The organism is Bacillus kalamii (assembly GCF_047238185.1).
Classification (GTDB): domain Bacteria; phylum Bacillota; class Bacilli; order Bacillales; family DSM-1321; genus Bacillus_AD.
Map to the genome: position 1 here is coordinate 807,402 of NZ_JBDFMI010000001.1, position 114,062 is coordinate 921,463.

126 protein-coding genes, 3 riboswitches and 1 other annotated feature (2 of these 130 cut by a window edge) are annotated in these 114,062 nt (G+C 41.8%); of the genes, 102 read left to right on the forward strand and 24 right to left on the reverse strand.

All coding sequences use genetic code 11. The features are described from left to right. From ybeY to cccA, 15 genes are all read left to right on the forward strand, one after another. A protein-coding gene (gene ybeY, locus ABC357_RS04035) for an rRNA maturation RNase YbeY (RefSeq protein ID WP_412886267.1) crosses the window boundary here: on the forward strand, positions 1-281 show its 3' portion. It extends 193 nt beyond the left edge of the window; only the last 281 of its 474 coding nucleotides appear in the window; its start codon lies off the left edge, out of view; it ends in the stop codon at positions 279-281. Beyond that, positions 262-642: a diacylglycerol kinase family protein gene (locus ABC357_RS04040; protein ID WP_412886268.1), complete on the forward strand. Its 381-nt coding sequence runs from the start codon at positions 262-264 to the stop codon at positions 640-642. Before ybeY ends, ABC357_RS04040 begins: the two co-directional genes overlap by 20 nt. Before the next feature lie 123 nt (positions 643-765). Continuing rightward, positions 766-1,164 (forward strand): cytidine deaminase, encoded by a 399-nt coding sequence (locus ABC357_RS04045; protein ID WP_412886269.1) that lies wholly within the window; start codon positions 766-768, stop codon positions 1,162-1,164. Then, positions 1,157-2,074 carry a GTPase Era gene (gene era / locus ABC357_RS04050; protein ID WP_412886270.1) on the forward strand — a complete coding sequence of 306 codons (918 nt, stop codon included), beginning with the start codon at positions 1,157-1,159 and terminating at the stop codon, positions 2,072-2,074. Before ABC357_RS04045 ends, era begins: the two co-directional genes overlap by 8 nt. Before the next feature lie 393 nt (positions 2,075-2,467). After that, entirely contained in the window at positions 2,468-2,608 is a 141-nt protein-coding gene (locus ABC357_RS04055) for a YqzL family protein (RefSeq protein ID WP_412886271.1), read from the forward strand. A gap of 34 nt (positions 2,609-2,642) precedes the next feature. Continuing rightward, positions 2,643-3,395 carry a DNA repair protein RecO gene (gene recO, locus ABC357_RS04060; RefSeq protein WP_412886272.1) on the forward strand — a complete coding sequence of 251 codons (753 nt, stop codon included), beginning with the start codon at positions 2,643-2,645 and terminating at the stop codon, positions 3,393-3,395. An 84-nt stretch (positions 3,396-3,479) separates the two neighbouring features. Beyond that, positions 3,480-3,662 (forward strand) — a binding site (T-box leader). A gap of 96 nt (positions 3,663-3,758) precedes the next feature. Further along, positions 3,759-4,649: a glycine--tRNA ligase subunit alpha gene (glyQ, locus tag ABC357_RS04065; protein WP_412886273.1), complete on the forward strand. Its 891-nt coding sequence runs from the start codon at positions 3,759-3,761 to the stop codon at positions 4,647-4,649. Then, positions 4,642-6,714 (forward strand): glycine--tRNA ligase subunit beta, encoded by a 2,073-nt coding sequence (gene glyS / locus ABC357_RS04070; protein ID WP_412886274.1) that lies wholly within the window; start codon positions 4,642-4,644, stop codon positions 6,712-6,714. The genes glyQ and glyS overlap by 8 nt, the downstream gene beginning before the upstream one ends. A gap of 138 nt (positions 6,715-6,852) precedes the next feature. Continuing rightward, positions 6,853-7,485, forward strand: a complete 633-nt coding sequence (gene ccpN, locus ABC357_RS04075) for a transcriptional regulator CcpN (protein WP_412886275.1) — start codon at positions 6,853-6,855, stop codon at positions 7,483-7,485. A 23-nt stretch (positions 7,486-7,508) separates the two neighbouring features. Further along, positions 7,509-8,324, forward strand: coding sequence for a pyruvate, water dikinase regulatory protein (locus ABC357_RS04080; protein WP_412886276.1), 816 nt, complete (start codon positions 7,509-7,511; stop codon positions 8,322-8,324). Between the two features lie 285 nt (positions 8,325-8,609). Further along, positions 8,610-9,068 (forward strand): YaiI/YqxD family protein, encoded by a 459-nt coding sequence (locus tag ABC357_RS04085; protein WP_412886277.1) that lies wholly within the window; start codon positions 8,610-8,612, stop codon positions 9,066-9,068. 51 nt (positions 9,069-9,119) lie between these two features. Further along, positions 9,120-10,928, forward strand: coding sequence for a DNA primase (gene dnaG / locus ABC357_RS04090; RefSeq protein ID WP_412886278.1), 1,809 nt, complete (start codon positions 9,120-9,122; stop codon positions 10,926-10,928). A 64-nt stretch (positions 10,929-10,992) separates the two neighbouring features. Then, positions 10,993-12,120 (forward strand): RNA polymerase sigma factor RpoD, encoded by a 1,128-nt coding sequence (gene rpoD / locus ABC357_RS04095; RefSeq protein WP_412886279.1) that lies wholly within the window; start codon positions 10,993-10,995, stop codon positions 12,118-12,120. Positions 12,121-12,313: 193 nt separating this feature from the next. Next, a complete protein-coding gene (locus tag ABC357_RS04100) occupies positions 12,314-12,850 on the forward strand; it encodes a hypothetical protein (RefSeq protein WP_412886280.1) in 537 nt (178 codons plus the stop codon). Positions 12,851-13,003: 153 nt separating this feature from the next. After that, positions 13,004-13,390: a cytochrome c550 gene (cccA, locus tag ABC357_RS04105; RefSeq protein ID WP_412886281.1), complete on the forward strand. Its 387-nt coding sequence runs from the start codon at positions 13,004-13,006 to the stop codon at positions 13,388-13,390. A gap of 51 nt (positions 13,391-13,441) precedes the next feature. Here the strand turns inward: cccA and fosB are convergent, their stop codons facing one another. Beyond that, positions 13,442-13,852 (reverse strand): metallothiol transferase FosB, encoded by a 411-nt coding sequence (gene fosB / locus ABC357_RS04110; protein ID WP_412886282.1) that lies wholly within the window; start codon positions 13,850-13,852, stop codon positions 13,442-13,444. Positions 13,853-14,020: 168 nt separating this feature from the next. Here fosB and ABC357_RS04115 point away from each other — a divergent pair, with 168 nt between their 5' ends. From ABC357_RS04115 to ABC357_RS04125, 3 genes are all read left to right on the forward strand, one after another. Next, positions 14,021-14,731 carry a tRNA (adenine(22)-N(1))-methyltransferase gene (locus tag ABC357_RS04115; RefSeq protein WP_412886283.1) on the forward strand — a complete coding sequence of 237 codons (711 nt, stop codon included), beginning with the start codon at positions 14,021-14,023 and terminating at the stop codon, positions 14,729-14,731. Beyond that, positions 14,728-15,849, forward strand: coding sequence for a Nif3-like dinuclear metal center hexameric protein (locus ABC357_RS04120; protein ID WP_412886284.1), 1,122 nt, complete (start codon positions 14,728-14,730; stop codon positions 15,847-15,849). Before ABC357_RS04115 ends, ABC357_RS04120 begins: the two co-directional genes overlap by 4 nt. Positions 15,850-15,995: 146 nt before the next feature. Continuing rightward, positions 15,996-16,562 (forward strand): DJ-1/PfpI family protein, encoded by a 567-nt coding sequence (locus ABC357_RS04125; RefSeq protein ID WP_412886285.1) that lies wholly within the window; start codon positions 15,996-15,998, stop codon positions 16,560-16,562. 56 nt (positions 16,563-16,618) lie between these two features. Here ABC357_RS04125 and ABC357_RS04130 read toward each other — a convergent pair whose 3' ends face one another. Next, on the reverse strand, positions 16,619-17,578 hold the full coding sequence (locus tag ABC357_RS04130; RefSeq protein WP_412886286.1) for a 4-hydroxy-3-methylbut-2-enyl diphosphate reductase: 960 nt from the start codon (positions 17,576-17,578) through the stop codon (positions 16,619-16,621). 114 nt (positions 17,579-17,692) lie between these two features. Next, the gene (gene vrrA, locus ABC357_RS04135; RefSeq protein WP_412886287.1) at positions 17,693-18,529 is read right to left on the reverse strand and encodes a VrrA/YqfQ family protein; all 837 of its coding nucleotides are present in this window, start codon (positions 18,527-18,529) and stop codon (positions 17,693-17,695) included. Between the two features lie 271 nt (positions 18,530-18,800). On the opposite strand from vrrA, the gene ABC357_RS04140 reads away from it, so the two are divergent. Both ABC357_RS04140 and ABC357_RS04145 read left to right on the forward strand, forming a co-directional pair. Further along, complete coding sequence (locus ABC357_RS04140) at positions 18,801-20,117, forward strand: DEAD/DEAH box helicase (RefSeq protein WP_412886288.1); 1,317 nt, start codon at positions 18,801-18,803, stop codon at positions 20,115-20,117. Positions 20,118-20,134: 17 nt separating this feature from the next. Then, the gene (locus ABC357_RS04145) at positions 20,135-21,028 is read left to right on the forward strand and encodes a deoxyribonuclease IV (RefSeq protein ID WP_412886289.1); all 894 of its coding nucleotides are present in this window, start codon (positions 20,135-20,137) and stop codon (positions 21,026-21,028) included. Between the two features lie 57 nt (positions 21,029-21,085). Here the strand turns inward: ABC357_RS04145 and ABC357_RS04150 are convergent, their stop codons facing one another. After that, positions 21,086-21,343, reverse strand: a complete 258-nt coding sequence (locus tag ABC357_RS04150) for a DUF2624 family protein (RefSeq protein WP_412886290.1) — start codon at positions 21,341-21,343, stop codon at positions 21,086-21,088. 141 nt (positions 21,344-21,484) lie between these two features. On the opposite strand from ABC357_RS04150, the gene ABC357_RS04155 reads away from it, so the two are divergent. The 3 genes from ABC357_RS04155 to ABC357_RS04165 are packed head-to-tail and all read left to right on the forward strand — an operon-like array spanning position 21,485 to position 23,549. Beyond that, positions 21,485-22,234 carry a metal ABC transporter ATP-binding protein gene (locus tag ABC357_RS04155; RefSeq protein ID WP_412888566.1) on the forward strand — a complete coding sequence of 250 codons (750 nt, stop codon included), beginning with the start codon at positions 21,485-21,487 and terminating at the stop codon, positions 22,232-22,234. A 34-nt stretch (positions 22,235-22,268) separates the two neighbouring features. Beyond that, complete coding sequence (locus ABC357_RS04160; protein ID WP_412886291.1) at positions 22,269-23,111, forward strand: metal ABC transporter permease; 843 nt, start codon at positions 22,269-22,271, stop codon at positions 23,109-23,111. 24 nt (positions 23,112-23,135) lie between these two features. Then, entirely contained in the window at positions 23,136-23,549 is a 414-nt protein-coding gene (locus tag ABC357_RS04165) for a Fur family transcriptional regulator (RefSeq protein ID WP_412886292.1), read from the forward strand. Positions 23,550-23,576: 27 nt separating this feature from the next. On the opposite strand, the gene ABC357_RS04170 is transcribed toward ABC357_RS04165, so the two are convergent. Beyond that, positions 23,577-24,209 carry a hypothetical protein gene (locus tag ABC357_RS04170; RefSeq protein WP_412886293.1) on the reverse strand — a complete coding sequence of 211 codons (633 nt, stop codon included), beginning with the start codon at positions 24,207-24,209 and terminating at the stop codon, positions 23,577-23,579. Between the two features lie 219 nt (positions 24,210-24,428). Between ABC357_RS04170 and ABC357_RS04175 the strand changes: the two genes are divergently transcribed. Continuing rightward, positions 24,429-24,746 carry a hypothetical protein gene (locus ABC357_RS04175; protein WP_412886294.1) on the forward strand — a complete coding sequence of 106 codons (318 nt, stop codon included), beginning with the start codon at positions 24,429-24,431 and terminating at the stop codon, positions 24,744-24,746. A 71-nt stretch (positions 24,747-24,817) separates the two neighbouring features. On the opposite strand, the gene ispG is transcribed toward ABC357_RS04175, so the two are convergent. Together ispG and ABC357_RS04185 are read right to left on the reverse strand one after the other, a co-directional pair. Further along, positions 24,818-25,939, reverse strand: coding sequence for a flavodoxin-dependent (E)-4-hydroxy-3-methylbut-2-enyl-diphosphate synthase (gene ispG / locus ABC357_RS04180; RefSeq protein WP_412886295.1), 1,122 nt, complete (start codon positions 25,937-25,939; stop codon positions 24,818-24,820). 159 nt (positions 25,940-26,098) lie between these two features. Further along, a complete protein-coding gene (locus ABC357_RS04185; protein ID WP_412886296.1) occupies positions 26,099-26,407 on the reverse strand; it encodes a LysM peptidoglycan-binding domain-containing protein in 309 nt (102 codons plus the stop codon). A gap of 185 nt (positions 26,408-26,592) precedes the next feature. Between ABC357_RS04185 and ABC357_RS04190 the strand changes: the two genes are divergently transcribed. Further along, complete coding sequence (locus ABC357_RS04190; protein WP_412886297.1) at positions 26,593-28,296, forward strand: methyl-accepting chemotaxis protein; 1,704 nt, start codon at positions 26,593-26,595, stop codon at positions 28,294-28,296. A 45-nt stretch (positions 28,297-28,341) separates the two neighbouring features. Here the strand turns inward: ABC357_RS04190 and ABC357_RS04195 are convergent, their stop codons facing one another. The 3 genes from ABC357_RS04195 to ABC357_RS04205 form a co-directional block, all read right to left on the reverse strand. After that, a complete protein-coding gene (locus ABC357_RS04195) occupies positions 28,342-29,886 on the reverse strand; it encodes an SPFH domain-containing protein (RefSeq protein ID WP_412886298.1) in 1,545 nt (514 codons plus the stop codon). A 24-nt stretch (positions 29,887-29,910) separates the two neighbouring features. Beyond that, on the reverse strand, positions 29,911-30,444 hold the full coding sequence (locus tag ABC357_RS04200; RefSeq protein ID WP_412886299.1) for an NfeD family membrane protein: 534 nt from the start codon (positions 30,442-30,444) through the stop codon (positions 29,911-29,913). A 320-nt stretch (positions 30,445-30,764) separates the two neighbouring features. Then, the gene (locus ABC357_RS04205) at positions 30,765-31,547 is read right to left on the reverse strand and encodes a DUF1189 domain-containing protein (RefSeq protein WP_412886300.1); all 783 of its coding nucleotides are present in this window, start codon (positions 31,545-31,547) and stop codon (positions 30,765-30,767) included. Positions 31,548-31,811: 264 nt separating this feature from the next. Between ABC357_RS04205 and ABC357_RS04210 the strand changes: the two genes are divergently transcribed. The 12 genes from ABC357_RS04210 to ABC357_RS04265 all read left to right on the forward strand — a co-directional run bounded on the left by ABC357_RS04210 (position 31,812) and on the right by ABC357_RS04265 (position 45,468). After that, positions 31,812-33,455, forward strand: coding sequence for a Na/Pi cotransporter family protein (locus ABC357_RS04210; protein ID WP_412886301.1), 1,644 nt, complete (start codon positions 31,812-31,814; stop codon positions 33,453-33,455). A gap of 148 nt (positions 33,456-33,603) precedes the next feature. Next, the gene (locus tag ABC357_RS04215) at positions 33,604-34,086 is read left to right on the forward strand and encodes a DUF456 domain-containing protein (protein WP_412888567.1); all 483 of its coding nucleotides are present in this window, start codon (positions 33,604-33,606) and stop codon (positions 34,084-34,086) included. Between the two features lie 187 nt (positions 34,087-34,273). Further along, positions 34,274-34,882 (forward strand): superoxide dismutase, encoded by a 609-nt coding sequence (locus tag ABC357_RS04220; RefSeq protein WP_412886302.1) that lies wholly within the window; start codon positions 34,274-34,276, stop codon positions 34,880-34,882. Positions 34,883-35,024: 142 nt separating this feature from the next. Next, entirely contained in the window at positions 35,025-36,281 is a 1,257-nt protein-coding gene (locus tag ABC357_RS04225) for an MFS transporter (protein ID WP_412886303.1), read from the forward strand. Positions 36,282-36,412: 131 nt separating this feature from the next. After that, entirely contained in the window at positions 36,413-38,518 is a 2,106-nt protein-coding gene (locus tag ABC357_RS04230; protein ID WP_412886304.1) for a peptidoglycan D,D-transpeptidase FtsI family protein, read from the forward strand. Between the two features lie 253 nt (positions 38,519-38,771). Beyond that, positions 38,772-39,734, forward strand: coding sequence for a PstS family phosphate ABC transporter substrate-binding protein (locus ABC357_RS04235; RefSeq protein ID WP_412886305.1), 963 nt, complete (start codon positions 38,772-38,774; stop codon positions 39,732-39,734). Between the two features lie 78 nt (positions 39,735-39,812). Then, on the forward strand, positions 39,813-40,757 hold the full coding sequence (pstC, locus tag ABC357_RS04240) for a phosphate ABC transporter permease subunit PstC (RefSeq protein ID WP_412886306.1): 945 nt from the start codon (positions 39,813-39,815) through the stop codon (positions 40,755-40,757). Between the two features lies 1 nt (position 40,758). After that, positions 40,759-41,637, forward strand: a complete 879-nt coding sequence (gene pstA / locus ABC357_RS04245) for a phosphate ABC transporter permease PstA (protein WP_412886307.1) — start codon at positions 40,759-40,761, stop codon at positions 41,635-41,637. Positions 41,638-41,707: 70 nt separating this feature from the next. After that, entirely contained in the window at positions 41,708-42,502 is a 795-nt protein-coding gene (gene pstB, locus ABC357_RS04250) for a phosphate ABC transporter ATP-binding protein PstB (protein WP_412888568.1), read from the forward strand. 14 nt (positions 42,503-42,516) lie between these two features. Beyond that, on the forward strand, positions 42,517-43,167 hold the full coding sequence (phoU, locus tag ABC357_RS04255; protein ID WP_412886308.1) for a phosphate signaling complex protein PhoU: 651 nt from the start codon (positions 42,517-42,519) through the stop codon (positions 43,165-43,167). A gap of 445 nt (positions 43,168-43,612) precedes the next feature. Then, entirely contained in the window at positions 43,613-44,536 is a 924-nt protein-coding gene (locus ABC357_RS04260; protein ID WP_412886309.1) for an ABC transporter ATP-binding protein, read from the forward strand. Then, positions 44,533-45,468, forward strand: a complete 936-nt coding sequence (locus ABC357_RS04265) for an ABC transporter permease (protein ID WP_412886310.1) — start codon at positions 44,533-44,535, stop codon at positions 45,466-45,468. Before ABC357_RS04260 ends, ABC357_RS04265 begins: the two co-directional genes overlap by 4 nt. 87 nt (positions 45,469-45,555) lie before the next feature. On the opposite strand, the gene ABC357_RS04270 is transcribed toward ABC357_RS04265, so the two are convergent. Further along, positions 45,556-46,005 carry a hypothetical protein gene (locus ABC357_RS04270; RefSeq protein WP_412886311.1) on the reverse strand — a complete coding sequence of 150 codons (450 nt, stop codon included), beginning with the start codon at positions 46,003-46,005 and terminating at the stop codon, positions 45,556-45,558. Continuing rightward, the gene (locus ABC357_RS04275) at positions 46,002-46,361 is read right to left on the reverse strand and encodes a hypothetical protein (RefSeq protein WP_412886312.1); all 360 of its coding nucleotides are present in this window, start codon (positions 46,359-46,361) and stop codon (positions 46,002-46,004) included. Before ABC357_RS04275 ends, ABC357_RS04270 begins: the two co-directional genes overlap by 4 nt. A 396-nt stretch (positions 46,362-46,757) precedes the next feature. Between ABC357_RS04275 and ABC357_RS04280 the strand changes: the two genes are divergently transcribed. The 12 genes from ABC357_RS04280 (at position 46,758) to ABC357_RS04335 (ending at position 57,762) form a co-directional block, all read left to right on the forward strand. Next, complete coding sequence (locus ABC357_RS04280) at positions 46,758-47,378, forward strand: hypothetical protein (RefSeq protein WP_412886313.1); 621 nt, start codon at positions 46,758-46,760, stop codon at positions 47,376-47,378. A gap of 274 nt (positions 47,379-47,652) precedes the next feature. Next, positions 47,653-47,802: a 50S ribosomal protein L33 gene (gene rpmG, locus ABC357_RS04285; RefSeq protein ID WP_019242566.1), complete on the forward strand. Its 150-nt coding sequence runs from the start codon at positions 47,653-47,655 to the stop codon at positions 47,800-47,802. Between the two features lie 133 nt (positions 47,803-47,935). Next, positions 47,936-48,508: a 5-formyltetrahydrofolate cyclo-ligase gene (locus ABC357_RS04290; RefSeq protein WP_412886314.1), complete on the forward strand. Its 573-nt coding sequence runs from the start codon at positions 47,936-47,938 to the stop codon at positions 48,506-48,508. Further along, positions 48,495-49,277 carry a DUF92 domain-containing protein gene (locus tag ABC357_RS04295; protein ID WP_412886315.1) on the forward strand — a complete coding sequence of 261 codons (783 nt, stop codon included), beginning with the start codon at positions 48,495-48,497 and terminating at the stop codon, positions 49,275-49,277. The genes ABC357_RS04290 and ABC357_RS04295 overlap by 14 nt, the downstream gene beginning before the upstream one ends. A gap of 203 nt (positions 49,278-49,480) precedes the next feature. After that, positions 49,481-50,431, forward strand: a complete 951-nt coding sequence (locus ABC357_RS04300; protein ID WP_412886316.1) for an L-lactate dehydrogenase — start codon at positions 49,481-49,483, stop codon at positions 50,429-50,431. A 98-nt stretch (positions 50,432-50,529) separates the two neighbouring features. Continuing rightward, positions 50,530-50,709, forward strand: coding sequence for a hypothetical protein (locus ABC357_RS04305; RefSeq protein WP_412886317.1), 180 nt, complete (start codon positions 50,530-50,532; stop codon positions 50,707-50,709). A 232-nt stretch (positions 50,710-50,941) separates the two neighbouring features. Next, entirely contained in the window at positions 50,942-52,498 is a 1,557-nt protein-coding gene (locus ABC357_RS04310) for a rhomboid family intramembrane serine protease (RefSeq protein ID WP_412886318.1), read from the forward strand. Positions 52,499-52,601: 103 nt separating this feature from the next. Continuing rightward, entirely contained in the window at positions 52,602-54,047 is a 1,446-nt protein-coding gene (locus ABC357_RS04315; RefSeq protein WP_412888569.1) for a spore germination protein, read from the forward strand. Between the two features lie 155 nt (positions 54,048-54,202). Beyond that, positions 54,203-54,406 (forward strand): YqgQ family protein, encoded by a 204-nt coding sequence (locus ABC357_RS04320; protein ID WP_412886319.1) that lies wholly within the window; start codon positions 54,203-54,205, stop codon positions 54,404-54,406. 12 nt (positions 54,407-54,418) lie between these two features. After that, positions 54,419-55,384: an ROK family glucokinase gene (locus tag ABC357_RS04325; protein ID WP_412886320.1), complete on the forward strand. Its 966-nt coding sequence runs from the start codon at positions 54,419-54,421 to the stop codon at positions 55,382-55,384. 339 nt (positions 55,385-55,723) lie between these two features. Next, positions 55,724-56,530 (forward strand): M14 family metallopeptidase, encoded by an 807-nt coding sequence (locus tag ABC357_RS04330; RefSeq protein WP_412886321.1) that lies wholly within the window; start codon positions 55,724-55,726, stop codon positions 56,528-56,530. 137 nt (positions 56,531-56,667) lie between these two features. Next, on the forward strand, positions 56,668-57,762 hold the full coding sequence (locus ABC357_RS04335) for a YqgU-like beta propeller domain-containing protein (protein ID WP_412886322.1): 1,095 nt from the start codon (positions 56,668-56,670) through the stop codon (positions 57,760-57,762). Positions 57,763-57,801: 39 nt separating this feature from the next. Here the strand turns inward: ABC357_RS04335 and ABC357_RS04340 are convergent, their stop codons facing one another. Continuing rightward, the gene (locus tag ABC357_RS04340; RefSeq protein ID WP_412886323.1) at positions 57,802-57,975 is read right to left on the reverse strand and encodes a DUF2759 family protein; all 174 of its coding nucleotides are present in this window, start codon (positions 57,973-57,975) and stop codon (positions 57,802-57,804) included. Between the two features lie 211 nt (positions 57,976-58,186). Between ABC357_RS04340 and ABC357_RS04345 the strand changes: the two genes are divergently transcribed. Together ABC357_RS04345 and ABC357_RS04350 are read left to right on the forward strand one after the other, a co-directional pair. Beyond that, the gene (locus tag ABC357_RS04345; protein ID WP_412886324.1) at positions 58,187-58,822 is read left to right on the forward strand and encodes an MBL fold metallo-hydrolase; all 636 of its coding nucleotides are present in this window, start codon (positions 58,187-58,189) and stop codon (positions 58,820-58,822) included. A 153-nt stretch (positions 58,823-58,975) separates the two neighbouring features. Next, positions 58,976-60,070 (forward strand): class I SAM-dependent methyltransferase, encoded by a 1,095-nt coding sequence (locus ABC357_RS04350; protein WP_412886325.1) that lies wholly within the window; start codon positions 58,976-58,978, stop codon positions 60,068-60,070. A gap of 97 nt (positions 60,071-60,167) precedes the next feature. On the opposite strand, the gene ABC357_RS04355 is transcribed toward ABC357_RS04350, so the two are convergent. Next, positions 60,168-60,413 (reverse strand): DUF2626 domain-containing protein, encoded by a 246-nt coding sequence (locus tag ABC357_RS04355; RefSeq protein WP_412888570.1) that lies wholly within the window; start codon positions 60,411-60,413, stop codon positions 60,168-60,170. 86 nt (positions 60,414-60,499) lie between these two features. Then, positions 60,500-61,201, reverse strand: a complete 702-nt coding sequence (locus tag ABC357_RS04360; protein ID WP_412886326.1) for a helix-turn-helix transcriptional regulator — start codon at positions 61,199-61,201, stop codon at positions 60,500-60,502. 288 nt (positions 61,202-61,489) lie between these two features. Here ABC357_RS04360 and comGA point away from each other — a divergent pair, with 288 nt between their 5' ends. The 14 genes from comGA to opp4A all read left to right on the forward strand — a co-directional run bounded on the left by comGA (position 61,490) and on the right by opp4A (position 72,367). Further along, complete coding sequence (gene comGA / locus ABC357_RS04365; RefSeq protein WP_412886327.1) at positions 61,490-62,551, forward strand: competence type IV pilus ATPase ComGA; 1,062 nt, start codon at positions 61,490-61,492, stop codon at positions 62,549-62,551. Next, on the forward strand, positions 62,454-63,578 hold the full coding sequence (gene comGB / locus ABC357_RS04370) for a competence type IV pilus assembly protein ComGB (RefSeq protein WP_412886328.1): 1,125 nt from the start codon (positions 62,454-62,456) through the stop codon (positions 63,576-63,578). The genes comGA and comGB overlap by 98 nt, the downstream gene beginning before the upstream one ends. 27 nt (positions 63,579-63,605) lie before the next feature. Beyond that, entirely contained in the window at positions 63,606-63,908 is a 303-nt protein-coding gene (gene comGC / locus ABC357_RS04375) for a competence type IV pilus major pilin ComGC (RefSeq protein WP_412886329.1), read from the forward strand. Beyond that, positions 63,895-64,335 carry a competence type IV pilus minor pilin ComGD gene (gene comGD / locus ABC357_RS04380; protein ID WP_412886330.1) on the forward strand — a complete coding sequence of 147 codons (441 nt, stop codon included), beginning with the start codon at positions 63,895-63,897 and terminating at the stop codon, positions 64,333-64,335. The genes comGC and comGD overlap by 14 nt, the downstream gene beginning before the upstream one ends. Then, on the forward strand, positions 64,325-64,675 hold the full coding sequence (locus tag ABC357_RS04385) for a hypothetical protein (RefSeq protein ID WP_412886331.1): 351 nt from the start codon (positions 64,325-64,327) through the stop codon (positions 64,673-64,675). Before comGD ends, ABC357_RS04385 begins: the two co-directional genes overlap by 11 nt. A gap of 1 nt (position 64,676) precedes the next feature. Further along, positions 64,677-65,081 carry a competence type IV pilus minor pilin ComGF gene (comGF, locus tag ABC357_RS04390; protein ID WP_412888571.1) on the forward strand — a complete coding sequence of 135 codons (405 nt, stop codon included), beginning with the start codon at positions 64,677-64,679 and terminating at the stop codon, positions 65,079-65,081. Beyond that, positions 65,068-65,448, forward strand: coding sequence for a competence type IV pilus minor pilin ComGG (comGG, locus tag ABC357_RS04395; protein WP_412886332.1), 381 nt, complete (start codon positions 65,068-65,070; stop codon positions 65,446-65,448). The genes comGF and comGG overlap by 14 nt, the downstream gene beginning before the upstream one ends. Further along, a complete protein-coding gene (locus ABC357_RS04400) occupies positions 65,433-65,963 on the forward strand; it encodes a shikimate kinase (protein WP_412886333.1) in 531 nt (176 codons plus the stop codon). The genes comGG and ABC357_RS04400 overlap by 16 nt, the downstream gene beginning before the upstream one ends. Positions 65,964-65,991: 28 nt before the next feature. Further along, positions 65,992-66,171: a YqzE family protein gene (locus ABC357_RS04405; RefSeq protein WP_412886334.1), complete on the forward strand. Its 180-nt coding sequence runs from the start codon at positions 65,992-65,994 to the stop codon at positions 66,169-66,171. 530 nt (positions 66,172-66,701) lie between these two features. After that, complete coding sequence (locus tag ABC357_RS04410) at positions 66,702-67,712, forward strand: ABC transporter ATP-binding protein (RefSeq protein ID WP_412886335.1); 1,011 nt, start codon at positions 66,702-66,704, stop codon at positions 67,710-67,712. Further along, positions 67,709-68,656 (forward strand): ATP-binding cassette domain-containing protein, encoded by a 948-nt coding sequence (locus ABC357_RS04415; RefSeq protein WP_412886336.1) that lies wholly within the window; start codon positions 67,709-67,711, stop codon positions 68,654-68,656. The genes ABC357_RS04410 and ABC357_RS04415 overlap by 4 nt, the downstream gene beginning before the upstream one ends. A gap of 1 nt (position 68,657) precedes the next feature. After that, positions 68,658-69,620, forward strand: coding sequence for an oligopeptide ABC transporter permease (gene opp4B / locus ABC357_RS04420; RefSeq protein WP_412886337.1), 963 nt, complete (start codon positions 68,658-68,660; stop codon positions 69,618-69,620). Between the two features lie 27 nt (positions 69,621-69,647). Further along, on the forward strand, positions 69,648-70,565 hold the full coding sequence (locus ABC357_RS04425) for an ABC transporter permease (protein ID WP_412886338.1): 918 nt from the start codon (positions 69,648-69,650) through the stop codon (positions 70,563-70,565). Positions 70,566-70,579: 14 nt separating this feature from the next. Further along, positions 70,580-72,367: an oligopeptide ABC transporter substrate-binding protein gene (gene opp4A, locus ABC357_RS04430; RefSeq protein ID WP_412886339.1), complete on the forward strand. Its 1,788-nt coding sequence runs from the start codon at positions 70,580-70,582 to the stop codon at positions 72,365-72,367. Positions 72,368-72,439: 72 nt separating this feature from the next. Here the strand turns inward: opp4A and ABC357_RS04435 are convergent, their stop codons facing one another. Together ABC357_RS04435 and ABC357_RS04440 are read right to left on the reverse strand one after the other, a co-directional pair. Beyond that, positions 72,440-73,234: a YqhG family protein gene (locus ABC357_RS04435; RefSeq protein ID WP_412886340.1), complete on the reverse strand. Its 795-nt coding sequence runs from the start codon at positions 73,232-73,234 to the stop codon at positions 72,440-72,442. Beyond that, on the reverse strand, positions 73,221-74,894 hold the full coding sequence (locus ABC357_RS04440; protein ID WP_412886341.1) for a DEAD/DEAH box helicase: 1,674 nt from the start codon (positions 74,892-74,894) through the stop codon (positions 73,221-73,223). The genes ABC357_RS04435 and ABC357_RS04440 overlap by 14 nt, the downstream gene beginning before the upstream one ends. 272 nt (positions 74,895-75,166) lie before the next feature. Continuing rightward, positions 75,167-75,257: riboswitch (glycine riboswitch) on the forward strand. Beyond that, a riboswitch (glycine riboswitch) is annotated at positions 75,258-75,343 on the forward strand. It abuts the riboswitch before it with no gap. Between the two features lie 91 nt (positions 75,344-75,434). Between ABC357_RS04440 and gcvT the strand changes: the two genes are divergently transcribed. Genes gcvT through gcvPB form a run of 3 tightly spaced genes read left to right on the forward strand, consistent with a single transcriptional unit; the run spans position 75,435 to position 79,356 of the window. Further along, a complete protein-coding gene (gcvT, locus tag ABC357_RS04445; RefSeq protein ID WP_412886342.1) occupies positions 75,435-76,535 on the forward strand; it encodes a glycine cleavage system aminomethyltransferase GcvT in 1,101 nt (366 codons plus the stop codon). Positions 76,536-76,553: 18 nt separating this feature from the next. Next, positions 76,554-77,900: an aminomethyl-transferring glycine dehydrogenase subunit GcvPA gene (gene gcvPA, locus ABC357_RS04450; RefSeq protein ID WP_412888572.1), complete on the forward strand. Its 1,347-nt coding sequence runs from the start codon at positions 76,554-76,556 to the stop codon at positions 77,898-77,900. Then, a complete protein-coding gene (gcvPB, locus tag ABC357_RS04455; protein ID WP_412886343.1) occupies positions 77,893-79,356 on the forward strand; it encodes an aminomethyl-transferring glycine dehydrogenase subunit GcvPB in 1,464 nt (487 codons plus the stop codon). The genes gcvPA and gcvPB overlap by 8 nt, the downstream gene beginning before the upstream one ends. A 61-nt stretch (positions 79,357-79,417) precedes the next feature. On the opposite strand, the gene ABC357_RS04460 is transcribed toward gcvPB, so the two are convergent. Continuing rightward, positions 79,418-79,729, reverse strand: a complete 312-nt coding sequence (locus tag ABC357_RS04460) for a rhodanese-like domain-containing protein (protein ID WP_412888573.1) — start codon at positions 79,727-79,729, stop codon at positions 79,418-79,420. A 337-nt stretch (positions 79,730-80,066) separates the two neighbouring features. Between ABC357_RS04460 and ABC357_RS04465 the strand changes: the two genes are divergently transcribed. Together ABC357_RS04465 and splB are read left to right on the forward strand one after the other, a co-directional pair. Next, positions 80,067-80,903, forward strand: a complete 837-nt coding sequence (locus ABC357_RS04465) for a lipoate--protein ligase family protein (protein WP_412886344.1) — start codon at positions 80,067-80,069, stop codon at positions 80,901-80,903. Between the two features lie 101 nt (positions 80,904-81,004). After that, positions 81,005-82,030 (forward strand): spore photoproduct lyase, encoded by a 1,026-nt coding sequence (gene splB, locus ABC357_RS04470; RefSeq protein WP_412886345.1) that lies wholly within the window; start codon positions 81,005-81,007, stop codon positions 82,028-82,030. Positions 82,031-82,075: 45 nt separating this feature from the next. On the opposite strand, the gene tatC is transcribed toward splB, so the two are convergent. Then, the gene (tatC, locus tag ABC357_RS04475; protein WP_412886346.1) at positions 82,076-82,822 is read right to left on the reverse strand and encodes a twin-arginine translocase subunit TatC; all 747 of its coding nucleotides are present in this window, start codon (positions 82,820-82,822) and stop codon (positions 82,076-82,078) included. Positions 82,823-83,056: 234 nt separating this feature from the next. On the opposite strand from tatC, the gene ABC357_RS04480 reads away from it, so the two are divergent. Next, positions 83,057-83,938, forward strand: a complete 882-nt coding sequence (locus ABC357_RS04480; RefSeq protein WP_412886347.1) for a patatin-like phospholipase family protein — start codon at positions 83,057-83,059, stop codon at positions 83,936-83,938. A gap of 41 nt (positions 83,939-83,979) precedes the next feature. On the opposite strand, the gene ABC357_RS04485 is transcribed toward ABC357_RS04480, so the two are convergent. Further along, positions 83,980-84,342 (reverse strand): SA1362 family protein, encoded by a 363-nt coding sequence (locus ABC357_RS04485; RefSeq protein ID WP_412886348.1) that lies wholly within the window; start codon positions 84,340-84,342, stop codon positions 83,980-83,982. A gap of 144 nt (positions 84,343-84,486) precedes the next feature. After that, a complete protein-coding gene (locus tag ABC357_RS04490) occupies positions 84,487-85,434 on the reverse strand; it encodes a DUF1385 domain-containing protein (RefSeq protein WP_412886349.1) in 948 nt (315 codons plus the stop codon). A 243-nt stretch (positions 85,435-85,677) separates the two neighbouring features. Here ABC357_RS04490 and ABC357_RS04495 point away from each other — a divergent pair, with 243 nt between their 5' ends. The 21 genes from ABC357_RS04495 (at position 85,678) to corA (ending at position 102,719) form a co-directional block, all read left to right on the forward strand. Continuing rightward, entirely contained in the window at positions 85,678-86,217 is a 540-nt protein-coding gene (locus tag ABC357_RS04495; RefSeq protein ID WP_412886350.1) for a YqhR family membrane protein, read from the forward strand. A gap of 162 nt (positions 86,218-86,379) precedes the next feature. Then, positions 86,380-86,823 carry a type II 3-dehydroquinate dehydratase gene (gene aroQ / locus ABC357_RS04500; RefSeq protein ID WP_412886351.1) on the forward strand — a complete coding sequence of 148 codons (444 nt, stop codon included), beginning with the start codon at positions 86,380-86,382 and terminating at the stop codon, positions 86,821-86,823. A gap of 3 nt (positions 86,824-86,826) precedes the next feature. Beyond that, positions 86,827-87,888 carry a M24 family metallopeptidase gene (locus tag ABC357_RS04505; protein WP_412886352.1) on the forward strand — a complete coding sequence of 354 codons (1,062 nt, stop codon included), beginning with the start codon at positions 86,827-86,829 and terminating at the stop codon, positions 87,886-87,888. A gap of 18 nt (positions 87,889-87,906) precedes the next feature. Then, on the forward strand, positions 87,907-88,464 hold the full coding sequence (gene efp / locus ABC357_RS04510) for an elongation factor P (protein WP_412886353.1): 558 nt from the start codon (positions 87,907-87,909) through the stop codon (positions 88,462-88,464). A 206-nt stretch (positions 88,465-88,670) separates the two neighbouring features. Beyond that, positions 88,671-89,096: a DUF3842 family protein gene (locus ABC357_RS04515; RefSeq protein ID WP_412886354.1), complete on the forward strand. Its 426-nt coding sequence runs from the start codon at positions 88,671-88,673 to the stop codon at positions 89,094-89,096. Then, the gene (locus tag ABC357_RS04520) at positions 89,089-89,280 is read left to right on the forward strand and encodes a CooT family nickel-binding protein (RefSeq protein WP_412886355.1); all 192 of its coding nucleotides are present in this window, start codon (positions 89,089-89,091) and stop codon (positions 89,278-89,280) included. The genes ABC357_RS04515 and ABC357_RS04520 overlap by 8 nt, the downstream gene beginning before the upstream one ends. Positions 89,281-89,605: 325 nt before the next feature. Beyond that, positions 89,606-91,174 (forward strand): ABC transporter substrate-binding protein, encoded by a 1,569-nt coding sequence (locus ABC357_RS04525; protein ID WP_412886356.1) that lies wholly within the window; start codon positions 89,606-89,608, stop codon positions 91,172-91,174. Then, positions 91,174-92,160 carry an ABC transporter permease gene (locus ABC357_RS04530; RefSeq protein WP_412886357.1) on the forward strand — a complete coding sequence of 329 codons (987 nt, stop codon included), beginning with the start codon at positions 91,174-91,176 and terminating at the stop codon, positions 92,158-92,160. Before ABC357_RS04525 ends, ABC357_RS04530 begins: the two co-directional genes overlap by 1 nt. After that, positions 92,153-92,977, forward strand: a complete 825-nt coding sequence (locus ABC357_RS04535) for an ABC transporter permease (protein WP_412886358.1) — start codon at positions 92,153-92,155, stop codon at positions 92,975-92,977. Before ABC357_RS04530 ends, ABC357_RS04535 begins: the two co-directional genes overlap by 8 nt. A gap of 8 nt (positions 92,978-92,985) precedes the next feature. After that, positions 92,986-93,756: an ATP-binding cassette domain-containing protein gene (locus tag ABC357_RS04540; protein ID WP_412886359.1), complete on the forward strand. Its 771-nt coding sequence runs from the start codon at positions 92,986-92,988 to the stop codon at positions 93,754-93,756. A 15-nt stretch (positions 93,757-93,771) separates the two neighbouring features. Further along, complete coding sequence (locus tag ABC357_RS04545) at positions 93,772-94,401, forward strand: ABC transporter ATP-binding protein (protein WP_412886360.1); 630 nt, start codon at positions 93,772-93,774, stop codon at positions 94,399-94,401. A 168-nt stretch (positions 94,402-94,569) separates the two neighbouring features. Continuing rightward, a complete protein-coding gene (spoIIIAA, locus tag ABC357_RS04550) occupies positions 94,570-95,493 on the forward strand; it encodes a stage III sporulation protein AA (protein ID WP_412886361.1) in 924 nt (307 codons plus the stop codon). Next, positions 95,493-96,008 (forward strand): stage III sporulation protein SpoIIIAB, encoded by a 516-nt coding sequence (gene spoIIIAB / locus ABC357_RS04555; protein ID WP_412888574.1) that lies wholly within the window; start codon positions 95,493-95,495, stop codon positions 96,006-96,008. The genes spoIIIAA and spoIIIAB overlap by 1 nt, the downstream gene beginning before the upstream one ends. 23 nt (positions 96,009-96,031) lie before the next feature. Then, complete coding sequence (gene spoIIIAC / locus ABC357_RS04560) at positions 96,032-96,238, forward strand: stage III sporulation protein AC (RefSeq protein WP_412886362.1); 207 nt, start codon at positions 96,032-96,034, stop codon at positions 96,236-96,238. A 21-nt stretch (positions 96,239-96,259) separates the two neighbouring features. Further along, a complete protein-coding gene (gene spoIIIAD, locus ABC357_RS04565) occupies positions 96,260-96,643 on the forward strand; it encodes a stage III sporulation protein AD (RefSeq protein ID WP_412888575.1) in 384 nt (127 codons plus the stop codon). A gap of 23 nt (positions 96,644-96,666) precedes the next feature. Further along, positions 96,667-97,968 (forward strand): stage III sporulation protein AE, encoded by a 1,302-nt coding sequence (spoIIIAE, locus tag ABC357_RS04570; protein WP_412886363.1) that lies wholly within the window; start codon positions 96,667-96,669, stop codon positions 97,966-97,968. 14 nt (positions 97,969-97,982) lie between these two features. Further along, a complete protein-coding gene (gene spoIIIAF / locus ABC357_RS04575; protein WP_412886364.1) occupies positions 97,983-98,591 on the forward strand; it encodes a stage III sporulation protein AF in 609 nt (202 codons plus the stop codon). A gap of 1 nt (position 98,592) precedes the next feature. Next, on the forward strand, positions 98,593-99,264 hold the full coding sequence (gene spoIIIAG / locus ABC357_RS04580) for a stage III sporulation protein AG (protein WP_412886365.1): 672 nt from the start codon (positions 98,593-98,595) through the stop codon (positions 99,262-99,264). 12 nt (positions 99,265-99,276) lie between these two features. Then, a complete protein-coding gene (locus tag ABC357_RS04585; RefSeq protein WP_412886366.1) occupies positions 99,277-99,846 on the forward strand; it encodes a SpoIIIAH-like family protein in 570 nt (189 codons plus the stop codon). A 210-nt stretch (positions 99,847-100,056) separates the two neighbouring features. Next, complete coding sequence (locus ABC357_RS04590) at positions 100,057-101,241, forward strand: MFS transporter (RefSeq protein WP_412886367.1); 1,185 nt, start codon at positions 100,057-100,059, stop codon at positions 101,239-101,241. Between the two features lie 123 nt (positions 101,242-101,364). Next, a riboswitch (M-box (ykoK) riboswitch) is annotated at positions 101,365-101,531 on the forward strand. A gap of 216 nt (positions 101,532-101,747) precedes the next feature. Beyond that, positions 101,748-102,719: a magnesium/cobalt transporter CorA gene (gene corA / locus ABC357_RS04595; RefSeq protein WP_412886368.1), complete on the forward strand. Its 972-nt coding sequence runs from the start codon at positions 101,748-101,750 to the stop codon at positions 102,717-102,719. Positions 102,720-103,090: 371 nt separating this feature from the next. Here the strand turns inward: corA and ABC357_RS04600 are convergent, their stop codons facing one another. The 3 genes from ABC357_RS04600 to ABC357_RS04610 are packed head-to-tail and all read right to left on the reverse strand — an operon-like array spanning position 103,091 to position 105,328. Beyond that, positions 103,091-104,443: an FtsW/RodA/SpoVE family cell cycle protein gene (locus ABC357_RS04600; protein WP_412886369.1), complete on the reverse strand. Its 1,353-nt coding sequence runs from the start codon at positions 104,441-104,443 to the stop codon at positions 103,091-103,093. Then, positions 104,440-104,841, reverse strand: coding sequence for a PadR family transcriptional regulator (locus tag ABC357_RS04605; protein ID WP_412886370.1), 402 nt, complete (start codon positions 104,839-104,841; stop codon positions 104,440-104,442). The genes ABC357_RS04600 and ABC357_RS04605 overlap by 4 nt, the downstream gene beginning before the upstream one ends. Beyond that, positions 104,828-105,328, reverse strand: coding sequence for a sigma-70 family RNA polymerase sigma factor (locus ABC357_RS04610; RefSeq protein ID WP_412888576.1), 501 nt, complete (start codon positions 105,326-105,328; stop codon positions 104,828-104,830). The genes ABC357_RS04605 and ABC357_RS04610 overlap by 14 nt, the downstream gene beginning before the upstream one ends. Positions 105,329-105,552: 224 nt before the next feature. Between ABC357_RS04610 and ABC357_RS04615 the strand changes: the two genes are divergently transcribed. From ABC357_RS04615 to ABC357_RS04660, 10 genes are all read left to right on the forward strand, one after another. Next, entirely contained in the window at positions 105,553-106,593 is a 1,041-nt protein-coding gene (locus ABC357_RS04615) for an ArsR/SmtB family transcription factor (RefSeq protein ID WP_412886371.1), read from the forward strand. Next, positions 106,593-107,771 (forward strand): MFS transporter, encoded by a 1,179-nt coding sequence (locus ABC357_RS04620; protein WP_412886372.1) that lies wholly within the window; start codon positions 106,593-106,595, stop codon positions 107,769-107,771. Before ABC357_RS04615 ends, ABC357_RS04620 begins: the two co-directional genes overlap by 1 nt. Before the next feature lie 234 nt (positions 107,772-108,005). Then, positions 108,006-108,521, forward strand: coding sequence for an acetyl-CoA carboxylase biotin carboxyl carrier protein (accB, locus tag ABC357_RS04625; protein WP_412886373.1), 516 nt, complete (start codon positions 108,006-108,008; stop codon positions 108,519-108,521). A gap of 13 nt (positions 108,522-108,534) precedes the next feature. Next, positions 108,535-109,890 carry an acetyl-CoA carboxylase biotin carboxylase subunit gene (gene accC / locus ABC357_RS04630; protein ID WP_412886374.1) on the forward strand — a complete coding sequence of 452 codons (1,356 nt, stop codon included), beginning with the start codon at positions 108,535-108,537 and terminating at the stop codon, positions 109,888-109,890. A gap of 24 nt (positions 109,891-109,914) precedes the next feature. Next, positions 109,915-110,325, forward strand: a complete 411-nt coding sequence (locus ABC357_RS04635; RefSeq protein WP_412886375.1) for an Asp23/Gls24 family envelope stress response protein — start codon at positions 109,915-109,917, stop codon at positions 110,323-110,325. A gap of 457 nt (positions 110,326-110,782) precedes the next feature. Further along, positions 110,783-111,175 (forward strand): transcription antitermination factor NusB, encoded by a 393-nt coding sequence (gene nusB / locus ABC357_RS04640; RefSeq protein WP_412886376.1) that lies wholly within the window; start codon positions 110,783-110,785, stop codon positions 111,173-111,175. A gap of 33 nt (positions 111,176-111,208) precedes the next feature. Next, positions 111,209-112,066, forward strand: coding sequence for a bifunctional methylenetetrahydrofolate dehydrogenase/methenyltetrahydrofolate cyclohydrolase FolD (gene folD, locus ABC357_RS04645; RefSeq protein WP_412886377.1), 858 nt, complete (start codon positions 111,209-111,211; stop codon positions 112,064-112,066). 156 nt (positions 112,067-112,222) lie between these two features. Then, a complete protein-coding gene (xseA, locus tag ABC357_RS04650) occupies positions 112,223-113,578 on the forward strand; it encodes an exodeoxyribonuclease VII large subunit (protein ID WP_412886378.1) in 1,356 nt (451 codons plus the stop codon). After that, a complete protein-coding gene (gene xseB / locus ABC357_RS04655) occupies positions 113,571-113,804 on the forward strand; it encodes an exodeoxyribonuclease VII small subunit (RefSeq protein ID WP_412886379.1) in 234 nt (77 codons plus the stop codon). Before xseA ends, xseB begins: the two co-directional genes overlap by 8 nt. Before the next feature lie 6 nt (positions 113,805-113,810). Next, positions 113,811-114,062 carry the 5' end (the start) of a polyprenyl synthetase family protein gene (locus tag ABC357_RS04660; RefSeq protein ID WP_412886380.1) on the forward strand. 642 nt of this gene lie beyond the right edge of the window, so the window shows 252 of its 894 coding nt (coding positions 1-252); it begins with the start codon at positions 113,811-113,813; the stop codon falls past the right edge of the window.

Sequence of the window (114,062 nt, forward strand, 5' to 3'; positions counted from 1 at the left end):
ATGTCATTTCCTTTGCGTTGGAAGAAATGGGCGAAGGAGAAATTGAAATTATCGGCGGCGATGACATGCCGAGAATGCTTGGAGATTTGATTATTTCTGTAGACCGGGCCAGAGAACAAGCAGAAGAGTACGGCCATAGCTTCGATAGGGAAATTGGTTTCCTTGCCCTTCACGGATTTTTGCATTTATTGGGTTATGACCATATGGAAAAAGAAGAAGAAGTCATTATGTTTACTAAACAGAAAGAACTGTTAGAAAACTATGGCCTATCCAGAGAGTGATAAACAACATACATTTAGAAAAAGTGTAGGCTTTGCAGCCGCTGGGATTTTCTGGTCTATGAAGGAACGGAACATGAAAATCCATTGTTCGATGGCTGTACTTGTTATTTTAGCCGGGTTCTATTTTTCTTTGTCAATAGTTGAATGGTTGTTTGTTTTATCTAGCATCGCAGGTGTCATAGCGTTGGAAATGATGAATACAGCCGTGGAAACGGCGGTTGATTTAGTGACCGAAGAATATCGGGAATTAGCGCGAATCTCTAAAGATGTGGCAGCCGGGGCAGTACTTGTCTATTCTTTGTATGCATTTGTGGTAGGTTGCATCATTTTTTTTCCGAAAGTGTTGAGCATCGTTGCTTAATAGGGATATACTGTTATTCCACGTTCCTTTAAAAAATATAGGGACATGGTGATCCTGCAAGGGTGCCGCATGGCTGATATGCAGTTTCTTTGAAAACAGCCCATTAGGAAAGGAATTTTAACGATGGATAAAAACCAATTGATAGCTGAAGCAAATAAAGCCCGTGAAAAAGCATATGTTCCTTATTCTACTTTTAAAGTGGGGGCAGCGTTGCTGACAAAAGACGGTACTGTTTTTCATGGCTGCAATATAGAAAATGCAGCATATAGCATGTGCAATTGCGCCGAAAGAACTGCGCTATTCTCTGCATATGCGCATAGTCAAAAAGAATTTAAGGCACTGGCAGTCGTTGCTGATACTCCTGGACCTGTTTCACCTTGCGGAGCATGCAGACAGGTTATTTCTGAACTATGCCCCAAGGATATGCCGGTCATATTGACCAATTTAAAAGGGGATGTACAGGAAACAACAGTAGCGGAATTATTGCCGGGCGCCTTCTCACCGGAGGATTTACATGAATAATTATAGTGGAAATGGCTTTAAATCAGGGTTTATTTCAATCATAGGGAGACCGAACGTCGGGAAATCCACCTTCTTGAATAAGGTTATTGGGCAAAAGATTGCCATCATGAGCGATAAGCCCCAAACGACAAGAAATAAGGTTCAGGGCGTTCTTTCCGAGAACGATTCCCAAATGATCTTTATTGATACGCCGGGGATCCATAAGCCAAAGCATAAGCTTGGTGATTTCATGATGAAAGTGGCAACCAATACTCTTCGTGAAGTAGACGTCATTTTGTTCATGGTCAATGCAGTCGAAGGGATCGGCAAGGGCGATGAATTCATTATGGAAAAGCTTCAGGGAGTGAAAACGCCTGTTTTTTTAGTAGTGAATAAAATTGATGAAGTCCATCCTGATGAATTACTGCCTTTAATTGAAAAATACAAAGCCAAAATGGATTTCTCGGAAATAGTCCCTATTTCTGCTTTGCAGGGAAATAATATTGAAGCTTTGCTCGCTGCCATAAAGGAAAGATTGCCTGAGGGGCCGCAATACTATCCTGCAGACCAAGTGACGGACCATCCAGAGAGATTCATCATTTCAGAACTAATACGCGAAAAGGCTTTGCACTTAACGCGCGAAGAGGTGCCTCATAGTATCGCTGTCATGATCGATTCCATCAAAAAAAGAGAAGATAAAGACATTATTAATGTAATGGCGACGATCATCGTGGAACGCAGTTCTCAAAAAGGAATCATTATCGGTAAGCAAGGAAGCATGCTTAAGGAAATCGGACAGCGGGCACGTGCGGATATCGAATCTTTATTGGGGTCGAAGGTTTTTCTTGAACTTTGGGTCAAGGTCCAAAAAGATTGGCGCAATAAAGCCACTGTCTTAAGGGACTACGGTTTTCGTGATGATGAGTATTAAGATATAAGGGCAGTAGGCAGGCGTTCTCCGCTTTTCTATAGTCCAGCTGCAGCGGCTAGGCCCTCGAGGTCTTAAGCCAAATCTGCTCAAAGGCCAACAACAGCCTTTGAGGCAGCTTTATCTTAAGCTTGTCGGACCTTACTGAGCCGCTCTCCGCTTTTCTGTGGTCCTGCTGCGAGCGCCAGCCCCTCGAGATCTTAAGTCAAGGCCAGTACAAAGGCAAAGAGCGGCCTTTGATCTGTCCATGCCTTAAGCGTGTCGGGGCTACCAGGCGTTCTCCGCTTTTCTGAGTAATTAACAATTTTTACAGCTTATTAAAAATATGAGGATGGTGAAGATAAGAAGGTAGTTGGATATCAGCTTGCTAGCAAAGACAATGAAGGTGGGATTTAAATGTTGGATTTTACCTGGAATGTGTTTAAAGAGACCGGAAGCATCGATACGTATCTTCTGTTTAAAGAGATTCAGTATGAGCATCAACCTGTTGATGATGTAACCGAAGAACTAGCAGATTTGAACTTTCCAATTTCCTGACGATCTTCGGGCTGTCCAAAGAAGGTGACTTGTCTTGATACAAAAATGTGAGGGCATTGTCATTCGCCGGATCGATTACGGGGAAAATAATAAGATCATAACCATTTATACACGTGAATGGGGGAAGATTGGTGTGATGGCAAGAGGGGCCAATAAACCGAATAGCCGGTTCTCTGCCGTCACCCAGCTTTTTTATTATGGATACTTTCTTGTGCAGACCTCAACAGGTCTAGGCAGTCTGTCACAGGGGGAAAGCATATCCTCTTTCCGCCATATCCGTGAAGACCTTGTTGCGACAGCTTATGCTTCATATGTCATAGAATTGCTTGATAAAGCAACGGATGAAAAAAAAGCAAATCCTTATTTATTTGAATTGCTCTATCAAGTTCTGAACCATATAGATGAAGGCTATGATCCTGAGGTTATAACAGCTGTATTTGAGTGGAAGATGTTAAGTGTTCTTGGCATCCCGCCGATTCTTGACCGCTGCGCCCATTGCGGCGAAGGGGAAGGGGAGTTTTCTTTTTCAGTCCGTGAGGGTGGATTTTTATGCCACCGTTGCAAGGACGTAGATCCTTATAGAATTCCGTTGTCCCTTCAGACATTAAAGCTGCTTCGGCTTTTTTATTATTTTGACCTGGCCAAGCTGGGGACGATTTCTTTAAAAGAGGAAACAAAGAAGGAAATCCGTCAGGTGATTGATTTATATTATGACAATTATTCAGGGATCACCCTGAAATCCAAAAAATTCTTAAAGCAGCTGAATAAACTTGATGGGCTTATTTAGTCGGTACATATAATTAAAAAAATGCTAGTGCCTTATTGACAATAGGGGTTTACATTGGATAAAATGCTATATATCATAAACTGCAATATTGCTGTGATGGAAAATAGTATCTGTCTCCCTTTATACATAGCGAACCCGGAACTGGTGGAAGCCGGGCTGTAAATAGGCAGAGAAGGCGTTCCGGAGCAAATGGAGTGTAACGAAAAGAGGCTGTTTTCTTGTAAAACAGCAATTAGGGTGGAACCGCGGGTAACTCTCGTCCCTATGCTGACAGGCATAGAGGCGGGAGTTTTTTGTGTTCTTGAAAAAATTCTTGATGATAGAAAGGTCAGCAATTGTTTTTATATTAATTGGAGGTGCACGATGAATATTCAAAATATGATTGTCACATTACAAAAGCATTGGTCTGCACAAGGATGCATTTTGATGAATGCTTATGACACAGAAAAAGGTGCAGGTACTATGAGCCCGTACACATTTTTAAGAGCGATAGGACCCGAGCCGTGGAGCGTGGCTTACGTTGAACCATCACGACGGCCGGCAGATGGCCGGTATGGCGAAAACCCAAACCGATTGTATCAACACCATCAATTTCAAGTAATTATGAAGCCATCGCCAGATAATATTCAGGAGTTATATTTGGATTCTTTGCGCGCGTTAGGAATTGATCCATTAAAGCATGATATCCGCTTTGTAGAGGATAACTGGGAAAACCCATCGCTTGGCTGTGCAGGATTAGGTTGGGAAGTTTGGTTGGATGGGATGGAAATCACCCAATTCACTTATTTCCAACAAGTAGGGGGATTGGAGTGCAAGCCTGTCTCTGTGGAAATCACATATGGCATTGAGCGCTTGGCATCTTATATTCAGGACAAGGAAAACGTGTTCGATTTAGAATGGACAGAAGGATTTACTGTACGCGATATTTTCGGACAGCCGGAATTCGAACATTCAAAATATACATTCCAAACAAGCAATACGGAAATGTTGTTTGAATTATTCAATATGTACGAAAAAGAAGCACATGCACAAATGGAGCAAGGGTTGGTGCATCCAGCTTATGACTATGTATTGAAATGTTCCCATACGTTCAACTTGCTTGATGCAAAAGGTGCTATTTCTGTGACGGAACGGACTGGTTATATTGCGCGATGCCGTAATCTAGCCCGTAAAATAGCTAAAACATTCTACGAGGAACGTGAAAAACTTGGTTTCCCAATTCTAAAAGGGAAGGGAGAAAACAATCATGAATAAGAGAGACTTATTGCTTGAACTGGGTTTGGAGGAGCTGCCGGCACGTTTCGTAACAGACAGTATCCGCCAATTAACCGATAAAATAGTCAACTGGTTGAAAGAGAATAATATTGCCTATGAAGAGGTAAACATGTACTCTACACCTCGCCGGCTTGCTGTGCTTGTGAGCGGAGTCAATGAAATGCAGGAAGATATGCAGGAGGAAGCAAAAGGCCCTGCCAAGAAAATCGCATTGGATGCTGAAGGCAATTGGTCCAAAGCGGCAATGGGGTTTGCACGTGGCCAAGGGGCGGGCGTTGAAGACATTTACTTTAAAGAAATCAAAGGCGTAGAGTATGCCCATGTTGAAAAGTTCACTAAAGGCCAACATGTAAAGGATCTATTGGTTCAATTGAAAGATCTGATTGAATCTATGTCTTTCCCGAAAAATATGCGTTGGGGAAATTATGACTTGCGTTTCGTCCGCCCAATCAAATGGATAGTCGCATTATTCGGCGATGAAGTCATACCGTTCTCTATTACAGATGTGGCAACCGGAAAAATGTCAAGAGGGCATCGTTTCCTTGGCGGTGAAGTCGAAATCAATGTGCCTGCTGATTATGAACGAATCATGAGAGAGCAATTTGTGATTGCCGATGCAGCTGAAAGAAAAGAATTGGTCCGTAATCAGTTGAAGCAACTTGAAGAAGACCAAAATTGGGTTATTCCAGTCGATGAAGATTTATTGGAAGAGGTGAACAACCTTGTAGAATATCCTACAGCCCTTTTTGGTTCCTTCGAGGATGAGTTCCTGGAGTTGCCTGACCGTGTATTAATTACAAGTATGAAGGAACACCAGCGATATTTCCCTGTCATGAATAAAGAAGGCCAATTGTTGGCTCATTTTGTGACTGTACGGAACGGAAATAAGGAAGGCATTGAAATCGTAGCGCGCGGCAATGAGAAGGTCCTTCGCGCACGCCTTGCCGATGCAGCGTTCTTCTATAGGGAAGACCAGACAAAAGATATCGATACGTATTTGAAAAAGCTGGACACCATTGTTTACCAAGAGGAAATCGGTACGCTGGCTGAAAAGGTTGGACGCGTTCGTAAACTAACCAATCAGCTTGGCGCTGAGTTGGAAGAAGATCAGCAAACCACAGCGTTGGCTGACCGGACAGCCCAAATTGCCAAATTCGATCTTGTTACTAACATGGTTTATGAATTCCCCGAACTGCAAGGATATATGGGGGAACGCTATGCGCGCATTATGAAGGAAGATGAAAGAGTAGCGCAAGCTATCAATGAACATTATATGCCGCGCCATGCAGAGGATTCTGTGCCGGCGAGTGAAATTGGGGCTCTTGTAAGCGTCTCTGAAAAAATGGATACCATCGCTTCATGCTTTGCAATTGGTATTATTCCGACCGGCTCTCAGGATCCTTATGCATTGCGTAGACAAGCGAGCGGGATCGTTCAGATTCTGTTGGAGAAAAATTGGGATATTACACTTGAAGAGTTGGTTGATATGGCTCTTGCCTTAGTGGTTGACCAAGGCATCGCTAAAAAGGATGCATCTGTTATCCGTGAAGATATGCTTACATTCTTTGCTGCACGCGTTAAACATTTATTGGCTGAAATGAACATTCGACATGATCTAGTTGACGCAGTTCTTTCAGGGGGGATCGGCAATGTATCAAGCTTGGTCCATCGTGCAGCAGTCCTTGAAAAAGCAAAGAATGAACCTGATTTCAAGGAAACGATGGAGGCATTGAGCCGAATCATGAATATTGCTGTGAAGCTTGATGGTGAAGCAAGTGTCGACCCAGCTCTATTTGAAAATGAGTGGGAAACTGCTTTATACCGTACCTTTGAATCGGTTAAGAAAGAATACAGCATGAGCCAAAATGCACAAGCGCAATATGAATTGCTGGCTTCATTGAAAGGGGACATCCAGCCATATTTTGAACATACGATGGTCATGGACGAAAACGAAGCTCTGCGGCATAATCGATTATCCTTAATGAAGGAGATCAGCGACGTAATCGGAAGCTTTGCCTATATGAATAAAGTGTTATCCATATAAAGATGCCATTTACCTAACATTGACTGGTAACTGAAAAAGTAAGACGTACATTTGTATGTCTTACTTTTTATTAACGGATAAGTAAGTTATAATATTCACATATAGTATGACTTACTTTCTGTATAATTTAGTAGGGTGGTGAGTACAATCGAACTTAATAAACGCCAAGAGCATATTTTGCAAATAGTAAAAGAAAATGGCCCGATTACCGGGGAACATATTGCAGAGCGTTTAAATTTGACACGGGCAACGCTACGTCCTGATTTAGCAATCCTGACGATGGCGGGATTCCTCGAGGCTCGCCCGCGTGTCGGATATTTTTACAGTGGAAAATCAGGCACACAGTTGTTGACTGATAATTTAGCCAAATTGTACGTCAAGGATTATCAATCCATCCCAGTCGTCGTCAATGACAGCATCTCCGTTTACGATGCCATCTGTATGATGTTCCTGGAAGATGTGGGAACCCTCTTCGTCACAGACAAAACATCAATGTTAGTCGGGGTCCTTTCCAGAAAAGATTTACTTCGTGCCAGTCTAGGCAAACAAGACCTTTCAACGATTCCAGTCAATATCATTATGACTCGCATGCCTAATATTGCGATGTGTACTAAAGAAGACCAAATACTTGAGGTTGCTAAAAAACTAATCGAGAAGCAAATAGATGCTCTTCCGGTTGTCAAACAAAAGGACAACGGCTATGAAGTAGTCGGGCGCATCACAAAAACGAATATTACAAAAGCGCTTGTTGCACTAGCGACGGAAGAATAATTATTTGCTGGGGGAGGGCATTTATGAGTGCATCAATTATCTATGTTGTATCTGATTCAGTAGGTGAAACAGCAGAACTGGTAACAAAGGCCGCTGTAAGCCAATTCATGAATTCGAATATAAACGTAAAAATTAAGAGAATACCATATGTAGAAAACCCGGAACATATCGATGAAGTGATTTCATTAGCCAAGTTGAACAATGGCATCATTGCTTTTACATTGGTAAGGCCTTTAGACCGTGAATATATGATTAAACGGGCAATAGAAGAAGGGATTGTATATTACGATATTATCGGCCCATTAATTGATACACTTCAGGAGCAATTCCAGCTGGAACCCGTTTATGAGCCTGGGCTAGTCCGCAAGTTGGATGAAGACTATTTCAAAAGGGTAGAAGCCATAGAATTCGCGGTTAAGTATGATGATGGACGCGATCCGCGGGGAATCCTTCGTGCAGATATCGTATTGGTGGGTGTTTCAAGAACATGCAAAACACCGCTGTCCCAATTTTTGGCGCACAAACGATATAAGGTTGCGAACGTACCGCTTGTTCCTGAAGTTGAACCTCCGGAAGAATTATTTTTGGTTGCCCCAGAGAAATGCATCGGTTTGAAAATTAGTCCGGAAAAACTGAACAATATCAGGAAAGAGCGATTGAAAACGCTCGGCCTTGGCGACCATGCCATCTATGCCAACCTCGAAAGAATTAAAGAAGAGCTGACATATTTTGAAAAGGTGATTCATAAATTGAATTGTCCGGTGATTGATGTGACCAATAAAGCGATCGAAGAGACTGCCAATACTATTATTGAAACCATCAAAAAGAATAAAAAATAAAACTTACGCTAAAAAAGCACTTTGGAGGTGCTTTTTTAGCGTGAAAATTCGTTTTTTCGCTATAAATGATCTTTAAAGGCTATAGATTTTTGTTTTTTTATATACTATAATGAAAAATTGTGATAAAAAGAATAAACAACAGGTTTAGACTTGCCCCTGAAGGAATAAACTATATTTATAAGAAAGTCAAGTTTGTTTCGGAAAAAAATTCGACATATGGCCGCTCTTTTTAAAGTTACCTTTTCGAAAGAAGGAAATTGAGGGGAAATGGAGAAATAAAAACATATGACAAACAAACCTTCGATCATTGTAGACGCCGACGCATGCCCCGTCAAAGAAGAATGTATTTCTGCCGCCAAAGCATTTTCGGTGGGCCTGACTTTTGTTGCCAGTATTAAGAATAAGGTCAACGACGATCAGGATGCCAAATGGATCTATGTTGACTGGGACAAAGAAGCTGCAGATCTTTATATGATGAACGCTGCCAAGAAAGGGGATATTGCTGTTACAGCTGATATCGGCCTTGCCGCCGCCCTGCTTGGGAAAGGCGTACACGTCCTTTCTCCACGGGGAACATTGTATGATGAAAACAATATTGATTCTTTGCTCTTCATGAGGCATGTATCTGCCAAAAAACGAAGAAGCGGTGTATACTCAAAGGGTCCTAAAGCGTTTACGAAAAACGATCGTGACCATTTTCGTGAAAGTTTATTAAAAAATTTGTCGAAACTTGCAGGAAAATAAAAAGATCTATCGAATAATAGATTATCACCTAAAGAAAAAAGGTGTAGTCCAATGTCAAATAACAGATTATCCGAAGAACAACTGAATAGTATAAAGAGCTCTGTCGATATCGTTGATGTCATCAACGACTATGTACAGTTAAAGAAGCAAGGACGCAATTACTTCGGTCTTTGTCCTTTTCATGGTGAGAACACTCCTTCTTTCTCGGTCTCTCCCGATAAGCAGATTTTCCATTGCTTTGGCTGTGGGGCAGGTGGGAATGTTTTTACTTTTTTAATGGACATTGAAGGCTATTCGTTCGTGGAGGCTGCTAAAGATCTTGCAGAGCGGGGCAATATACCTTTGGACATACAAAGTCCGGACTCATCAAGTCAAAGCCCGCAGCAGGCGGCTTCCAAGAAAATGATTGAAGCCCATGAATTATTAACTAAATTCTACCATCATTTGCTGGCGAATACAAAAGAAGGCGAGCCTGCTTTAACATATTTATTGGAACGGGGTTTCACCAAGGAATCGATTGAGGCCTATTCAATCGGTTATTCGCTCAATTCCTGGGATTTTGTCCAAACATTTTTGGGGAAAAGAGGATTTGATCTAGGCATACTCGACCAAGCTGGCATTATCGTCAGCAGGGAAGACGGGAAGCGGTTTGACCGATTCCGTAATCGTGTGATGTTTCCGATCAGAGACCATCATGGAGACGTGGTCGCTTTTTCTGGGAGGGCGCTTGATGGTGATGAACCGAAGTACTTAAATAGCCCAGAAACGCCTATTTTTAATAAAAGTAAATTGCTTTTTAATTTTCACCGTGCGAGACCGGCTATCAGGAAAAAAGAACAAGCGGTTTTGTTCGAAGGATTCGCGGATGTTATTTCTGCTGCAGTTGCAGGAGTCGATAACGGTGTTGCAACGATGGGAACTTCCCTTACGGAGGAACATCTCCATATCCTGAAGCGAAACTGTAATGAAGTGCTCATTTGTTTTGATTCAGATAAAGCGGGCATGGAAGCAGCCAATAGAGCCGCAGAAATGATATTGAAGCAAGATCTCACTGTTAAAGTGGCGATAATGCCTGACAGCTTGGACCCGGATGAATATATTAAGACATACGGGCCAAAAAGCTTTATGCAGGATGTCATTGGTGATAGCCATACTTATATTGCCTTCAAGATGAAATATTTGAGAAAAGGCCGCAATATGAAGAATGAAGGAGACAGGATTTCTTATATTGAAGAAGTGCTGAAAGAAATCACCAAGCTTCCAAACGCAATCGAACGCGAGCATTATTTGCGCCAAATTTCTTCAGAGTTTTCACTATCGATGGATGCTTTGAGCGAACAGCAGAAGAGCATTTTTTACTCAGAAAAGAAAAGAGGAAATTTGCCGCAGACAAACAGTCGCCAACAAGTGAGCGGAATGGCTTTTCAGTATAATCAAAAACTGCAGCCGGCCCACATTAATGCTGAATTGAAATTATTGGCCCATATGATGCAAGATCGGGAGACAGCGTTCAAAATACGCTCATTGTTAGATGGCAATCCATTGATGATTGATGAGCACCAGGCCATAGTCACCTATCTGTTTGGATTTTATGAAGAAAACGAGGAATCAGATATATCGATGTTTCTTTCGTACATCCCTGATCAGCAGCTTAGAAAAATTGTTTCTCAAATCCAAATGATGTCTATCTCTTCCGAACCATCGGATCAAGAATTAAAAGATTATGTTGGAGCTGTGTTGAAACAACAAATTATGTTAAAGATAAAGGAAAAGCAGAACAATCAGGCAGAGGCTGTCCGAAAAGGGGACCATATCCTTGCTGCTAAGATTGGCCTTGAAATTATAAAGATGCAATCTTAATTAATTATTGTGAAATAGTCTAAAACATCTTAAGTGGTTTGAAAGTTTGGAAGGAGGGGAACACATGGCTGATAAATCAGCTCGTTCCAAAGAAGCAGTAAATGAATTAACACTTGATCAGGTAAAAGAACAATTACTTGAGGCAGGCAAAAAACGCGGAGTTCTTACCTATGAGGAAGTCAGCGAAAAATTATCGACGTTTGAATTAGACTCAGATGCAATGGATGAATACTTCGATTACCTTGGAGAACAAGGTGTGGAAGTCCTTGCAGAGGAAGAAGATAATGATAACGATCCAAACATCAAACAACTGGAAAAAGAAGAAGAATTCGATCTCAATGATTTAAGCGTGCCCCCAGGCGTTAAGATTAATGATCCAGTCCGTATGTACCTTAAAGAAATTGGCCGAGTGGACCTTCTTTCCGGAGAAGAGGAAATCGCCCTTGCGGAACGGATTGAAGAAGGGGATGAGGAAGCTAAACGCCGTCTGGCAGAAGCGAACCTCCGACTTGTTGTCAGTATCGCCAAACGTTATGTAGGCCGCGGCATGCTGTTCCTTGATTTGATTCAGGAAGGAAACATGGGCTTGATCAAGGCTGTTGAAAAGTTTGACTACCGTAAAGGATTTAAATTCAGTACGTATGCCACTTGGTGGATCCGCCAAGCCATTACCCGTGCGATTGCCGATCAGGCAAGAACAATCCGTATCCCTGTCCATATGGTTGAGACAATCAATAAGCTGATCCGTGTACAGCGCCAGCTCCTTCAAGACTTGGGAAGAGAGCCGTCTCCAGAAGAAATTGCTGAAGATATGGATCTGACGCCAGAAAAAGTAAGGGAAATATTGAAGATTGCACAAGAGCCGGTTTCTTTGGAAACGCCGATCGGTGAAGAAGATGACTCCCATTTGGGTGATTTCATTGAGGATCAGGATGCGACTTCCCCTTCCGAACATGCAGCTTATGAACTGTTAAAGGAACAGTTGGAAGATGTCCTCGATACTTTAACAGACAGAGAAGAAAATGTATTGCGACTTCGTTTTGGCCTTGATGACGGCCGTACGCGCACTCTTGAAGAAGTGGGCAAGGTTTTTGGTGTCACTAGGGAACGTATCCGCCAAATAGAAGCGAAAGCACTTAGAAAATTAAGACATCCGAGCAGAAGCAAACGCCTGAAGGATTTCTTGGAATAGAATACAATTAGTGGCCCGTTACATCTGTGGATGAATGGGCCCTTTTAGTATGCATGGAATTTTCTTGAATGTAGATATAGGCCATCTTTCCTGTCTGCCAGACTCTTTTCCTCTTTTTCGCTTAGGATATTGAAAAGTGCCTTCGATAACCCGATATATGAGTAAAGACCTTTCGGAGGATGTGCCTTGTGATATGAATGAAACGCGTAAGAAAATAATTCTGAATGAGATACAATATTGGAAAAAAACAAAGATGCTTCCGGAGACATATTGCGATTTCTTGATGACTCTTTATTTAGAAGGCGGGGCTGAGACTTCTCCACCTAGGAGTAGAAGCGTTTTTTCGCCGATCAATTATCTTACGGCCGGATTGCTTATTTCTGTATTAATTGTAAATTATTTTACAGAATTTCCTGGCGTAATGCAAATGGCTATTTATCTTTTATGTATTTCTTTAATCATTTGGATCTTATATTATGGGAGAAATAAAAAAGATGTAAAAATCATCTCTCTTTTGGCCTTGGCGTTTACCGCAGTGATCGGTACAGTAAACCTTTGGAAGGGGATGCTGCCTGGGCACTACCTTGTTCTCTACTGCGGATTGCTTGCCAATTGTGCCATGTGGATGTTTGTTGGATTAAAATTAAAAATGATTTATTTTACAGTCGCTGGAGGTTTAGGCTCCATCGTGATACTATACTTTGTTTGCGCTTACTTTAAATTAATTTAATTAATTGGTTAATTTTTGAATATTTGTCTAAATTCCGAAAATATACCATAACTTGATAGTTAACCCTTCCCCTTATTTCCATTTTCAAGTAAAATAGGTGTTGTTTGTAATTATTTTAGACCGATATAGAAGTACATAGGGGAGGTATACAGTATGAATCGTAGTCCAATTATTCCTTTTGTAATGATTATGGTGGCAGGCATTGTTTTAATCTTTGCTCTCTCATTTAAAGGGCTCGGTGATGCAAAAGATGTAGCCGCGGGAGAGGACAAGGGCAAGGATGGAGCCAAGTCTGGAGAAACAGCTAAGGCTTCGCCAGAGGAGTTCTATAAAGGTGCAGGCGGATGCATTAGTTGCCACGGCGACCAATATCAAGGCGTTGTTGGTCCGGCATTGAAAGGCATCGGAAAAACAATGTCAGTGGATGAGATTAAAGATGTGCTGAAAAACGGTAAAAAAGGCGATAAAGGCGAAATGCCTGCCGGATTGGTTCCGGACGATAAACTAGATGAGATGGCAACTTGGTTATCTAAATTGTAAGAAAAAGGTAAACGGCTAGGAATACAGCTGTTTACCTTTTTTTTGTTGTTTTCAGTAAAATGTCATGTTGGGATTTTTTCTATAAAATTGCAGCCGGTCGTCCAAGTTTCCTGTATGGAATTCAAAAAGATGGCCATCAGGGTCACGGAAATAGAGGCTGCTTTTTTCTTCAGAAGCCCGTTTTCTGCCGATTTCAATTTCTGCACCATATTCCGTTAGAATCTTCTCCAATACCTGAATGTCGGCTTCTTCCACCGTAAATGCCAAATGTGTGTACGTATTAGGCAGATTTCTTTCTATGAGGCGCTCTTCGTTCAGAGCCAGCCATATTCCGTTGAGGCTGAAATACGCTGTATTTTCCCCTCTCATAATGAGCTGGGCATTAAAAATATGTTGATAAAAAAGAATACTTTTCTCTAAAGAAGAGACTGAGATGGTAATATGATTCAAACCCTTAATCATTGTAACGCCCCCTTTCCTGAACTATATCATTCCAAATAATGAGAAAAAAAGATTTTGCCCAAATTAATAATTCTTTTTAAATCCGTACTTTACAGCCTTATTCGGTTGCATATACAGTAAAATCTTCTTTATACTGTAATAGTAAACAATATGAAATAGGTGGCAAATATGAACAGCGAACAGTTATCACAAAGATTACATACAGTTGCATCATTTATCCCGAAAGGAAGCGTCCTTGCCGATATTGGATCAGACCATGCATATCTGCCCTGCTATGCGGTGCATAAAGGAATCGTTGACAGGGCTATAGCAGGAGAAGTAAGTGAGGGGCCTTGGTCATCCGCTCAAAAGCAGGTGAAGGCAGAAGGGTATGAAAAGATTATTTCGGTAAGAAAAGGAGACGGATTGGATGTCCTTGAAAGTGCCGGAGAAGCAACATGCATTACGATTGCCGGCATGGGAGGGACGTTGATTGCCTCCATTCTCGAAAGAGGCAAACAAAAGCTTGAGGGTGTAGAGACCTTAATCCTCCAACCAAATATCCAGGCGAATAACATCAGAATGTGGCTGCTTGAGAACGGCTGGGAGCTTACAAATGAAGAAATCCTTGAGGAGGACGGCAAGATTTATGAAGTGCTTGTTGCGAAGAGAGGAAACGCAGAAGCACCCTATAGTGAAGATAAAGAGCGTGAAATGCTACTCGGGCCATTTTTGATGAAGGAATGCAATCCGGTGTTCCGAAAAAAATGGAATCATGAACAGCATCATTGGAACCAAATTATCCAACAGCTGCAAAAAAGCGGCAAGACAGACTCACAAGAGAAGCGAATGCAATTAGAGAGATATATTCAATTTGTAGAGGAGGTTCTTCACTCATGAAGAAAACACCGAACGGATATGAAATGATTTCAGCATTTGAACAATTTTCGCCCAAAAAATTGGCTATGGAAGGCGATAAAATCGGTTTACAAATAGGAACATTGAATAAGCCGATTTCTAAAGTGCTTGTCGCACTGGATATTCTTGAAGAAGTGGTCGATGAGGCAATCGCAATGGATGCGGAACTGATCATCGCACATCACCCGATTATCTTCCGGCCTTTGAAAAAAATTGATACAAGCAGCACGCCGGGCCGAATTGTAGAAAAGTTGATCAAGAATGATATTGCTGTCTATATAGCCCATACGAACCTCGATGTTACAAAAGGCGGGGTCAATGACTGGATTGCAGAAGCACTTCAGCTCGAACATACAAAAGTACTTGTCGACACATACGATGTCCCTCTAAAAAAACTGGCTGTTTATGTACCGATAGAAGCAGCTGAAAAGGTGAGGGCAGCAATAGGAAATGCCGGAGCAGGTACGATCGGCAATTACAGTCAATGCTCATTTGCTGTAGAAGGGCAAGGAGAATTTCTTCCGGGACAAAATACCAATCCGTATATTGGCACCCAAGGAAAGCTGGAGCAAGTGAATGAGATACGTATCGAAACGGTGTATCCGGAAGAACTAGAGAAAAAAGTGTTGTCGGCTATGATCAAAGCCCATCCATATGAGGAAGTGGCGTATGATATTTATCCTCTTGAAAATAAAGGAGAGTCGCTAGGACTGGGCCGTATCGGGGAACTTCCCGAGGAAATGACGCTCGAGCAATTTGCCCAGGCAGTTAAACAAGCTTTTGATCTTAAGTCAGTACGGGTTGTCGGCAATTTGGAGGATAAAATACGAAAAGTAGCCGTTTTGGGTGGAGATGGCAACAAATATATTACTTCTGCCAAATTTCAGGGTGCTGATGTATATGTAACGGGTGATATGTATTATCATACTGCCCATGATGCGATGATGCTTGGATTGAATATTGTAGATCCCGGCCATAACATAGAAAAGGTTATGAAAGCCGGAGTGAGCCAATATCTGCAAGCATTTAGCCAAAAAGCAAATTGGGAAGTGGAGGTCATTCCTTCATCCATTCATACAGATCCCTTTACATTTTTATAAACAGTAGTTTATAGTTCTTTCAAAAAAAGAAGCTTTGTTAATAGGCTTCTTTTTTTTTGCTTGAAGAATTATGTGGCAAACTTGTATAATAGATGTAAAGTTCTGAAAAATCAGTAAATTAATCCGTAGAGAGGAGTTGGATTGGGTTGGGCAAAAAAGTATTAATAGTAGCCGGAGATGCAGTGGAGGCGTTAGAGATTTTTTACCCTTATTACAGATGTTTGGAGGAGGGTTTGGCGTGCACGATCGCTTCCCCTACGAAAAAGCAATTGCAGACAGTTGTCCATGATTTTTTGCCGGGTATAGAGACATATACAGAAAAACCGGGATATCTACTTGAATCGCATGCAGCCATTGCTGAAATTGATCCATCTCAATTTGATGCACTCATTATTCCAGGAGGGCGTGCACCTGAATATATAAGGATGAATCAGAGTATGGTCGAAGCGGCGGCACACTTCCTAAAGGAGGAAAAGCCTATTGGTGTCATCTGCCATGGAAGCTTGGTTCTAACACCTGTTAGAAACTATATGCATGGGAGGGAGTTGACAGCCTATCCGGCTTGTAAAGCGGAAGTAGAGGCAGCTGGGGCGGTTTATAGCGAAAATCAGGTCCATGTAGAGGGGAATATTGTTTCCGGACAGGCTTGGCCAGATTTGCCGAGTTTCATGAAGGAATTTTTTTCACTTTTACGTGGAAAGGTTACTGTATAAACAAAAAGAGAGGCAGAATGTAAACTCAGCCTCTCTTTTTTTCTTTAAATAAACGTTTATCTGTTTTTGGGTTTCGTATTCGGCCTTACCTTAGGAAGAATCTTGCTTAATGGAGTTTCCTTTACCCCTATCCACGTTTCCGGGTCTGCTTCATCGAATGCTTCCAGATAGGCAATGACTTCCCGAGTGATCGGTGTCGGAGTCGATGCTCCGGATGTAACTGCTACCGTATCAATGCCTTTCAGCCAATCTGGATCAATTTCCGATACATCGGCAACGCGGTACGCTTTCGTGCCGGCAATTTCTTCCGATACTTGAGCAAGGCGATTGCTGTTATTGCTACGTGGATCGCCGACTACGATTAAGAGGTCTGCTTCCCCAGCTTGTTGGGCGACTGCTTCCTGTCTCGTTTGTGTCGCATTGCAAATTTCTTTATGGATTTCAGTTTGCGGATACTTTTCATGGACAAATTCCATCAGCTCTTGCACATCCCATTGGCTCATAGTGGTTTGGTTCGTCACGATGATTTTATCGCTTTGAATGGATAGAGCGTCCACATCGTCCTTGCTTTCTACTAAATGGACAATATCAGGAGCAACGCCGACGGCTCCTTCAGGCTCTGGATGCCCTTTTTTTCCTATATAAATAATCTCATAGCCTTCTTTTTGCTTTTCACGGATTAAATTATGAGTGGCTGTCACATCAGGACAAGTTGCATCGATTGCCACAAGCCCCTTTTCTTCTGCTAGGCGGCGAACTTCTGGCGATACGCCATGGGCAGTGAAAATAACAGTTCCTTTGTCTACTTGATTAATAATATCAAATCTATTTTGTCCGTCCAAAGTGATGATTCCATCCTCTTCGAATGCATCTGTCACATGGCTGTTGTGGACAAGCATGCCCAGAATATAGATAGGCCGGGGCAATGTTTTATCTAAAGCTGCGTTTCTAGCAATGACCATAGCGTCCACGACGCCATAGCAATAGCCGCGCGGCGATACTTTAATGACTTTCATAATATCCTCCTTCAATAGGTACATGAGTACTTATAATATCATTATATAGAAGGTTTAAAAACAATACAAAGAAGTTACAATTGAAGAAGGGCATTGGGATGGCTGACTGTACAATTATTCTTTCGGAATGAAAAGTTTAGGAAGAGACTCTCCTGGCCTTCTTACTTGCGCAGGGCCAATGCGCCTTTCCTTAGCAGCCTTTATTCTAGGTTTTATATGGGCTGTGGGTGAAATGGTAGATCGGTCCTTGTTTGTCTTGTCCGCAGCGATACTTATTTCCTCCCTTTGCATGCGGATATCCGGAAGGAAATCTCCGCTTTCAGCGTTGCCAGTATGTTGATTGGCTACTGCGGTAACTGGAGATTCGGTTGCATCTGCAGTTGTATCTGTATCCTTTAAGCCACGGTATAATTTCCACATAGCCGGTATGTTTTTGACGAGCGGTCCATATTGCTGCACTAAGGGAGCGAAAGAGTCGGCAGCCTGCAGCACCCTTTGTGTATTATTCAGCATTGTTGTTAAATTGCCGGGATTCATGATGCTTTGCAGAATCCCGCCGCTGCTGGAGGCGGCTGCTCCCTGAACGGCTGAGGCAGCGCTTCTGTTGTTGTTTCCTGGCAAGGAGAACATGGACGGAGCTGGTGCGGCTGTCTGTTTTTGGTCGGATTTCCTTAATAACTTGGAAAGAAGACCTCCCTTTTTTTCGCCTTTTCCGTTCATCTGTGGCTGCATTTGTCCATTAAAGGGTTGCTGTGGCATATTCATAGGCGGCATTTGTCTTTGCCCCATAAAAGGGTTCATTTGATTGCTGCGGCGGGAAAAGGGCTGTTGGGGACCAGGCTGTCGGGGACCATTCTGCATAAAAGGGCCGCGTTGTTGGACCATGGGCGGTTGTTGGGGGAATGATGGCGGAAAACTGTTTCTGAATTGAAAATCCATACGTGAATCCATCTGCTGCACCTCCTTTTTGAATAGTACCTCTACTGAACGCCTTGGTTTTCGATCAAGGTTACTTTTATTATCCTGAATTGTTGATATATACGCAGGCATCTTCTTATTTAGGGTATGCAAATGCCGGAAAAGAGTCCATTATATTGAAGGAAGTAATTAAAAGAATTTTCATAATGTGAATGGAATTGTTGAGTTAATGAAGTAAAGAGGGTAAGATAAGACAAGCAGTAATAGTTGAAAAATGCAGAAAACCTAAGGAGTAATTATAAATATGGCAAACCAATTCGAAAGATTTTCCTTTCATCCATATATTTTAAAAGCAATAGAAGAAAGAGGCTTCACAAAGCCGACTGACATCCAGGAACGTGTTATTAATGCAACGTTGAAAGGCACGAGCATCATAGGACAGTCCCAGACGGGCACAGGAAAAACGCATGCCTATCTTTTGCCGATCATGAACAGAATCCAAGCTGAAAGAGAAGAAGTGCAAGCAGTCATCACTGCACCGACACGGGAGCTTGCGAATCAAATCTACAAAGAAGCGCTTAAGATAGCTGAGCATTTTCCGGAGGGGCAAGAAATCAATGTCCGCTGTTTTATTGGTGGAACCGATAAACAGCGCAGCATTGATAAACTTAAGAATCAGCCCCAATTGATTATCGGTACTCCGGGACGGATTAAAGACTTGATGGAAGCAAAAGCATTGCAGGTGTTTACTGCTGATACGCTGGTGGTAGATGAGGCCGACTTGATGCTGGACATGGGCTTTATTGAAGAGGTCGATCATATAGCGGCCCGCATGTCAGAAAAATTGCAAATGCTTGTTTTTTCAGCGACCATTCCGGAAAAGCTGAAACCATTCCTGCAAAAATACATGGAAAACCCTAAATATGTGCAAGTCGACCCTAAGCATGTGACAGCGCAGAAAATCGAACATGTATTAATCCCATTGCGCCACAGAAATAAGGAAAAGACACTGTATGATGTAGTCACTGCCTATAACCCTTATTTAGCGATCATTTTTACAAATACAAAACAAACAGCTGACCATGTTGCAGATGACTTGATGAAGAAAGGCCTTCGTGTCGGCAGATTGCATGGCAATTTATCTCCGCGTGAACGACGGAAGATGATGAAACAGATCAATGAGCTCGAATTCCAATATGTAGTGGCCACTGATTTAGCGGCACGCGGCATTGATATTGAAGGAGTAAGCCATGTCATCAATTATGAGTTGCCTTCTGATTTAGATTTTTACATCCATAGAGCAGGACGCACAGCGCGGGCTGGATATTCAGGCATCGCTGCCACCATTTATGAATTGTCTGATGAGGATGCATTGAACAGATTGGAAAAAATGGGGGTTTCCTTCAGTAATAAAGATCTGCAAAATGGTGAATGGATTGAGCTTGAAGAACGCAATAGACGCCAAAACCGTAAGAAGAAAAAAGAAGATCTTGATAATAAGGCAAAGATTATTGTCAAGAAACCGAATAAAGTCAAACCTGGCTATAAAAAGCGCCAGCAGGCGGAGCTTGAGAAACACAAGAAGCGCCAACGCCGTATAGAAGCGCGAAATAAAAAATAAACGGGGGAGGAAACACTATGTTAAAAATCGGTTCACACGTATCAATGAGCGGGAAGAAGATGCTATTGGCATCGAGCGAAGAAGCCTTATCATACGGAGCTAATACCTTTATGATTTATACAGGCGCACCGCAGAACACCCGCCGGAAACCGATTGAAGACCTTAATATCGAGGCCGGATTAAAGCATATGGCAGAGAACGGAATTTCCGATATTGTCGTTCACGCACCCTATATCATCAATATAGCCAATACGATCAAACCGGAGACTTTCCAATTAGGAGTCGACTTTTTGAGAATGGAAATTGAGCGGACGGAAGCAATCGGGGCTAAACAAATTGTTCTCCACCCCGGGGCCCATGTTGGTGCGGGAGCCGATGAGGGCATTAAGAAGATAATCGAAGGGCTGAATGAGGTGCTGACGGGCGATGAAACTGTCCAGATAGCATTGGAAACGATGGCTGGAAAAGGGACTGAATGCGGCCGCAGCTTCGAAGAGTTGGCTATGATTATAAATGGGGTAACACATAACGAGCGGTTATCTGTTTGCTTCGATACTTGCCATACACATGATGCGGGATATAATGTAGCTGAAGATTTTGATAGCGTATTGAATGAATTCGATAAGATTGTAGGAATTGACCGCTTGAAGGTCCTTCATATCAATGACAGCAAAAATGTACGCGGAGCAGGGAAAGACCGTCATGAAAATATTGGATTCGGACATATCGGTTATGAAGCATTGAATAAAATTGTCCACCATCCACAATTGGAAAGTGTTCCAAAAATCTTGGAAACGCCATACGTGGGTACAGATAAGAATAATAAAAAGCCGCCGTATAAATATGAAATTGAAATGCTCAGAACCGGTATATTTGAAGAAAACCTGAAAGAAACGGTTATGAACTCGTAATGAGGGAAGAAAGACATCGCCTTTTTATGGCGATGTCTTTTTATGAATGGGCGATGGTTACCTACCTGTGAGCGACAAGAAAAGCTGCTCGATTTGTTCGGCGCGTTGCTGGCCGATAATGCCGGCAATCTGCTGAATGACCATATTACGCTGGCCGGTATGAAAAAGATTATAGTTTTTCCCTCTCAGTAAAAGGCAGACATGATCAGCTTCCTGCTTTGTCAAGGAAACGCCATACTGGCCGGCAAGCCCCATTAATTCGTTGGATTGGATTGAATTTAACTTCATGTTAATGATACTTTCTAAAAATTTCACAACATCCCTCCTCATTCTTAACATATGAGGAGGGAGCCCATTAGTGAACTGCATTTTCGTGAAGCGGATTATTAACTTTACTTCCAATTGCAAAAGGAGTATACTACAAAAAGTAAATCGTAATGATTCTTAAATTAGGTGATGGAATTGAAAGATCTTTTAATTAAAATTAATGATGTATCGTATCGATATGAAAAAGAAGCGGTACTCGAGCATATTACTATTCATATTACGAAGGGGTCTTTCTTGGCAATCGTAGGTCCGAATGGGTCAGGAAAATCCACGTTGCTGAAGCTTTTGCTCGGTTTGCTTAAACTGCAAAAAGGCAGTATTGAACTATTCGGGCAACCGATCCAGCAGTTTAAGGATTGGGATAAGATCGGCTATGTGTCGCAGAAAGCGAACAGCTTTAACAGCGGTTTTCCTGCAACTGTGTTTGAAGTCGTATTAAGCGGCTTGACCAAGAAAATCGGGCTTTTCCATTTTTCGAAAAAGAAAGACAGGGAAAAGGCAATGGAAGCTTTGCGGTCTGTTGGTATGGATGCTTATGCTAATCGGAACATCGGAGAACTGTCAGGAGGGCAACAGCAGCGTGTATTTATTGCCAGGGCGATTGTAAGCGATCCGGCTTTGCTGATTCTTGATGAGCCCACTGTTGGTGTGGATGCCAAAAATGAAAAACTGTTCTATGATATGATCGAGCAGTTGAATAAGAAGTTAGGGATTACTATGGTCCTTGTCACTCATGACCTGGAAGCAGTCAGCGATAAAGTGACCCAGGTTGCATGCTTGAATAAACATCTTCATTTCCATGGAAATACACACGAATATCAGAATTTGTCGGATGTGGAGTTATCCTGTTTTTATGGAAATGAAAAAATGAAATTTTAGTTAGATAGAAGAAAGTGGATTCGGGAGGTTTCCCATGATTACAAGTTTATTTCAATATGAGTTTTTGCAGAACGCTTTTCTTACAGGCATTATTATCGGTGCAATAGCGCCGTTATTGGGTGTTTTTGTAGTAGTAAGAAGGCAATCCTTGATTGCAGATGCATTGAGCCATGTAACACTTGCCGGGATTGCGTTCAGCTTATTTTTGGAAAAGAAGTTTTTCACCACGCTTGGCGGATTGAACCCATTATATATGGGGATGACTTTTGCTACCGTGGGGGCCCTATTTATTGAACGGCTTCGGGGCGTGTATAAACATTATCAGGATCTTGCCATTCCGATTATTATGTCGGGAGGCATTGGAATAACAGTTATTTTTATCTCGTTGGCTGACGGTTTTAATACCGATTTGTTCAGTTATCTTTTTGGTAGTGTCAGCGCCGTTTCACGAACGGATTTATATATTATTTTAGGCGTCGCTGTCATTGTTCTTTTTTGCCTATTTTTCTTATATAAAGAATTATTCCTGCTTTCATTTGATGAAGAACATGCGAAAGCCTCCGGTCTTCCGGTGAAACAGATCCATTTTATTTTTATCGTGCTGGTTGCCCTCGTAATTGCATCCAGTATGCGAATTGTCGGAGTGTTGCTTGTTTCTGCATTGATGACTCTTCCTGTAGCTGCTTCTATGAGATTTGCCCGAGGATTCAAGAACATGATTATCTATTCTGTCATTTTCGGCGAGATTTCTGTAGTGGGAGGATTATTTCTTTCCTTCTATCTAGATTTAGCGCCAGGTGGTACAATTGTTATGATTGCTATTGCCATTCTTCTGGCTGCCATCGGGTTTAAGAAAATGAAAGTGCACATAGCTTAATTTTTGTACTGGAGTTGATCATTTATGAAAGTCGATGAAGCTTTACTTCTGCTGAAGAATAGCGGATATAAATATACGGGGAAAAGAGAAGAGATGCTGCTTCTCTTTTCGAAATGCGATAAGTATCTGACTGCGAAAGACGTGCTCGAAAGCATGAAGGAAAATCATCCGGGTTTAAGCTTTGACACCATTTACCGAAACTTATCCTTATTTGCCGATTTAGGCATCCTTGAAACGACAGACCTTTCAGGTGAGAAGCATTTCCGTTTTACATGCAGTACCCATCAACACCATCATCATTTTATTTGCCTGGATTGCGGGAAAACAAAAGAATTAGAAACCTGCCCAATGGCCAATATTAATGAGGATTTACAGGCCTATGATATCTCTGGCCATAAATTTGAAGTGTACGGGCGCTGTCCAGAATGCCAAAAGTAAAAAAGCCGTGAAAAAGTGATGCACTTTTCACGGCTTTTTGCTTTTATTGTCATTGTTTGTTGCCAGCCAATCTGCTACCCATTGGTCAGCATCCCTCCAGGTCCGCACTCTTATTACACTATCAGGAATACTTGATTGATTGTAGGGAGTATCAAAAAGGAGAACAGGAATATGGCACTCCTCTGCAATGGCTACAGCGTTGTCATGCTTATCCTCGAAAAAAAGAGAAAGTTCCTGATTCTTTATGGCATTAATCTTATCGTGTGAACCAATTAATTCAATCGCATGGTACGCAATTTTATGCTGCTTGAACCAGTTTTTTGTGATATCCATTAAGTAATCATGCCTAGCTGAAATGAAGTATAGCTCGGCTTGCTCATTCCATCTGTTTAATACTTGCTGTGCCCCCTCAATAATCGGAGATTCCCGATAAATCAAGGCTTCATTTTTGGTGAACCAATCCGCTAATTGTTGGCTGTCCACCGGTACAAATGGAGACAAATCATACTCAGTAATATCAGTAAGAGTTAATTGTAGGTTAAAGTCTTTATTCAAGTACGGAATAATCGAATCAGGACGGGTGACCGTGCCATCAATATCAATTCCAAAGCGTAAATGTTTCAATAAAGTCACCTGCTTCAAAAAAATTATGTCAATCATTTCAGGGGAAAAATAGCTACCGCCATAAAGGAATAAAGGGATACGTTGAATAGCTTTTTAAACAGTATAAAAGAATATAAATTATACTAAAATAAAGGTTTTCTTTCTTGTGATTACGTCTATATAAGTAGTAAGACATTCATTATTCACTTCGTAAGCCTCCACCCACCATTATAGAATTTGGGATAAGGTTTGCTGAAGGAAAGCGGGGAACGTATCATGGAAGAACGTAAAAATGTGTATACCCAACCTGAAATGAAAGGCAACGCTGCATATAAGCCAAAGAGCAATGCCACCTATAATGCCCAAAATGAAGAAATACATGAAAAAGTAACTAAATACCGCGTTCAGGTCCGTGTAGTGGCCTATATTGCATTTGTTCTATCCATACTCTCATTTTTCATTTGGCCGTATGTGCTTGGACCGGTTAGTATTATCGCCGGCTTTATTGCCCAACGGAAAGGTGAAATCACTCTGGGAGCTTGGTCCATTTGCCTTGGTGCGCTGGCTATTGTTCTTGAAATGTTTATATTTTAGCTGTTTTAGAAAAGAGCCTTCGATGTGAAGGCTCTTTTCTTCTTTTCCTCTTCATCGCGTGAAAGGCGATTTTACGATTGTAGAGATGTTTCTCCCTTTTCTTCCGCTTCTTTTTTCGCAAAATATTCTTCAGCGATGGCATCTATTTCTTTTTTCAATTCTTCCACCATGATATCTTCAGGCACTTTCCGGACTATTTTTCCTTTGCGGAATAATAAGCCCTCTCCTCGTGCTCCTGCAATGCCGATGTCGGCCTCTCGTGCTTCTCCGGGACCGTTGACAGCGCAGCCTAAGACAGCAACCTTAATTGGCGCTTTAATGTGGGATATATATTCTTCGACTTCATTGGCGATTGAAATCAAGTCGATTTCAATACGGCCGCATGTCGGGCAAGAAATAAGTGTAGCTGCGTTAGAGGAAAGCCCGAATGATTTCAGGAGTTCTCTGGCCACTTTTACTTCCTCAACAGGATCAGCGCTTAAGGAAATCCGCAATGTATTGCCGATCCCTTTGCTCAAAATGGCCCCTAGTCCGGCAGCACTTTTTACGGTTCCTGCGAATAAAGTGCCTGATTCAGTGATTCCCAAATGCAATGGGTAGTCAAATGCACGGGCGGCTTTTTCATATGCTTCGATTGCCAAATTGACATCTGATGCTTTCATGCTCACGATGATATCGTGGAAATCCAAGTCTTCTAAAATCTTAATATGGTGCAATGCACTTTCAACCATGCCATCTGCAGTCGGATAGCCGTATTTTTCTAGGATATGGCGTTCCAAGGAACCGGCATTGACACCGATACGGATTGGAATTCCTTTTTCCTTTGCAGCGCGTACAACCGCTTCTACCTTTTCGCGGCTGCCGATGTTACCCGGGTTAATCCGGATTTTATCTGCTCCACCTTCGATAGCCTTCAAAGCAAGCTTATAATTGAAATGGATATCAACAACAAGTGGAATAGAAATTTGCCGTTTAATATCAGCAATTGCATCTGCAGCTCTGTCATCCGGACAAGCTACACGCACAATCTGGCAACCGGCCTCTTCCAAACGCTTGATCTGGGCCACAGTTGCCTCTACATCGTGCGTTTTTGTTGTAGTCATACTTTGAATGAACAACTCGTTGCTTCCCCCGATCGTCAGATTGCCGACTTTTACCGGACGGGTTTTGGTACGATGTATAATTTCACTCACGTGTTTTCTCTCCTTTAATCATGCATTCTATATAGAGTGTCTTTAATTTAGATGTTTTTAACATTCTTATTGTATCAATCATTGTGAGTTTTTGACAACATTTTGAGAATGGGCATGCTTGTTCAATCATTTGTTTAGACGCAACAGCTGTATAAATGGTTACAAATAAGCAGGAAATTTATACGTTTCACCGATTTGGAGTTTTTTCGGGGAAAGTCCGTTATTAAGTGTTTGAAAATCTTCCATAATAGTCTCAATTGGTTTAGATAAGGTACCTTCCTGGTCTTCCATTATGCTTAGGAGTGTATCGCCAGGCTGTACTTCTACTTCTACGTAAGGGATGGAGCTCTTTTCCTGTTCTGTTTGCGCCGCTGGAAGTGACATGCGGGGCAAGGTTCCTATCGTAAGGTCGTAGTAAGAGCTATACCCGAATATAAGGAGCAACACGAGAAAAATGATCCGTTTCATGACAGCGGAACCTCCTTGCCTGTCTCTATATCACATTATATGATCCTTCGGAATGAATATGCTGAAAATTGGGCATTTTTTACATTATTCAGACTAAAAATAAACGTTGTCATGTATGAATATTTACATGGGCTTCATTCTGTCTTTACATGGTTCCTCAATAATAAATAAGAGGAGGGGATGGGATGAAAGCTCTAGGTATAAAGAATTGTTTGGTGTTTTTGAGACAGCGCGAGTGGAGTTTAAAGGCCAAGGCAACTTTCGTGTTTATTTTACTTATGTTCATTTCAATCGGCATGATAGGGACTTTTTCTATAAAAGCTGCCAAATCATCTGTAGAACATTTAATGAAACAAAGGATTGAAAGGGAAGTGGATCTTTTTTACCAAGTGGCCCAAAATAATATGCTTATGAATGTCGGCAAGACGGATGACTTTTACAAAAGTATGGAAAGATTCGTTGGAAAACAAGGGGTAGCTATGCAGCAGGATGGTCTTGACAGCTCGATGTATCTGTTGGATAAAAATCATACTTTGCAACCTTTAGGTACACAACATGCAAAACCGATTGAACTAGATAAGAATGTGAAGTCTTCCATTAGTTCGATGCAGGAAGGGGTAATTCCTGCTGAATACGGTGGAATGAAATATATGGTGGGTTTTCAAAGAATTCAGGAAATGAAGGGAATCTTTGTATTGATCGTTCCTCAAGAAGATTATCTTATCTCAATTAAAGACATGAAGCAGACGATCATCGTCATGATGTTGGCTGTAGTCACTATTATGACTATTTGTTTGAGTATGTTGGTCAGGTATTATATTTCCCCTATAAGTAGATTAAGGAACCTGATGAAGGTATCGAGAAAAGGTGACTTTACCAAAATGGTGACATTTAAGGGGCGTTCAGCAGAAGTTCATTCCTTGTTGAAGAGTTATGGGCAGTTAATAATAGACTTGAAAATGCTTCTAGAAGAATTAATGCAGACCTCTTATGAATTGAATAACGGAGGAAAACAGTTGGAAAGGTCATCAGCAACTTTATTGAGGGGCAATAGAGAGCTGGTGGATGGGATGGAGCGCATACAAATAGGAGCAGAGGAAACCTCAGCCAGTTCAGCATTAAGTATACATATTTTTGAAGAATTAAAGGAAGATATACAATCTAATGCAGATGAAATACGCCAGCTATTCCAGTTATCCTCGGAGATGAGCCAAGCAGCGACAATTGGCTCTGCAAAAATGGGGTTTATGCTGCAATCTCTTGTTATCTATAAGGAAGAGATGAATGATATGTCCAGCTCTGTGGACCGAATACAGGATCATTCACATGAAATAAGCTCAGTCGTCACTATGATCAAACAAATGGCCGAGCAAACAAAACTACTGGCATTGAATGCTACGATTGAAGCTGCGAGAGGAGGAGATGCCGGAAGAGGTTTTACAGTTGTTGCCACAGAAGTAAGGAAATTGGCGGATCAGTCATCGATTGCGGCCGAGCGGATTACGAGCAATGCAGATATGGTTAGAGCATTGGCAGCAACAGTGGCCGGCCAATTTGATTCCTTGATGACCAGGATGGACGAGCACTGGCAAACGGTTACTATTTCTATACAATCGGTTGAGAGACTAACCTCATACGTGCAGTTGCTTGAGGATAAAATGAATAGCATCCAGAACCAGATACTGCAATTGCATAGCAGAGTCCCTGAAATGGAGGATATAGCGAATAAAAATGCAGCACTTTCGCAAGAAACCCAATCCTTTATAAATCTGATGTCATCAGAAACAAAAACAATGTATAGGCAGATGAACGAATATCAATCAATCGGTACTGGATTAAGCAGACTTTCAAAAAAACTGGATCATCTATTAAGCCACTATAGGTTTTAGGATGATTAAAAAAGGAGAGAGGGGATTAACCCTCTCTCCTAACAGTCAGGATGGATCCGCTGCTGGCGGTTCTGTTTTTTCCTTATTGGAAGTAACGGCTTCTGCAATCGATTGAAGGTCATTTTTGATCGCATGCTTACCCGAGTAATTATTGATTACTTCAACTAAGTCCAAACCGGTCGTTTCTTTTAATGATTCCTGCAGGTTAGTCATTAATCCCGTAACAGAGCCTGTCAATCCTTGAACTCCCTTGCCGTCGCCCGTATCGATAATTTTTATGCTGTCGACATTTCCAAGCGGAGCTGCTACTTTTTCTGCAAATAGAGGAAGGATGTTCAGGATCATTTCCAATTTTGCCGCTTCGCCATACCGTTCAAATGCTCGTGCTTTTTCTTCCTGTGCCTTTGCTTTGGCCAGCCCTATTTCACGAATGACATGCGCCTCTGCCAACCCTTTTGCTTCCTGTGCTTCAGCCTGTGATTTCCCATCTAGTTTAACACGTTCAGCATTTGCTGCCGCTTGTGTAGTGACCTCATATTGTCTTGCTTCCGCTTCGAGTTGAGCCCGCTTTTTATTCGCTTCCGCCGCCTTCTCGATTGCGTAAGCATCTGAATCGGCTTTCAAGTTAATGTCTGCTTGATATTGGCGCTGGCGTCTTTCAGATTCTTTTTCCTGCAATTCGATTTGCTTAACACGTTCAACGATGGAGATTTGCATCTCCTGTTCTTTTACCTGCTGTGCAATTTTTGCTTTTTGTAAATCGTATGCCATATCTGCTTCGGCCTTTGCACTGTCCTGCTCCCGTTTGTATGCGGACATTTTCAATTGGTTTTCTTTGCTTGCTTCCGCTACAAGTGTATCTCTTTCTAGCTCGGCACGCTTGGCTTCCTGTTCGTTTTTTGCCGTTTCAATCCGGCTTTCTTTTTGTGATTTGGATTCCGCAATTTCCGCTTCTTTTTTAACCTCTGCAATCCTGTTGCGTGATTGATACTCCAAATATTTATCGGAATCAATGTAGTCCTTTACGTTAAAAGAACGGATTTCAAAGCCAAGTTTTTTCAAGTCCGGCTCAGCCACATTTTTTACTTGGCGCGCGAATGCTTCACGGTCGCTATAAGCATCTTCAATGGTCATGCTCCCGAGAATGGAGCGCAAATGGCCGTCGAGTATGGACGTGATTTCTGCACTAATTTCATCATGGGTCTTGCCCATGAAGTTTTCAGAGGCTGTAGCCATAGCTGAAAGATCGCTTCCGACTTTGACAACAGCATTACTTACTGCTCCTAATCGTACCTTTTGCTTTGTATACACTTCACTTACCTTTACGGTTAAAGCATAAGTAGTCAATTTCATGCGCTGTGATTGTTGTATGAATGGCAGTACAAGAGTACCGCCCCCGGAAATAATTTTGATTTTCCGGCCTTCCCCCATCTGGCACACGTTTTCTCCAGAACCTAAAGCGCTTCCTGTTACGATGAGCGCCTCCTCAGATCCGACGGTGATGTAGCGTTTAATCAGGAATAATGTCAGCCCAAGTATAAGTATGATCACTCCTATTACGATATACACTGTAATACTTAACGTTCCCATGAATGCCCTCTTTTCTTCTATAATTTAGTCTTGCCCAAGCTCGTAAGGATCGTACTTCTGAACATAATAAATGGAATCTTCTACAAACATTACGAGCACTTTCTCGCCTTGCTCAATTTTGTTTTTCTTAAAGCTTCTTGCGGTACCAACGACAGAGCCGGTTGGAAGTGAAATCATTATTTCTCCGATTTCCTCAGGCGGAATCGTAAGTGTCACTTCGCCTATCTGCCCTCCCATGTCTTCAAGCCGGTAGCCTGTAGTACTTTCCATTTTGGAAAGGGGAATAAAAACAAAAATATTAAGAATGACAGTCAAAATAAGTGAAATGCCTCCGCTGATCACTAATGTGACCATTATCGGAAATGAGAATGTGCTGAATTTCTCCAGCAAATATCCGATTGCTGAAGTTACACCAATAAAACAGAGAAAAGTAGTCATATTAAAAAAATCATGGTCAAGCCCGATGGCATGGTTGAAAATATCGCCCAACAGCATATTTAGAAACAGAAAGGCAATGGTACTAATAAAAATGATAAGGAAGATGGTGCTTAGCTCCAATGTCATCACCCCCTTTAAGGTCTGCACTGCAGGAATGCAGCAAACTATGTAAAGAATTTGGAAAAGAATTACTTATATATCAAATATACACATAATTGTCCGATAAGTGTTAATTGATTTTGCATTTTATGGAGAAAAGGGAGGGCGATTGGTTGAAAAAGAGGCTGGGACATCACTCAATTGTCTCGTTTTAAAGACAAATCATCTTACATGAATAGGGGCATAAAAAAAATCCGAACTGATATGAAACTCTACTAAGAATTTCAAATCATCGTTCGGATTTTTCTTTAGCTATAATGCTTTTGCCCCTGCCTCTTTTTTTATGCTTTTTGTTTCTTTTTTGGGATGGGGATTTCTTTGATTACAAGATAAACCATTGTCAACGTCACTGCCCAATTAACGAATACACCGCCGACTACATCGGTTTTTAAGAATGACATGACCGTAAAGAATAGTGTGGGCAAAGTGGTGCAATAGGCTGTAATTCTCCAAAAATGGCGATATTCAAGCTTTGGATTATAGCTGGCAGCCAAAAGCTTCACAATTAAGGCGATCAATGATATTTCAACAAATTTAATTCCGGCTGCAAAAATGAAGCTAATAATGCCAAAAATAAACATAATCACGTATAGGAAGCTGCCCATACTGTCTAGGAAATCGACGATTTGTTTTTGATCGATCGAGAAGCCTTGGAATAGCGTGTAGGGCTGGGTTTGCATATGTCCATTCGAAACTATGACCATTTCTGATTCAAGCAATGCAAATGCATTGGTGGATTGTGCTTCCACCATTTTTGCCGTCAGGTGGCCTGTCCCGTCGAAAAACACCTTAAAATGGTCGCTTGAATGTTCAATTTGTTTTTTTTCATCGGTCTCAAGTTTACCATCTTTAATAACAAAGTAAGGCAGGTCTTCATCGACTGTTTCTTTAAAAGTTGTAACCCCATCTTTCACTGTCGATGTGGAATAAATAAAGGTAGGAATGGTTGAAAGTAGCACAAGCATAAACACATAAAGAATGGTTTTCCCGATACCTTGGAATCTGAAACGGGATATATCCTTAGGTGAATAAAGGCTTTTCCAAAATTGTTTAAAAATATTCATTGTGTCAGCACCTTGTATCAGATTTCTCCCATTTATTTTATCTTTGTTGCTTACATAATACAATTATTTTAAAGCACGCTAATTAAGAGGGAGGAAACAAACGTTGTAATCTGTTTGTAATATATTGTAGATATAAAGACCTAATGTAAAGGTATTGTAAATTTACCTCCCAACTTCTTTACATAAATGATCATCTTTTACATAATAACAAAGTCTTAGTTTGTAGAAATTTGTCGAATCTTAGTTTGAGGGGTTGAACATTAAGTGGAGTTAAATGTACAGGAAATGCTTTTTCAATTTTTGGGAGGTCTAGGGATCTTCCTATTTGGAATTAAATACATGGGTGACGGCTTGCAAAAGTCGGCTGGTGATAAGTTAAGGGATATCCTTGACCGATTCACGACAAACCCGTTCATGGGTGTATTGACGGGGATCGTAGTAACCTGTCTCATTCAAAGCAGTTCGGGTACGACTGTTATTACTGTCGGCCTAGTCAGTGCCGGATTCCTGAATCTTCGCCAGGCGATCGGCATCATTATGGGAGCCAACATTGGTACAACCATCACAGCTTTCATCATTGGTATCAAAATATCGGATTATTCGCTGCCAATCATTGCATTGGGGGCAGTATTATTGTTTTTCTTCAAAAACCGCAGAATACATAACCTGGGGCAGATTGTCTTCGGTTTTGGGGCTTTATTCTTCGGGCTTGAATTAATGGGTGATGGAATGAAACCGTTGCGAACTCTGGAATCATTCCATGATTTGACGGTCAGCATGAGTGACAATCCGATTTTAGGAGTGGCCATCGGGACTATTTTTACATTGATTGTCCAAAGTTCAAGCGCAACGATTGGTATTCTTCAGGAATTGCATTCGCAGGGCTTGATCGATATCCATGCAGCGTTGCCTGTTTTATTCGGTGATAATATCGGAACGACCATTACAGCTGTTCTTGCAGCAATCGGGGCTTCTGTTGCAGCCAAACGGGCGGCAGCCACCCATGTCTTGTTCAACTTAATAGGTGCTGCTATCTTCTTATTAATATTGCCATTCTACACAATGGCTGTTGAATCGCTGCAATCATGGCTTCATTTAAATCCGGCTATGACGATTGCATTTGCCCATGGTATTTTCAATATAAGCAATACAGTGCTTCAATTCCCGTTCATCGGCCTTCTCGCTATGGTGGTTACAAAGCTGATACCAGGGAAAGATTCGCTTATCGAGTATAAAACAAAACATCTCGACCCAATCTTTATTGAACAGTCGCCTGCAATCGCTATTGGTTCCGCGCAGGAAGAAGTAATCCGCATGGGTAAATTTGCGATTAAGGGGCTGGAAGAAACACAAGGATTCCTGAATACAAAAAATCAAAAACATGCAGATACAGCCAATCAAATCGAGGACGCTATAAATAATCTGGATGGAAAAATTACGGCTTACCTCGTTGCAGTCAGCTCTTCTTCATTGTCGCCGCATGAGTCCGAAAGACATGCGGTCCTAGTGGATACAGTCCGTGATATAGAACGGATAGGCGACCACTTTGAGAATATCCTGGAACAAATCAATGCCCAAATCAATGGGAAAGTGACTTTGACAGAAGAAGCGATGGAAGATTTGACCACGATGTTTACATTGACACGGGAAACGGTAGAAGAAGCGATTGATGCATTAGACCATAACAATAAAGAACTGGCAATCGATGTGTTAAAGAAAGAACGCAACATCGATGGCCTCGAAAAATCATTGCGGAAAAAATCGATCAGCCGTTTAAGCGAGGGCTCATGCAGTGTTAAAGGCGGCATCATTTTTGTCGATATCATCTCTAATCTAGAGAGGATAGGCGACCATGCTGTGAACATTGCTGAGACGGTGCTTGGAGACAGCAAGTATAAATATAGATAATCATCGGCGAACCTCCTTCTATAAGGAGGTTTGTTTTTTATGCAGCATAGCACTGCTCGCTTGACATCGGATTTCACATATTGGTTTTAATCAACTGGTAAAATGGTATATGAAGAGTGAACAGAGTGGAGGATGAGTAAAAGGAATGTTGGAAACGATATATTGGATCATTATTAGTGTTTTATTCGTTATCGGTTTTGCCGGATTGATTTATCCGATTATACCGAGTGTCCTGTTCATAGCGGGCGGCTTTGTTGTGTATGGGCTCTTATTCAGTTTCAGCGATTTGGGCTGGTTGTTTTGGACTGTCCAGCTTCTGTTCGTCATTCTATTATTCGGCGCCGACTCAATCGCCAACTTATGGAGTGTGAAAAAATTCGGCGGCACGAAAGCCGGAATGTGGGGGAGTACAATTGGCCTTTTGGCAGGACCATTTATCATTCCTGCTTTCGGCATTATAATCGGCCCATTCCTGGGTGCTGTCTTAGCAGAGTTTATCGTGCATCGTACAGGCATGAAACAGTCCCTTAAAATCGGTTTTGGATCTGTCATCGGCTTTGTTACGAGCGTTGCTGCTAAATTTGTCATTCAAGCAGTCATGGTCGCTTATTTTCTTATAAAAGTAGTATAAAAATACGATTAACAGTGAATTGGCCAGCCTCTGTTCTTGGTAAAAATTACTTCCAAATTTAAGGGGATAAGCAGGCTGATTATTTGTATGGCTGTTCAATATTTGATAATCTAGAGGTATCGGGCATATATGGTGTAACGAACCGTATATGCTACTAAAATAGTCTACATATAGGAGGAGATTGTCCATGTCATTTGAATTGCCACAATTGCCATATGCATATGATGCATTAGAGCCTAACATTGACAAAGAAACAATGAATATTCACCATACGAAGCACCATAACACATATGTAACAAATCTTAATAACGCTCTAGAAGGAAACGAAGCTCTTCTATCAAAAAGCGTTGAAGAAGTGATCGCTAACTTAGATGCAGTTCCTGAAGAAAAACGCACAGCAGTCCGCAATAATGGCGGCGGCCATGCAAACCATTCATTCTTCTGGCAAATCCTGTCTCCAAATGGCGGCGGAGAGCCAAAAGGCGAACTTGCAGATGCAATCGCTAAAAAATTCGGCAGTTTTGAAGCATTCAAAGAAGAGTTCGCTAAAGCAGCTACAACTCGTTTCGGTTCTGGCTGGGCTTGGCTAGCTCTTAAAGACGGAGAATTGGAAGTATATAGCACTCCTAACCAAGATTCACCAATCATGGAAGGCAAGACTCCTTTAGTTGGTTTGGATGTTTGGGAACATGCTTACTACTTGAAATATCAAAACCGTCGTCCTGAATACATTACATCTTTCTGGAATGTAGTAAACTGGGATGAAGTAGAAAAACGTTATCAAGCAGCTAAATAAGCAGCACGATTTGGAAAGGGCAGATATCTTTTGATATCTGCCCTTTTTCTGTTTTTTTGATTAAGCTGGTTTTTCTCTCGGTAATAGTGCATAGCGACTGTTCCTTTAACGAAAGCTATACGTTATAAAGGAGAGTCGGCTTATGATTGTAAGGAAAATAGTGGGCGATGCCCCTTTGACAAGAGATCTAATCGTGCTCATCGTCATTGGCGGCTTATATAGTATTTCGGTAGCGTTATCGAATACGTTCGTGAATGTTTATTTATGGAAACAGTCAGAGAGTTTTTTTGAAATCGGGCTTTATAATTTTATGATTGTTCTTTTGCAGGCACTTACCTTTATCGTAGCGGGAAGATTAACCAAGGCAATGGACCGGGTGATTGTATTGCGGATGGGTGTTGTCTGCCTTGCCGTATTTTATATGGCCGTACTAGTAAGTGGGGATCAGGCAGGCGAGTATATTATGCTTTTGGGGGCTTTATTAGGTGTTGGCAGCGGATTTTACTGGCTTGCATACAACGTGCTGACATTTGAAATAACAGAGCCTGAAAACAGGGATTTCTTCAATGGTTTTTTAGGGGTTCTAAGCTCGTTGGGAGGTATGTCAGGACCGCTTCTGGCCGGTTTTATTATTACAAAGGCTACGGATAATAAAGGATATATGATCATCTTTGCCTGCTCCATGCTACTTTTCGCAGTATCTGTTGTCGTCAGCTTTTTTTTGAAAAAAAGGCGAGCGGAAGGAAAGTATTATTTTTTGAAGATCCTTAAAGAAAGAAAAACGAATAAAAATTGGAGGCGTATTACACTAGCCCATTTTTTTCAAGGCTTAAGGGAAGGCATTTTTTTATTTATCGTCTCTATTTATTTGTTTGTCATCACCGGGACAGAATTATCCTTAGGGACATTCGGATTGGTGAACTCTGGCTTAGGTCTTTTTACATATTACGCAGCTTCCCGTTTTATCAAAAAAACACATCGGCTCAAAGCTATTCTAATTGGTGGCATCGGCTTATTTTTATCGGTCTTTTTACTTGTATTTCATGTTTCATATGCAAGCCTGCTCATATATGGAGCAACAATTGCTATTTTTTATCCCATGCTTCTGGTTCCCTATCTATCCATGACCTTCGATGTAATCGGGCGCAGCTGGAAGGCTGCGGAAATGAGAATAGAATATATTGTCGTCCGTGAAGTATTTTTAAATGTCGGGAGAGTAATGTCGATTTCGTTATTTTTAGTATGTATTTATTATTTCCAAATAGAGAAAATCCTCCCATTACTCATTGTTGTTTTAGGTGCGGGGCACAGCATCATCTATTTTTGCGTAAAGGGGATTCGGTTGGAAAATATGGATAATATCCCTATTATTCCACCGCTTAATACGAAAGGGGAATAATGTGGCAGCTGGTTTGGAAAGCGGCGGGCATTTCCAATTCATAAAGATTTATTTTATTGTAGAAAAATATATGTGCATTATATACAATAGATGAGGACCTAGTTTTTACAACAGAAGGATGTGTGCCTCATTTGAAGAAAATAAAGTCAAAAAAGAAAAAGACGCACGTTCCTTTTCGCTTAAATTTGCTTTTCTTTGTTGTGTTTATCTTGTTTTCAGCGCTAATTCTTCGCTTAGGAGTCGTCCAGATTGTCTATGGCGACGATTATCGCCGTGAAATAGAACGGACAGAGGATATTACTGTCAACAATCCGGTACCCCGCGGCAAAATATATGATAGGAACCATAAAGTGATTATTGATAATACACCAGTTGATGCCATCACTTACACGAGGGTACAAGGGACCAAAACGGAAGAAATGCTTAAGACGGCAGAAAATTTGGCTAAGGTCGTAAAAATGGATACAAAGAAAATTACCGAAAGAGACAAAAAGGATTTTTGGATCTTGAAGAATCCAGATCTTGCCAAGAAGTTGATTACAGAAAAAGACCTTAAAAAAGTCGAAGAACATAAGCTTGAAGAGAGCGATTTGTATAAGCTGCAACTGGAACGAATTACAGAAGACGATCTGGCGAGTTTGACGGCGAAAGATCTGCAGGTACTTGCCATATATCGTGAATTTGCGAGTGCAAGAGCACTCACACCCCAAATTATTAAGAATAAGGATGTAACTCCACAAGAGGTTGCGATTGTCAGTGAAAATCTGGAATCATTAAACGGAGTGGATGTAACGACTGATTGGAATCGGAAAAACGTATTCGATAAAACACTGGATTCAGTGATCGGCAAGGTGTCTTCATCGTCAGAGGGCCTTCCGAGAGAAAAACTCGATTACTATAAAGCCCGTGATTACAATAATAATGACCGGGTCGGTAAAAGTTATTTGGAAATGCAGTATGAGGATTTATTGCACGGACAAAAAGCGAAAGTAAAAAATGTAACCGATAAGAGTGGAAACGTCATTCAGTCAGAGGTAATATCAGAAGGCGAAAGAGGGAAAGACCTCGTTTTGGGCATTGATATGGACCTGCAAGTGGCAACCGAAAAAATTATTGAAGAAGAGCTTCGCCAAAAAAAGGCAATGGGAGGCACTTATTTGCTTGACCGCGCCTTTGTTGTCATGATGAACCCGAAGACAGGGGAAATACTGACACTGGCAGGGAAACAGTATGATACGAATAAAAAAACAGGTAAAGTCGAATATAACGATTTTTCATTAGGGACATTCACTACATCATATGCAATGGGTTCCGTTGTTAAGGGAGCCACTGTCTTAACCGGATATGAAACAGGTGCCTTGCGCCCAGGACAGGTTATCTTTGATTCCCCTCTATATATTAAAGGAACGCCAAAAAAGGGTTCTTGGAAAAATATGGGCCCAATCAATGATTTGAGTGCTCTGAAGATGTCATCAAACGTATATATGTTTAAAACGGCGATTGCAATTGGCGGAGGGCAATATGTCCAAAACCGATCATTGCATATAAACCCTGAGGCATTCGATACAATGCGTTACTATTATAACCAATTTGGCCTGGGTGTTCCGACAGGCATCGATCTGCCGAATGAAATGAATGGCTATAAGGGTCAAGAGAAAATAGCCGGTAAACTGCTTGACTTGGCAATTGGCCAATATGATACGTATACACCGCTGCAATTGGTTCAATATGTCTCGACGATTGCTAACGGCGGTAACCGGATCCAGCCGCAAATCGTTAAAGAAATACACGAACCAACCAATGATCCAAAGAAACTCGGTCCTTTGTTGCAAGATGTTACTCCGAAAGTGCTCAACCGAGTTGACATGAAAAAAGAATGGATCGAGCGTGTGCAGACAGGCTTTAAGCAAGTCATGCAATCACCAGGTGGGACTGGCTACAGCAAGTTTTCAGGCGCATCATATAATATGGCAGGCAAGACGGGGACAGCCCAGTCATTCTATGATGGCCCTAAAAAGGACAAATATGGTCCGGTACCAACAATGAACTTATCCATGGTTGGTTACGCACCTGCGGATAACCCCGAGGTGGCCATCTCAGTCGTTGTTCCTTGGGCATACCAAGGAAACACAGGACATAGTATGAATATGGATATTGCCAAAAAAGTCATGGATAAGTATTTTGAATTGAAGAAAGAACGTAAAGAAGAAGGCAATACTTCTGCCAACAATGAATAATGAAGGTTGTAATCTGATATAAACACTAAGCACATTCCGAAATACGGGATGTGCTTTTTTGCTTATTTAATGGAGATGATCGATTTTTGATTCTTTAATGCCCCTTGGAGAGCCTGTATATTCCGTATTTACAAAACGATAACCTTCCTTTACATATCCTTTACACTCCATTAAAACCGGATTAACAGAGGTGCTGTATCTTTAAATTGTAAAGCAAAGCAATCATATTGAAACCATTAGGAGGAATTAGAGAATGAAGGGTTTTAAACATGTGGCACTATCAGCTGTAACGGTGGGATTACTGGCTTTTACCGCAGGCTGTGGATCCAACTCAGATGGTAAAGCAGCAGATAGCGGCGAGGGAAATAAATCTTTGTCAGGTGAAGTGGCTATTGACGGTTCTTCAACTGTTTACCCAATCATGGAAGCTGTCTCAGAAGAATATATGGCCAAGCAGCCAGATGTTAAAGTATCAGTCGGCTTTTCCGGTACTGGTGGAGGTTTCAAAAAATTAATTGCTGGCGAAACGGATATCAGCGATGCTTCCCGTCCGGTAAAAGATGAGGAAAAAGCTGAATTAGAAAAGAAAGGCATTGATTACACTGCCTTCGAAATCGCTTTTGACGGCCTATCGGTTGTAGTAAATAAAGATAATGATTTTGTAGACCACTTGACCGTGGATGAATTGAAGAAGCTATGGCTGAACACAGGAAAAACAAAATATTGGAGTGATATCCGACCAGAATGGCCAAAAAAAGAAGTGAAGTTTTATGCTCCCGGTACAGATTCTGGAACATTTGATTACTTTGATGAAGTCATTCTTGAGAAACAGCCAATTGAAGAAACAGCCACTCTTTCTGAAGATGATAATACAATTGTAAATGGAGTAAGCGGCGATAAGAGTGCGATAGGGTTCTTCGGATTTGCTTACTATTATGAAAATAAAGACAAGTTGAAAATCGTTCCAATAGATAATGGCAGTGGCGCAGTGGAACCGACTCATGAAACCATTAAAGATGGATCCTACGCTCCATTATCACGTCCGTTGTACTTATATGCGGCAAATGATTCTGTTAAGAAAAAAGAACAGGTTGCCGATTACTTAGAATTCGCTCTGAAAAACGCCGGAGAAATGTCTGAGGAAGTTGGATATGTACAAATGCCTGAAGAAAAATATAAAGAAGATCTAAAAAAATTGGAAGAGTTAAAAAAATAACAGCTTTTGAATAAAAGGCGGGCAGGGAAGAATACTCTTCTCTGCTAGCTGTTCCTTGGAAGAAAGGGGTCTTTTACCATGTCACAAGCGACTGCAGAAAAAGTGTCAGTGAGCCAACTGATACAGCAAAACAAACAAAAGAAAAAAATACTGCAAGCGGACAGGATTATTCCTGGCCTGCTTCTTTTGACAGCCATCATTTCTGTGCTGACAACTGTAGGTATTCTATTCACACTGCTCTTTGAGACCTTCGAATTTTTCACAAGAGTTCCTCTCATTGAATTCTTCACATCCAGAAAATGGTATCCTTTTTCGGCTGCAGATCCAAGCTACGGAATTATGCCATTGATTTCCGGTACGTTGAAGGTGACGGGCATAGCCACATTAGTGGCGGTTCCAATCGGATTAGCGACAGCTGTCTATTTAAGTGAATATGCGACAGACAAGGCACGCAAAGTCATTAAGCCGATTTTGGAGGTCTTGGCAGGAGTGCCTACAATTGTTTACGGTTTTTTTGCTTTAACATTTGTTACACCATTATTGAAAAGTATTTTTCCATCCCTGGAAGTATTCAATGCGCTGAGCCCGGGAATTGTCATAGGTGTCATGATTACACCAATGATTGCATCTTTGTCCGAAGATGCCATGTCATCCGTGCCGAAAAGTATGCGTGAAGGTGCCTATGCACTTGGTGCAACAAAACTGGAAACGACTTTCAAGGTAGTGCTGCCGGCAGCTGTTTCAGGCATTATGGCTTCCATTGTACTTGCTTTGTCCCGGGCGATCGGAGAAACAATGATCGTGTCCGTTGCCGGGGGAGCGACTCCTAGTATGGGATGGGATGTGACATCTTCCATCCAGACGATGACTTCATATATAGTCCAAGTCAGCACAGGCGATGCGGGGTATGGCACAACTATCTATTACAGTATTTATGCAGTGGGAATGACGCTCTTTATATTTACTTTAGCAATGAACCTTCTGGCTCAATTCATTTCTCGCAAGTTCAGGGAGGAATATTAAAATGAAATTTCTTGATGATCAAGCAGTGATGGGCAAAATGAAGAAGCGTATTATGAAAAACAAAGTATGCAAGGCGATTTTCTTCGCTGCTACTATGTTTGGGTTGCTTATATTGGCTATCTTGCTGTACCGTATTTTCTCTCAGGGATTCAAACATTTGGACATTCCTTTTTTCCAGAACTTTGCTTCGAGAAGACCAGAGGATGCAGGAATAAAAGCCGCCTTTATCGGAACGATTTGGTTAATGGTGGTTGTCGCTCCCATTTCTATTTTTCTTGGTGTAGGAACGGCTCTTTATTTAGAGGAATATGCAGGGAAGAATAAATTCACTTCCTTCATAAAAATAAATATATCCAATCTCGCTGGAGTACCGAGTATTGTATTTGGATTACTAGGGCTAACCATCTTTGTGCGTGCGCTTGCTTTGGGCAACTCTATTATCGCAGCAGGACTAACCATGAGCTTACTCGTACTTCCGGTTATTATTGTAGCCTCGCAGGAAGCAATCAGAGCGGTTCCAAAAGAATTGAGAGAAGCTTCTTACGGCATGGGTGCAACCAAATGGCAGACAATCGTCCGAGTCGTGCTGCCGGCTGCAATGCCTGGCATAGCAACCGGGGCAATTCTTGCACTTTCCCGGGCAATCGGGGAAACAGCCCCGTTAATTGTTGTTGGGATTCCTATGTTCATTGCGTTTCTGCCAAAAGGCATATTCGACACATTTACCGTTTTGCCGATGCAAATCTACAATTGGACATCAAGGCCGCAGGAAGAATTTCAATATGTAGCTGCTTCAGGAATTATCGTATTGCTGGTTTTACTGATCGCCATGAATTCAATCGCCGTATTTATCCGGAATAAATTCCAGAAACGATATTAAATAGAACGGGTACAGTCGTTCAAAAGGAGGAAGAAACATGAGCGCAGTGATGGAAAAGATGCATGAAACGATGAAGGCGGAAAAGAGGGCCCATCCGCTGGCTTCAACAAGTAATAAGATTTATGAAACGAGGAAATTGAATCTTTGGTATGGGGAAAACCACGCATTGAAGGATATTGATTTGGATATCTATGAAAATGAAGTGACGGCTATTATCGGACCTTCAGGCTGTGGAAAGTCGACATATATTAAAACATTGAACCGCATGATCGAGATGATTCCCATCGTAAAGACCTCAGGTGAAATCAAATATCGGGAACGCAATATCCTGGACAAAACGTATACGGTCGAAGAATTGCGGACTAAGGTAGGGATGGTTTTTCAAAAGCCGAATCCATTCCCGAAATCAATCTATGAAAATGTTGTATACGGCCCTAAGATTCATGGAATTAAAGATAAGAAAATCCTTAAAGAAATAGCAGAGAAGAGTCTGCGCCAAGCAGCCTTATGGGAAGAGGTCAAGGATCGCCTCCATGAAAATGCATATGGCTTGTCAGGTGGGCAACAGCAGCGTCTATGCATTGCAAGGTGCCTGGCAGTCGAACCAGATGTCATTTTGATGGATGAGCCTACTTCTGCACTTGATCCGATTTCCACGCTAAAAGTGGAGGAATTAGTACAGGAATTAAAGAAACAATATAGCATTATTATCGTGACACATAATATGCAACAAGCTGCACGGATTTCTGATAAGACAGCATTTTTTCTGAATGGGGAAATTATCGAATGCAACGATACAAATGTGATTTTCTCTAATCCGAGTGATCGCAGAACGGAAGACTATATTACGGGACGATTCGGTTAAAAGGAGAAGAGAGAATGGGTGTAAGAGAAAAATTCGACTATGACTTAACGATTCTGAGCCAAAAGCTGGTGCAACTGGGCGATTTGGCTGAGGAATCGTTGGATCAAGCCTTTAAGGCTTTTGAATCACAGGATTGCGAACTTGCTTTGCGTGTACTGGAAGGCGATGAACAGGTAAATATGCTTGAAGAGGAAATCAATGATTTTGCACTTTTGTTAATCGCCAAACAACAGCCGGTTGCAATCGATTTGCGTAGGATCATAGTAGGCATCAAGATAGCTGCAGATATAGAACGGATGGCAGATTATGCTGTCAATATAGCCAAAGCGACGATTCGTATAGGGAAACAGCCCCATCTTCACCCCATAACAGAACTGAAACATATGCATGCAATCATGCTGGAAATGCTTAAGCTGGCGATTAAGGCATATGAGGATGAAGACACACAAGCGGCGAAACAAATAGCGGCAATGGATGATCAAGTCGATCATCTATACGGGATATGCATGAAAAATATCATTAGTGCTGAAGAAGTGACTTTTCAGCAAAAAAGCCAGCTTTCCTTTGTTGCCCGCCACATCGAACGCTCGGCAGACCATGCGACCAATATAGCGGAGAATATATACTATTTAGTGCGCGGCCGCCATTTAGATTTAAATAAATAACCTATGAGGCTGGGACAAAACTAGTCAGATAATGAAAAAGTGAAATTGAGTGCTCTCAATTTCACTTTTTTTCTATTCAAGAGGAGGGTTTTGTCCCAGCCTCATTTCACGTTGTCTGGCATAAAGAAGAGTAAGATTCTAAATTCCTCGGCTTGCCCCCTGAAAATGGATGTATGTTACAAAATGTCGGTAAGCCTCAGGTCTTATGGAAAATTAAACCTTGAGCTGCTGTCCGACTTTGTACAGGAAAGGTACGATGAATATAGTACATAAGCAATAGTAAAAATATGGTATTTATTCTTGTGTTTCTCAGAAAGATAGTGTTTACTAATACAGGTAGGTGGAAAAATACTGACTTTTAGAAATAGTAAGTACACTTTGTGTTTGTTGAACGTGAAAATGAGGAAAAAGAAATGAAGACTATGATTGGGAGGGTGTCAGCGTAATGGAAGTAACCGTAAGGCTGCAGAACGTTACAAAAAAAATAAAGAACAAAACCATTATCGACCATTTGAGCTTTGATGTGTTTGGAGGGGAAATCTTCGGATTTTTAGGGCCTAATGGAGCCGGGAAAACAACGACAATCCGAATGATTGTCGGATTGATGAAGCTGAGCGATGGAGATGTATTCATCTGTGGCGATAGTGTAAAGAATTCGTTTGAAAAGGCGATTGGACATGTGGGCGCTATTGTCGAAAATCCGGAAATGTATAAATATCTGACTGGATATGATAACCTCAAGCATTATGCTCGGATGTCGAAGGGAGTAAACAAAGCACGCATAGATGAAGTGGTTGAACTGGTCGGCTTACAGGCACGCATCCACGATAAAGTTAAAACGTATTCTTTAGGAATGAGGCAGCGTTTGGGATTGGCGCAAGCTTTATTACATAAACCGAAAGTGCTCATACTCGATGAGCCGACAAACGGGCTTGATCCCCAGGGCATCCGTGAAATCAGGGATTATTTGAAGGAACTGTCGCGCAATGAAGGGATGACTGTCATCGTTTCAAGCCATTTGTTGTCCGAAATGGAAATGATGTGCGACCGTTACTGTATCATTCAGAATGGCAAGCTGATCGATATTCAGAATACGCAGGATGAGAATTCAGAAACAGTCTCCAAGACAGTGCAACTATCAGTAGAGCCAGTTAAAAAAGCATGCAAGCTGATTCAAGAGGCTTATCCTGAGTGCCGGGCAGAAATAAGCGGTCAAGCATTGCAACTGCAAATCCACCACGATTTGATACCGGAGGTAATTAAAACCCTCGTTCTGGCGGACTGCGCAGTCTATGGAGTTGAAACCGTAACCGTTTCTCTAGAGGAGAAATTCCTTCAGATTACAGGAGCGGGAGGGCAAATACAATGAAGCTGATTCAAAACGAAATGATGAAGATTTTTAAGAAAGTAAGCACTTATATCATGATTGGGATTGCTGTCATCATCATTATCGCAGCTGGTTCATTAATGAAGTATGCGATGAATGGCTCGGATGAGGGAACAAATGCCCAATGGAAAGAACAACTGCAAACACAAAATGCAACATATGCACAGAATATGAAAGAGGACCCTTCCGGAGAGGAATACTATAAACAGCAAATTGCGCTGAATGAGTACCACATTCAGCACAATATAGAGCCGAATGAGGATAATGCTTGGTCATTCATCAATACGATGGTGCCCGTGATCGATTTTGTCGCCATATTAACCATCATAGTGGCAGCTGGAATTGTCGCAAGTGAGTTTTCGACCGGAACAATTAAGCTGTTGTTGATTCGGCCTGCAAGCAGGGTGAAAATACTGCTGAGCAAATATGCGGCTGTCATTTTGTTTTCAATCTTCATGTTGTTATTGACATTTGTTGTTTCGTTGCTGGTTGGGTTAATCTTCTTTGGAACAGGTGATGTAGGACCGTATTTATCTTATCGGGACGGGGCAGTAGTGGAGTCTTCGCAATTCCTTCATGCACTGTTTGCCTATTTGCTTTCTTCAATTGGATTATTTATGCTCACTACGATGGCGTTCATGATTTCGGCTGCATTCCGAAGTAGCTCGTTGGCTATCGGAATTTCTATTTTCTTGCTGCTGATGGGATCCACAATCACTGGTTTCCTGGCAATGAAATTCGAATGGGCAAAGTATATCCTGTTCGCCAATTTAAATCTGAACTCTTATTTGGATGGCACCCCTTTTATAGAAGGAATGACCATGTCGTTCTCAATTATCATGTTAGTCGTCTACTTCGTGATATTCCATCTAATTGCTTTCTTGGTGTTTACGAAGCGTGACGTAGCAGCTTAAGACATCGAAGGAATGGAGCAGGAACTGGCAAAAATAGATACTTACTATTCTCTGAAAAAGGATGGGCAAACAAATTGCCCATCCTTTTTATTTTGTAATCGTATTGGCAATCTGTATTTGCGTCATTTCCTTCGTTAAGATAAAGCTGCCGATTTGAATACGTGAAGAAAGGCCGTTGCTTTCGAGATAATGGATGAAAGCTGCTGAATCTTGTAGGATGCCTGCCTGCTTTAGTGTTGTTCCTATGCTTTCAGAGGTCATTCCTTTAGTAATCTGCAAGGTAAACGGAGCTGATCCCTTTGACTCAGCCGCTGAATTCGGATTTTCATTCTTTTTCAGGGGAAGTTTTTCCGGATCTTTCGAAACCTTGGGCACTGTTTCTTTTACTAATTCAAACCCATATTCATGGCTTGCTTTCTTTAGCTCTGCCAAAGTGAATTTTTTTTCCTGTGAATTAGGTTGATGAAATAAGAGTGTTAGAATGCCAGCAAGAAGAAAGCCGATCGCAATGCCTCTTATGGTGGATCTTGCCATCATCTTTCCTCCATTTCTGCCATTAGAAGAATGTTTTCAATTTCTTTGTGGGAAAGAGTGGACCGGCTTGAAATTTCCTCTATGCTATGGCCCTGCGCATACAGGGCAAGTACCTGGCTCTTTAATATTTCATTGATTTTCGGTGACGTATCTACCATCTTGTTTCCGTAACCGAGTGCTTCAGGTGCCATCAATTCCTCTTCAAGGATGCGCATTTTTTTCTTGAGCTGATAAATGTCCTGTACATGCTGTAAGGATAATTCTTCTACATTCTTTTCCAGTTGCTTAAACCGGTCAGGAACGAAAAAGGAAAGAAGGAACAATATTATTGCAATACTAATTAAAATAATGGTGATCATTTTGTTATCCCGCCTTTTGCTGCTTTACTTTAAAAAAATATCTACAATTCATATTTTAGGGCAGTTAGTCGGAAAAAACATCCATTATTCGCATAAATTGCGCAAAAACGAAAAAGAAATTTGCGAGGCTTTGTCGAAATAAAGCTTTTTTCACCTTTTATAAGCCATTTGAAAAATATATCGATAAGGAATGGCTACTGCAGTCTGCATTTGCAGATGAGAAACAATTCTCGACAATTTGCGTTTATTGTATGAAATTCCATTAAATGCTAACATAATAGTAAGAAAATTTTAATAATTAACCGGTATACACTATTAAGGAGTATGAATAAACTAAATCATTTGTAGCGAATCGCCTGTCCATATATAAATACATCATAAAAGGAGAGAACTGATATGAATAGTTTTGCTGTGCCTAACCAATATAATCAAGACCATAATGCAGAAGGTTCCCCATCGCTTATCACAAGGCTTCTATCCAATCCTATGAGAATCGCTCTATGGGATGAACAATCTCTGACGTGGGAGTATCCTTACGGTGAAGAAATGAAATTCGACCATTCTGGATTATTTTCCGTAAAAGCGATGAATAGTACGAAGGAGCATGAAATTATTAGGTTTCAATTAAGTAATGAAAGCGCTTTAAAAAAGAAAGTGAAAATAATGGTGCAATACCATAATATATTTGAAAAAGGATCTACTGCGTTTTACAGTCCGCAAGAAAAAGCGATCATCTGTTTTTATGAGAAGCATGTGACAATGCTCGGCGGCCAATTGCAAGGTAAGGGAATGTCGCAGTATTGTATCCACGATGTGAATGCCTATAGTGAAAATAATTGGACGGAATGTTTGCAGACTGGTTGCTTGCCGTTATCATGGCTGGCTAAAGGGGAAATATGCTCCACATTTATCTTGGAGGCAGAATTGGCAAAAGGAGAAAAACAAGAAGGAATCATTTGGTCGTTCCATTCTGAATCAGAAGGAATCGTACGTAAATTGAAAAATGAGATGATTTGAGCCATCTGCCGGTAAAGGTTTCTATTATGGGTTAATCAAAGCAGACATAATTTTACTAGATAGGTGCTTAGAAAGCATTGCAATTGCCAATCATGTTCTAGCTGCCTGAAACCTTGTATCTCGCTGTCTTGCCAGTAAAATAGGTGCATAGCGAAACCCGCACAACACATCTTATTCATCGGAATGTAAAATCATACTAGCATTTCTAAAAAAAAAATGATATTATAGAAAAGTCCTATGTGAAGATGACTTGATGTTTGGAGGGAATTATATAATGCGTGTAAATATTACGTTGGCTTGCACTGAATGTGGAGACCGTAACTATATTTCTAAGAAAAATAAACGTAACAATCCAGATCGCCTTGAGCTTAAAAAATATTGCTCAAGAGAAAAGCGTGCTACATTGCACCGTGAAACAAAGTAAACAACAGGATTTGCTCCTGTTGTTTTTTTTTGCCTAAAAATATGTTAATTTCAAGCCAATTGGCTTACTGTCCCTGTATGACTTCATGGTATATTTAGTACAGAATAGGATGGTTATGAAGGGGGCTATGTCAATGACAAAGCAAAGCATTCGACTTGAAGTAAAGAAATATTTAGAAACTTTAGGCTCTGATGACCTTTTGGCACAAAGCAAACTCATTGTGAAGCAACTCATGATGATGGAAGTGTGGAAGCAATCATCAACCATTGCACTTACGATCTCTACAAAAACAGAAATAGATACGACTGAGTTGATTAAAGCGGCATGGGAACAGGGAAAAAGAGTGGCAGTCCCAAAATGCAACCCATTATCGCATAGTATGGCCTTCCGTTATTTGACAGATTTCAACCAATTGGAATCTGTTTATAGCGGATTGTTGGAGCCGATAGTAGAGAAGACAATCGAAGCTGACCGAAATGAATTGGATTTCATGCTTGTTCCAGGGTTGGCTTTTTCGGAAGCCGGTTACCGAATCGGATATGGTGGAGGCTACTATGATCGATATTTAGCCGGATTCCAGGGTGTAACGGTATCATTGCTAACTGAAGGGCAATTGTATCATGAATTGCCAATAGATGAATATGACATGCCCGTTCAATGGCTCGTCTTGCCTAAAGGAGTGATTAACACTAATGCTGTCCTATAGTGCAGGCATTTTTTTCATCTTATGTGCGGCTCTGGGAGGATACCATGTCCGCTCATTGACAAAGTCAGGCAGTTTGGCATCTTTTATCGTAGGCCTATTGATTTTCATTGGGTTCCAATGGAAGGGATTGATCATTCTTGGTTTATTCTTTGTTTCTTCCAGCAGTTGGTCAAAGTATAAAAAACAAAGAAAAAAAAGCCTCGAAGATATGCTGGAAAAGGGAGACAGGAGGGATTGGGTGCAGGTTGCTGCCAATGGAGGTATAGCGGGCCTTGCTTCTATTTGGTCCGCGGTCCAGCCTGATATGGCTGCAACTGTTTGTTTCCTTACAGCTTTTGCGGCAGCGAACGCAGATACATGGGCATCAGAGATTGGCGTATTAAGCAAAACAAAGCCGTTTCATTTGATTCGCGGAAAATTTGTCGAAAAAGGGACATCGGGCGCAGTTTCCATATTGGGGACGGCTGCTTCTTTTGGCGGGGCTTTATTGATCGGATGTGCGGGTTGGATGCTCTTTTCTGGGATCAATGCGGCCTCTGCAGCAATCATCATATCAATGGGATTTTGCGGAAGTGTTGTTGATACGATTCTTGGAGGAACGATCCAAGCCAAATATTCATGTACCGCTTGCGGAATAGTGACGGAAAAAAGGAGCCACTGCGGCAAAAGCACCAAATTGTATTCTGGCATGGCTTGGTGCAATAACGATGCAGTAAATGTTTTATCTATATTTGTGGCTGTTTTAGCTGTGTTCCTGATATACGGATAATGATTGGCAAATCCGTACATACTATAGTTTAGTGGGGGAGTTTGTTATATTTTTCATGGATTTCAAGATATTTTAAGTAGTTTGTGAAATCTGTCACAATTTCTCTATATATAAAACGCTTTCTAAAAAACATAGAAGACCGTTTATATATTACACTATTGCAGTAGGTCAAAATGTCGCTATTTGAAAGGATTGTTTGTAATATGAAAAAGAAAGTTAATCGTGTCGTATTAGTTGGAACTGGATTCGTAGGAAGCTCTTATGCTTTTGCTTTGCTTAACCAAGGAATTACAGAGGAACTAGTACTTGTAGATATAAATAAAGATAAAGCTGCAGGCGATGCTATGGACTTGAATCATGGTTTACCATTCGCCCCTTCAAAAACAAAAGTATGGAACGGTACATATGCAGATTGCAACCATGCTGACATCGTTGTACTTACTGCCGGAGCTAACCAGAGACCGGGAGAAACTCGTTTGGACCTTGTTGCCAAAAACACAGCTATTTTCAAAGGGATCGTCAACGAAATCATGGAGAGCGGATTTGACGGAATCTTCGTTGTTGCTGCCAATCCGGTTGACATTCTTTCTTATGCAACTTGGAAATTCTCAGGTCTGCCTAAAGAGCGCGTAATCGGTTCCGGAACAATCTTGGATACAGCAAGATTCCGCTATGAGCTTGGAGAATATTTCAATATTGATACTCGTAATGTCCATGCATACATTATCGGCGAGCATGGCGATACAGAACTTCCTGTATACAGCCATGTTAACTTAGGGGCAAAACCTCTTGCAAAAGCACTTGAAATCAAGGAAGATTACAAGCCTGGGGACCTTGATGAAATGTTCGTAAATGTCCGTGATGCAGCTTACAAAATTATTGATGCTAAAGGTGCGACATTCTATGGAATCGCTATGGGACTTGTACGTATCACAAAAGCTATCCTTCAGGATGAAAACAGCATCCTGACTGTTTCAACATTGCTTGAAGGCGAATATGGCCATAATGATGTTTACATCGGCGTGCCATGTGTTGTTAACCGCGAAGGAATCAGAGAAATTGTCGAGTTGGAATTGAGCGAAGAAGAAAAAGCAAAATTCGCACATTCAGTAAATGTCCTTAAAACGACAATGGCTCCAGTTCTAGAAGCATAAAATTTATTACACTCACGCATTTTTATATAGGGCTTACAAACAAGCTCGCGGATAAAATCCCTCCAATGTTGCAAAATAGCATTAGGAGGGATTTTATTATGATGCGATTAATAAAAATAGCCACACTGGTTTTATTGCTGTTGAGTGCCTATAAATATCGATATAAATGGATGAATCAACTTCTGGGAAACCCAGTCATCAGGCGTTTTGTCGTTGCAAAAACAATGAAAATGCCTTTTATGGGCGATTATATGATGCAGACATTATTCCGTCCTTGAACGATCAATTCCGGCTTATCCAGCCGGCTTTTTTTATGGAAGCTATTGAGGGGTGTTTTTTGCCCATTTTAGGATAACTGCTTCTTTTTTTAAATTTGTTCTGTCAATATAAGCATAGTTTGATAAAGTATAGATAGGCGCTTATTTAAGGAGGCTCGTAGTAAGCCGATCGAATGGGTGCCGATAGGAATTATGAAATGGATTAGATTGTTAAGCGAAAGTAGGGGAAACAGTGGGTTTTAAAGAAGATTATTTGTTCTGGAAATCAATAAATATGCTGATTAGGCAGTACAATTATAGTCTCATTACAATGTCGGATAACCAGAATGAAATCTGGCTTGAACATAATGAAAAAAAGGATGCTTATCCTGTCATCCGATTTATGCGATATGATTTTGACTGGGCAAATGGCTTGAAAAAGGATTTAAACAGAACAGCCATGAATGGAGAAAATATACGGAAGCAATTATTCAAAAGGCCTATCTCTGTCCTTAATGTATATATAACAGAGTTCATGCCGGTCGATGAATTCGAAGCATATATTGCCAAGCCCATCACAGCGAATAAGACGACAATCACCACAAAAATCGTTGATTCGGAGCATGCAGAAGAACAGCTGAAGTCTATTGGAGGCCTAATGGGCATACCGTTCTGGCAGGAGGAAAAAATTCCTGAAGCAGAGGCAATCCAGGAACAAGATATTAACAGGCTGAAAGAGGATGCGATTGCATCAGGCATAGAACAGAGGCAGAATGAACAGAAAACATTCCAGTATGGCAAGCCCATCTTCACAAAAGTATTTCTTGCTATTCAAATCCTTGTATTTATCGCGATGGAAATCTTCGGCAGCAGTAATTCGACGATTACATTGATTGAGTTTGGTGCTAAATATACGCCTTTAATCTTGAGCGGGGAATGGTGGCGCTTTATAACGCCTGTTTTTGTCCATATCGGTTTCTTGCATCTCTTAATGAACTCTTTGGCCCTCTATTACATTGGCACAGAGGTGGAACGGATATACGGCAGCATACGTTTTATTTTTATTTATCTGTTTGCCGGTTTTGCCGGTGTGCTTGCCAGTTTTGTTATGTCGCCGACTTTATCGGCAGGGGCAAGCGGAGCTATTTTTGGCTGCTTCGGTGCGCTATTGTTTTTTGGAATTATGAAGCCCAAACTTTTTTTGCGGACGATGGGCATGAATATTATTGTGTTGATATTAATCAATCTGTCTTTGGGCTTTACAGTCTCTGGTATCGATAATTCCGGCCATGTAGGAGGCTTAATCGGAGGTTTTCTGGCAGCTGCGGTTGTAGGGCTTCCTAAAAAAAGCAAACTTATGTACGCTATACCCGCATTGGTTGTTACGGTTGCCGGAAGCCTTTTATTGTTGAACCATGGATATGAAACACAAAGATCGTCAGCTCAGGATGTTCCATTGCCTGCTCTAGCACAGGAATATATCAGCAACAAGCAAAACAAAAAAGCGGAAGCCATTCTTACTAAAGCTGTTAAGTACGATATGGATTCTGCAGATGCAGAATTCCTGCTCGGGAATTTACGCATCAATGAAAAGAAGTATGGAGAGGCACAGCTGCATTACGAAAAGGCGGTAAAGATGAATCCTGACTTCCACCAGGCACATTATAATTTGGCATTGACATATCTTCATCAGCAAAACATACAGGGAGCCAAAAAAGAAAGTGATCTAGCTTTGGAACTTGAACCGAAAGAGGAGTCCTATAAAAAGCTCAATAACCAGATTAATGATTATTTGAATCAGAACAATTGATACAGTGTTCCAGAAAAGGAAACGCCCTTCTTAGGGTATGTTTCCTTTTTTTTATGACCAAGATTAACGATAGAAAGGAGTTGTTGGATGGGTGCAAAATAGAATGCAGTCCGTTTCCACGGATATAGAGAAAAATACCGCTTATTTGAACAAAGCACTCGGTGTCGACAAGAGCTTTGATGTAATCCGCCTCGATGTGGTGTATGCGGGCCGGAAGATGGCATTATATTTGATAGATGGTTTTGTGAAAGATGATATTCTTCACTATTTGATGAAGATTTTGCTGGATTTGCAAGAAGAGGACCTTTTGCCCGATCCTCTGGAAAAACTGCTGAAAACGTACATACCTTATGTGGAAGTGGAAGCGACCAATGATTTAGAAAAAATAGCGGATACCGTTCTTGCAGGGCCAACGGCTCTTATTGTCGACGGTTTAGACCAGGCCATATTAATCGATGCCAGAACATATCCGGTGCGTGGCCCCCAAGAGCCAGATATGGAAAGGGTCGTCCGCGGAGCCCGTGATGGATTCGTTGAAACGCTCGTTTTTAATACAGCCTTGACACGGAGGAGGGTCCGGGACCGGACGCTAAGAATGGAATATCTATCAATCGGCAGAAGATCCAAGACAGATGTTGTTGTGTGTTATATAGAAGATGTAGCCAATACCGATTTTGTCAGAAGCATTAAGACTTCACTTGGAAAAATCGATACAGACGGCTTGCCGATGGCTGAGAAAAGCATTGATGAATTTATTTCCGGACAATATTGGAACCCGTATCCGATTATGAGATATACAGAAAGGCCAGATACGGCAGCAGCACATCTATATGACGGTCATGTCATCATATTTGTGGACGGTTCCCCAAGTGCACTAATAACCCCATCCACTTTCTGGCATCATTTGCAGCATGCCGAAGAATACCGGAATAAGCCATTGATTGGCGCTTATCTACGGATTGTCCGTTTTCTTGCTGTGTGGGCATCTTTGTTTATCCTTCCTCTTTGGTATTTTTTGGCGGAGCATCCAAACTTCCTGCCTGAAGGGCTTTCCTACGTCGGGCCTAATGAGATGGGGCATATTCCGTTGCTTGTCCAGTTTTTGCTGATTGAAGTAGGCTTGGATATGCTTAGGATGGCAGCCATTCATACACCTTCATCACTGGCTACGGCCCTTGGCCTGGTTGCTGCTCTCATGATCGGTGGAGTGGCCGTGGAGGTCGGTCTGCTATCGAATGAAGTAATCCTTTATCTTTCTTTGGCAGCCATCGGGACTTTTGCAACGCCAAGCTATGAATTGGGGCTGGCTAATCGGATTATCCGCCTGGGTTTATTATTGGCGACCGCTATTTTCGGTTTGCCTGGTTTAGTAATAGGAACCACACTGTTCCTTCTTCTATTGATCAATATGAGATCGTTGGGTGTCCCTTACTTTTGGCCGATGATTCCCTTCTCTTACCGTGCATTGCGCGATGTAATCATCAGATCGCCTATTCCGCTGAAGAACCGGAGGCCGAAAGCGCTGCATCCTAAAGATCCCGACCGTTAGATATGGCAAAAGCAGCCGCTTCAAATGGGCTGCTTTTATTTATGTGCATAGCTATTTTTTATTGTAAAAAGATACTTCCTTGATTTGTTTGTATCTTGTGGGATTGTTCCTAATTCGATATACTTTACCTGTAAACAAACTGAATGAGGGAAATTATGAATACGATATATGACATTCAACAGTTATTGAAAAAATTCGGTACGATTATTTATGTTGGCGACCGTTTGGCAGACCTTGAATTAATGCAAGATGAAGTCCGGGAGTTATATAAATCGCAATTATTGCCTATCCAAGATTTTCAAATGGCGATGATTTTATTGCGTAGAGAAATAGAGATTGAAAAAGATAAGAGATTGTAGGGTGAATTCAAAATGGATAAATGGTTAATGGGCATTGATGTTGGCGGTACGACAATTAAGCTGGCTTTTATCGATACAAACGGAGATATTTTGCATAAATGGGAAGTCCCTACTGATATTTCTGAACAAGGCAAGCATATCACACGCGATATTAATAAGGCGCTGGATGCTAAGTTGGCCGAACTTGGTGAGAATAAGGGCAAAATCGCCGGTATTGGTTTGGGAGCGCCTGGTCCTGTGGATGCAGAAAACGGTGTCATTTATGAAGCGGTAAATTTAGGGTGGAGAAATTATCCTTTAAGGGAGAAGTTAGCAAATGACACTGGGCTGCCTGTTTGGATTGATAATGATGCCAATGTAGCTGCTGTCGGTGAAATGTGGAAGGGTGCCGGCCTGGGAGCCAAGGATATGGTATGTGTAACACTGGGAACCGGAGTTGGCGGCGGCATTATTACAAACGGCATGATGGTACAGGGAGTCAGTGGCGCAGCAGGTGAAATTGGGCATATAACGGCTGTACCTGAGAACGGATACGCTTGTAACTGCGGTAAAACAGGATGCCTGGAAACAGTTGCCTCCGCAACAGGGATTGTCAGAACAGCCATGGAGCAAATCAAGGATCATCCTGATTCTCAACTTGCTAAGATGTTGGACGAAAACGGCGCCATTTCAGCTAAGGATGTATTGGATTGTGCGGCCCAAAAGGATCCGTATGCATTAAAGGTGCTGGATCGGGTTGCCTATTATCTTGGATATACACTTGCCAATGTGGCAAACGCCCTAAATCCTGAAAAAATCGTTATTGGCGGCGGGGTCTCAAAGGCGGGAGATTTACTTTTGAATGCAGTAGACGCATACTTTAAGAAATATGCCTTCCTGCGTGTCAGGGAATCAACCTCATTGTCAATAGCCACATTAGGAAATGATGCCGGTGTAATCGGTGCGGCCTGGATGGTAAAAACACAAACCTCTCAATAAAGTCACATAAAGGAACTGCTTTCCATATAATAAAAGCAGTTTCTTTTTTTATTGGAATAACATAGGATCCTATGGATCGTATGATTGGGCTAAGGTGTATGGCCGCAAAGGCGAATTGATACTAATTGAGTTTTGGTAGGTTACTATTAAAGAGGTGGAGGGCTTGGTTACTTGCATTCATCCAGTCAATATAGCCCTTCCCCCTTCTGTATGGCAAAGGAAGAGATTCATCATGTTCCTACGCATTTTTCATATATATTTATATATATATGAAAAGAGGAGAGGATCCAACTGTCTGTTTATACATATGAGACACTCCAACAGGATATAGGAAGACTGTTGAGAGGATTTCCGGAAGTTAGATGCCGTGTAATCGGAAAGAGTGTGTTGGGAAGGAACTTATATGAACTACGCTTTGGAAGCGGAACCAGATCAGTCCATTTTAATGCCGCTTTCCACGCGAATGAATGGATTACATCACTGGTATTAATGGAATGGCTTGAAACGATACTCTCCCGTATTGGAACAGATTTTCCGAAAGCCCAATTGTTTCAACTTTCTGTAGTCCCAATGGTCAATCCGGATGGTGTCGAAATGGTGGCCTTGGGGAGAAAAGAACGCGGCAATCCATATCCTGTTGAAGAAATGAATGATGGGAAACCGGATTATTACAGTTGGAAAGCAAATGCCCGTGGAGTGGATCTAAATAAACAATTTCCAGCGCATTGGGATGAGTACAAATGCAAATCGAATATAAAAACCCCTTATTACCGTGATTTTCCAGGGGAGGCTCCACTTACTGAGCCTGAAGCGATAGCCATGAAGAAATTAGTCGAAAGCAGTGACTTCCATCATATTATTGCTCTCCATACGCAAGGGAAGGAATTCTATTGGGGATATAAGGGCTTTGAACCTGAAGAAGCGGAACAATATGCTGCTGAATTGAAGGAGACAAGTGTTTACAGGGCGATCAGGAACGTGAACAGCTCTGCGGGTTTCAGGGACTGGTTTATCTATTGCTACGGCAAGGCCGGTTTTACATTGGAGCTTGGAAAAGGAATCAATCCATTGCCGTTATCGCAATTAGGAAGCATTATTAGCGATACCTTCCCTATATTGGATAGAGCTCTCTTTCTAGGTAAATAGGTCCATATTCATTTATTTGCCTTGAATGACTTTAATAATTCGGTATTATTTACTATGATAGTCGTATGTGCAAGGAAGAAAAAGTGTAGTGAGGTATGATCTCAATCAAGCTTTACTATTTATTGGGGTGAGAATGTTTGAAGGAAAGGCAGGAAACAGAAACCTGGAATAAGGTGTTTTTGTTTTTATTTTTTTGTTTACTTGTTACGACCCTTGCCGGCTGTGAAGAAAAAAACAACCAAGAATCGCATGAAGAACCTAAGCAGCATGATGTAACAGTTAAACCCTTACCCCTGTCTGATGAGAACCATACTTTCGAAAATGCGTACGGCTGGCTATCCAATGATACCATTTTGTTCAGTGCGACAAAGGATGACAAACAGAAAACGGTGCTTATGTCATACCGTTTTGAAACAAAGGAGAAAAAGGAACTGTATTCCACCAAAGAAACAATCGGCGGTGTTTCGATTTCCCCGGGCAAAAAATATATCCTTGTCTATATGTCCAATGGAGGCAGCAATCAAGTAGGCATCCATATTCTGACCAAGAGCGGCCATGAAGTATATTCATTTGCTATTCCAGCCAATGAAATCTCTTTTTCGTGGAATCCATTTTCAGAGGATATGCTGTTGATTGATAGTTTTAATGAAGATTGGTCCTTTCAGTCCTATATCTCCTATATTGGGTTAAACAGGATGGAAAAGGTTGACCTGCCGAAACCTTTTGCGCAATGGCAAAGCCCGCATTCGTTATTGTACTTGGATTGGAATGATGAGACACCTCAGCTGACGACACCGCTTAAGAGTTTTGATTTATTGACAGCTTCTTCAAAGAGCCTGTATAAGGAAAGCATTGTATTTAAGGCAAATAAGGATGTACTCTTAACCATTAATCAGCATAAGAAGGATTCTATGGCAATCGAATATACAATACATGATTGGGAAGGCAAGACCATATCAAAGATGAAGGCTCCAGCTATCGGATCTTATTCTGATTGGATTATCCAACCTTTTGACTTGGTGGATAAAAGCAAATTGCTAATCACCTTCGTCCCTTATGAATCAGCATTAATGGACCAATATAAGAAACGGTATCAGTTAGTCGCATTTAATTGGGAGACGGGCAAAAAGACCGTTCTAAAAGAAAAGTTGGATTCGGCGGCCCTATCATGTTCTCCACAGGGAAATAAGTGTTTATACGGAAATAAACTCGAAAATAGTTTTGAATATTGAAAAATCTCCATGTGCCCAGGCACTGGAGATTTTTTCTTTTTAAAGTGCGAGCGGCACTCCGCCAGTTATGGCTGTCATAAGGGCAAAAGCACCAAAGATAACGAATGAACCGCCAGCAAACAAAATGCCTAGTACGTTCTTGTCTTTAAACATGCGCAAAGTGGAAACGGCTGCAAGGATTGCCACAAGAGCAAAAACCACGACTAAACCCATATAATGGATCCCCCTTTTTTTAATGGTTCACGGTTGTTATGTTACATTTTCCTTTGATGTTATCCATAGGTTCTACTATAATTTAGTAAAATAGCATTCGTACATATTTTAATTCTTTTTTCCATATTTGTCGAGATTTAATAAATTTACAATTTTATGGCATTAAAGAAGAAAAATGGATTATGAATGGATAGAAAGGAATGTAAACAATATGAATTATTATCAATTGCCACTGGGGCCTTTAGGAACCAATTGCTATATTTTAAGCAATGATAAAAAAGAATGCCTTATATTCGATCCAGGTGAAGAGGGCCAAAAGGTAATCCAATATATAAACACAAAACAATTGAAACCTTTGGCTGTTTTATTGACTCATGCCCACTTCGACCATATTGGGGCTGTTGATGATGTAAGGAATGCGTATGGCATCGAAGCATATGTACATAAAAAAGAAGCCAAATGGCTGGAAGATCCAATGCTGAATGGCTCGAAGCATTTTTTGATGGGACAAAGCATCATACAAAAACCCGCTGAACACATTCTTTCTGAAGAAGGCAAATTGGCATTTGGCGACTTTCTATTGGAAGTCATGGAAACACCCGGGCATTCACCAGGCAGTGTCTCTTATTATGTGAAAGAGGAAGGTTACTTATTTTCGGGGGATGTCCTTTTCCAGGGGAGCATCGGCAGAACAGATCTTCCAGGGGGAAGTATGGATATCCTGATGAAGTCGATCCACGATAAAGTTTTGGCATTGCCCGAAGATACGATTGTGTTATCTGGCCATGGCCCTGTGACGTTAATCCAGGATGAAATGGACAGCAACCCATTCTTGAATGGTTTTTAATCCAGGCAACTAGAAAAGCCTCCTCGTTAGAGAAGGCTTTTCTGGGGGATATTCTACTTAATAATGGGAGGGGATATAGGTAAGCTACTATCCAAAATATAGTATATATTTTCCAACATGTCAATAGTGAAAAACATTTTTTAGGAGATTCGTATGGAAAAGACGATTAAAAACAGAATTCTCCAAAGCAAAGACAGAATGATCAGTTATGAGGAATTTATTCAGCTGGCATTATATGATGAATTGGAAGGTTATTATAATGCCTATCAAGATAAAATTGGCAGGAAGGCGGATTTTTATACAAACAGCAACATCGGTTCAGTATTTGGGGAAATCATCGGACAGTGGTTTTGCTTGGTGCTGAAGAAGATGAAGTTAGCACCTGTCATACTGGAATTGGGGGGAGGCACCGGTAAAGCAGCCAATGATATACTGAATGCTATTTCGCAATTAAATCAGGACTTGTATCAATCCCTCTCTTATATCCTTATAGAATCCAGCCCCCATCATAGAAAGATCCAGAAAGAAACGCTAAAAAGCCATACGAATGCAATCATCACGGATGATTGGTCTATTATCCGGAAATGGCAAGGGCTTATGTGGTCCAATGAATTCTTTGATGCACTGCCGGTCCACGTGATCGAGAAACATCATGGTCAATTCTATGAAATAATGATAGGTGAAAAAGAGGGAAAATTCAGAGAAGTGAACCGCTCCCTGGATCAATTATCTTTAAAGCAATACATTAAACAATACGGGATTCAGATGTGTGAAGGGCAGCGTATCGAAATACCGATTAAGATGGAAGAAACCGCCGCCCAGATTTATAAACAATGCCATAAGGGCGTGTTATTGACCATTGATTATGGCTATCGACAAATAGAGTGGTCGGAGCCGCACCTCTTCCAAGGAAGCTTGAGAGGATACCGTTTGCACAGGATGTACAATGACATTCTGCAGCAGCCGGGAAAACTTGATATAACCGCCCATATCCATTGGGATACCCTTCTTCAATTGGGACGCACTTATGGGATGTTAGAGTTGCCTCTCATGGCACAGCGCCAATTCCTGTTGAATTGCGGAATTCTTAACCTTCTTCAACAACAGCACAGCCTTTCCGACCCTTTTTCTTCCGGACATAAAAGGAACCGAGCTATCACATCATTGATCGATCCATCAGGTGTCAGTTCGTTTTTCCAGGTGTTGATTCAAAGCAAAGGGATAAATCCTTCCCGATTGCCATTCTGAGAAAAAAGAACCTTACCCCGCTCTTCGGAGCGTTGAAAGGTTCTTTTTCTATAGAGCAATGTTATTAGCCAATGATGTTCTGCAAAGCTGCCGGGTCTTACTGTCCGCTTGCCCCTGGTACCATCATGAATGTAGTCCAGTAGGTAAAACCTGCAAAGAATACAGTTAAATAGGCACCGAATACATAAATGTACATACGTTCAGACAGCTTCAGATAACTTAGTAAAATAAAAAATCCTGTTTGACCGAAAAACAATAATGAAGCCGTATACATGTCGCCTAAATAAAACATAACGGCAAATATACCAGTCCAGAATCCAAGTACTCTGTACATGCGTTCCATCATGTATCCCTCCTTTGTCCCCATCATGTCCATACGAGACAATTATAGTTTAAAAGGAGAGGAACTGTAAAGATTTGTTTTTGTTTCTAGTTTGTGACAGTTGCGTTATAGCTGCATGTACCGCAGCCTGTGATCATATTTTCCAATTCCACAAGCTCCACTGAATCGAATACGGAAGAGAACATGCCTTGAAGAAAAGCCTTGTGCATGCCGCAAACGGAATCCATTTGCTGGGCTGCCAGCTCTTTGAATGGGCAGTTGAAAATTTGGAAATGGATTTTTCCTTCTTCTTCATTAGCATGGAATTCAGGATAGAAGCCAGCGAAAGTAGCTGCATCCCTAATGATTTGAACTTTATCCTGGAAGGATAGGTCATTCATTGTCATTTGATTTCTCTTAAGCTCTTCGTCTACCAGCTCTCTTCCGAATCCTTTCCCGGTTTGATAAAGTGCTTCCTTCCCTACTTCGCCAAGTTTCATCATCGTTTCAATTGCGATTTTTGAAAGCAATTGATAGTCGCGGTATGGGAAATGCAATTGGATCACTTCGTCGGATAAGCGGTATAGACGGCTTGGCCGGCCACCTTTTCCGGTCTTTTTCGTTTCAGAGGTCAACATGTTAATGTCTTCCAGTTTTGATAGGTGTAAACGGGCAACGTTAGGATGGATATTGAATTTATCGGCAATTTCCTGTACAGTCACTTCGTTGTGATTTTTCGTAATATGCTGGTAAATATAATATCTTGTTGGATCGCTTAGTACATTTGTAATCTTTAATGTTTGTTCCACCAAAATCACCTCGGAATCATAATTACTACCATTGTAATACAGTTATTGTTGGTTTGGAATGTTATCTAAATGACAATAAAGGCGATATCTGAAAAGTTCACAAATATGAAAGAAAATCGTCTCTATTTTGATATGGAATTTTCGCAGACTAATGAAGAAAATATGCTTGAATGAAGAAAAGTGAGATTTCTGTGTTGTCGACAGAAATTATTAGATTTTGGAGAATAAAGAAGGAGAATGTAATTGCCTGTCGAATTATACATGATAATAAGGAGGTGAAAAACAAAGATGTATACAATTGAACATATTGCAGAGAAAATTCTCGGAAGGGCTGTCGATTTTGGAGCTTCGGATATCCATATAGTTCCGAAGTCCGGAAAAACATTAATCCAGTTCCGTGTCGATAATAAGCTAGTGCCCTTCAAAATGATGGAGCGACAGCAAGCGGAACGGTTGATTTCCCATTTTAAGTTTTTGTCCGGAATGGACATTGGAGAGAAACGAAGGCCACAAAACGGTTCCATGAATTTTATGATCAGCAAGCAAATGGTCGGGCTCCGTTTATCATCGCTTCCCTCGGCCGAAACAGAGACGCTTGTCCTACGCTTAATCCCTCAAAAAAGCATCCTTCCTATCGAGCAGCTTTCCCTTTTTCCTTCAACCGCGAGTAAAATTCTAGCTCTAATGAAACACTCCCACGGCCTTTTCATCTTTACTGGTCCAACTGGTTCCGGTAAAACAACCACGTTATATTCTTTACTCCATTATGCAAAAAATTTCATCCACCGCAATATTATCACGCTCGAAGACCCCATCGAAAATGTTTCCGAAGATGTATTGCAAGTCCAAATCAATGAAAAAGCGGGAATCTCCTATTCAGTAGGATTAAAGGCAGTGCTAAGGCATGACCCCGATATCATCATGGTTGGCGAAATCCGCGATGCTGAAACGGCCAAGATAGCGGTCCGCGCTTCCTTGACGGGACACTTGATCTTGAGCACAATGCATACACGCGATGCGGCAGGAGCTATTCAGAGGCTGCTAGAATTTGGTGTTAATCTCAGCGAAATAAAGCAAACGCTGATTGCTGTATCTGCACAGAGGCTGCTGGAACTGAAATGCCCCATATGTGAAGGCGAATGTTCGCCTTATTGCCATTATTCCAAGAGAAGTAAAAGGGCAAGCGTGTATGAATTGCTTCATGGAAAGGCGTTATCACGGCTGCTCGATGAAAGAATGAAAGGAGAAGAAGATGAGCTTACCTACAGGCACCTGGAAGACGAAATTAACAAAGCCATTGCATTGGGCTTTGTCCGGGAGGAAGAATACAGCCGATGGGTCTATAAATAAACGGGTTAAATGGAAAAGAAGAGAGCAATCCGCTTTTATTTTGAAATTAGGCGAGCTGCTGTATGCAGGGTACCATCTTTCAGATGCCCTCGTCTTTTTGCAATCCCAGGAATCGAAGCCGAGAAAACAGGCGATCACTGAAGGATTGAACATGCTGAAGGGTGGGCAAACCCTATATGAGGTGTTGGCATACCTTGGATTTCATGCCCAATTATTGCAATTTGTTTATTATGCCGAATATTATGGGGATGTCCCGAAGGCATTAATGGATGGAGGAGCCTTTTGGGAGAAAAGGGGGAAAGATCGGGAGCAATTTTTCAAAATAATGATTTACCCATTTATGCTGATTCTCATGACAGTGGTGATTGGCATTATGCTGCAGGGAATGCTATTGCCCAAATTTGAAGAGCTGTATTCAAGCATGAATCTTGAACCAACATTTTTTATGAAAAATATTCTATTCCTCTCCGCTGTGTCCACCTATATCCCTTATGTATGCCTAATGCTTGCGGCTGCATGTATTTTGCTTCGGCAAACATGGTACAAAACATTAACTGCTGAAAAAAAGAAACAATTTTTGCTTCGCTTCCCCGTTTTGGGCAGTTATCTCCGTATGTATGACACTTACTTCATTTCCTATCAATTAAGCGCCCTTCTAACAGGTGGACTTTCCATAAATGATAGCATCCAATTATTTTCCCAGCATAACCAGCAGGCTTTTTTTCAGGCAGTCTGCAAAAGAATACACCGCGATTTATCGTCAGGCGACAGCCTTCCTGTTGTATTTGGCAGGCTCCCCTATTTTGAACAGCATCTATCCGAAGTGATGGAGAATGGGCAGAAAAACGGAAAATTAGATATGGAATTATATCAATATAGCAAAATGGTCATTGCCCGTCTTGAAATGAAAATTGGGGCGCTAATTAAGCTGATACAGCCTACGCTGTTTATTTCCGTCGGGTTAGTGGTGGTTTCGATTTATTTGTCTGTTTTGCTTCCTATGTTTTCCATGATGGATTATATGTAGGCTTTTAACTGGAAGGAGGTTCTTTCATTGAAACAAAAAGGGTTTACCCTAATTGAAATGCTGATTGTTTTGTTGGTTATTTCTGTTTTACTGGCAATTACAGTCCCAAATATCGTAAAGCACCAGAAATCGATCCGCAATAAAGGCTGTGATGCATTCGTGAAAATGGTCCAAGCACAGGCTGAAGCCTATCAGATCGACCATGAAGCATTGCCTGTCAGCCTTGCGGATATGCAAGCAAAAGGATATATCGAAAAAACGACATGCCCGAATGGTTCACAAGTATCCATCGATGCGGAAGGCAAGGTTACCGCCAATGAAAGTAAATAGCCAGACCGGATATACACTTGTGGAAATGCTCGTGGTTCTCAGTATCTTCCTTATGCTTGTGAGTGTCACCCTTTCTTATATACCGAAGTACAAGGAAAAAAAGGAGATGCACTTCTTTTTGCGCCAATTCTCAAGCGATTATTTTCATGCCCAAGCCTATGCAATCAGTCATGGTGTAACCGTCTATTTTACGATTGATCCAGCAAAGCGCCTCTATTTTGCCCAATTGGATACCGAAGAGCGTCTTTACACTAAACCTATTCCTAAGTCAGTCGAGCATAGGGAAACTACGCTTGGCAAAAGAATTTATTTCAATTCAGTGGGCAACGTGTCGAAATCAGGTGTATGGCTGTTTGCCGGGAAATATAGCAAATATTCATTTACAGTCATGCTTGGGAGAGGAAGGCATTATTACGTTGAATACTAAAGGATTTATTTTGCTGGATACGCTCGGGGCATTAAGTGTCACCCTTTTAGTATGTCTATTTCTTCTGTCGAGTGCTATAACACTTCAACGCGAGAGACAGAATGGGGAACTTCAATTGAAGGCAAATCACTATCTATATGAAAAATTGGAAGCAAATGTAGATGCAAATGGCCAACCGGACGTAAGGAAAAGAGATGCCCGCCTTACATTTGCCATCCAGGCATCCAAAGGAAATCCTTTATATAAGGAAGGATGTGTGCGATATAAAGACAATAAAGGAAGGAAACAGGAAATATGCGATCTTTTCGCCAAAGAACCAAGCGGGTTTCACGTTGATTGAAATGTTAGCCAGCTTAGTTGTGTTTATGATCGTTGCCTCTTTGCTTTTACAGGCGCTAATGACTGTTAAACCGGCATTTCATACGTATAAGGGTGTCAATCAAATGGAATGGGAGCTTTTTCAATTGAATGTCAAAAGAGAAATCAGAAAAGCAACTGGCTATTCTATCAAAAACAATAAATTATATTTGCAAAATAAGAATGAAATCATTTCAATTGAGCCGTATGGCAGTGTCATAAGGAGAAGAGTAGATGGAACAGGGCATGAGCTTTTTCTTTATAATATCAATCAATTTGAAGTGGCAAAAGAAGGGCGGAGGATATCAATTATTATTACTGATTTGATGAATAAAGAGTTTCGGGCATCCTTCATGTTCCTTAATGGACAGCAAGATGGAAAGAAGTAAGCAGCGGGGGTCTGTCTATTTGCCTGTCTTGTTTGTATTGGGCATTCTTTTGTTTTTGGTTGTGGCTGAAAGCAATAAGATGCTGGCAGAGAAACGGTTTGCAATGGAAGTCATTGAAAAAAACCAATCGGACCATCTTTTGTGGCTGGCTCTGAATGATACACAGAGAATGCTGGAATATCCTGAGAATCGGCAATCAGGCTATTTATATTATAGTAAGGGAACTGTTCGGTATGTTCAGGCAAGTATAGATGAAGAAACCATACAGGTATCTCTTTATGCCGAAAACCAGTCAGGCGGACGTGCCGAAGGAGCTTATCTATATAGCAGTATCCAAGGCAAAATGGTACAATGGTTAGAAAAATGAAAGCAGTGAAAAAAGTGAGGACCATCTATTTAACCGGCTTTATGGGGTCAGGAAAAACAACAATCGGTCATATGGCTGCCAAAGCATTCAACCTTATTCCATATGATGTCGATGCGTTGATTGTGGAAAAGGAAGGAATTGAAATCAATCAACTATTCGCTGAAAAAGGGGAAGCTTATTTTCGGGAACAGGAAAAACAATTGCTCCGTTCTTTGCCCATTCAAAATGCCATCGTCATGACGGGGGGAGGCATTATTCTTGATAACGAAAATAGAGCATGGATGAAGGAAAACGGCCAACTCATTTACTTATATTGTGAAATCGAAGAAGTATACAGAAGATTAAAAAATGATACGACCAGGCCTTTGGCAAACGGAAGAACTGAAGAAGAACTCCGCAGCCTATTTGAAGACCGCCGAGAGTTATATGAAGATGCCAGCATTCAAATAGATGTTACAGAAGCAAAACCGGAAGAAGTAATTGAGTTATTGAGGGAACGTATAGATCCATCCTGATTTGTGTATACTTCTAATGGTGATTTATATGAAAAAAAACGATTTTATAACCTTTTTGACTCAAACAATTGTGAAATACTTCAGTCAACCGAAAGACGTGCGCCATGAACATCGTCAACATAAACGAAAACAAAAAAAGCATTATTCAACCCAATTGTTCGGATTAGTGCCTTTTGCTTTGATGATGTTCTTCAAAGGGAAAAGATAAGAGAAGAAGCCTTTTACAGCAAAGAGGCTTCTTTTTTTATTTCCGCTATTCATGTATGGAATATTTTACAAGTAAATCAAAAAGAAAGAATATATTGACAATGACAAAAAATGTAATAATAATGTAAGAATATCTTGAATATGATGAAAGCAAGGACATGCTTTTGGAAAATATAGAGTTAATTAAGCTGAACGGTTCTATTTTTCTACAGAGTTGCCACTGTTTTTATTGAAAATACTGGATATATAGATAGCTAAAATGAATAAATTGTTATATTTAAAAAATTAAGAATATAAAAATATTTATTGACAGAAAAAGTAATACGAGTGTAAAATATGTTAAGAATTAGTATATATTGTAATATTTTGTTAAAGAGAGAAGAGGTATTTTGTGCATTCCTCTTCATTTACAGAAAAAATTATCAGAATATATACTTTTTTAAAAAAATTATACATTTTAAGGCAGCGGTTGTTTGTTATAAATATCCGGTGTTTATTCAGGAAAATGTAGATAAGGAGGGAAACATAGTAGTGAATGCAGAAAAACAATTGCTGGACATCAATCATTTACATACTAGTTTTCGAATTAAGGACACGTATTATGATGCAGTCGATGATGTGTCTGTCTCTCTTTATAAGAATGAGATCCTTGCCATTGTAGGGGAATCAGGCTGTGGGAAGAGTACGCTGGCAACTTCAATCGTCGGATTGCACAATCCGCTCCATACTAAGGTCAGTGGTGAAATCAAGTTCAAGGATATGAACTTGATTAATTTGAAGGAAGATAAATACAACCGTGTGCGCGGAAATGATATCGGCATGATTTTCCAGGATCCTTTATCTGCATTGAATCCTCTTATGAGAATTGAGGATCAAATTAAAGAAGCATTGATTTACCATACTAAACTATCAAAATCTGAACAACAGCAAAGAGTAATTGAATTGTTGAACCAAGTTGGAATCCCCAACCCGCAACGGGTGGCAAGGCAGTTCCCCCATGAACTGTCAGGTGGAATGCGCCAGCGGGTTATGATAGCGATTGCCCTCTCTTGTAAACCTTCCATTATTATTGCTGACGAACCGACGACAGCATTGGATGTGACGATTCAGGCCCAAATCCTGGATTTGCTGAAATCTTTGCAGGAAGAAACGGAAGCAGGCATTATCCTGATTACACATGATTTAGGCGTAGTAGCTGAAATGGCCGATCGTGTAGCTGTCATGTATGGAGGAGAAATCGTCGAACAGGCACCGGTCAACGAGCTGTTCGGCAATCCGAAGCATCCATACACAAGGTCATTATTTAATTCTATTCCACAGATGAATAGTGAAGAAGATGAGTTGAATGTCATCCAGGGAGTTGTGCCTTCCTTGGCGAAAATGCCAAGAACAGGTTGCCGTTTTTCAGCCCGTATCCCTTGGATCAATGATAAGTGCCATGAAGAACACCCACAATTGCATGAAATCGCACCAGGTCATTTCGTCAGATGCACCTGCTGGCAGCACTTTCATTTTGAAGGTGAAGAGGAGGCGCAAAAATGAGTTTTATCGAAATCAAAGATTTAAAAGTGCATTATCCGATCCGTGGAGGTTTTTTCAATACAGTTGTTGACCATGTATATGCGGTTGACGGTGTGAATATGGTCATCGAACAAGGAAAGACATACGGGCTTGTTGGCGAATCCGGTTCAGGAAAATCGACGACGGGAAAAGCGATCATCGGCCTTGAAAGAATTACGTCAGGGCAAATCATCTATGAAGGCAAAAATATCGCAGGCAAAAGCAGAAGCCGACGCTCTTCCTTTAATAAAGATGTACAGATGATCTTTCAGGATTCCATGAGCAGCTTGAATCCACGCAAGCGTGTGCGTGATTTGATCGCTGAACCAATCCGGAATTTCCAGCGGATGAGCGATCAGGAAGAGCGCAAGCGAGTGTTGGAATTGCTTGATATAGTGGGAATGCCAGAAGATGCGTTGTATAAATATCCGCATGAGTTTTCTGGCGGGCAAAGGCAGCGTATCGGGGTAGCAAGGGCAGTTGCTTGTAATCCTAAATTAATCATAGCTGATGAGCCAGTGTCTGCACTTGATTTGTCTGTACAGGCTCAGGTTTTGAATTTCATGAAAAGGATTCAGGAGCAATTCGGCTTAAGTTATTTATTTATCTCCCATGACTTAGGCGTCGTGAGGCATATGTGCGATTATATTTCTATTATGTATAAAGGTAGATTTGTTGAGACTGGAACACGTGAAGAAATATATCAAAATCCGCAACATATTTATACGAGAAGATTGATTTCAGCCATTCCAAATGTGAATCCTTTATTACGTGATCAGAACATGAAGTTAAGAAAGCATGAAGAAGCGTTTTATCGTGAAAATGAATCTTTGTATTATGACAGAAACGGTAAAGTTTTTGATTTAAAGCCGCTCTCAAATACACATTTTGTTGCTATTAATAATGTTAACGAGGGGGTTATCTAATATGTGGAAGACAATAGTTAGACGTGTAATGGTCATGATACCTCAAATTATTTTGTTAAGTCTACTGATTTTTGTTCTAGCAAAATTTATGCCGGGAGATCCATTTACGGGATTGATTACCCCTGAAACAGACCCAGCTGTCATCGAACAATTGAAAAAAGCTTCCGGATTCTATGATCCTTGGTATATTCAATACTATCATTGGCTTTCCAATGCTATCCATGGAGATTTTGGACTTAGTTATTCTTTTAAGGTTAGCGTTGCATCATTGATAGGGGACCGCGCGCTGAACACCTTATGGCTTTCGTTGCTTAGTGGAGTGCTCATGTATGCTATTGCTATACCGCTTGGCATGTTGGCGGGACGTTATCAAAACTCGTTTTTAGATAAATTTGTTGTTCTATACAGCTATGTCACTTATGCAATCCCTACCTTTGTCCTTGGGCTAATTCTCCTGTTTATTTTTGGTTACTCATTTGGCTGGTTCCCGACCAGTGGAACAGTTGATGTGAATGTTGACCCGGGCACATTTCCATATGTATGGAGTAAAATATACCATCTATTATTGCCTGCATTTACATTTGCCATCCTTGGTACAACGAGTGTCGTTCAATATTTAAGGAATGAAGTAATCGATTCGAAAGGGATGGATTATGTCAAGACTGCAAGAAGTAAAGGGCTTCCTATGAAAAAAGTCTATTCTAAACATATATTCAGAAATTCTATTTTACCGATTGCCTCTTTCTTTGGTTTTACAATTACCGGATTATTAACCGGTTCTATCTTTGTGGAAACAATATTCGGCTTTCCAGGCATGGGGCAATTATTCGTAAGCTCAATAACTAGCCGGGATTATAGTGTAATAACAGCATTAGTAATGTTATATGGAATACTAACGTTGTTAGGAAGCCTGTTATCGGACATTATAATGAGTATCGTTGATCCGCGTATCAGAGTCGAATAAACAGAAGATAGGATAGAGGTGAATATTATGGAAACAAATCAAACTGAATTGATTGCTGAAACAGTGCCTACTGCGTCGGAAAGTACGGCTCCGACCGGCTTTCGTGTCATAATGAGAGAATTTATAAAAGACAAGCTGGCAATGGGCTCGCTCATTGGGCTGGTAATTATAATCCTTGGTGTTTTTATCGGGGCTCTATTTATCGATAAAGAAGAAATCATGAGAGTTAGTTTACTGGGCACCTATGCCGCTCCAGGAGATGGATATATACTTGGCGCAGATCAAGGTGGACGATCCATTATGGGGCAATTAATAATTGGGGCTAGAAATTCAATAGCCATAGGTTTTTCCATTACAATTCTAACAGCCATAATTGGTATACTCTTTGGCTTAGTAACGGGCTATTTTGGTGGTTTGATTGATAATATCCTAATGAGAATAAATGATTTTATTATGGTATTGCCTACATTGATGATTATTATCGTCTTTGTAACCATTATACCTAAATATAATATTTTCAGTTTTGTTTTGATTATGTCTGCATTCTATTGGGTGGGCACTGCGAGGTTAATAAGAAGTAAAGCATTGACCGAAAGTCGCAGGGACTATGTCAGTGCTTCAAAGACGATGGGAACAAGTAACTTTGTCATACTATTTAAACAGATTATGCCGAATATAAGCTCATTGATTATTGTAGAGCTTACCTTGAACTTTGCTGGAAATATCGGGATTGAGACTGGATTATCTTTTCTTGGATTTGGACTTCCATCTGATGTACCAAGCTTAGGAACGTTGATTAGTTATTCTACGAATCCAGAAGTTATTTCCGGAAAGTGGTGGATTTGGTTACCTGCATCAATACTTATTCTTGTCTTGATGCTTGGAATAAATTATGTTGGACAGGCGCTTCGCCGTGCAGCAGACTCTAAACAAAGATTAGGATAAAAGGAGGAAATGGGATGAAGAAAACAAAATGGTCATTATTTTCGCTTCTGCTAATTGTTATGCTTGTACTAGCGGCTTGCAATGGGAATGGAGGCGAGAAAACCACTGCTAAACCTGGTAACAAAGAAAAAGTGGATGCATCGGCTTTCAAGACGAAAGTGGACAATAAAGATAAGGCAATTAAAGGGGGAACTGTTACGGTAGGACTCGCTGCTGATTCACCTTTTAAAGGAATCTGGAGCTATGAACTATACGAGGATAACAATGACGCTGAAATTATGGCTTATGCAACGAATACATTGTTTGATACCGACAAAGATTTTAAATTTACAGATACAGGTATAGCGTCTATGAAGGTTGAACCTGAAAAAAATAAGGCCACCATCAAAATCCGCGAAGGCGTTAAATGGTCGGATGGGCAGCCGTTGACAATTGACGATGTAATCTATCCTTATGAAATAATAGCGGATAAAGACTATACTGGTGTTCGTTATGACCAGGACTTGAAGAATATTGTAGGTGCTGAAGAGTATCATGATGGCAAGGCTAGTACTATCTCAGGGTTGAAAAAAATCGACGATAATACACTAGAAATCTCTTTCAAAAAGGTATCTCCTGCTATCTACACAGGTGGGGATGGGATTTGGGGTTATGCAGCCCCTAAACATGATTTGAAAGATGTTCCTGTTAAAGACTTATTGAAATCAGAAAAAATCCGTAAAACGCCTGTCACTTTAGGGCCATTTAAGTATGATAAAATTGTTCCTGGTGAATCTGTCCAATTTGTAGCGAATGAAAACTATTGGAAAGGTAAGCCAAAACTAGATAAAATCGTTGTGAAAATTGTTCCGACATCTTCAGTTGTTGCAGCATTGAAATCAGGAGATGTTGATTTTATTAATCAAGTGCCGAATAATGTGTATGGATCTTTGAAAGATTTAAAGAACATAGACATCCTCGCCCGGACAGATTTGTATTATAGTTACCTAGGCTTTAATCTTGGAAAATGGGATGCAGCCAAAGGAAAAAATGTAATGGATCAAAATGCAAAAATGAATAATATCAATTTGCGCAAAGCTCTAGGCTACGCTATGAATATTGAAGAAGTAACAAAACAGTATTATAATGGATTGCGCTTCCGTGCAAATGCTATTATGCCACCAGTTTTTGGTAGTTATTACCAAAAAGATATGAAAGGATTTACGTATAATCCAGAAAAGGCGAAAAAATTGCTAGATGAAGCTGGCTATAAAGATACAAATAATGATGGCTTCAGAGAAGATCCTAATGGAAAACCGTTAGAAATCAAATTGGCGGCACGCGACAATAGTGAGGTTGCTGAAGCTACCACTCAATTCTACATTCAAAACTTTAAAGATGTAGGATTAAAGGTTACATTATCTACAGGTCGCTTGATTGAATCAAACAGCTTCTACGACAAAGTACAGGCGAATGATAAAGATATCGATATGTATATGGCAGCTTGGGGAACAGGTACGAACCCTTCACCTGCCGGAACATATTCAGAAGATGCTCAATTTAATATGATGCGCTATGTGGATCCAGAAATGACTAAATTATTGTCAGCTATTGATTCTCCAGAAGCTATGGATGCGAAATACCGTTCTGATGCGTTTAAGAATTGGGAAGAATATATGTTTGATAAAGCGCCAGTTATCCCAATGGATTTCCAATATCAATTATCAGCAGCTAACAAGCGTATGAAAAATTTAAATATTGCATATGACAATATGGATGGATCAGAATCATGGGAAGTTACTAAAGATAAACCAGTTAAATAATGTGAATGTAAAGACCCGGCAGCCATACACTGTCGGGTCCTTTTATGTATATTATATTTATCTGCTAGCATCCTAAACCGCCCCCTCACTCAAATAAAACATCCCTCCATTAATGACCGAAATATCGATATGCGGCTCGTATTGCTGTCTCAGCGCTTCCTTTTCAAGCTCGTAGCTGTCATCAAGTTCTTCACGGTCCTCGTAAAAATGATCCAGTAACCGCTGGTCCGCTTCCCATTTATGGATCGCCCTTTCCGCCCATTCATGGTCCTCCTCCGCTAGTTGCATTCTTACATAGCGGTCGATTCTCCCCATCCCGCTTTTCGGCATGATGATAGGAGACAGGGTAAATGAAAAGTCGGGGATTTTTGGTGTCAGTCTGATAGAATCCAATTTATCATGAAAATCATTGACCATTTTTCCGGTCAATAAATGAAGACCGATCGAAAACAATACATCTTTTTTCCGGTCGGACACGAAGGACGCCTTTATATTGCAGACCAGCCATGGATGAAGAGGTGTTTGCTGCTGTACATGTTGGTGTACATGCTCATAAAGGCGGATATATTTGGCCAGGCTGTTCGTCGATTGGAAAATTTGATGAAGCCGGGGAGATCCGAAATGAATGATTTCCCCTTTTACCTCTTCTGGTGCATTGGCAGGGTCGGTAATGAGTGTCAATGCTGCCGGGTTTGGTATGCCTCCTGTCTTTTCGAGATAGTGCCAATAAAAAGGCCTGTTCATGAGCATTTTGTCCAATTCGATGGTCAATTGAACGGTTATATAGGTAGGGTGGTTGTTCAATAGAGTGGCTCCATTTATATTGAAGTAATGGAGCAAAAATTGATGGATTTCATTTTGCTGCACGGTGCTCACGCTCCTTTAATTCCTGGGCCAAAGCGATCATACTGCTTAAGTTCTCCATTTTGATTTTCATTTCTCCTTCACTTCGTGATCCGCTGACTACATCCTCCAAATAATCTTCAATATTGCTGATATCTAGCTTGGTCAGAATATCATCCAGTTGGCCGACCACTTTTTCGAACAATTGGATTTTTTCGTAGAGTAGTGTCAGAATATGGTCTTCCACTGTCCCTTCAGTTGCAAAATTATAAATCAGTACATCCTTTTCCTGCCCTAGCCTGTGTACTCGCCCGATTCGTTGCTCAAGCCGCATCGGATTCCATGGAAGGTCAAAATTGATAATAATGTTACAGAATTGCAGGTTGATTCCTTCACCGCCGGCTTCGGTTGCGATGAGCACCTGGGCATGGTTTTGGAACAGTTCCTTCATCCAATCCTTTTTTCCGCGTTTGAAGCCCCCTCTGAATGGGACAGACGTAATGCCGTGCTGCTTTAAGTACCATTGCAGATAAAGCTGTGTGGCGCGATATTCTGTGAAAATGATGACTTTATCATTGTTTGACTGGATAATTTCCAATGCTTTCTGCGCTTTTGAATTAGAGCTGATGGCATTGATTTTATCGGTGATGATCTGGGCTCTTTGCTGCATTTCTGTACTTGGCTGCTCTTGCCGTTTCATCATATTCTGCAGTGTGAAGAATACAGCTTCCCTGGAACTGCATGCCTCTCTTTGCATCGTTAATGTAGAAAATCCGCTGTTGGCTTGTTCGTTGATGCGGAAGTGTGAAACTGCTTCATATAAAGCCCTCTCTGCTGGAGTCATTTGAATCAGGACTGTTTCAACAATTCTCTTCGTCCACTCAATGCCTGTCTCATGGCGCCTGTTTCTAAGCATAACGGCATTGACCAATTCCTTCAGGTGGGTATCATCGTAAATTTCCCGGCCTTTTCCTTTATATTGTTTAGAAAATAGCGATGAATTGCCAAGATGCCCCGGCTTCAATAAGGATACTAAGTGAAAGATTTCATCCACTTTGTTTTGGATGGGAGTCGCAGTAAGGAGCAAGCAGAATTTTTTCTTCAGATTCTGGACGAATTCATAGTTTTTGGTTTTATTATTTTTAAGCTTATGTGCTTCATCGACAATCACCATATCATACTGCTGGCTGTAAATGATGTCTCTATGCGGCATTCGTTTGGCTGTGTCGATGCTCGAGACGACGACGTCACAGGAATCCCATACATAGCTTTTCCGCTGGACGGTTGCCGGAATAAAGAATTTACTGTTCAGCTCATATGCCCATTGCGAAACGAGTGAGGCAGGGACAAGAATGAGCACTTTTTTTACGAGGCCTCTAATCATATATTCTTTTAAAATCAATCCTGCTTCTATCGTCTTTCCCAGCCCGACCTCATCAGCAAGTATGGCTTTTCCATTCATGTTTTCAACGACCTGTTTAGCCACTTCAAGCTGATGCGGGAGCGGCTTTAGTTGATGGAGGTGGCTGGGAGCCTGCAAACCTTCAAATTCTGGTATTTGAAGGCTTTTTTCGACTTGCAAAGCCAAACAATAAAATTCCCAGCTGGTCCAGGGGCCGTCCTCCTCTAGACGTTGGGTAAATTGATTCTCCCAAGTCTCATCATAATTCACTTTTATATTCATAAAATGTCTCTCCTCTTAGGGAATATAAGAAAATAACCTCTAAAAACGAACGTTATTTAGGTATTTTTGATTAAATGTAAGTTTTTTAAAAAATGCGACAAGAAAGAATTGCATCCAAATTATAGTTAATGGTAGGATGAAGTTAAGTATAAAAAGCACCGATTTTTTTACATCGGGAATACTATGTTTCTTCTTAATTATTTGTGGGGAAAACAAGCATTATGTATTCTGCTTGCTTTTAGTATGGCCATTCTTAAGTATTATATAAGCGATTGAAGGCAAGGGGAGAGACTGTATAAAACAGCGCCGAAGGAGCAAACGTAGCTATGTGAATCTCTCAGGCAAAAGAACTCTTGCTGGACGCACCTCTGGAGAGCGTTCTATTTGAACCACCAACGGGGACAGCCTTGAATATGAAGGTAAACTCTCAGGTACAAAGGACAGAGATGACCCAATGCGAACGGGCATCTTTGTCCTTTTTTGCCTGCTTATGGGTTTGAATAGCGGTTATGTCGACAAAAATCATTCAGGGGGTAAAACATGACTCGATTAAAGAAAACGCCTTTATTTGATGAGTACAGCCAGTTTGGCGCTAAGACAATTGACTTTGGCGGTTGGGATCTGCCGGTCCAATTTTCCGGCATTAAGGAAGAGCATATGGCCGTCCGCACCAAAGCTGGTTTGTTTGATGTTTCGCATATGGGGGAGATCACAGTTGAGGGGAAGGACAGCCTCTCCTATCTCCAAAGCATGGCAACCAATGATGTGTCCAAATTGAAAGACGGAAAGGCTCAATACTCCGCGCTTTGCTATGAAAATGGCGGAACTGTGGATGATATTATCATCTATAAAAGAAGCGAGGACCGCTATTTGCTGGTCGTAAATGCCGCTAATATTCAAAAAGACTTTGAGTGGCTGAAAAAACATAAAGGCGATGCAGATGTTACTTTGGAAAATAAATCGGATCAAATTGCTCAATTGGCATTGCAAGGTCCATTGGCTGAACAAGCTTTGAGTCAGTTGACTGAAAATATAGATTTAAAACAATTGCCATTCTTCGGTTTTGTCGAGAATGTTTCTGTTGCCGGAGTGAATGCCCTGGTTTCCAGAACCGGATATACAGGGGAAGATGGATTTGAGATATATTGCAAAAGTGAGGAAGCATCAAAAGTATGGAGGGCTATTCTCGAATTGGAAGATGTATCCCCTATTGGGCTGGGAGCAAGGGATACACTTCGCTTTGAAGCGGGTCTTGCCCTATATGGACAAGAGCTGTCTGCAACCATCTCTCCAATAGAAGCAGGCATCGGGTTCGCGGTAAAAACGAATGTGGAAGAAGATTTTATCGGCAAGGCTGTACTGAAAGAACAAAAAGCAAACGGGGCTCCAAGAAAGCTGGTGGGTCTGGAAATGGTTGGACGAGGTATTCCGAGACACGGCTATAAAGTCTATTCAGGCGAAAAAGAAATCGGAGAAGTGACGACAGGCACACAGTCGCCGAGCTTGAATAAAGCAGTCGGTTATGCATTGATCGATGCGGCATACGCCGAGCTGGGTTCAACCGTCGATGTTGAAATCCGCTCGAAGCGTGTGGAAGCGCAAGTGGTAGGCACGCCATTTTATAAAAGACCGAAGAACTAATAGGGGGATCATGCTATGATTAAACATCGTTATTTGCCGATGACTGAAAACGACCAAAAGGAAATGCTGGATGCAATAGGTGTTTCCCATATCGATGAGTTATTTGAAGATATTCCGGAAAGTGTCCGTTTTAAAGGAGAGCTGCAGATAAAAGCCGCTAAGTCTGAATCTGCACTGACAAAGGAATTAAGCGCTCTGGCTGCAAGAAACAAAGATGCAAAAAGCTATACATCCTTTTTAGGTGCAGGAGTCTACGACCACTACGCGCCTATCATTGTGGACCATGTTCTATCGCGTTCTGAGTTTTACACAGCATATACCCCTTACCAGCCGGAAATATCACAGGGAGAATTGCAGGCAATCTTTGAATTCCAGACAATGATCTGCGAGCTTACCGGAATGGATGTTGCCAATTCATCCATGTATGATGGCGGAACAGCCTTAGCTGAAGCGGCCATGCTAAGCTGCGGCAGCACCCGACGCAAGAAGGTGCTTGTATCCCGTGCTGTCCATCCGCAATTCCGTGCTGTTCTGGATACATATGCTAAGGGGCAATATATTGAAGTTATCGATATTCCTTACAGTGATGGACTAACGGATCTAAGCGCCCTGGAACAGCAAATGGATGGCGATGTGGCAGGCGTGATTGTCCAATATCCGAATTTCTTTGGACGAATTGAAGAGTTGGATAAGATGGAAGGCATCATTCATGGACATAAAGGGCACTTCATAGTTTGCAGCAATCCGTTGGCGCTTGGGGCATTAACGCCTCCGGGAGAATTCGGGGCCGATATCGTCATTGGGGATGCCCAGCCATTTGGCATTCCTGCTGCATTCGGCGGCCCCCATTGCGGTTATTTTGCCGTTAACAATAAATTGATGCGCAAAGTGCCCGGAAGGCTTGTCGGCCAAACGGTAGATGAAGATGGGCAGCGCGGATTTGTGTTGACACTGCAGGCACGTGAGCAGCATATACGCCGTGATAAAGCGACATCCAACATCTGTTCCAATCAAGCATTGAATGCTCTTGCAGCATCTGTGGCTATGACAGCTCTTGGCAAGGTCGGAGTCCAGGAAATGTCTTTGCAAAATATCCGAAAAGCGCATTATGCCAAGAAGAGACTGCAGGAGAATGGGGTCGAAATCGTTTTTGATGGACCATCCTTCAATGAGTTTGTGGTGAAATTGCCTTATTCCTATAATGAGTGCAGCGCCCGCCTTTTGGATAAAGGGATGATCGCCGGCTACCACTTAGGCCAGGATTACCCTGAATTGAAGGATCATATGCTTGTGGCAGTGACAGAGCTGCGTACGAAAGAAGAAATTGATTTGTTGGTGAAAGAATTGGGGGATCGCCATGAATAAGAAAAATCAGCCATTGATATTTGAACAGAGCACAAGCGGACGGATCGGTTATAGTTTGCCTGAGTTGGAGATTGAGGCAGTTGGCATGGAAGAGCTTATCCCGGATGCGTATATCCGAAAACAGCCTGCGGATTTGCCGGAAGTATCCGAGCTGGATATTATGCGCCATTACACGGCTTTATCCAAACGTAATCACGGTGTGGATTCAGGCTTTTATCCGCTTGGGTCCTGTACGATGAAATACAACCCGAAAATCAATGAAAATGTTGCCCGGTACAATGGATTTGCCCATATCCATCCTTTACAGGACCCTTCCACTGTCCAAGGAGCACTAGAGTTGATGTACGATCTGCAAGAATCGCTGAAGGAAATTACCGGAATGGATGAAGTGACACTTCAGCCTGCTGCCGGTGCGCATGGAGAGTGGACGGGGCTAATGATGATCAGAGCCTTTCACGAACAAAATGGGGATACTGCGCGTACGAAAGTAATTGTCCCTGATTCGGCCCATGGAACGAATCCTGCTTCAGCTACTGTTGCAGGATTGGAAACGATCACAGTGAAATCCAATGAGAATGGTTTGGTCGATCTTGAGGATTTAAAGAGAGTGGTCGGTACTGACACGGCAGCCTTAATGCTGACCAACCCCAATACACTCGGCCTTTTTGAAGAGCAAATTCTTGAAATGGCGGAAATTGTCCATGAAGCTGGCGGCAAATTATATTATGATGGAGCCAATTTGAACGCGGTGCTTTCCAAAGCGCGCCCAGGGGATATGGGCTTTGACGTTGTCCATTTGAATCTCCATAAAACGTTCACTGGCCCGCACGGAGGCGGCGGACCGGGATCTGGTCCAGTAGGAGTCAAAAAAGACTTAATCCCATTCCTTCCTGCGCCGCTTGTTGTGAAAAAGGAAGAGGTATATGGACTTGATGTTGACCGCCCTCAATCCATCGGGCGTGTAAAGCCTTTCTTCGGAAATTTCGGCATCAACGTCCGCTCCTATACGTATATCCGTTCAATGGGGCCAGATGGCTTGAAGGCTGTTACAGAAAACGCAGTTCTAAATGCCAATTATATGATGAGAAAGCTGGCTCCGTATTATGATCTGCCTTATGATCGCCATTGTAAGCATGAATTCGTGCTAAGTGGACGGAGACAGAAAAAGCTGGGTGTCCGTACACTCGATATTGCTAAACGTCTGCTTGATTTTGGCTATCATCCGCCTACCACTTATTTTCCGCTTAACGTGGAAGAGTGCATGATGATAGAGCCGACTGAAACAGAAAGCAAGGAGACTTTGGATGGCTTTATTGAGACAATGATCCAGATTGCGAAGGAAGTCGAAGAAACGCCTGAATTGGTGCAGGAAGCTCCGCATACAACGGTCATTAAGCGTCTGGATGAAACACTTGCAGCCCGAAAACCGGTGCTGCGTTACATGAAAGAATCGTAATGGACGTATAAAGAAAGAGGCAGTTCCTATTGGAACGCCTCTTTTGTTTGGATGAAGATGATTATTTACGTTTGATTTTACCTGACCAGTGCTTAAATCCTTTTTGAAGATGGTACAGGTCGCGATAGCCTTTTTTGTACAGCATTTGCGCTGCGCGTCCGCTGCGGAGTCCGCTTTGGCAATACAGATAAACTGGCTTGTCCGGGCGTATCTCTTTCAGGCGAGTTTTCATCTGGGACATCGGGATATTTCGTGCACCTAAAATATGGCCCGCATCAAATTCATTTGGTTCGCGTACATCAATTAATTGCGCTTTACGGTAACCCTCGATAAATTGTTCCTGAGTCAATGTTTTAACGACTCGGCGCTGCATAAACCAGTTATATGCCGAGTATGCTAGGATCGCAACAATGACAACGATTAAAAAATACAACAATGTGAAAACTCCTCTCAAACTAAAACAGTACAGATAGTTTTATTATAATAGTGTCTCATTATAATATCAAAGGAATTTACAGAGATTGAGAAGGAAAAGCGTTTCTTTTTCCAGCAAGACCCTTTTTTGTTATTCTAATTAAGATTAATCTCAAAATAAATAGGTTGATTTTCTTAACAGGAATGTTCCATTATGGAATAGGCACAGTGTTATCGTAGAAAAACGTGTGCCAGTGTATATGGAGAGAAAATGCAGAAGGTAGGATATTGAACTGATGACAAAAGAAAAGTGGTTATTTATCGACTCTGGCAATTGTTCGCCGGGCTACAATATGGCAATGGATGAAATGCTATTGCAATGGCATAGCGAAGGGAAAATACCTCCAGTCATTCGTTTTTACGGCTGGAATCCTGCAACTTTATCCATCGGATATTTCCAAAAAGCTGAAAAGGAAATCGATTTGCAGAAAGTGAAAGACCAAGGCCTCGGTTTTGTCCGCAGAGCTACCGGAGGCAGGGCTGTTTTACATGAGCATGAACTTACATATAGTGTCATTGTGACAGAGGAACACCCTAAAATGCCGAAAAATGTGACCGATGCTTATCGGGTCATTTCGGAAGGCATCCTTAAAGGGTTTTTGAATCTTGATTTTGATGCCTATTTTGCAGTGCCGAAGACAGAAGAAGAGCATCAGCGTTTAAAAGATCCCCGTTCATCGATTTGTTTTGATGCGCCAAGCTGGTATGAGCTGGTGGTAGAAGGCCGCAAAGTGGCTGGAAGCGCACAAACAAGGCAAAAAGGGGTGATTCTGCAGCACGGTTCTATTTTGCTTGATCTTGAAATAGACAAACTTTTTGATTTATTCTTATTCAAAAATGACCGGATCAAAGAACGGATGATGAAAAGCTTCAGCAGTAAAGCCGTGGCTATCAATGATTTATCCGAACGCAAGGTCACATTAGAGGAAGCGAAACAGGCGTTTAGAGAGGGATTTGCAGAAGGGCTGGATGTCGACCTTGAAGCGTTGGTGCTCACTGATGAACAGGAGCAGGCCATTCAGGCATTAAGCAAGGAAAAATATGAAAGCGAAGCATGGAATTTCATGAGATAAACTAGTTGCTCTTTCGTTTTATACTGCCAAATATTCGTATGCAACCTTTCAGTTTTATTGCGGAAGCTATTGAAAGAACCATATAGAAATTTGGTGAAAAGATGAAACCGTTTATGCCGCAATTAGTCTATATTGAACCGCAGGCGCTGGAATACCCGCTCGGCCGTGAGTTGAAGGAAAAATTTGAACAACTGGGCATCGAAATAAGAGAAACCACTTCGCACAATCAAATCCGTGATTTGCCTGGCGAAAATGAACTCCAGAAATACCGCGTGGCGAAATCGACGATGGTTGTCGGGGTCAGGCGGACGTTGAAATTCGATACTTCAAAGCCTTCAGCGGAATATGCGATTCCGCTTGCAACGGGTTGTATGGGCCATTGCCATTATTGTTATTTACAAACAACGCTTGGCAGCAAACCATATATCAGGACATACGTGAACCTTGAAGAAATATTTGCCCAGGCTGAAAAGTACATCGAAGAAAGAAAACCGGAAATCACCCGTTTTGAGGCAGCCTGTACGTCCGATATTGTCGGAATCGACCATTTAACCCATTCATTAAAAAGGGCGATTGAATTTATGGGGGGCACCGAATATGGCATGCTTCGTTTTGTGACTAAGTTCCACCATGTCGACCATTTGCTTGATGCAAAGCATAATGGCCATACACAGTTTCGTTTTTCTGTGAATTCACGTTATGTGATTAAACATTTTGAGCCGGGTACATCTTCTTTCGACGAGCGTTTGGAAGCGGCCAAAAAAGTCGCAAATGCGGGTTATCCGCTTGGATTTATCGTGGCTCCGATCTATATGCATACTGATTGGAAGGAAGGATATTTTGAACTGTTTGAACGTCTTTCTTCCGCTTTAGCTGGCGTGGACTTGCCGGATTTATCCTTTGAAATGATCCAGCACAGGTTCACCAAGCCGGCGAAAAAGGTCATTGAGAAGCGATATCCTAAAACAAAGCTTGACCTTGATGAAAGCAAACGTAAATATAAATGGGGTAAATATGGGATCGGGAAGTATGTATATCCGACCGATGAAGCGAAAGAGTTGGAAGAAACGCTGTCAAGCTATATTGCCCATTTTTTCCCGCAAGCGAATATATTGTATTTCACGTAAGAAGGATGGACTGTTTAAGTCCATCCTTCTTTGTTTTTGTGGGATTTAAAGAGGAACTTGCTTGTCCATGTCAACGAACTGAAGTCTGTGTTGTTTCTTTTTATACACTATTTTTGAAAGAGCAACGCTAATTTCAAAAATAGCGATTAGAGGAATGCTGACGGATATATGCGAGATGAACTCAGGAGGCGAGATCATACAGGCAATAATTACGAGGATGAAATAGGCATACTTTCTCAATTTAGCTACCTTGTATGGATTTATGATGCCAATAGATGTCAGGAACATCATGACCGGGGGCAGCTCAAAGGCAAATGCAAAGGGAAGCGTAGTTTTAATGAGAAAAGTGAAGTAACGGTCTGCGGTAAACTGGGTAACCATCATCCCTTTACCAAGATCGGTCAGAAAATGAAGCAGATTCGGGAAAATAAAAAGATAGCCGAATACTAATCCGCCGACGAACAGCAGGAATAGACCAGGTATATACATAAGCGCCAGTTTCCGTTCATGCTCTTCGAGTGCCGGCTTTACATACAGCCACAATTGGTGGGCAGCAATCGGAATTGTACAGGCAATGGCAAATATGCCGGCGATATGAAAGTAAATCCACATAATGTCGCTCGGTCCCAATATCATTAATTTATAATCAAGTGCCGATGTAAAAAAAAGATACATTTGTTTTACAAATACAAAACCGATAATCAGTAATGCGATAAAAGAGATGGCGACTAGTATAATCCTTTTCCGCAGTTCGTCAAGATGTTCTGTGATTGAATATTCTTCATTATTCAATGTCACCCCCGCCTTTCTGTAAAGTGGAAATAGTCTTCATTCATCATAGTGTAATTGGGCAATTATGGCAAGGTATTGCCGGTACTTGACCCGGAATTGCCACAGGACCATTTTCATTCTTTGGGTACTAATTAGCGTTGCCGTTGATTACAGATGTAAAGGGGAGTGTTTTATATAGATGGCATGCCCCTGAGCTGCTGCGGTTTGCTTTCTTGAAAGAAAAGGAGGTGAAACATGCTTATCGATGGTGTATTTTCAGGTGGAGGAATGAAAGGATATGCATTGATCGGCGCTTATCAGGTTTTGGAGAAACAGGGTTTTACCATGAAAAATACGGCTGGGACGAGTGCCGGTTCCATCATTGCAGCTCTTATTGCAGCAGGATATACAGGAAAAGAAATGGAGGATTTATTTTTGCCGCTTGATGGAAAGAGTTTGTTGGATGAGCGGAAGGGAACAGGCCTTCCATTTGTGAAATGGCTTCTTCTCTATTGGCGGCTGGGGCTGTATAAAGGGGATGCGCTTGAAGCGTGGATCGCAAAGCTGCTTGCTGCAAAGGGGATTTTGACATTCGCCGATCTGCCCAAAGGTTCCTTGCGGATTATCGCATCTGATATTACAAACGGAAAGATAGTCGTTCTTCCAGATGAACTGGATAACTATGGGATACATGGGTTGCTTTTTCCTGTTGCAAAAGCGGTAAGGATGAGCTGCAGCATTCCTTATTTTTTTGAACCTATAAATATAGGGACGCGCAAAAAGAGGATATATATGGTCGATGGAGGGGTGCTCAGCAATTTTCCTATGTGGCTGTTCGATCATGAGGAAGGAAAGAAAACGAGGCCAGTAATCGGAATAAGATTGAATGGCAATAAGGAAGAAATGCCTCCAAGGGATATCCGCGATGCAATCGGGATGTTCAGAAGCTTATTTGAATCGATGAAGGACGCGCACGATAATAGGTACATCTCCCGTAGACATGAAAAAAATATCATCTTCATCCCTTCCGACCATATTCCAAGCACCGAATTCAATTTATCTTTGGATGACAGGATTAAATTAATTGATTTAGGGAGAGTGTCTGCAAATTCTTTCTTGGCAGCATGGTCTTACTAAGTGTTGAATTTGACAATTAGGACATAAAAAAATCGAGCGTTTCATGCCCGATTCTTTTTGCCTTTCTTGCCTTCAATTACAGTCAGATGAGCTTCTGATTTTTTTCTTGCCTTCTTTTTATGATGGGCGGCAGAATAATTGACCACATTTGTTTTTTGTGGGGCTGCCTTCCCTTTTTGCTGTAAATGTTTTTTTGATTGCTTGACTGCTCTGTTATAGCTGCTTTGGGCAGAAGTGGAAGAAGCAGAGAACTTTTTATAGGCAAAGAAAACGATGGCTGCGACTATGGCAAAGATGAGAATGCCAGTGAGCATCCCGGTTGGGTTTGCCATAAACTTGGTCACCAATCCAAATACAGCAAGAAGAATAATCCCCGATACTATATAAGTAGCTGGACGTTTCATAAGAATGACCTCCTTACAAGCCTCATTAAAGCATATTGGGTTTTTAGAAAAACGATTAATCTATTAGGAAGGGGAAAGGCATGCTACCGAACATTATGCCTTTCCTTCCGGAGAAGCATACCTAAATAATCTCTCTATTTTGTTTTACACTATACTTTCCTTTTTTAAACCCATTTTCTCATCTTCTTGTTCCAATACCAATAATTGCTTGAAGGAAGCGATGGCTACTTCAACCTGGTCGTCACTGGGTTCTTTTGTCGTTGCCAGTTGAAGCCAAAGTCCTGGGTAACCAAGAAAACGGAGCACTGGAATATCTCGCATTTTATTTGTAAGCTGCAATACTTCAAATGCAATGCCGAGGACAACTGGAATAAGGGCCACACGGTCTACTACACGAAGCCAAAGAGGGTCTGTCGGAACAAGCATATAAACGAATACGCCAACGAAAACGGTGAATAAAATAAAACTGCTTCCGCACCGGTAATGCAATCGGGATTGGGCCTGAACATTCTCGACAGTAAGTTCTTTATTGCTTTCGTAGCAGTTGATTACCTTATGCTCTGCGCCATGGTACTGGAAGACTCGTTTGATCAACGGAGTCATCGATACAAAAGAAATATAGATTAGCAACAGGAACAGTTTGAAGACTCCTTCAATCAAAACCTGGCCGATATCCGAGTGGATGATGGGCCTTGTTGCCTCTGCAAGGAAAACAGGCACCAAAGTAAAAACAAACTTGCCGAACAGAAAGGAAAGCACTCCGATAACGGCGACGCTTAATACCATTCCAAATTTGCTTGCCGGTTTTTCTTCGACATATTCCTGGTCTTCTGAAGGATCTACATCATAGCGTTCAGAGGAGAAATTCAGATGCTTGGAACCCGTGGCGCTCGAATCAATAATGGCAGCAATCCCTCTCAGGAAAGGGATTTTTTTTATGGCATTCAATGCAGGTTTGGGGGTACGGGGCAAATGGTAATATTCAATGGATCCATCTTTTCTACGGACAGCTGTGACGGTATTCTTTTTGCCGCCGAACATAACGCCTTCGATAACGGCCTGCCCTCCGTAAATGGGCTTGTTTTGAGACATATTTTTATACACCAACCTATGCTTGATAAAATTTGGAATTGCTGTTTGCCCTAACTATACTCTTTTGACTTGCTCATTTCAAAAGTATTGGCATATTTAAAAGGGACGTTCTTTTATTTTACTTAAAAAAGAGAGGATGGACTAGTTAAAGATGCATTCTTTCCACTTTTTTTATTAAAAAATGACTTGAAAGAAAATATTCCCTTTATTCCGGACATACTAGGAATGGAGGTGCATGACTCAATGAGTGAGCAAAATAACGATGGAAATAAGCATGAACTTGATCAAAATAAGCAGGAAAGGCCGATTTCCCAAAAAGCCAATGTTGCCATGGTAGGTTTTTTTGGCGGTTTCCTTTTTAGTGCGGTGGCCTATCTAGCGTATTATTTTCACTTTATGGAGATTAAACCCAATGTCATTTTCAGCAGCTGGGCTCCGGATAATTGGACGAATGGGTTGCTTGGCTTTGTAGTGACGGTGCTGCTATATGGATTGATTTCCATACTGGTCGCTTTTATTTACTATTATGTATTGAGAAAGAAAGAGAAGCTGTATGTTTCCATTCTTTTTGGCGCTGCTTTGTGGGCAATTGTCCACTTCGGATTGGTTTCTCTTTTTCCCGATATGAAAGGGATAAAGGAAACGGATATAAATACTGCGATAACCACTGCATGCCTGTATATCGTATACGGAACCTTTATAGGCGTAAGCATCGCCTATGATGAATCCGAACGAAAAATGAAGCAGGAAATGGAGGAGGCATCGCCGCAAGTGCAATCTTAATCGAATTCTTCCCTGTAATCTTCCTTAACATATGATTGTGTTTGTTCTATTCGCCCATCTCTTCGTTAAACATGTTCGATTCTTTTGAATTATGTTAGAATGTTCTTACTGATGTATAGCAAGAATGGGATAAAATCCATTCGGGTGGAATCGAGGTATAATATGGAATCTATTTTGCTTCTGAATGGGCCGAATTTGAACAGGCTTGGCAAGCGGGAACCGGATGTATACGGTCATGAGACATTGGCTGATATCGAAGAAAAAGTGAGGGTGCGCGCCAACCAATTAGGATATGGGCTTACCGCCCTGCAATCCAATCATGAAGGTGACCTGGTGGATGCTTTGCATAAGGCGGAAGATGACGGCTTGGCCGGAGTGATCCTTAATCCGGGCGCTTTCACTCATTACAGCTATGCCATCCGTGACAGTATAGCGGGCATTTCATTGCCGGTGGTGGAAATCCATATTTCCAATATCCATGCCAGAGAAGAATTCCGGCATACATCCGTCCTTGCGGGTGTTTCAGCTGGCCAGATCGTCGGCTTTGGCAGCAATGGTTACCTATTAGCATTACAGGCATTAGATTATATGTTGAGGGGAGAATAAATAATGGATAAAATTCAACGTTTACGTGAAAAATTCGATCAAGCGGGAATCGATGGTATTTTGGTGACCAACCCATATAACCTTCGATATATGACAGGTTTTACCGGCACATCCGGTGTAGCTCTTATTTCAATGGATAAGGCATATTTCATTACAGATTTCCGCTATACGGAGCAGGCAGCTAAGCAATGCCAGGGCTATGAGATCATTAAGCATACGAAATCTTTGCCCGAAGAAGTTGCATTTCAAGCAGAATCCATGGGGATCAAAAAACTAGGGTTTGAGCAGGATGTGTTTACATACGCTTCATTTGTTACATATAAACAGCTGATTAAAGGGGAACTGGTCCCCGTTTCTGATTTAATCGAGAAATTACGCTTGATTAAGACCAACTCAGAGATTAAGATATTAAAGGAAGCTGCAAAGATTGCAGATGCAGCATTTGAACATATTATAGGATTTATTCGTCCTGGTATGACTGAGCTGACCGTTTCCAATGAATTAGAGTTCTTTATGAGAAAGCAAGGCGCGACTTCTTCTTCATTCGATACGATTGTTGCTTCTGGTGTGCGATCTGCATTGCCGCATGGCGTTGCCAGCGATAAAGTGATCGAATCAGGAGATCTTGTGACAATGGATTACGGCGCCTATTACAATGGCTATGTTTCTGATATTACGAGAACGGTTGCTGTAGGCAAGCCGAGTGATCAATTAAAAGACATTTATGATATCGTGCTTGAAGCGCAGCTTCGTGGAATGGCTGGAATCAAGCCAGGCATGACGGGCAAGGAAGCAGATGCTTTGACGCGTAACTTTATCGAAGAAAAAGGCTATGGCCCTAATTTCGGCCATTCGACAGGGCATGGAATCGGTTTGGAAATCCATGAAGCACCCGGACTTTCATTCAAGAGCGATGTTGTGCTTGAACCGGGAATGGCTGTCACATGCGAACCGGGCATCTATGTGCCTGGTATTGGCGGCGTTCGTATTGAAGATGATACAATCATTACGGAAACAGGTAATGAAGCGTTGACTCATTCATCGAAAGAACTTATTATACTGTAATTTTTGGGAGGAAATACAATGATTTCTGTGAACGACTTTAGAACAGGATTAACGATTGAAGTAGACAATGGGATTTGGCAGGTTATCGAATTCCAACACGTAAAACCAGGTAAAGGTGCAGCATTCGTTCGTTCTAAACTTCGCAACTTGCGTACTGGCGCTATTCAGGAAAAAACATTCCGTGCCGGTGAAAAGGTAGCTAAAGCGCATATCGAAAACCGCAAAATGCAGTATCTTTATGCGAGTGGCGATCAACACGTATTCATGGATAACGAAAACTACGAGCAAATCGAATTGGGCGAAAACCAAATCGAACGCGAATTGAAATTCTTGAAAGAAAACATGGAAGTATACATTATGATGTACGGCACAGAAACAATCGGTGTTGAACTTCCGAACACCGTTACACTTGAAGTAACGGAGACAGAACCAGGCATTAAAGGCGATACTGCTTCAGGCGGAACAAAACCTGCAACAGTTGAAACTGGTTTGATCGTGCAAGTTCCTTTCTTCGTAAACCAAGGAGATAAATTGGTGATCAATACAACAGACGGATCATACGTATCAAGAGGATAAGTAAGTTTCTGTTGTGAATAAAGGCAAGCTAGCCTTGATAAGCAGTCCGGCCCAATCTATGATTGGGCCGGACTGCTTTTTTTTATTGGGGGCGCTAACAATCATATTTGTCTATTCTTTGACAATACCAATCATAATGTACATATTGGTTCATTTCCGATTAAGATAGACATTGGATTTATTACTTTGTCGGGAAGTGTGATCATATGAAAATTGCAGTTATTGACGGCCAAGGCGGTGGAATCGGCCGGGTCATTGTCGAGAAGGTCAGCCAAACCTTCGGAAACAAAGTGGAAATAATCGCTTTGGGAACAAATACGATGGCTACGTCCATTATGCTGAAGGCCGGCGCAAATATGGGGGCAACAGGGGAAGATGCAATACTATGGAACACACCAAGAGTCGATATTATTATTGGGCCCATCGGAATCATCTCCCCGAACACAATGCTTGGCGAATGGACGCCAAAAATGGCACAGGCTCTATCAGAAAGCACCGCAAAGAAAATTGTAGTACCTCTCTGCAAGTGGGATATAGAAATTGCCGGTATGAATCAGAAGCCGCTACCCCAGTATGTGGATGATGTCATATTAATAGTGAAAAAATATGTAGGAGGCGACTGTTATGTGTGAGCAAAATGTATACGTATTGAATGAACGTGGAGAAGAAATTCTTTTTTTGGAATCTGTGGATACGTTCATCCCTAAGGACGACCACATATATATCGAGAGTATTTATGGCGAGCGCAAAACGATAAAGGCGGCAGTTAAGGAAATGAAGCTGGTTGACCATCGGATCATTTTGGAGCCTAAGTAAAAAGGGTGTGCTTTATTTGTCCATTTTTTGAATGTTCAAGGAAACGATAGACAACGGTCGACTCCATTCTTATAATCAAATTTGACAATCAATTCATGAAGAATTGAATTAGCTAAAAAACCTTGATGTTATCAATCTACATATTAGGATACTATTCGCCAAGAAGGTAAATATGTGTTGCAGAAGCAACGTGTATTTGTCTTCTTTTTTTTCGGGAATCGGGCGCCTGCCAGCGTTTGTTTTGGAGAAAATGAGCTTTGGAAATGAAGTGGCAATTATACTAATATCCTTAAAAACAAGGTTATATGATGAACGGAGGATAAACATGAAAAAATGGATTTCGGTTATTGCAGTGTTGGCCCTATGCTTCACTGTGGCAGCATGCGGGAAGAGTGAACAAAAAAAGATTCCGGAAGCAAACGGTGCAAAGGTAAAGGATAATCTGGTGTTAGCATTAACGAGTGAACCGGATGGAGGCTTTGATCCCATTCAAGGATATGCTGCCTACGGATCGCCATTAATACAGAGCACTTTATTGGCCACAGATGCTGATTCAACTATTACCCATGATCTGGCGGCAGACTATAAACTAAGCCCAGACAAATTAACATTAGTGTTCAAGCTTAGAAAAGATGCGGTATTTACCGATGGAAAACCTGTGACGGCTAATGATGTAGTCTTTACATATGAAACAGCAAAAAATAGCGGCTCGACTGTTGATTTAGTGCATATGAAGGAAGTGAAAGCACTTGATCCATACACAGTTCAATTTACATTGGAAAGGCCGCAATCTACTTTCCTGTATACAGCTGCTGCAATTGGCATCGTTCCAAAGCATGGATACAGTGATACGTACCGGAATGCTCCAATTGGTTCAGGGCCGTACAAATTGAAGGAGTGGAAACAGGGACAGCAAGCCATCTTTGAACGAAATGAAGAGTATTACGGGAAAAAAGGAGAGTTCAAAAAAGTCACGGTTTTGTTTATGAGCGAAGACCAGGCGTATGCCGCAGCAAAGGCAGGCCAGGTGGATGTTGCCCAAACTTCTTATGCTTTTTCGAAAGAAAAGGTGCCTGGAATGGCATTAGAATCATACCGGACAGTAGATAATCGAGGCATTTCCTTCGTTACGATTCCCGAAGGGTCTGAAGTCAATGGACAGAAGGCGGGCAATGATGTCACAAGCGATCTTGCCATCCGTAAAGCTATTAATCTTGCACTTGACCGGCAGGCAATTGTGGATCAGGCACTGGACGGCTACGGCAAAACGGCGTTTAGCAATAGTGACCATCTGCCTTGGTGGAATGAGGATACAGTCATTCAGCAGGATCCCAAAAAGGCTAAAAAAGTGTTAATGGATGCCGGCTGGAAGGATGAGGACGGCGATGGAATTTTGGAAAAGGGGCGATTAAAGGCAAAGTTCAACCTCATTTATAACGCTGGAGATTCCACTAGACAAGCTATCTCTATGGCTGTAAAACAGCAACTGAAGGAAATCGGCATTGACGTATCTGTTTCCGGGGGATCATGGGATGATATCGAAAAGAAGATGTACAGTGATGCCGTCTTATTCGGATGGGGAAACCGAAATCCGATGGAGTTATATTATTTATACCACTCATCAAATATAGGCTTTGATTATTACAATACAAATTCCTATAGCAATAAACAGGTTGACCAAATGTTGGACCGGGCGCTTGTGAGCGGTGATATGGAGGATTGGAAGAAAGCGCAGGAGCCGCTCATCAAGGATCTGCCTTGGGCATGGCTGGTGAATGTGGACCATCTTTATTTTGTTAAAGATGGACTGAGTCTTGGCGACCAACCAATCCACCCGCACTCACATGCCTTGGATATAATGAGCAATCTGAAGGATTGGCACTGGAAACAATAATGGCTAAACATATATGTATCTACTTGATCCGCGGGATTACACTGCTTATTGCAGTTGTCATCCTCGCTTTTGCTCTCTTGGAAATATCCCCTATTGATCCTATCCAGTCGTATGTAGGCGCTGGAGTTGCTATATCCCCTGAGCAAAGAGAGCAAATAGCTGAGCATTGGGGTGTAAATGATCCGCCGATTGAGCGATTCCTGAAGTGGGGATGGAATGTGCTTCACGGGGACTTGGGCAAATCAATGGTTTACCGCCAAGATGTGATGGATGTAATAGCTGATAAATTTTCTAAATCCATTGTGCTTATGATCGCTGCTTGGTCAATCAGCGGCCTTGTCGGCCTGGCTGCCGGTTTGGTCATGGGTGCTAATAGCGGCAAATGGATCGACAGGATATTGAAGGGGATTTGTTATACATTAACGGCTGTACCATCCTTTTATTTAGGGATCATCCTGTTGATGGTTTTTGCCGTTTATTTGGCTTGGTTTCCGATTGGGCTGGCTGGCCCAATCGGTGTGCTGGAGGAGGATGTTACATTATTCGAGCGGATCAGGCATATGGTGCTGCCGGCTATTTGTTTATCCATTGTCAGCATGCCAAGTATCGCCTTGCATACAAGAGCGAAGTTAATGGATGCTTTAGAGAGTGACTATGCACAGTTTGCCCGTGCACGGGGTGAGAAAGAATCTTCAATTGTCCTGCACCAATGCTTACGCAACATCATTTTACCGGCTATCATGCTGCAATTCGCCTCCTTTTCTGAATTGTTTGGCGGGTCGGTCCTTGTTGAACAGGTATTCTCTTATCCGGGTTTAGGGAATGCTGCAGTAGCTGCCGGTGCCGGGGGGGATATGCCGCTTCTTCTCGGCATCACGTTGTTCAGTGCTTTATTTGTATTCGCGGGTAATGCGATCGGGGATTTATTAACCCAGTTGATTGATCCAAGGATAAGGAGAAGGGGAGGGAGAAAAAGGCATGCTTAAACGAGTGAATCGCCGTAAAAAAACCTTAATTCTCATTTTTGCTTCCTTAAGCATTCTACTTTTCATTATGGCGGGTGGAGCGTTCATTCCTGAAAGTGGATACGATGCCGATTTTTCCTCGAAAAATCAAAGCCCTTCATTGGAGCACCCATTTGGCACAGATTTTATGGGGAGAGATATGTTTTTTCGTACGTGGAAAGGGTTGACAGTCAGTCTGGTAGTCGGTTTGTCCGCAGCTATGATCAGTTCCGTTATTGCAGCGGCACTCGGCATACTGGCAGCCATGTGGAAAAAAGCGGATGCGGCCATTAGCTGGCTGATCGACTTGTTTTTATCTGTTCCCCATATTGTTCTTTTGATTCTGATTTCCATTGCGCTCGGCAAAGGAGTGACGGGGGTTGTGGCCGGCGTAGCACTGACCCATTGGCCGGCATTGGCCAGGATTATCCGTGTTGAAGTTTTGTCGATCCGCAACGCCCCCTTTATCGAATATGCCGGAAAATTGGGGATGGGGAAATGGCGCATTGCCTATAAACATATGATTCCGCATTTGTTTCCGCAATTCATTACAGGGACATTGTTAATCTTTCCGCACGCCATTCTCCATGAAGCTTCCATTACTTTTCTGGGATTCGGCCTATCGCCGGAACAGCCGGCAATCGGCATCATTCTGTCCGAGTCGTTAAAATACATAACGGGTGGTTTATGGTGGCTGGCCTTTTTTCCGGGCCTTATGCTCGTCTGCATCATACTGTTATTCGATGCATTGGGCGAACAGTTATCAGCATTGATGAATCCCCGTAAATCCAGAGAGTGAGGAATAAAATGGCGATAAAAGACAATCAACCTATATTAGATATCGAACAACTGGATATTTCATTTACAACCTACTCCCAGGGGTTGCACCAGCGGACCGCTAAAACGGTCGAAGGATTAGCCCTGCAATTGCAAAGTGGTGAAATGATGGCGGTGGCAGGTGCCTCCGGTTCCGGAAAGAGTTTGCTTGCGCATGCGCTGCTTGGGATTCTTCCATCGAATGCGACTGTTGAAGGCAATCTGTTTTTTAAAGGGGAAGAGATGAACGCCATGTCCATTAAGAAGTGGAGGGGAAAGGAAATCGCTTTTATCCCGCAATCTGTTTCATGCCTAAATCCATTGATGAAGGTGGGGAAATTTGCTGGAAATAAAGCATGTTCCCTATTTGAACGGTACGGGTTGGACAAAGAGGTGGAGAAAATGTATCCCCATGAGTTGTCAGGAGGAATGGCGCGCCGAGTCCTCATATCTTGCGCAGCCAGTACCGATGCAAGTTTGATCATTGCAGATGAACCGACAGCGGGATTAAATGATGAATTGGCACGTGAGACTGTTAAGCATCTCCGTGAATTGGCTGATGAAGGGAAAGCAGTGCTGTTAATCACCCATGATTTATATCTGGCTTCACAGTTTGTAGACAAAGTGACTGTCCTATATGAAGGAAGAACAATCGAAACAGTCAGTGTCGAATGCCTAAAATCGGGCCGTTGGAAGGATTCTTTTACAGGTATGCTATGGAATTCCCTTCCTGAAAATGCCTTTTTATCAGCGGAAGAATAAGGAAGGAGGAGGGGGATGAACAGACTGGAAGCCAGGCAGGTAGCGTTTTCTTACCACCGGAAAGAATTGTTCCGAGGATTGAATATCGGGCTGTCAGCCGGGGAATGCATCGGTATATTGGGCCCCAGCGGTTCTGGAAAGACAACAATCGGCCGTTTATTATCCGGATATGAAGTACCATCAAGCGGGACAGTGCTGCTCAATGGGCAGGAGTTGCCGAGGAAAGGGTTCTGCCCAGTCCAATTAGTAGGACAGCATCCACAGCTAGCTTTTGATGAACGTATGAAAATGGGGAATGCATTAAAAGAAACGGGAATGGATCCGGTATGCAATCAGGATATATTGGAACTGGTCGGAATAAAGAATGAATGGCTGGACAGATACCCTATTGAATTATCAGGCGGAGAATTGCAGAGGTTTTGTATAGCCAGGGCGCTTAATCGGGACACAAAATATGTGATCGCCGATGAAATGACCGCCATGTTTGATGCTATAACACAAGCTCGACTAATGAAGCTTCTGAAGTCCATCCAAAATGAAAGAAACATCGGCATTCTGTTGATTACCCATAATGAAGCGTTAGCCCGGAAAATGTGCGACAAGATAATAGATATGGAAGCATTGAAGGACCAGGCCCTTAAATAGGGGCTTGGTCTTTTTATATGTAAGCGGAAAATAAATGGGGTTGCCTACTATTTGAACGGGAATGCCAATGCCCTTCATGATCATGCTTATAAAATCTATACATCTGTCATAAAGTGTACATGCCTGCATACATTGTAAGGAAACAGTCCTAAAAAGGAGGCGGCTTGTATGGAAACCATTTATTCCTTTCTTCCGAAAAAACTTACGCAGTTATTGCAAGACTTGACTCCTGAGAAACATGAAAGCATCGAGGAAATTCGGATTCGGATCGATCGTCCGGTGGAGGTGTCTTCCGGACGTGATTATATGCTGCTTCCTTTTATTTTCGATGAAGAAGCGGCCCATCAACTTCTGAACCAATTAACCCATTTTTCTATGTATACGATGGAAGAGGAATTGAAAAGAGGCTATATCACGATTGAGGGAGGGCATCGGATCGGTTTGGCGGGCAAGGTGATTTTGGATCAGGGCCACGTAAAGGCAATCATCCATATATCTTCTTTCAATATAAGGATTGCGAAAGAAAAAATTGGCTGCGCAGATCATTTAATTCCTTACTTATATCGGAACAGTTGGCAAAACACAATGATTATCGGCCCGCCCCAGACAGGAAAAACGACTCTGCTGCGCGATTTGGCACGGATTGCTTCACAGGGGCTGCTCAATCCTCACGTACCCGCCCTGAAAACAGGCATTGTCGATGAACGGTCAGAAATTACTGGATGCGTAAGAGGAGTGCCGCAGCTTCAATTCGGCACCCGTGTAGATGTGCTGGATGCCTGTCCAAAGGCAGAAGGAATGATGATGCTGATACGCTCGATGTCCCCTGATCTCATTGTTGCGGATGAAATAGGCAGGGAGGAAGACGCGGACGCTGTTCTGGAGGCTGTAAATGCAGGCATCCACCTGTTGATCACCCTTCATGGATCTTCGTTGGAAGATGTCATGAAGCGGCCGACGGTGAAGAAAATAATCAATCTGAATGTGTTCAATCGCTTTGTCATTTTAGGAAGGACATTTGACGGGATGTTTTCATATCGTATTCTCGATGAACATGGCGCTGAAGTCGACGGGGAAAGAAGCGTGAGATGATGATAAAACTGATTGGGGCTGCTTGTATTTTAATCGCCACTACCGTAATAGGCTTCGAGAGAGCCCGCCATTTGGGGCTTCGCCCTATACAGCTTCGTTCATTCCGCAATGCTTTGCAGGCGCTCGAATCTGAAATCATGTTCGGCCATTTGCCCCTCCGAGAAGCATCACAGCGATTGGCTAAGCAATTTCCCGTACCTCTTTCCGATTTCTTCATATTGTTTTCCGATAGCCTCAAGGAGGAGGAAACGAACACAAGGAAAGCATGGGGGCAAGCATTGGAGAGTATCCGGGGAAAGCTGTCCATCAAGGACAAGGAAATGGAAATCCTATTGCAATTCGGTGAAACGTTAGGCAGGCATGACCGTTACCAGCAGCAAAAACAAATCCTGTTAACGATGTCGCATCTTGAGCGTGCTGAGGATGAAGCATTATCCATGCAGGGCAAATATGAAAAGATGGCAAAAGGGCTTGGATTTTTGGCCGGTTTATTATTCATCGTTTTATTACTGTAAAACACTAGCAGGGGGAAATCAATATGGGCATAGAAGTAGGATTGATCTTTAAGATTGCAGGAGTCGGCATTGTCATCGCATTCATCAATACTTTGTTGGAACAAATCAATAAGAAAGAGTATTCACAATGGGTTACACTATTCGGTTTTATTTACATTCTATTCATGGTGGCACAAATCATCGATCAACTATTCGATAAAATCAAGTCTGTCTTTTTGTTTCAAGGCTAGAAGGAGGGAGCTGCCATCGAAATATTAAAAATAGTCGGCATTGCCTTGCTGGCGACCTTCCTCGCAACACTTCTTAAAGAACAAAAGCCCAATTTCGCCTTTTTATTAGTGATCTTCGTAGGCTGCACGATCTTTTTAATGCTGGTGGACAAAATTTATAACATCATCCATATGATTGAAGCTCTTGCCGAACAGGCGAAAGTGAATATGGTTTACTTGGAAACCATCCTTAAAATTATTGGCATTGCCTATATAGCTGAATTTGCCTCACAAATTACAAAAGATGCGGGTCAAGGGACGCTGGCCTCTAAAATTGAACTGGGAGGCAAAATTCTGATCCTCTCGATGGCTATTCCAATCCTGACCGTTTTAATTGAAACGATCCTGAATTTAATTCCGACCTGATCGGTGCAAGAAGAGGTGAAGAAATGAAGCACATGATCCTAGCTCTTTCGGCTGCCCTATTCCTAGTATGTATGCTGCCTATCGTTGTACAAGCTTCACCGAATGATTCCTCAAATGGGATAGAACAAACAGAGCCATTCACTGAAGGGGCCGATACAAGGGCTCCAGAGGGAAATGTGGAAGATAACCAAGGAAGCAGCCCTTCCGATGAAGGGATCCAGGATGGCGGAACTCTATCAGAGGAGTTAGTCAAAAAGAGCATTAAACAAGTGAACCTGGATGAGTTGAAACAATTTTGGGATCAGATACTGGATGAATATGGGGGCTTTTTACCAGAAGGGCAAAAAGGCAGTTTAATGGATTACCTCAGTGGCGAAAAAACATTTTCTCTTAAAGGCTGGGCCATAGGATTTCTAAAATATATATTTCATGAACTATTGGCAAACGGCAAGCTGCTGGGTACCTTGATTCTTCTGACTGTGTTCAGCATGTTTCTGCAATCGCTGCAGAATGCGTTTGAGAAAAGCTCTGTTTCCAAGGTGGCGTACAGTATTGTGTTTATGGTATTGATCATTATCGCTTTGAATAGTTTCCATGTGGCCATCCAATATACAAAGGAAACGATTGATACGATGATCTCCTTCTTTATGGCGTTGGCCCCTTTACTATTAGCATTGATTGCAGCCTCTGGCGGGCTCGTATCCGCCGCTTTCTTCCATCCGGTTCTCATCTTCCTGATGAATACAAGCGGCCTTTTAATTGGAAAAGTTGTTTTGCCGCTTCTTTTTCTAGCATCATTGCTCAGCATTGTCAGTACATTAAGCGAGCATTATAAAGTATCGCAACTGGCTGGAATGATCAAGAATTGGAGTATTGGCCTTCTCGGGGCATTTATGACGGTGTTTCTGGGAGTCATTTCGGTTCAGGGAGCATCATCGGCAGTCGCGGACGGCATAACGATAAGGACAGCCAAATTCATTACGGGCAATTTCATCCCAGTTGTCGGCAGAATGTTCACGGATGCGGCAGATACTGTTTTCAGCGCCTCTGTTTTGCTGAAAAATACAGTCGGTATTGCAGGAGTAGTCATACTCCTAATGATTGTGGCATTTCCGGCTTTGAAAATATTAATCATAGCGTTTATTTATAAACTGTCAGCAGCCATTCTTCAGCCTCTTGGAGGGGGCACTGTGATAAAGTGCCTCGATGTAATCAGCAAAAGCATGATGTACATTTTTGCTGCATTGGCCATTGTGTCGGTCATGTTCTTCTTGAGCATAACGATTATTATCGCTGCGGGCAACGTCACATTAATGGTCAGGTAGGTGAGTCGTAAAAGATGGATATTCTGACGGATTGGATTAAAAATATCATTATTTTCATTTTGCTCGCCACAGTGATGGACATGCTCCTTCCAAGCTCTGCCATGCAAAAGTACGCAAAGATGGTCATTGGGCTGCTTCTCATCACCGTGCTGCTTGCACCTATTTTCAAGTTGATGTCTACCAATGTCGAGGATTTGCTGGCTTCAGCCACATATAAAGATTCTGTCGAAAATAATCAAATGGAAAGTGCTCTCGAAAACAAGAAAAAAGAAATACAAGCTGTCACCGATGCATATATTTTAGATGAAATGGCAGTCCAATTAAAGAAAGAAGGAGAAGGGGAGTTGATCAATCAATACAATTATGAAATTAAACATATAGACGTGTCCGTTAAGCCCGTCGATGCCCCGCAAATGCCCCAGGACTTGACTGGAATACATGTAGTCCTGAAACCGAAGCAATCAGAGTCGGTCGCTGTCATTGAACCAGTTGAGATCGATGCAAAGAATCGGACGTCTGATGAGGATGCAGCAGAAACAGAAAATATTAAAAAACTATTGGGAAAACAGTGGGGAGTGGACGAGGCGAAAATCCAAATCGGCTTTGAAAGGAGGGGCACATAAAATGAAAGGTGAGAACCCTTTAACTAAATGGATCCAAAAACTGATGCAGAATGGCAACAAAGCAAATGACGGAAAGAATAAGAAGCCTTCCCTCTATCTCTATATGTTAATCGTTCTTGTCTTTGGTGTAGTCATTATGATGGGAAGCGAGTTTTTGAATAAAAAGGACAACCTTGCTTCTACATCTGAATCAATTCCTGCTTCCTCCAATAATGGAAATGAGGGTGAAACGGTTGAAACATTCGGAAGTAAAAGCGGGAAAGCGAATGTTACGATCGAGGATTATGAACGCAGCTTTGAAAATCAAATAAAAGAGGCACTGGAAAATATGGCAGGGGTTAAGGATGTGTCTGTGATGGTCAACGTGGATGCCACCGAGAAGAAAATTTACATGAGGAATCATGTCAGCAAGCAGCAAATTACCGAAGAGATAGATCGGGAAGGCGGCAAGCGAAAAGTAGATGATACATCAAAGGATGATCAGATGGTCATTATAAAAAGCGGCGACAAAGAGGTGCCGATTGTCCAAGAAACGAAAAAACCTGCCATTAGAGGCGTATTAATCGTCGCTAAAGGCGCTGAAAATATAACGGTTAAGAAATGGATAGTAGAAGCAGTGACAAGGGCACTGGATGTCCCTAGCTATAAAGTGGCGGTGTACCCGAAAAAATAAGGAGGAATTAAAATGTTATTAAAAAAACAAACAGTGTGGCTATTAACGATGTTAAGTTTGGTGATTGTCCTGTCAGTCTACTATGTCACAACACCTCCAAAGAAAGAAAATAATATGGCAACAACCGTACAGAAAAACGATGAAGCATCCAAGGATGCCAAGACGAATACAGTGGCGAAGAAAGAGGCAGAAGATAAGAGTGTCGTGAAGCAATATATGGCCGGTGATGAAACGTTTGATACAATCCGAATGGATATCCAAGATCAACGGAGCAAGCAAATTGATGAACTGAATACAAAACTTTCCGATACAGAACTGTCAGCTGAGGAAAGAAATGATGCGAAAAATGCGATAGATACATTGAATACTAGAAGTGAAAAGGAAGAAATGCTCCAAGGGGTAATTGAAGGAATCGGAGGGACAAAAGCAGCTCTTGTCCGTACGGATAATGATAATAATGTCCAGGTGACAATCAAAACAGCCAAGCATTCCAAAACGACTGCCAATGATATTATCCGATTAGTCAGCAGTGAATTGCCTTCTGCCAAAGATATCAGTGTGGAAGTCCAAAAAGCCAATTAATATGTGTCAGTGCATTGCCCGTAAAGGCAATGCACTTTTTATATGCCTGAGAGTGCGAAGGTTTATTTTTCTAAAAAAAAGAATTGTTTTTACTGTGATTCTACAGATATAATTGATATTTGAATCTGACATGGGATACAATTCATTTAAACGCTTTTCATACATTCACTCATGATATTTTGTGATAAAAGGAGATTAATAAAGTAGATTATGCATAATAAAAAATTTGTTGTCATCATGCTTTTATTGAATATTTTTATTGTCTTCCTTGGTATTGGTTTGATTATCCCCATTATGCCGACCTTTATGGAAGAAATGCACTTAACGGGGAGCATTATGGGGTATATGATGGCTGCCTTTTCACTTACGCAATTTGCGATGTCGCCTTTTGCAGGGAAGTGGATTGACCGATTTGGAAGGAAGAAAATAATTGTCATCGGCTTGTTTATCTTTTCGCTTTCCGAATTGATTTTTGGCCTGGGCACAAATGTATGGGTCTTGTTCTTGTCACGGATACTTGGCGGTGTCAGCGCTGCTTTCATCATGCCGGGGGTAACAGCTTATATGGCCGACATCACCACAATAGAAGAGCGCCCGAAATCGATGGGGTATATATCCGCTGCCATCAGCACTGGCTTTATCATCGGGCCTGGTGTGGGCGGCTTCATAGCTGGACTGGGCGTACGTGCACCATTCTATTTTGCTGCCATTATTTCTGGCGTTGTTGCGGTCATTTCGTTCTTCATTCTGAAAGAGCCATTAACGAAGGATCAGTTAAGAGAGCGCGCTGCGGAAAGCAAGCAAAGCAATTTCTTTAAGGAAATCCAGAAATCGTTCAAGCCGCTTTATTTAATCGCTTTCGTTATCGTGTTTGTTCTGTCATTCGGCCTATCAGCCTACGAAACAGTTTTCAGCCTGTTCTCTGACCATAAGTTCGGCTTCGATCCGCAGGATATTGCGACAGTTATAACGGTATCGTCCATCATCGCTGTCATTGCCCAAGTATTCCTATTCGATAAAATGGTCAACTTGCTAGGGGAAAAAAAGCTGATTCAACTATGCTTGATCACAGGCGCTATATGTGCGGTAATCTCAACAGTAGTTGGCCATTTCTGGTTGGTCCTGCTGATTACTTGCATTATTTTCCTGGCGTTCGATATACTTCGTCCTGCTTTGACGACGTTTCTATCAAGGATGGCAGGCAGCGAACAAGGATTTGTCGCCGGAATGAACTCGGCCTATACAAGTTTAGGGAATATAGCTGGCCCGTCTATAGCCGGCATTTTATTTGATGTCAATATTCATTTCCCCTATCTTTTTTCGGCAGTCATTTTGGTGATCGGCTTGGGAATCACGTTTTTTTGGCGTCAAACGCAGTTTGGCGTTCATCAATAACTCGAAAAGGAGAATGGCTGCCTATAATGGTTGCTGTTCTCCTTTTTTACTGTACAACAATGTAGTGAATAGAGTGCGGCATTGACAGATGCTTTATACTTGCATATAGTAAATGTAGTTCAATATGGTCTTCTGTTAGGTGAGGCTCCTGTATTTGATATATGCTGCTGCCCAGAAACGTCGAAAGACGCCAATGGGTCAACAGGAAAAATCGGACTAAGGTTTTTCTTAATGCAGCTGGTTTATAACCTATGCTATACAGTGCTAAAACTCGACAAGGGGAGACATGTATAGCTTATTATGCGTATATGCTCCTTTCATTTGGAAAGGGGCTTTTTATTTTTGGAGGTGAGGGAAGCATGAGCACTGATGATCCAAATCCGATAAGGACCGTGAGTTATTACCAAAGAATGAGGCAGAAAAAAGTGTTCCTGTTCCTCTTGTCACTAAAAAGAGTTCGATCTACCTTTTGATGCCTCGTCAAATAAGGAAACGAGGTGTATGACATGATAAAAACATATGTATATCAAGCTGATCAAGAGCAAGTGATCACCAATCTTGATATGAAGGAAGCGACAAAATATCTCTCCAATACCGAAAACCTGGTGTGGATTGATTTATATGATGTTGGCAATCATGAACTATATCAAATAGCCAATCTATTCGATTTTCACCATTTGGCTATTGAGGATTGCCTACATGACAGCCCTAGAGCGAAGGTGGATAATTACGAAGATTATCAATTCTTTGTTTTTCACGCTCCGCAATATAACGAGGAAAGCGATAATGAGATCACAACGATGGAGCTGGATGTATTTTTCGGACCTAATTATGTTGTAACCATCCATAAGCATAAATTGAAGTGGCTGAGACAAATGGACATCATTTGTTCAAAGCACGCTAAATACATGAATAAAGGCGCGGACTTTTTGCTATATACGCTTATAGATGGAATAACGGATGAATATTTCCCCATCCTTGACCGCATCAGCATGCGGATCGATGAGTTGGAGGATGAAATATATGATGAAGGGGTCCGCGGTGTGACGGAGGAATTCCTTGCCCTAAAGAGAACCATTATCTTAATCCGGAAAATTATCCTGCCCCAGCGCAGAATATTCCTTACAGTCGACGGAAAATGGAAGTTTGCGATCCAGGAAGAAAATGTGCCGTTTTATTCGGACTTGATCGACCATCTGGAGCGGATTGTCGATTCGACGGAAACGTACCGGGATTTAGTGAATAGTGCACTCGATACGTACTATTCCATCATTAATGCCAAGTCGTCGGAAAAATTGAATGTACTGACGTTGATTTCTACAATCATGCTGCCTTTGACATTCGTGACTGGATTTTTCGGAATGAATGTACCGCTTCCGTACCAGCATTCGCCTTACACAACGGTTGTTATATTGGTTTCATTGATTATATTGACAATCGGAATGTGGCGTTATTTTAAAAAGAAACAATTATTATAAAAGGTAAGCAAGATGGGTTAAGGTAAAATATGGTATGATATAAAGAAGCTGCAATGGCAGGGTATGGCGCGGCGGCCCCTTTTTTAATTCCCTATAGGGACGGAAAGGGGGTGTAGCCTATGTATATTACGACAGATATACTGAGTGTTATTATTGCGTTCGCGTCCTTAGTCGTGGCAATTATCGTTGCTTGCAAAAAAGACTAAGCCCCACCCTAGCCAGGTAAAGGAAGCTTAGCCTTGTCTTTGCCGCCGCGATCTTGCTTTGCGGTTGCAGCTATATACAGAGGGGAGATGCGACCAACATCTTTCCCTCTTTTTTATATGCCTTCTTACTATTTATAGTATACCCGTTATCAGAAAATGACAATCCTAATTTTGGGATTTAGAGCATCTTTGTGGAGCATCCTGTGCGGATTTTAAGCCGAGCGGGACGTTTTTTCGCGCATACACACTTAAAAATAGGCCAATCATAATCGAATTCAGCATGGTCGGCAATGTCCCGTATGAAACGAAGGGCAGTGAGTACCCGGCATATGGGAAGATGCCGAAGACCATACCGACGTTAAAAATCAGCTGGAAGCCGTAGATGCTGACTCCGCCGATGATAAGTAGCCGGCCGAAGGCGTCATTAACATGTGGCACCATAAGCAATACGCGGATGAGGAGGAATCCTAGTGTAAGTAGTATAATCCCCGAAAAAATCCAACCGAGCGAATAGGTCAGTGTAACGAAAATAAAGTCGGTGTGGGCCTCTGGTAAAATTATGTGGCTGTCAGCCAGTGATTGTGGATGCCATTTGGCATTCTCCAATAACTTTTTTACTTGGATGGATATATAGCTAGAAGCTGTACCAGGATTATTCCTGATTGGCATAAGTGACATTAAACGTGCATAGCGATATTCATTCCAAGTAGATGAAATAAACATGAAAAAAGTTCCGAGCCACAATCCAACAATTGCCGCAGTTCGCTTCCAAGTATGTCTTCCCTCATACATATACATGGCAATTAGCATTAAGATATACATCATGATGGTAGGAATAGGAGAGACAACAATAAATAAAAATGATGAAACTCCAACAAATACTATTAATTTCCATGCTTTTCGTTTGGGTGAATCAAGCAATAATGCCCAAGAGATTAGATAGAAAACTATAAAAAGCGAGGAGTCAACGGAAACGGAAAAGATTCTTAAACTCTTATATCCATTGATTACAACCGCTAGTGGATATGGGGCTATGGTATATAATAATAAACCAAACGTTCCCAACGCGTAAAAAATCAATCCCATCTTTTTACCAGATTTTTTCCATAAACGATAATTGAATTTAAATAGACAATAGACAACAAAAATGCTTAAGAGCGTACCGAAGATTTTCATCGGCCAACTTAAATTCATCGGCCAACTTAAATAACTATGAGTTTGTGTTGTCATAACATACATCGCAATCATACCGATCATTAGGGCGCAAGCAAAACCCAAAACCAATATCCAGTCAACTTTAGGCTTGTATACTTTATTGAATTGCTTGCTTAGCTTAAGGGGGCTGCCCATTTGCTTGACCGCCATCAGTTCAGCTTCCTCGTTTGAATGCCCCTTCTTTTCCAGTGTTCGGGCTATGCTCTCGATATGCTGGTCCAGCTCTTTTTGGACCGAAGCTCTTGTTTCCTTCATTTTGATATTGGCGGTTACCTGTTCCAAAAATTGGTTTCGAATGCTCATCTTGCCCCTCCCAATAGTGCCTGCAGAGTCAAGGAGACAGTTGAAGTATTTTTCTCCATTGCTTGCAGCGTTTTAGCCCCTTTTGACGTTAAGCGATAATATTTTTGTTCTTCCTCGTTCCACGAACTTGCCAGAAATCCTTCTTTTTCCAGTTGGTGGAGCATTGTATATAGAAACCCCTCTTGATGATCGAACTTGGTGATGCCCCTCGAGCGCAATAAACCCATTAATTCAACTCCGGTCCTTGCTTCTGTGAGCAGTTGTAATGTATGTGCAAGTGTGTTTTCTTTTTTGATTTCATTGAACACAGCGGATTTATGGGCAGATGTGAATTGAAGTTGCTGTTTCCCGGCTTTTTTCATCGTTTTTCCTAAAGCACGAAGTTTATCTTCCATCATACAATCCCTCCAGCTCTTTTCGTAGTAATTGCTTCGCACGCCGCAATCTTGTTTTGATGGTGTTTTCCTTTACCTTGATGATCTGTCCAATTTCCTTTAATGTAAGTTCCTCGAAATAATGAAGATAGATGATTTCACGAAATTTAAGGGGAAGCTGATAGACTGCTTTCGCCAAAACTTGCTCATCCTCGTTATCCATAACCATTTTTTCAATGTTGACAGTGGATGAACCTGCCACATCTGCTATTTTTTCATTAATTGAGACTTTACGGTGATACCAGGATTTTAAATAATCCTTGCAATGGTTGATGGCGATTCGCCACAGCCACGTTTTTAGCTTCGCTTGGCCATTATAGGTATGGAGCGAACGGTAGCATTTTACGAAGATTTCCTGTGTCAGGTCCTCGGCGAGCGCAGTATCCCTGACATAAGAATAGACTAGCTCCAATATGGACTGCCCGTACAAATCCATGATTTCCCCGAGCATTTCTTCATGCCCGAGGGATTCAATTCCCTCTGAGAAGTATTCTTCCACGCTGTTGCCTCCTTTTGTTCTATGTATTAGACGACTTGATGCCTATTGGGGTTTTAAAAAAATGAAAAGTGAATCTATTTATTCTAACTCTAGGGAAACGAAATAGGGTCTAAAAAGTTCTAAATATATTGAATTTAAAATTCTAAAAATGTAGAATGTAGAAAAGGAGGTATATTATGGAAGTGAATTATGTCCCCGAACAGCCTGAAACAGTTTCTGTACAAGTTGTCTCATCGCCTTTATGGGAAGTGATTTTAGGGATTGCCGGATACACATACCGTGAATTGCGCCATACATTTGATCAAGATGCTGAATGGAGGAAGGATAGCGGCAGTATGCCAGTTCAATTAAAAGAAATAATAACCAGCATCCAAGAAACCAACCTATGGCATGCATTGATCATGCTGCAGAATGAAGTCGAAGCAAAAACGTCTGTGCAATTCATTGAAAACGTAAGCCTGATTCCTAAACGGCGGTTTTATGATATTTTATTGCCGTATAAAAACCGGAGTTCAGAAAAAGACCGCATTGATTTGCTTGGAAACATGGATAACCAAGCTGCTATCGATGCCTATTGCGGGCTATTCGAAGGGCATCCGTATTTAAGCGGATATATTCGAGAAATAGCGGCAAAGCCATATAACGAGCTTTTGTCCTTGCTGGCAGCGGCTGTCAGTGAATATGAACAGTGGGTTTCAAATAAGGTTGGATGGAATGAGATTGTGGGAATGCTGGATTTTGAGCAAAAACTATATAACCGCACGGAATTTCGACATCCTATAGAAGATATTGAACGGATTACCGGGGGTGTCCGCTATTTTCCTGAACCATCCATATGGAATATCAAACTGATTCCGCATATAGCTTACCGTCCATGGGTACTGGAAAAGAGAACCGCTGATACAAAGCTTTTCTTTTATCCGTTGAAGGATGACTATTTTTTGAAGCCGGGAGACCCGCCGAAAGAATTGGTGAGAGGGTTTAAATCATTAGGGGACGAATTGCGGCTGAAACTGGTTTACGAGCTGCAAAAGGGACCCATTTCTCTCCAAGATTTAAGTGCGGCCATGCAAATGTCAAAGACGACCCTTCATCATCAGCTTTCTTTATTGAAGGCAGCCAAATTCGTTAAAGCGGAAAAGGGCATCTATCAACTGCGGATGGATTCAATCATTCATTTACAGGGTAAGCTGTTGCATTTTTTAGGAATAGACTAATGGGAAGGCTCTCAAAGGCTTTCTATGCCCTTTTAATGGGAGAAACACTTTCTGAACTGGCCGGTGCAGCAGGAGGGTTGGTCAATGGCCTTCTTTTATATGAAGCTACTGGTTCGAGAGAGTGGATCGGTATTATGTGGATTGTTTATTATGTTCCATCGTTGATTCTACAGGGAATGAGCTCTCCTTTTTTGAACGGGGCCAGAAAGGAAATCGTGCTTCCGTCTATCCAGCTGCTACGGTCGTTCCTCTATTTGTTTCCGCTGCTGGCGGTTATATTCGAAGGCACGTTTAGTCTCATTGCAAGCTTGATAATCATGCAGATTATGCTTGGGCTTTTGCAGCCTATATATGCCAGTCTTTCTTTTTCGATATTGCCTGATCTTTGTGGCGAACAGCATTTGGTTAAGGCGAACGGCCTCCTTGATGCAACAATCAGGGTAATGAGCTTTATAGGCCCGGGTTTGTCAGCAGCTCTTCTCTTTGTTCTGCCATCGGAGTCTATATATGCGCTGTCATCGCTTCTATTCTTCATTAGCAGCTGTACACTTTGGACTTTGTCCAGCCGTAAACCGGGAAGGCCATCCATTTGGAAACGGTTTTCTTGGTGGCAGGAAATGAAGAAAGGATATGCGCTGTTTCTTTCTGAACGCATGCTCTTACATGTTACGCTGCTTTCTTCATGTGTCCAATTTTCTGTAGGAATGACAATCGTGCTGAATATACCATTTATAATGGATGTTTTATCAGGCGTTAAGTGGCAGTATGGCATCTTCTCGGCTTCTTTCCCTTTAGGCTATGCTATGGGCTTGATTCTTTTAAATAAAGTAAAAAAAGCCCGGAATAGTATGTACACCGGTTTAATCGGCGGAGGACTGTCTTTTCTCCTTTTGTCGGCTGTCTCATCCGTTCCGCTTTCCTGGATTTGCGAATGGGCAGGTGGACTGCTGTTTCCTCTATTTAATGCACAAAGTGCGGCGGCATTCCAAAAATATGCCCCGAGAGATCGATTGAGCCAATTGAGCTCTATTCGGCTATTTTTTATGAGAATAAGTACAATGGCAGGGATTCTCTGTGCTTCCGCCTCCAATGCTTTCATTGATGTCAGGCAAGGGTATGTATTGGCTGGTTTGTTTGTGGCACTGCCGGGCATCTATTATCTCTATAAAAATCGCTGAGGGATGGCATGCGGTGCATACCCGTAAGTCTCTATTTGCAGTGTATAACTAGTTCCGCTTCTGTATAGGCCGCTTGAGAAAAAGAAATAAATCTCGAATATTTAAAAAAGAGAAATAAAAGTTTAATATAAGAGTAAGGTTGAATTAAATAATGATAGAGATTGTCTTTTTACTTGGTAATATATTATGATATTAGAAGCTAGTCATAAAAAATTGGGAATGGGGTGTCGTACTGTGTTAAAAGTACAAGAAATTAGAGAAATCATTAAATTAATTGACGCATCAAGCATTCAAGAATTTGTATATGAACAAGAAGGAACAAAAATAGAAATGAAAAAATCAAGTGAAGTGACGTTTTTTCAACAGCCTGTTGTACAAGCAGTTCCTGCTGAAATCCCAGCAGCCCCAGCGGCTCCGGTTCAACCGATGAATGCCCAACAACCGCAAGGCCAGGCACCTTCGCAAGCAGCCGCACCAGCAAATGAGACTCCTTCAGAGCAAAACGAAAATCTACATAAAGTCATATCTCCAATGGTGGGAACATTCTATAGTTCTTCGTCTCCTGAAGCTGCTGCATTTGTCAGCAAAGGATCGAAGGTATCTGAAGACGATGTCGTTTGCATCGTGGAAGCAATGAAGCTCTTCAACGAAATCACTGCCGAAGTTAATGGGGAAATTGTTGAGATTCTGGTGAAAGACGGCCAACTGGTAGAGTATGGTCAGCCATTATTCTTAGTAAAAGCCGAATAAGGAGCTGGAGCATATGATTAAAAAGCTATTGATTGCAAACAGAGGAGAAATTGCTGTCCGGATTATCCGTGCGTGTAAAGAAATGGGCATCGAAACGGTTGCTGTGTATTCAGAGGGCGACCGTGAAGCGTTGCATGTCCAATTGGCGGACGAGTCCTATTGCATAGGGCCAATTCTCTCAAAAGACAGTTACCTGAATACAATGAATATCATCAGTACGGCAAAGCTTACTGGATGCGACAGCATTCACCCTGGGTATGGGTTCTTGGCTGAAAATGCAAGTTTTGCCGAACTGTGCAGAGAGTGCAGCATTACGTTTGTAGGGCCTTCTCCAGAAGCCATTAACAAGATGGGTACGAAGGACGTAGCTCGTGAAACGATGAAGGCTGCAGGAGTACCGATTGTCCCTGGTTCAGAGGGAATCATCAAAGATGAAGAGGAAGCCCTTCAGCTGGCTGGCCAGATCGGTTATCCGGTCATCATTAAAGCGACTGCAGGCGGCGGGGGGAAAGGCATCCGTGTTGCCCGCGATGCAGATAGTTTAGTCAAGGGCATCCGTATAACCCAGCAGGAAGCTTTGACTGCGTTCGGAAATCCGGGCGTCTATCTTGAAAAATACATTGAAGATTTCCGCCATGTTGAAATCCAGGTTCTTGCTGATAATCACGGCAATGCCATCCATTTGGGCGAACGCGACTGCTCGATCCAAAGAAGATTGCAAAAATTGCTTGAGGAAACGCCATCTCCTGTCATTGATGAAGAGCTTCGCCTAAAAATGGGCGATGCCGCGGTGAAGGCAGCTTTAGCTGTTGATTATTCAGGTGCTGGTACGGTAGAATTTATCTTCGATTACCATAAAAAGCAATTTTATTTCATGGAAATGAATACCCGAATCCAAGTGGAGCATCCTGTTACTGAGATGGTAACGGGCGTTGACTTAATTAAAGAGCAAATTCGTGTTGCATCCGGAGAGAAACTCTGTTTAACTCAAGATGAGGTTGAATTTAACGGATGGTCGATTGAATGCCGTGTGAATGCAGAAAATCCTTATAAGGACTTTATGCCTTCAGCAGGGAAAATCGAAATGTACCTTCCGCCGGGCGGCCTCGGTGTCCGAGTTGATTCCGCCGCTTATCCCGGCTATACGATTCCGCCTTTTTATGATAGTATGATTGCAAAAGTCATTACCTATGGCAAAACACGCCAGGAGGCAATCGACCGAATGAAAAGAGCATTGAACGAATTTGTAATCGAAGGTATTCATACAACGATTCCGTTTCACCTAAAATTACTGCAAAACGAAGATTTTGTAAGTGGAAACTTTAATACAAAGTTCCTCGAAACTCATCATATTATGAGTGAGGAATGAGTAGTATAAATGGAGGTGTTTTGAATGGTTGAGCAAAACAATATGTTAGAAATGGCACAAACCAGCAATTCTTTGGGGAAAGTAGAAATCGCACCTGAGGTTATCGAGGTGATTGCAGGCATCGCTGCTTCTGAAGTAGATGGAATTGCCCAAATGAGAGGCAATTTTGCAACTGGAGTTGTCGAGAAATTAGGCAAGAAAAACCACGGAAAAGGCGTGAAAGTAGAACTTTCCGAAGATGGTGTAAAGGTTGAAATTTACTGTATGGTCAAGTTCGGCGTTTCCATTCCGAAGGTGGCGCAGGAAGTACAGGACAATATCCGCCAGGCTTTGCTAAATATGACTGCGATAGAAGCTGAAGAAGTGAACATCCATGTCGTAGGCGTTGTCTTTGATAATGCCAAAGCAGAACCTGAAGTAATGCAAGAAATGTAATTGGCTGTTTAGCCCGGATTCATCAGGGATGTATATACGGCTTGATATAGGAATAAAACCCACTGTTCTGCCTCATCCGAGGAGTGCGGAGCAGGGGTTTTTTTCATTCTTTTTCCTCAACCTGCCATCCTGTTTCACAATCGAGGTGTAAAAAAGGAAAGGAAAAGGCTGAAATCCCTGTAATTGACAGATTATTTATTCAATTTCTTAATATTGTTCTAAACACTACCTTTCAATGTTCGTTTATGCTATAGTTTTTCTATAACAGTGAAACTTTGTTAAATGTGGGCATAATTCCACATTTATTGGAAGGTTCGCCATTCGGATAGAATGAGGCAGATGGCTTCCGGCATATCTTCCATCCATCTTGGGTAGCCTTGAAGCAGGAGGCTTCCGCCTCTTCTTACGGGAAATAATCAAATGCTAGGTAAAAAGAAAGCACTAAAGGAGTACGAAAATGAAACGAAGAATTGCGCGTGAAAAGGCTTTGCAAGCCCTATTTCAAATAGATTTATCAAAAAGCGATGTAGAGGATGCGATTACGGCTGTCCTTGAAGAATCCCCTAGAGACGAATATTTAGATTTCCTTGTTAAAGGAACAGTGGACAACCTTGAAAAAATTGACTCTATTATCAAAGGGAATCTGGAAAACTGGACGATCGAGCGTCTTGGCAACATAGACCGCAATTTACTGCGCCTTTCCACTTTTGAAATGTTGAAGTCGACTGAAGTGCCAGTGAATGTGGTAATGGATGAAGGCATTGAAATCGCCAAAATGTACGGTGACGACCAATCCGGCAAGTTTGTGAATGCTGTGCTTTCCAAAATTAAAGTCCAGCTGCAATTATAAAAAGAGAAGCAACATTCGGAAAGGGAGATGGGTATGACGGCAACTATTATTGATGGAACAGCCATATCGAAGAAGGTGCGGGAAGGCATTTCAGCAGAGGTGCAGCATCTGAAAGAAAAAGGGATTACACCTGGCCTTGCCGTTATTCTAGTCGGGGACAATCAGGCATCTAAGACATATGTGGCAAATAAAGAAAAAGCGTGCCGTGAACTCGGTATGCACTCTGAATTAATTGCCTTGCCTGATTCAGTAACAGAGGAAGAATTGCTGTCGAACATAACATCCTTGAACCACGCGGAGCATATTCATGGAATTCTGGTCCAATTGCCGCTTCCAGGGCATATTGACGAAACCCGGGTCCTGGATGCTATTGATCCGCAGAAGGATGTTGATGGTTTTCATCCAGTCAATATCGGCAAATTACTGACAGGCCAGGATACACTTTATCCCTGTACTCCGTCTGGGATCATGGTCATGCTTGAAGAAATCGGCTGCAATCCCGAAGGTAAACATGCAGTGGTAGTCGGCAGAAGCAACATCGTCGGGAAACCTGTCGGACAGCTCTTGTTAAACAAAAATGCCACCGTTACATATTGCCATTCAAAAACGGTAGACTTGGTTAAGTATACGAAAGATGCCGACATTCTTATTGCGGCAGTCGGTGTAAGGGATTTGATTAAGGCAGAGCATGTGAAGCAGGGCGCTGTAGTCATTGATGTAGGCATGAACCGCAATGATGAGGGAAAGTTATGCGGCGACGTCGCTTTCGCTGAGGTGAAGGAGAAAGCATCCTACATTACCCCTGTTCCGAAAGGGGTCGGCCCTATGACCATCACAATGCTTATGTACAATACAGTTAAGGCTGCCAAAATGATTCATTCCATCCTATAATAGTTGAAGGGTGCCGCTCTAAAAGAATAAACACTTAAAGAAAGCTGTCATTTTGTTTATAATAGCAATATGACAGTTTTTTTGTTGCAATAATCGTTTACATAAAAATACCGAAAAATAAAGGAATCGTAAACAAGTGTTAAGAAGGGGATTTATATGTCGATTGAAAAATATATAACCGTGACAGCTTTAACTAAATATATCAAGCGGAAATTTGATTATGATCCCCATCTTCGAGATATATACATCAAAGGTGAGATATCGAATTATAAGCGGCATTCCAGCGGCCATATGTACTTTACGCTGAAGGATGACAAGGCCCGCCTTTCTGCGATTATGTTTGCCAAAAGCAACGCTTCTCTTCGCTTCGTGCCGGAAAATGGGATGAAAGTGATTGTGCGCGGCGAGGTGTCTGTTTTTGAACAGAGCGGCAATTATCAGGTATATGTTCGTGAGATGCATCCGGATGGAGTCGGTGACCTTTTTATTGCGTTTCAGCAATTGAAGGAAAGGCTTGAGAAAGAAGGGTATTTTTCCCCTGCACACAAAAAGCCTCTCCCCCATCATCCATCGACCATCGGTGTGATCACTTCACCAACAGGCGCTGCTGTGCGGGACATTATCATTACGTTAAAACGGCGTTATCCAATGGGGAAGGTACTCTTGTACCCTGCTCTTGTACAGGGGCCGAATGCACCTGACTCCATTGTGGACAGCATTCGAAGGGCAAATGAAAATGAAGAAATAGACGTGCTGATTGTAGGACGGGGAGGGGGGTCCATCGAAGAGCTATGGGCATTCAATGAAGAAAAGACGGCCCGGGCCATTTATGATTCCCGTATTCCCATCATTTCGGCAGTGGGCCATGAAACAGATACGACCATCGCCGATTTTGTCGCGGATGTACGTGCGGCCACGCCGACAGCTGCTGCTGAATTGGCTGTTCCAAATATATTGGAGTTGAAAAGAGCGCTCGATGCGCATGTCTCCAAATTGAGCACTCTCCTTTCGCATATTGTTCAGCAAAGAAAAATGTTATTGCAAAGATTGGTTCAATCATATGCCTTCCGCTATCCTGAGAAAATGTACCAGCAGAAGGCGGAACAATTGGACCACCTATTTGAAAGGCTGCAAAAGGAGAGCCAGCGATACTTCAGCAAAAAAGATGACCAGCTTCAAAGAGCTGTCAAAAGAATAGGCATGTTCCATCCTAACCAGCAATTAGAAGAACAAAGAGAACGGTTGAATATGTTCAGCCGAAGGATGTATAGAGCCATGAAATCAACCATCCATGCCAAAGACCAGGCCTTCAGAGGCTCGGTAAGCAAGCTCCAGGTACTCAGTCCATTGAATATCATGGAAAGAGGTTACAGCATAGCTTTTAATAAAGAGGAACATGTCATAAAGAGCAAGACGCAGGTTAAACAAGGCGACTCTATAAAAGTTGTCCTGAAGGACGGGCAAATGATCTGTGAAGTAAAAGATTTGAAGGAGAGTGAATTTAATGGCTAAGAAGGATGAAATTTCATTTGAGGAAGCAATGGAGCAGTTGGAACACATCGTTGAACTGCTTGAAGAAGGGGATGTACCCTTAGAAGAGGCAATTAATATTTATAAAAGGGGCATTGATCTTTCGAAAATCTGCAACGGCAAATTGCAGTCTGCACAGGAACAACTCGTCCAAATTGTCGATGAGAATGGTGAACTCAAGCCGTTTCAATTGAAAGAGGAGGAGTAGTCACCGATGAATAAACTTCCGTTCGATCAGTTTATGCAACAGCAAAAAGAAAAAGTGGAGCACGCTTTGCTTCAGGAAGTCGAGCGAATTCATGCACCATCCGTATTAAAAGGAGCGATGAGTTATTCGTTAAGGGCAGGAGGCAAAAGAATCCGGCCGTTACTTGTGTTTGCGGTGCTGGATGCTTTCAGGGGAAATATGGACATCGGTATGAAGGCTGCTTGTGCGATTGAAATGATCCATACCTATTCGCTAATC

Excerpts from the sequence above, each read along its gene's own strand:
- ABC357_RS04040 (WP_412886268.1), top strand. The coding sequence starts at position 262 with ATGGCCTATCCAGAGAGTGATAAACAACATACATTTAGAAAAAGTGTA.
- ABC357_RS04045 (WP_412886269.1), top strand. The coding sequence starts at position 766 with ATGGATAAAAACCAATTGATAGCTGAAGCAAATAAAGCCCGTGAAAAA.
- era (WP_412886270.1), top strand. The coding sequence starts at position 1,157 with ATGAATAATTATAGTGGAAATGGCTTTAAATCAGGGTTTATTTCAATC.
- ABC357_RS04055 (WP_412886271.1), top strand. The coding sequence starts at position 2,468 with ATGTTGGATTTTACCTGGAATGTGTTTAAAGAGACCGGAAGCATCGAT.
- glyQ (WP_412886273.1), top strand. The coding sequence starts at position 3,759 with ATGAATATTCAAAATATGATTGTCACATTACAAAAGCATTGGTCTGCA.
- glyS (WP_412886274.1), top strand. The coding sequence starts at position 4,642 with ATGAATAAGAGAGACTTATTGCTTGAACTGGGTTTGGAGGAGCTGCCG.
- ABC357_RS04080 (WP_412886276.1), top strand. The coding sequence starts at position 7,509 with ATGAGTGCATCAATTATCTATGTTGTATCTGATTCAGTAGGTGAAACA.
- ABC357_RS04085 (WP_412886277.1), top strand. The coding sequence starts at position 8,610 with ATGACAAACAAACCTTCGATCATTGTAGACGCCGACGCATGCCCCGTC.
- dnaG (WP_412886278.1), top strand. The coding sequence starts at position 9,120 with ATGTCAAATAACAGATTATCCGAAGAACAACTGAATAGTATAAAGAGC.
- rpoD (WP_412886279.1), top strand. The coding sequence starts at position 10,993 with ATGGCTGATAAATCAGCTCGTTCCAAAGAAGCAGTAAATGAATTAACA.
- ABC357_RS04100 (WP_412886280.1), top strand. The coding sequence starts at position 12,314 with ATGAATGAAACGCGTAAGAAAATAATTCTGAATGAGATACAATATTGG.
- cccA (WP_412886281.1), top strand. The coding sequence starts at position 13,004 with ATGAATCGTAGTCCAATTATTCCTTTTGTAATGATTATGGTGGCAGGC.
- fosB (WP_412886282.1), bottom strand. The coding sequence starts at position 13,852 with ATGATTAAGGGTTTGAATCATATTACCATCTCAGTCTCTTCTTTAGAG.
- ABC357_RS04115 (WP_412886283.1), top strand. The coding sequence starts at position 14,021 with ATGAACAGCGAACAGTTATCACAAAGATTACATACAGTTGCATCATTT.
- ABC357_RS04120 (WP_412886284.1), top strand. The coding sequence starts at position 14,728 with ATGAAGAAAACACCGAACGGATATGAAATGATTTCAGCATTTGAACAA.
- ABC357_RS04130 (WP_412886286.1), bottom strand. The coding sequence starts at position 17,578 with ATGAAAGTCATTAAAGTATCGCCGCGCGGCTATTGCTATGGCGTCGTG.
- vrrA (WP_412886287.1), bottom strand. The coding sequence starts at position 18,529 with ATGGATTCACGTATGGATTTTCAATTCAGAAACAGTTTTCCGCCATCA.
- ABC357_RS04140 (WP_412886288.1), top strand. The coding sequence starts at position 18,801 with ATGGCAAACCAATTCGAAAGATTTTCCTTTCATCCATATATTTTAAAA.
- ABC357_RS04145 (WP_412886289.1), top strand. The coding sequence starts at position 20,135 with ATGTTAAAAATCGGTTCACACGTATCAATGAGCGGGAAGAAGATGCTA.
- ABC357_RS04155 (WP_412888566.1), top strand. The coding sequence starts at position 21,485 with ATGGAATTGAAAGATCTTTTAATTAAAATTAATGATGTATCGTATCGA.
- ABC357_RS04160 (WP_412886291.1), top strand. The coding sequence starts at position 22,269 with ATGATTACAAGTTTATTTCAATATGAGTTTTTGCAGAACGCTTTTCTT.
- ABC357_RS04165 (WP_412886292.1), top strand. The coding sequence starts at position 23,136 with ATGAAAGTCGATGAAGCTTTACTTCTGCTGAAGAATAGCGGATATAAA.
- ABC357_RS04170 (WP_412886293.1), bottom strand. The coding sequence starts at position 24,209 with ATGATTGACATAATTTTTTTGAAGCAGGTGACTTTATTGAAACATTTA.
- ABC357_RS04175 (WP_412886294.1), top strand. The coding sequence starts at position 24,429 with ATGGAAGAACGTAAAAATGTGTATACCCAACCTGAAATGAAAGGCAAC.
- ABC357_RS04185 (WP_412886296.1), bottom strand. The coding sequence starts at position 26,407 with ATGAAACGGATCATTTTTCTCGTGTTGCTCCTTATATTCGGGTATAGC.
- ABC357_RS04190 (WP_412886297.1), top strand. The coding sequence starts at position 26,593 with ATGAAAGCTCTAGGTATAAAGAATTGTTTGGTGTTTTTGAGACAGCGC.
- ABC357_RS04195 (WP_412886298.1), bottom strand. The coding sequence starts at position 29,886 with ATGGGAACGTTAAGTATTACAGTGTATATCGTAATAGGAGTGATCATA.
- ABC357_RS04205 (WP_412886300.1), bottom strand. The coding sequence starts at position 31,547 with ATGAATATTTTTAAACAATTTTGGAAAAGCCTTTATTCACCTAAGGAT.
- ABC357_RS04220 (WP_412886302.1), top strand. The coding sequence starts at position 34,274 with ATGTCATTTGAATTGCCACAATTGCCATATGCATATGATGCATTAGAG.
- ABC357_RS04225 (WP_412886303.1), top strand. The coding sequence starts at position 35,025 with ATGATTGTAAGGAAAATAGTGGGCGATGCCCCTTTGACAAGAGATCTA.
- ABC357_RS04235 (WP_412886305.1), top strand. The coding sequence starts at position 38,772 with ATGAAGGGTTTTAAACATGTGGCACTATCAGCTGTAACGGTGGGATTA.
- pstC (WP_412886306.1), top strand. The coding sequence starts at position 39,813 with ATGTCACAAGCGACTGCAGAAAAAGTGTCAGTGAGCCAACTGATACAG.
- pstA (WP_412886307.1), top strand. The coding sequence starts at position 40,759 with ATGAAATTTCTTGATGATCAAGCAGTGATGGGCAAAATGAAGAAGCGT.
- pstB (WP_412888568.1), top strand. The coding sequence starts at position 41,708 with ATGAAGGCGGAAAAGAGGGCCCATCCGCTGGCTTCAACAAGTAATAAG.
- phoU (WP_412886308.1), top strand. The coding sequence starts at position 42,517 with ATGGGTGTAAGAGAAAAATTCGACTATGACTTAACGATTCTGAGCCAA.
- ABC357_RS04260 (WP_412886309.1), top strand. The coding sequence starts at position 43,613 with ATGGAAGTAACCGTAAGGCTGCAGAACGTTACAAAAAAAATAAAGAAC.
- ABC357_RS04265 (WP_412886310.1), top strand. The coding sequence starts at position 44,533 with ATGAAGCTGATTCAAAACGAAATGATGAAGATTTTTAAGAAAGTAAGC.
- ABC357_RS04270 (WP_412886311.1), bottom strand. The coding sequence starts at position 46,005 with ATGATGGCAAGATCCACCATAAGAGGCATTGCGATCGGCTTTCTTCTT.
- ABC357_RS04275 (WP_412886312.1), bottom strand. The coding sequence starts at position 46,361 with ATGATCACCATTATTTTAATTAGTATTGCAATAATATTGTTCCTTCTT.
- ABC357_RS04280 (WP_412886313.1), top strand. The coding sequence starts at position 46,758 with ATGAATAGTTTTGCTGTGCCTAACCAATATAATCAAGACCATAATGCA.
- rpmG (WP_019242566.1), top strand. The coding sequence starts at position 47,653 with ATGCGTGTAAATATTACGTTGGCTTGCACTGAATGTGGAGACCGTAAC.
- ABC357_RS04290 (WP_412886314.1), top strand. The coding sequence starts at position 47,936 with ATGACAAAGCAAAGCATTCGACTTGAAGTAAAGAAATATTTAGAAACT.
- ABC357_RS04295 (WP_412886315.1), top strand. The coding sequence starts at position 48,495 with ATGCTGTCCTATAGTGCAGGCATTTTTTTCATCTTATGTGCGGCTCTG.
- ABC357_RS04300 (WP_412886316.1), top strand. The coding sequence starts at position 49,481 with ATGAAAAAGAAAGTTAATCGTGTCGTATTAGTTGGAACTGGATTCGTA.
- ABC357_RS04305 (WP_412886317.1), top strand. The coding sequence starts at position 50,530 with ATGATGCGATTAATAAAAATAGCCACACTGGTTTTATTGCTGTTGAGT.
- ABC357_RS04315 (WP_412888569.1), top strand. The coding sequence starts at position 52,602 with ATGCAGTCCGTTTCCACGGATATAGAGAAAAATACCGCTTATTTGAAC.
- ABC357_RS04320 (WP_412886319.1), top strand. The coding sequence starts at position 54,203 with ATGAATACGATATATGACATTCAACAGTTATTGAAAAAATTCGGTACG.
- ABC357_RS04325 (WP_412886320.1), top strand. The coding sequence starts at position 54,419 with ATGGATAAATGGTTAATGGGCATTGATGTTGGCGGTACGACAATTAAG.
- ABC357_RS04340 (WP_412886323.1), bottom strand. The coding sequence starts at position 57,975 with ATGGGTTTAGTCGTGGTTTTTGCTCTTGTGGCAATCCTTGCAGCCGTT.
- ABC357_RS04345 (WP_412886324.1), top strand. The coding sequence starts at position 58,187 with ATGAATTATTATCAATTGCCACTGGGGCCTTTAGGAACCAATTGCTAT.
- ABC357_RS04350 (WP_412886325.1), top strand. The coding sequence starts at position 58,976 with ATGGAAAAGACGATTAAAAACAGAATTCTCCAAAGCAAAGACAGAATG.
- ABC357_RS04355 (WP_412888570.1), bottom strand. The coding sequence starts at position 60,413 with ATGGAACGCATGTACAGAGTACTTGGATTCTGGACTGGTATATTTGCC.
- comGA (WP_412886327.1), top strand. The coding sequence starts at position 61,490 with ATGTATACAATTGAACATATTGCAGAGAAAATTCTCGGAAGGGCTGTC.
- comGB (WP_412886328.1), top strand. The coding sequence starts at position 62,454 with ATGAGCTTACCTACAGGCACCTGGAAGACGAAATTAACAAAGCCATTG.
- comGD (WP_412886330.1), top strand. The coding sequence starts at position 63,895 with ATGAAAGTAAATAGCCAGACCGGATATACACTTGTGGAAATGCTCGTG.
- comGF (WP_412888571.1), top strand. The coding sequence starts at position 64,677 with ATGTTAGCCAGCTTAGTTGTGTTTATGATCGTTGCCTCTTTGCTTTTA.
- comGG (WP_412886332.1), top strand. The coding sequence starts at position 65,068 with ATGGAAAGAAGTAAGCAGCGGGGGTCTGTCTATTTGCCTGTCTTGTTT.
- ABC357_RS04400 (WP_412886333.1), top strand. The coding sequence starts at position 65,433 with ATGGTTAGAAAAATGAAAGCAGTGAAAAAAGTGAGGACCATCTATTTA.
- ABC357_RS04405 (WP_412886334.1), top strand. The coding sequence starts at position 65,992 with ATGAAAAAAAACGATTTTATAACCTTTTTGACTCAAACAATTGTGAAA.
- ABC357_RS04415 (WP_412886336.1), top strand. The coding sequence starts at position 67,709 with ATGAGTTTTATCGAAATCAAAGATTTAAAAGTGCATTATCCGATCCGT.
- opp4B (WP_412886337.1), top strand. The coding sequence starts at position 68,658 with ATGTGGAAGACAATAGTTAGACGTGTAATGGTCATGATACCTCAAATT.
- ABC357_RS04425 (WP_412886338.1), top strand. The coding sequence starts at position 69,648 with ATGGAAACAAATCAAACTGAATTGATTGCTGAAACAGTGCCTACTGCG.
- opp4A (WP_412886339.1), top strand. The coding sequence starts at position 70,580 with ATGAAGAAAACAAAATGGTCATTATTTTCGCTTCTGCTAATTGTTATG.
- ABC357_RS04440 (WP_412886341.1), bottom strand. The coding sequence starts at position 74,894 with ATGAATATAAAAGTGAATTATGATGAGACTTGGGAGAATCAATTTACC.
- gcvT (WP_412886342.1), top strand. The coding sequence starts at position 75,435 with ATGACTCGATTAAAGAAAACGCCTTTATTTGATGAGTACAGCCAGTTT.
- gcvPB (WP_412886343.1), top strand. The coding sequence starts at position 77,893 with ATGAATAAGAAAAATCAGCCATTGATATTTGAACAGAGCACAAGCGGA.
- ABC357_RS04460 (WP_412888573.1), bottom strand. The coding sequence starts at position 79,729 with ATGCAGCGCCGAGTCGTTAAAACATTGACTCAGGAACAATTTATCGAG.
- ABC357_RS04465 (WP_412886344.1), top strand. The coding sequence starts at position 80,067 with ATGACAAAAGAAAAGTGGTTATTTATCGACTCTGGCAATTGTTCGCCG.
- splB (WP_412886345.1), top strand. The coding sequence starts at position 81,005 with ATGAAACCGTTTATGCCGCAATTAGTCTATATTGAACCGCAGGCGCTG.
- ABC357_RS04480 (WP_412886347.1), top strand. The coding sequence starts at position 83,057 with ATGCTTATCGATGGTGTATTTTCAGGTGGAGGAATGAAAGGATATGCA.
- ABC357_RS04485 (WP_412886348.1), bottom strand. The coding sequence starts at position 84,342 with ATGAAACGTCCAGCTACTTATATAGTATCGGGGATTATTCTTCTTGCT.
- ABC357_RS04490 (WP_412886349.1), bottom strand. The coding sequence starts at position 85,434 with ATGTCTCAAAACAAGCCCATTTACGGAGGGCAGGCCGTTATCGAAGGC.
- ABC357_RS04495 (WP_412886350.1), top strand. The coding sequence starts at position 85,678 with ATGAGTGAGCAAAATAACGATGGAAATAAGCATGAACTTGATCAAAAT.
- aroQ (WP_412886351.1), top strand. The coding sequence starts at position 86,380 with ATGGAATCTATTTTGCTTCTGAATGGGCCGAATTTGAACAGGCTTGGC.
- ABC357_RS04505 (WP_412886352.1), top strand. The coding sequence starts at position 86,827 with ATGGATAAAATTCAACGTTTACGTGAAAAATTCGATCAAGCGGGAATC.
- efp (WP_412886353.1), top strand. The coding sequence starts at position 87,907 with ATGATTTCTGTGAACGACTTTAGAACAGGATTAACGATTGAAGTAGAC.
- ABC357_RS04515 (WP_412886354.1), top strand. The coding sequence starts at position 88,671 with ATGAAAATTGCAGTTATTGACGGCCAAGGCGGTGGAATCGGCCGGGTC.
- ABC357_RS04520 (WP_412886355.1), top strand. The coding sequence starts at position 89,089 with ATGTGTGAGCAAAATGTATACGTATTGAATGAACGTGGAGAAGAAATT.
- ABC357_RS04525 (WP_412886356.1), top strand. The coding sequence starts at position 89,606 with ATGAAAAAATGGATTTCGGTTATTGCAGTGTTGGCCCTATGCTTCACT.
- ABC357_RS04530 (WP_412886357.1), top strand. The coding sequence starts at position 91,174 with ATGGCTAAACATATATGTATCTACTTGATCCGCGGGATTACACTGCTT.
- ABC357_RS04535 (WP_412886358.1), top strand. The coding sequence starts at position 92,153 with ATGCTTAAACGAGTGAATCGCCGTAAAAAAACCTTAATTCTCATTTTT.
- ABC357_RS04540 (WP_412886359.1), top strand. The coding sequence starts at position 92,986 with ATGGCGATAAAAGACAATCAACCTATATTAGATATCGAACAACTGGAT.
- ABC357_RS04545 (WP_412886360.1), top strand. The coding sequence starts at position 93,772 with ATGAACAGACTGGAAGCCAGGCAGGTAGCGTTTTCTTACCACCGGAAA.
- spoIIIAA (WP_412886361.1), top strand. The coding sequence starts at position 94,570 with ATGGAAACCATTTATTCCTTTCTTCCGAAAAAACTTACGCAGTTATTG.
- spoIIIAB (WP_412888574.1), top strand. The coding sequence starts at position 95,493 with ATGATAAAACTGATTGGGGCTGCTTGTATTTTAATCGCCACTACCGTA.
- spoIIIAC (WP_412886362.1), top strand. The coding sequence starts at position 96,032 with ATGGGCATAGAAGTAGGATTGATCTTTAAGATTGCAGGAGTCGGCATT.
- spoIIIAE (WP_412886363.1), top strand. The coding sequence starts at position 96,667 with ATGAAGCACATGATCCTAGCTCTTTCGGCTGCCCTATTCCTAGTATGT.
- spoIIIAF (WP_412886364.1), top strand. The coding sequence starts at position 97,983 with ATGGATATTCTGACGGATTGGATTAAAAATATCATTATTTTCATTTTG.
- spoIIIAG (WP_412886365.1), top strand. The coding sequence starts at position 98,593 with ATGAAAGGTGAGAACCCTTTAACTAAATGGATCCAAAAACTGATGCAG.
- ABC357_RS04585 (WP_412886366.1), top strand. The coding sequence starts at position 99,277 with ATGTTATTAAAAAAACAAACAGTGTGGCTATTAACGATGTTAAGTTTG.
- ABC357_RS04590 (WP_412886367.1), top strand. The coding sequence starts at position 100,057 with ATGCATAATAAAAAATTTGTTGTCATCATGCTTTTATTGAATATTTTT.
- corA (WP_412886368.1), top strand. The coding sequence starts at position 101,748 with ATGATAAAAACATATGTATATCAAGCTGATCAAGAGCAAGTGATCACC.
- ABC357_RS04600 (WP_412886369.1), bottom strand. The coding sequence starts at position 104,443 with ATGAGCATTCGAAACCAATTTTTGGAACAGGTAACCGCCAATATCAAA.
- ABC357_RS04605 (WP_412886370.1), bottom strand. The coding sequence starts at position 104,841 with ATGATGGAAGATAAACTTCGTGCTTTAGGAAAAACGATGAAAAAAGCC.
- ABC357_RS04610 (WP_412888576.1), bottom strand. The coding sequence starts at position 105,328 with ATGCTCGGGGAAATCATGGATTTGTACGGGCAGTCCATATTGGAGCTA.
- ABC357_RS04615 (WP_412886371.1), top strand. The coding sequence starts at position 105,553 with ATGGAAGTGAATTATGTCCCCGAACAGCCTGAAACAGTTTCTGTACAA.
- ABC357_RS04620 (WP_412886372.1), top strand. The coding sequence starts at position 106,593 with ATGGGAAGGCTCTCAAAGGCTTTCTATGCCCTTTTAATGGGAGAAACA.
- accC (WP_412886374.1), top strand. The coding sequence starts at position 108,535 with ATGATTAAAAAGCTATTGATTGCAAACAGAGGAGAAATTGCTGTCCGG.
- ABC357_RS04635 (WP_412886375.1), top strand. The coding sequence starts at position 109,915 with ATGGTTGAGCAAAACAATATGTTAGAAATGGCACAAACCAGCAATTCT.
- nusB (WP_412886376.1), top strand. The coding sequence starts at position 110,783 with ATGAAACGAAGAATTGCGCGTGAAAAGGCTTTGCAAGCCCTATTTCAA.
- folD (WP_412886377.1), top strand. The coding sequence starts at position 111,209 with ATGACGGCAACTATTATTGATGGAACAGCCATATCGAAGAAGGTGCGG.
- xseA (WP_412886378.1), top strand. The coding sequence starts at position 112,223 with ATGTCGATTGAAAAATATATAACCGTGACAGCTTTAACTAAATATATC.
- xseB (WP_412886379.1), top strand. The coding sequence starts at position 113,571 with ATGGCTAAGAAGGATGAAATTTCATTTGAGGAAGCAATGGAGCAGTTG.